Source organism: Methylocaldum sp. GT1BB (genome assembly GCF_051027545.1).
Classification (GTDB): domain Bacteria; phylum Pseudomonadota; class Gammaproteobacteria; order Methylococcales; family Methylococcaceae; genus Methylocaldum.
In genome coordinates this window covers 4707974-4823316 of sequence record NZ_CP194902.1, presented here as the reverse complement: position 1 = coordinate 4823316, position 115343 = coordinate 4707974, and the positions used below count along the sequence as shown (strand labels likewise).

The window sequence follows — 115343 nt, the reverse complement described above, 5'->3', positions numbered from 1 at the left end:
AGAAATGGAGCGCTCCCAGGTCAGATCGTGGTCGCCGAGATCATCGAGCAACCTACCCGCCAGCGTGACCCCATCGGTCGAATCAGGGAGGTTCTGGGGGATCACATGGCCCCCGGTATGGAGATCGAGGTGGCGATTCGCAGCTTCGATCTGCCGGCCGAGTGGCCGGAAGCCGTGTTGAACGACGTTGCGGGGCTAAGTACGGAAGTCGCGGAAGATGATAAAGCCGGTCGCGTTGATTTGCGGCGGCTGCCGCTCGTAACCATAGACGGGGAGGACGCCCGCGATTTCGACGATGCCGTGTACTGCGAAAGAACGCCGAAAGGATGGAAACTTTATGTCGCTATCGCCGATGTTTCCCATTATGTCCGGCCGGGAACGGCTCTCGACGACGAAGCAAAAATCCGTGGCAACTCGGTGTATTTTCCCGATCGAGTCATTCCCATGCTGCCGGAGGTGCTCTCAAACGGTTTGTGCTCGCTCAACCCCGAGCAAGACAGGCTGTGCATGGTCTGCGAAATTTACATAAACACCGATGGCGCCATCGTCCGTTCACGTTTCTACTCGGGGCTGATGTACTCCCATGCGAGGCTCACTTACACGGAAGTCGCCCGCATGATTGTCGACGGCGATAAGATACTGAGGAAGAAGTATCGCGCTCTCGTGCCTCACCTGGAGGAGTTGCATTCGCTCTACAAAGTGCTGCGGCGGGCAAGGGAGGCACGGGGGGCGATGGATTTCGACACCCAGGAATCCTACATCGTATTCGGAGAGGGCAAGAAAATCGCGCAAATCGTGCCGCGCGAGCGCAACGACGCCCATCGCCTGATCGAGGAATGCATGATTACCGCGAATATTGCCGCGGCGCGATATCTGACCCGTCAAAAACTCCCCCATGTGGTTCGAATTCATGAGGGTCCCACCGCCGAACGATTGGCCGATCTGCGTGCCTTTCTCGGAAAAGTCGGTCTGAACCTCGGTGGCGGCGATAATCCTGGACCTAAGGATTATTTCGAAGTGTTGGACAATATCACCGGCAGGGCCGACGAGCACCTGATCCAAACTGTACTGTTACGCTCGCTGGCTCAGGCCGTTTATAGCCCGGAGAAAAAAGGCCATTTCGGGTTGGGCCTGGATGCCTATACCCATTTTACGTCGCCCATCCGGCGCTATCCGGACCTGCTGGTACACCGGGCTATTCGCCACTCGCTCGAAAAGAAAAAGATAGAAGAATTCTACTATTCCCATAACGACATGGTACTGATGGGCGAGCATTGCTCGTACACCGAGCGGCGCGCCGACGAGGCGACTCGCGACGTCGTCGCCTGGCTTAAATGCGAGTACATGCTCGATAAGCTGGGAGAGGAGTTCGAAGGCGTCATTTCCGCCGTTACGCCATTCGGTTTTTTTGTGGAGCTAAAAGACATCTTCGTGGAAGGATTGGTCCACGTTTCGACTTTGGACAAAGACTACTTTCACTACGATCCGATCGGTTATCGGTTGGAAGGGCAGCGGAGCGGTGTGACTTATAGGCTTGGCGACAGCGTTCGTGTGATTGTGGCTCGCGTGGATCTGGATGAACGCAAGATCGACCTCGAATTGGTGAAACGCTCCGAGTCTTCGTCGCGCCGGACACGGAAGAAAAGACGCCGGTCATGAAGAATCGGCGTCGCATCGCGGGTCTTCATGCGGCGGAAGCTGCTCTCGAAAACGCCCCGGACAAAATCATCAGCGTTTGGATAGACCATCGGCGGGAAGATGGTCGCATTGCCGCCATCGAACGGAAATTGGCTTCCCTTGGAATTTCGGTTCAGCCGGCCGGACGAAATCAACTTGACTCGTTAGCCGAAAGCCGAAGCCATCAAGGCATCGTTCTCGAGCTGAAGCTGGCCGCCGAACTCGGAGAGTCGGAGCTTCAGGATGCGCTGGCGAATCTTTCGCGGCAGCCTTTTTTTCTCGTTCTGGATCATGTGCAGGATCCGCACAACCTCGGAGCCTGTTTGCGTACCGCGGACGCCGCTGGAGTACAGGGGGTCATTATCACGAAAGATCAGTCTGTGGGGTTGACGCCGACCGTGGCCAAGGTCGCCTCCGGCGCTGCTGAAACGGTGCCGATTTACCGCGTAACCAATTTGAATCGAGTCCTGGGCTGGTTAAAGGAGGCGGGGCTGTGGATCGTAGGGGCTGCGGGCGAGGCCGAGCGATCGCTATACGAGATCGACCTGGCCATTCCATTGGTCTTGGCGATCGGAGCCGAAGGAAAGGGTCTACGTCGCTTGACGCGCGAGTCCTGTGACTTTTTAGTCAAAATTCCAATGTTCGGCCAAATCGAAAGCCTCAACCTATCGGTTGCGACAGGCGTACTGCTTTTTGAAGCCGTACGGCAGCGAGCACAGGCAAAGAGGACTTAACGATTCGAGTCCTTCTGACCAACCTCGATCGTCAGGCTGGGCGTCGAGGGCTTGAATCCTTGTCCGGTCATTTCGACGTTGGCATAAATCAGCGGAGCCAACACCAATACCGCCAAGCCCAGAAGTTTTGCGCCTCTTTTCGCCGCATGCCGCGGTTCCAAGTGCATCCAACACCAGAGGTAGATTTCGAGTACCATAGTCGGACCTTTACGGGTGTTAGTCTTGACAAATTCAGGCTAATGTGACTATGACCATCTTGCAACCGAGAATAGCCGCTCGACGATGCGGCAAAAACGCGCACCTTAATTGCCTTAAAACGCGTTGCAAATGGTATGCCTCTTTAGGACTTATCACCAAGTCTCGGTGCGCACGCGCGAATTCTTTGTTTGTCGGCTGGACCATCTTAAAATGCATGGACGTTTAGCCGCACCGGCCCGGCCCGACAACACCCGCGAGTCGGGGGTTCTTTGACAATCGCCTGATTTCAATAATCCAAATGCCTTCATCTTCTGCACCCATAATGTCTAACGATACGGTCCGTGCCCTGCAGTGGAGCGAGCGCGGGCTCCGCGTGCTGGATCAGCGCAGGCTGCCGAGCGTGGTCGAATACGAGACATTCGACAGCGCTCAGGGCGTGGCTGAGGCTATCTTTTCGATGCGCGTGCGCGGAGCCCCCGCCATCGGTATCGCCGCCGCCTATGGTGTCGTGTTGGCGGCGCGTCAACGGTATCGCGAAAATCCGGATAACTGGAGAGAGGCGATCGAAGCGGATTTGGCCAAGTTGGCCAGTTCGCGTCCCACTGCCGTGAATCTGTTCTGGGCCCTTGACCGTATGCGATCGGAAATCGGGGCTGTCGAAGGTGACCCGGAGCCGCATCTGTTGCAAGCCGCGCGCACCATTCATGATCAGGACATCGCTGCCAATCGAACGATGGGCGACTTGGGAGCCTCCCTGCTTGTCGGAGCCAGCGGCGTTTTGACCCACTGCAATACGGGTTCACTTGCGACCGGTGGGTACGGTACGGCGCTCGGAGTGGTTCGAAGTGCCTACCGACAGGGCGTTACGAATATCTTCGCGACCGAAACCCGTCCGTGGCTACAGGGGGCTAGGCTGACTGTCTGGGAGCTGGAGCAGGACGGCATACCCGCGACTTTGATTGCCGATTCCGCTGCCGCCTATTTGATGAAATCGGATGCGATCCAGTGGATCGCAGTCGGAGCCGACCGCATCGCCGCAAACGGAGATACCGCCAACAAGATCGGCACCTATGCCTTGGCCGTTGCCGCTCGCCACCATGGCGTGAAATTCATGGTGGTTGCGCCGACGTCCACCATCGACTGGCGGACAGAGTCCGGCGAGAGCATTAGGATCGAGGAAAGGGCCCAGAGCGAACTGCTGAACGAATATTTCGCGCGGCCGAGCAGTGTTATAAAAGCGTGGAATCCAGTGTTCGACGTGACTCCGGCCGAATTGATCGATTGCATCGTCACCGAGCGGGGTATTGTGCGGAATCCGAATCGTCAGGCCATGAAAGTGCTGGCGGATGCCGGATGAGTTCGTATTTTCGGCTGTCCGTGCGCTGACAAGACGCGAAGCTAGCGGGTTCGATCGAAGCTACTTGTCCGTCTCTTCTCGTGAAATAGCTTATCTGAAGACTCAAGCAGTTTGATACCCGCCTTCGCTATGCACCACGGCGCCGATGAATCCGTTCGAATCTCCGGCGGGTTCGCCCGCGCCGTAGATAGTTTTTGATCCAGATTCACCCAAATCTCACCAAGGATAACCGATGTTAGATCCACGTCTTTTCCGCACTCAATTGGATGAGGTCGAAGCGCAATTGGCGCGGCGCTCGTTCAAGCTGGACACCGAAGTATTTCGCGAGTTGGAAAACCAGCGCAAGGAAATACAGGGCCGCACTCAGGCGTTGCAGAACGAACGCAATACGCGCTCCAAGCTGGTCGGCCAGGCCAAGGCAAGAGGAGAGGATATCCAGCCTATACTTGCGGAGATGCAGCATTTGGGGGATGACCTCAAACGGATGGAAGGGGAATTGGAAGGCATTCAAGCGAAGTTGGAAGACTTGCTGCTCGGCATACCGAACATTTTGGATGCCGACGTTCCCGATGGCCGGAGCGATGCGGACAACGTGGAGATCCATCGCTGGGGCGAGCCGTCGCAGTTCGGATTCGAACCTGGCGACCACGTCGATTTGGGAACGCGGCTTGGAGGTCTCGATTTCGAGGCGGCCGTCAAAATTACGGGTTCACGGTTCGTCACCCTGAAAGGTCCTCTGGCTCGTTTGCAGCGGGCCTTGACCCAATTCATGCTCGATATTCATACGCAAGAGCACGGTTACACCGAGACCTACGTGCCGTTCATGGTGAACGCGGAAAGCTTGCGCGGCACGGGGCAGCTTCCGAAATTCGAAGAAGATCTGTTCAAGCTCGTTCGCGAACCGGCGTTCTATCTGATTCCGACCGCCGAGGTGCCGGTTACCAATTTGGTCCGCGACGAAATCTTGGCCGCGGAAACGCTTCCTTTGAAATTCGTTGCCCATACGCCGTGTTTCCGCAGCGAAGCCGGCTCCTACGGCAAGGATGTACGCGGCATGATACGCCAGCATCAATTCGAAAAAGTCGAGCTGGTGCAGATTGTAAGGCCCGACGATTCGGCGCGTGCCCATGAGGAGCTAACCTCCCATGCGGAGGAGATTCTCAAGCGCTTGAAGCTGCCGTTTCGAAGAATGGTTTTGTGCGCCGGCGATACGGGCTTTTCATCGGCCAAAACCTATGATCTCGAGGTTTGGCTGCCGGGACAGAATGCCTACCGTGAAATCTCGTCGTGCAGCAATTTCCGGGATTTCCAGGCGCGACGCTTGAGAGCGCGCTGGAGGAATGCCGAAACGGGTAAACCCGAGCTGGTTCATACCCTGAACGGTTCGGGACTCGCTGTCGGCCGCACCCTTATTGCCGTGATGGAGAACTATCAGGATGAAAAAGGACGGATCAGAGTTCCGGAGGTCTTGCTTCCGTACATGGGTGGGGTTGAAGCAATCGGCTGAGCGAAAAACTGAGAAGCTCTCAAAACAGTCATATTTGAATTCGAATGCCCGCGCCGTTGAAACAGGAGCGCGGGCTATTCATTTTCAGGTTGGTTGCGCGACGGGATCTGCGCCAAGGCGTGAGCCGCATCGCAGAACAGCGCATGACGATATAACCATTTCGATAAAAACTTGGCCTTTTTAGAAGCATCGTTTATTATGAAACGGCATCGTTCCTAAAATAACCAATATGGAGGTGAAGGATGCAGAAGCTTCGACTGATTGCTAACTCCCTTCTGTCGATCTATCTGGCGTCTTCCTGTACTGTTGGTCATGCCAGAACGGCAAGTCCAAAAAGCCTTGCAAGCTCTCAAAAAGGCATTGCATCGTACTACAGCGATCGTTTCCACGGCCGGCGGACGGCCAGCGGCGAGCGTTACAACCGGAACGGCCTCACCGCAATGCATCGGTCGCTACCATTCGGTACCCGGCTCCGGGTGACCAATCTCGGCAATAACCGCAGCATAGAGGTGCGCGTGAACGACCGCGGCGATCCCGCGAACAAGCGTCTGCTCGATCTCTCGCGGCGCGCGGCCAAAGAGCTCGGATTCATAAGAGCGGGACTTGCTCAAGTGAAGCTTGAGGTGATCCAACCGGGAGACGGTTGATTTGCTCCTCATCCGTGATGAGGGCAATTTTTATTTTTCGCCGTAGGAAAACGGTTTTGAGCGTGCCGGTTATCGGCCGTAGCCCAAGGATTCTATATCCACCAGACGGCCGTTCTCGAATCGAAGCAGCTGCACGAACCGATTCGGACCGAAGTCGTAGGTCCATTCGTCGATCATGACCGGCACGTATTGCCCCAACTCCAAGCCCGAACCGTACAATTTCACATACCTGAGCTCGATGCGGGAGTCCGTGAATACGGGCTCGCCGCACTTGCGAAGCACCTCGAGCTTGTAATCTCCAGTGTCTACCAGTAGAGAGCCGCAGCGTAGGGCCCAGGCGGACGGTGCGGATAAGCTCAGATACAGACCGAGAAAAAGAATCCTTTTTTTCATAAATGACCATCAAGTTATGGATAGCGGTTATTCTTGACCGAAACTCTCGGAAAAAATCATATAATGGCGTTTGATCGATAAGCGTACCGAGGTTACGAGTTGTATGAGCGAAGAGCCTATTAAATTTACTGACAGCGCTGCGGCCAAGGTGAGCCAACTGATAGCCGATGAAGGAAACGATAACCTGAAGCTGCGGGTTTACATTACCGGCGGCGGCTGCTCAGGTTTTCAATATGGCTTTACTTTTGATGACGCGGTCAATGAAGACGACACGCAAATTGTGAAGAACGGTGTCATTGTCTTGATCGATTCCATGAGCATCCAATATCTGACCGGTGCCGAGATCGACTATACCGAGGACTTATCCGGATCTCAATTCGTTATTCGGAATCCCAATGCGGCCACAACGTGCGGTTGCGGTTCGTCCTTCTCGGTTTAAGCGTTCTCGTTCCAAAAACTTTCGCAAAGTGCCGGTAGGGGACCAATTCCACGCGTATTGGGTCGTCCGCTTCGTGGCTGCCAAGCACGCCGATGGATTGCAGACGAACGGGTGCTGGAAATCAGGGCTAACATATCGGCACCAGCATTACCGGAAACGTTACCCATACGATCGCCAGCAGTGCCAGCCCCCCGAAGGAGACGGTCATCCAGTCGATGAAAGCGGGTGTCGCGGACTGCGGGCGGTGCCGGTGAAGATTCCGCCAGGCGGGGACAAGTATGATCAAGATCCCCGCGATCGCCATCACCGTAGCAATGGTGACCATCCATGCAACGATGCCCACCCCGAGCCAGCTTAAATTCTGAACCCCCCGTGCACACACCAGGGCAGTGGCGATGTAGACAACCCCGAAATGGGCACCCCAGATCAAGACGCCCGAGAGCATCCGAAGCGTGTTTGTGACGAAGTGGAGTGCGGCAGCCATGGCGGTTCACCCCAGGAAGCGCGGAGACAGATGGACCACGGCTAATGCAATCAGGCCCTGAACGACCGTGTAATGCCAGAACAGCATGGTGTTGTCGAAAGTGGCCCGGCGTTCGCGGTTTATGAGTCCGCACACCGAGCGGGCGAAGGTATAGAGGCCCATGATGACCACCACGGTAACGAAAAATCCCTGAATCGAGATGACGGTATAAACGATCGCGGCATAGCCGGAATCGGTCGGCCGCAGGCCTATCTGCCATTGGCCCCACAGCTCGGCCACCAACGCACCGACGAGCAGGGGGACGGCTAAAAGCATGGCCAGGCGCACCGTCCAGAACCTGTTCGATTTCAATGCGCGGCTGGCGTAGGCAATGGCAGCACTGCTGAATGCCGAAAGGCCTCCCGCCGCGAGCGGATAAGCCACTTCCGGCAGCGATTCTCCGCCCTTGGGCCAGAACCCCGGCGCTACGGTCCACAGGAAATAATACGAGAAGATCAGGCAGGCGAAGAGGGAGGCCGAGACTATCATCAGCACGACCATGGCCCACCGGGAATGCGACATGGGGCCGGTCACGTAGACCGGCAGCTTGATGCCGCCGCCGATGTCCACGGGAGGGTGGCTGGGGCCGGGGTCGGTTTCCCATGCCCACCGGATGATCATGGCGATGGCGAACACGCCGAAGAACAGTGCAGGCACCACTACCTTCACCGTCAGGAGCAGAAAGAACGCCGCCGTTCCGAAGGCCGCCAACACCGGGAACCAGCTCCCTGCCGGCATCTGCAAAATGTACAGAGGCCGGGCATCGATGGGACTGGTGACGACGGTCTCGCGCGCGCCGGTAGGCGCGCCCGGCAGGTAATAGCGGCCGGCCTCGACGTCCTCCGCCAGATTCGGCTGATCCCAAAGCGGCTCGCGGCTTTCGACGATGGGAATGCTGCGCATGGCGTAATCGCCGCCGGGCAGCCATTCGAGGGTGCCTGCATCCCAGACGTTGCCCGCCTTTTCCGGACGGAAGGGTCGGAAGTTGCGAATGAGATCGACCAGGAACACCAGAACGCCGGCACCGATGAGGAAAGCGCCGAAAGTCGAGATCAGGTTGAGGGTGTCCCAGCCGACTTCCGCCGAATAGGTATAGACCCGCCGCGGCATACCCAGCAGCCCGGTGATGTGCATCGGGAAGAACGCCGTGTTGAACCCGATGAACATCAATCCGCACACCCAGCGGCCCAGTTTTTCCGAGAGAGGCTTCGTGCTCGCATAAGGCGCCCAGTAATAGAACACGCCGAATAGCGGGAACACCATGCCGCCGAACAGCACGTAGTGCAGATGCGCCACCACGAAATAGGTATCGTGCACCTGCCAGTCGTAGGGCACGATCGCCACCATCACCCCGGTCAGCCCGCCCAGCACGAAAATGAACAAAAAAGCCAGGGTGAACAGCGCCGGCACCGTGAGTTTCAGGCGTCCGGCCGCAATGGTGGCGATCCAGGCGAACACCTGTATGCCGCTCGGAACCGACACCGCCATGCTGGCCGCCGAGAAATAGCTCATGGAGATCTGCGGCAGTCCCACGGCGAACATATGGTGCACCCACAGGGCGAAGCTCAGGAAACCCGTGCCCACCAGGGCCAGCACCACCAATCGGTATCCTACCAAGTGCTTGCGCACCATGGTGGGTATGATCATCGAGACGATTCCCGCGGCCGGTAGGAAGATGATGTAGACCTCCGGGTGACCGAAAAACCAGAAGAGATGCTGCCAGAGCAAGGGGTCGCCGCCTTTCTCCGCTACGAAGAACGGCCACTCGAAGCTGCGCTCCAGCTCCAGAAGCGCGGTGCAGAGGATCACCGCCGGGAAGGCGACCATGATCATCCCGGCGAACACCAGCATGGCCCAGCAATAGATCGGCATCTTATCGAGGCTCATGCCGGGCGCGCGGTTGAGCAGCACCCCCACCACGATCTCGATGGCCGCAGCGATAGCCGTGATTTCGATGAAGCCGATGCCGAGCAGCCAGAAATCGGAGTTGTCGCCGGGCGAGAATTGATAACTGGTCAGCGGCGGATACATGAACCAGCCGCCCTTGGGCGCCAAGTCGAAAAACAGGCTGCAGAAGAACGCCAGCCCACCCGCGAAATAAGCCCAGAAGGCATAGGCCGACAGCCGCGGGAAGGGCAGGTCGCGCGCCGCCTGCATGTTGGGCAGGATGAGAACTCCCAGCGCTTCCACCGCCGGCACGGCGAACAGGAACATCATGATGGTGCCGTGCATCGTGAAGATCTGGTTATAGGTGTCCTGCCCCAGAAGATCGTTTTCCGGCACCGCGAGCTGGGTGCGCATCAGGAGCGCCAGCACGCCGGCCAGCAAGAAGAACAGAAAGGCCGTGCCGACGTAGAAGATGCCGATGTACTCGTTGTTGACGACGGTGATGAAGTTCCAGCCCGATGGTGGCCGCCAAATCTTTTTGAGCAGGGAAAGCTCTTCGTCCGGGCGGGGCACAGGGTTCGGAAATTCCTGATTCCGGTCCATCCATGTCTCCTCAGCGCAATCGATACAGCAGGAATATCCCGCCGAGATAAATCAAGAGCACGGCCAGCGAGTCGTAGCCCATGCGCAGGATCGTCCGATCCCGGCGCTCGACCAAACCGGCGATGTACAGCGTCGTCACGACAATCCCTAAAAGGGCCGCGAATGATGAAAACCGTCCCACCTGGTTCAGCACCGGGCCGTCCGGATAGACGGCATCGATCAAAAAAATCATGCCGACGTTGAACAGATTGGTGCCGAAGATATCGGAAACCGCCATCAGGTAACGCCCTAGGTGCATCGCCGCCAGTACGGTGCTGACTTCCGGCAAGGAGGTCGAAAAGCCGACAAAAACGGCGCCGAAAAAGCTCGAGCCCAGCCCGCTCTGCTCGGCGAGGGTTTCACCGGAACGCGATAGCGCATAGCCCGCCACCAGAATCGCCAAACCGGCAAGCACCGTCTTGCCGAGAATTTTTCCAAACGGACGTTCGGGTTCCTCCTCCGTTTCGTCGCGTTGGGCCGGATGTCCTCTGTGCTGTCCCTCAAGTCCCTGATGGGGACGCTTCGGAGCGCGTCGTTGATGCCAGCCCAGCCCGTCCGGCCGCCAGGGAAAGCGGCCCTGAGATTTGGCGAGCATCCAGATGGCCCCGAAATAAAAAAGGAGAATGCTCCATGCCCAACCGCCGATGCCGAGGAACGCCGTGTCGCCCACGATCACGGCCGCGGACACCAGAGCGAGCAGCAGTACGCCCAGTGCCCCTTGCAAGATCACGACCGGATCGGGAATGACCGAAGTCAGAGCGTCCCGCCCGATGACGGCGTCGGCCAGCGCCAGGATGACGACGTTGATCGCGAGACTGCCGAGGATGTTGTTCACTGCCAGCGGCGCATTGCCGGCGGCGGACGAGGCGACCGTGACCGCGACCTCGGGCAGCGAAGTGATGCCGCCCAAAAGGATCAATCCGGCTGCTGCATGGCCGATGCCGGTATGCTCGGCGATGGCATCGGCATAGTGCGAGACCTTGGTGCCGGCAATCCAGACGATGCCTGCCGAAACCGCGAACATCACGATGTTGAGCCAGAGCGAATAATTCTTGAAATCGAAAGGCATCAGCTCGGGTTCTCCAAATAAGCCGTCGGCCGATGCGCGTGGAAGCGCCGCGGCCGGCATCCGTGAAATCCACTCGAAGATTCAGCTCTTGCGCTGTCCTCCGTAAAGCGGTACCGGCGGTGCTGCCGTCGCATACACCGAGCGGCGCATCTAACCAACCTTGTGCCAGAGAGTAAGCTCCATCGGCTCGGCCAACAGCGTTTCGGCCAGCGTAATCCAATGTCTGATATGTGGCGCGTCGAGATGCCTTCTGAGGTCCTCCTCGCACACCCAGTTCTCATGGAAGAGAAAACGCGAATCGTCATCGGCAGCCTGGTGCATGTCATAATTCATGCAGCCTTTTTCCGAGCGGGTCGGGGCGAGGAGGTTCATGAGCTCCCGCTTGACCTGCGCCTCCATGCCGGGTTTGGCTACGATTCGAACGATAACCGTCACGGGTTTGCTTGCCATGTTTCGCTCCTTTATCGGAGTGCCGGTTGCGATCCATGATTTCAGGGACGCTGCGGACGGAGATGTTCGACAATCCCGGAACCGCGTTCATCTCCGGTTCTCCGAATAAGCCGCCGGCGGACGCGCGGGCTGACGCTGGGCGTTAAGCCAGGCATCGAAATCCTCCGGCGTTTCGACCACCGCCAGGAAGGCCATGTTGGCGTGCTGGGCGCCGCAATACTCGGCGCACTGCCCGCGCCACACGCCCGGCCGGTCGGGTCGGATACGCAGCGTGGTGATACGGCCGGGAATCATGTCGACTTTTCCGGCCAGGTTGGGCAGCCAGAAACTATGGATGACATCGGCGGTGCGCAGTCTGAATTCCACGAGCCGACCGGCCGGAAGGTGGATCTCGTTGGCGGTGGCGACATCGACATGGCCCGCCTCGGTCAGGTAATTCACCCGCCACCAAAACTTCTCGCCGACGACCTCGATCCGCAGGGCCGGAGGTTCCGACGGGGTGACGATATCCCCGGCGATTCTCAGCGTATAGACCAAGAGCGCGGACAACAGGACCACGGGAAACGCGAGGCCGCCGATAAGGACTGCTCGGCGATGGCCCAGCAAGCGGCCGGCGCGTTCCGATCCGGACATCGAATAAACGGTCAGCGCCATGACCAAAACGAAAATGACCGCGGCTCCCCAGTACAGCAGCCAGCCGATGGCATCAATTTCGGATGCGGTCGGCGAATGCGGATCGATGGCGGATTGAAGGCCGGCGCCGGCAGATGCCGGCAGCGTTGCCAGGAGCAAGGCCGAACCAAGACGGGCGGTCATGGTAAGCCGGAACGCGGGCCGTCCGGCCGAACGCATCGACAGCCGGCACTAACCGCAATGCGGAGAGTCGAAAATGCTATAGCGTCGGAAGACGTTCCATTCCCGATGGTCATCGGTCACTCCCCTGGCCGAATATCGAGCCGTGCGGCTGACGCCGTTCTCTCGAATTTTGGAGCGTACTCACAAGAGACCATGGCACCTTCCCGAAAGTTTCTGATCCATGCGCTCATCACTCTCGTCATCCTGGGTGGATTCGGAGTATTGGGCGCGGCCATCGTCGTTCTCACCGGCGTGTACAACGTCGCTGCCATTTATCAACACACTTGGCCGGTTTACGAGATGCTGGATTTCGCATTGGATCGGTCGGTCTCGGCCCGCCTCGGCGGCATCGCGGCGCCGCCCCTGGACGATCCCCTCCTGGCGGAACGCGGCTTCCGCATTTACCGGGACAAATGCGCGCAATGCCATGGCGCGCCGGGTGTGCCTCCCGACGATGCCGGCAAGGGGATGCTGCCGCTGCCCAACAATCTGGCACAAACGGCGCGCGAAAAATCGGCCGAATACATCTATTGGGTGGTCGCCAACGGAATCCGCATGACCGGCATGCCCGCCTGGCAGTATCGCCTCGACGAGGAGGAGCTGTGGGCGGTGGTGGCGTTCGTAGAACGGTTGCCGGAGTTTTCCCCGAAGGAGTACGCGGAATGGGATCGAAAGACCGGCGGGCGATAAGAAGAATCAAAGGAGCGGGCGGACTCTTCGCGGCACTGGCTCTTCTGAATGCCTGCGGCCGCGCCGATCAGCCCTTGTTCGTCACCGGCGGAGACCCGGCCCGAGGGCGGATCGCCTTGCAGCAATATGCCTGCGCGACCTGTCACATCATTCCCGGCATCGTCGGCGCCAAGGGTTTGGCCGGGCCGCCCCTGACCGCTTGGGCCAATCGCATCTACATCGCCGGCGTTCTGCCCAACACTCCGGACGACCTGGTTCTGTGGCTTCGGGACCCGCAGCGGATATCGCCCGGCACGGCCATGCCCGACTTGGGTGTGACCGAGCATGACGCATGGGACATGGCGGCGTATCTCTTCAGCCTGAAATGATCCCGCAGGCGGTCGGCGCTCATGCTCGATAATCGAGGATGCACGCGCAGGCGGAAGAGAGAAAATCCGCCCGAGAACTTTTACGGTATCGAACGACCTAAAAAGTGACGTCGCGACTCGAGAAGCACACTGCGGGAGGAACTCCATGGAACGGCTTGGCCGACTTTGCGCTCTTGGCGCCGTTCTGATCATGATGTCGGCGGGATGCGAGCCCGTGCCGGCACCGCGACTTGCGCAAGCGCCGGCAGCGGCCTACCAGGCGTCCAATCCCGGCGCCGCCATAGGACAAAGCGGCAGGCCGACTCTGGCGCCCATGCTGGAAGCCGTATTGCCCGCCGTGGTCAATATTTCGACGACCTCGACGGTGAACGTGCAGGAGAATCCGCTGTTCAACGATCCGTTTTTCAGACGGTTCTTCGACTTGCCGAACATGCCGCCGCGCCAACGGCAACAGCAGAGCCTCGGCTCCGGCGTGATCGTGAACGCCGAAAACGGGCTTATCCTCACCAACCACCACGTCATCGCCAATGCCGACCAAGTGACCGTGACCCTGCAGGACGGAAGGGATTTCGAGGCTACGGTGGTGGGCGCCGATTCCGAGACCGACGTGGCGGTCGTCAAAATCGACGAGAAAAACCTTACGGCTCTGCGGTTCGGCGACTCGCAATCCTTGCGGGTCGGAGATTTCGTGGTGGCTATCGGCAGTCCTTTCGGCTTGAGCCAAACCGTGACTTCCGGCATCGTCAGCGCGCTGGGTCGTTCCGGTTTGGGCATCGAAGGCTACGAAGACTTCATCCAGACCGACGCCTCGATCAATCCCGGCAATTCCGGCGGCGCCCTAGTCGACCTGAATGGGGAACTGGTCGGGATCAATACCGCCATCGTCGGCCCGGCCGGGGGCAATGTCGGCATCGGTTTCGCGATCCCGAGCCATCTCGCCCAAGCCGTCATGCAGCAGATCGTCCAGTACGGCGAAGTTCAGCGAGGTCAACTCGGGATCGGAGTCCAGGATTTGACTCCCGAGTCGGCGAAAGCCTTGGGCCTGGAGCGGAGCGGCGGCGCCGTGATTGCCCAGGTTCAGCCGGATTCGCCTGCCGCCCAAGCGGGGCTGCGTCCCGGCGACGTCGTGGTGGCGGTCGATGGTGCTCCCGTGGCCAATGCCAGCAGCTTGCGCAATATTATCGGCCTGCTTCGAGTCGGTTCCGAAATCAAGCTGGATTTCCTCCGAAATGGCCAAAAGCGGACGGCGACGGCCCGGATAGCCCAACCACCGGCCCGGCGGCGGTGAGGAAACCTCGGAGCGGCTGTCTCAATGGTTATGGACGAAACTCTATTTCACTCGCGGAGACATGGACATGGGCAGCATCTTGCGATTCTTGGGCAGCGCGATCGGCATCATCTTCCTGATCGGGTTATTGGTCGTGATCGGGATTCTTATGCTCATTTTCTGATCGGAGCGTCGCATGCGGAAATTTAGGCGCCTTCGGTTCGGGATTGTGGCCGGGGCGCTGTCCGCCGTGGCGGGCCTGAATGTGACGGCCAGGGAGTCCGTGCCTCCCTCCGCGCCCGATACCGACGCTCGCCCGCCGATTACGGAGGAGCCCAGCGCTTTGCCGACGGTCCTGATCGTGCCCGGATCGTTCAGCGCCGAGCGGGTCGCCGACGGTTGCTGGGTACAGTTCTACACGGGCGACCGTTTTACCGGAATTCAACTGAACATCGTCGGCCCGGTCGAGATGCGCACCATGAAAGGTCCGTTCGGCGCCCGCTGGACCGGCCTGGAAAGCGTCATAGTCGGACCGCGCGCCCAGGTAACCGCCTTCGACGACGAAGACTTCGAAGACCATAGCCTGTCGTTCGAACCAGGACAGCAAATCCCCGACTTGGGGGAAAGACGGGGACGCAGCGGGCTGGGGATTTTCGAAGATATCAAGTCGCTGCGGGTGACTTGTTTGCCGCGCCGCTGATGCGGCGAATGGCACGGCATTCGGCGCATGAAACGGAGAGCGCGTTCGGCAGGGGGGGGCGATGGCGGATCTTGGTAGGACTCGCCGTTCTGGCTGTCTTGGCGTTGGTCGCTTATTGGCTCTGGTCGCAGATTGTCGGTAAACGCGGACCGGCTGAACCGTTCGAGATCCCTCCCGTCACCGTGACGGCAGCCCGTGCCGAGCCGGAGATCTGGCGGACCGAGTTGGACGCCATCGGCAACCTCGTCGCCGTGCACGGGGTGCAAGTGACCACCGAGGTGGCGGGCATGGTGGAAACCATCGGGTTCGAATCGGGCGCCGAAGTGGAGCAGGGCGCGACCCTGGTGCAATTCAAGACCGATGTGGACCTGGCGCGGCTGGAGCGCCTCGAGGCCGAGGCCGAACAGGCGCGCCGCGATCTGGCTAGGTTCCGCGAACTGGCGCAGCGGCGCTTCGTATCTCAATCCGAACGGGAGCAGGCGGCGACCCGGGTGGAAACCTTTGAAGCCCAGGTTAGGGAACAGCGGGTCCTGATCGGCAAAAAGCGGATCGAGGCACCGTTCAGCGGGGTTCTCGGACTCCGTTACGTCAATCTGGGACAATATCTTGAACCCGGACAGGCCGTGGTCGATTTGCAGTCGATCGCCCCCATCTACACGGATTTCACCTTACCCGGACGTCATTACGGCGTTATCGGACCGGGACTGCCCGTCCGGGTGCGGGTCGACGCCTACCCCGATCAGGTTTTCGAAGGCGAAATCAGCGCGGTCAGCCCGCAGATCGACCGGGAAACCCATAATTTCAGCGTGCGCGCTACGCTCCCCAACCGCGAACGCCTGCTCCGGCCGGGCATGTTCACCGACGTGGTCGTGACGCTTCCCGATGAGCGCCGGGTGCTGGCAGTTCCCAACACGGCGATCAGCTACAGCCCGTACGGCGACGTCGTGTTCGTGATACGGGAAGGGGGCGGGGCGGCTCCGGCACTGCCGGCCGGCGGTGCCGACGATAGCGGAAATCCGGACGATTCGGCGGTTTCTTCCGCTCGGGCTCCGGACCAGCGTATCCATCGGGTCCAACGGGTTTTTGTCACCACCGGCGAGCGCCGGGGTTTGCGCGTCGAAATCCTGAAGGGCGTCGCGCCCGGCGACCGGGTGGTCACATCGGGTCAGCTCAAGCTCAGCGACGGGGCGCGGGTGCTCATCTCGGACCGGGACGTGCTGCCGGAAGTCGACCCCATACCGAAGGGACCGTGATGGGCGGCTTTACCGATCTCTTCATCAAGCGGCCGGTGCTGGCCTCGGTGGTCAGCCTGGTGATTCTGATGCTGGGATTGCGGTCGATTCTAACCCTCAATGTCCGCGAGTATCCCGAGACCTACTCCTCGGTCATCACCATTTCGACCCCTTATTTCGGCGCCGACGCGGAACTGGTCAGAGGATTCATCACCACGCCCCTGGAACAGGCCATCGCCACCGCCGAGGGCATCGACTATCTCGAATCCACCAGCGTCCAGGGTACCAGCACCATCCGGGCGAGGCTTTTGCTCAATTACGATCCCAACGCCGCGGTGGCCCAGATCATCACCAAGATCAACCAAGTGCGGAACCAGTTGCCGCCCGGCAGCGAGGACCCCATCGTCACCGTTACTCCGGGCGAGCCGACCGCCGCCATGTACATCGCCTTTTACAGCGAGGTGCTGGAACGCAACCAGGTGACCGATTATCTCAACCGCGCCGTTCGGCCGCGCCTGGAGACCCTGGTCGGCGTTCAGGAGGCGCCGGTCCTGGGCGGGCAGACGGTGGCCATGCGCATCTGGCTGGACCCGAAGCGCATGGCGGCATTCCGGGTCACGCCGACAGACGTCCGCGCGGCGCTCGAGGCCAACAACTTCATCGCGGCGGTGGGCGCGACCAAGGGAGCGACCCTCTCGATCTCGCTGGATGCCGCGACCAACCTGCATTCGGTGGAGGAGTTCGAGCGGCTGGTGGTGCGGGAGGACAACGGCGCGCTGATCCGGTTGCGGGACGTGGCGGAGGTGTCCCTGGGTGCCGAATCGTACGAAACCTCGGTGTATTTCGACGGGGTTCCGGGGGTGTTCATCGCCGTGGAAGCGGCGCCCACGGCCAATACCCTGGACACGGCGGCGCGCGTGCGCGAAGTCTTTCCCGATATCCAGCGGCAATTGCCCGCGGGCATCCGCGGCGTCATCGTCTACGACAGCACCGACTTCATCCGCGACTCGATGCGCGAGGTGCTGGTTTCGCTGGCCGAGGCGCTGAGCATCGTGACCGGGGTCATCTACCTGTTCCTGGGATCGGCCCGCGCTGCGCTGGTGCCCGCCGTGGCCATGCCGCTGTCGCTGGTGGGCTCGCTGTTCCTGATCCTGGTCATGGGGTTCACCATCAATCTCCTGACCCTCTTGGCGCTGATCCTTGCCATCGGCATGGTGGTGGACGACGGCATCGTCATCGTGGAGAACGTCCACCGCCACATGGAGGAGGGCAAGAGCAGGTTCGAGGCCGCCCTCGAAAGCGGGCGCGAACTAGCGGCGCCCATCGTCGCCATGAACATCGTGGTGGTGGCGGTGTATGCGCCCATAGGCTTCATGACCGGGCTCACCGGAAATCTCTTCACCGAGTTCGCCTTCACGGTGGTCGGGGCGACGCTGATCTCGGGCGTCGTCGGCCTGACCCTGTCGTTCATGCTGTGCTCCAAGCTGCTCAGGCGGGAAACCGGGAAACGCGGGCTCAGCCGCCGGGTGGACGCAGGCTTCGGATGGGTGGCCGAGCGTTACGGCCGCCTCCTCCATTACACTTTGGAGCAGCGCTGGTTGGTGCTGCTGTTCGGAGGCGTCGTACTGGTCGCCTGCTTTTTTCTCTATACCGCCGCCGAGGACGAACTGGCGCCGACCGAGGACCAAGGCTTTCTCATCGTGCAGGCCACCGCCGATCCCAACGTCTCCATCGACTACCTGGAACGCTGGACCGGCCGGGTCGGCGAGATCATTCAGGATTTCGACGCCACCGATCATTCGTTCGTCATCAACGGCGTGGCGCCGGGCGGAGGCGGCGTGGGCAGCGCCTATCAGGCTTTCGCCGGCATGTCGATGAAGGACTGGGAGGAGCGGGCGCAGAGCCAATTCGACATCATGCCCGAATTGCAGGATCGGGTGAACGGCGTCGCCGGCCTCCAGAGCGCGGTGTTTCCGCCGCCCGCGCTGCCGGGCGCCGGCGGCGGAACCCCGGTACAGTGGGTCATCGGTACCACCGAGGAAACCGAGGCGCTCTACGATGCGGTGCAGCGGGTGCTGGAGCGGGCGCGGCAAAGCGGCAAATTCGACTTCATCGAAACCGATCTGCATTACGACCGGCTCCAGGTGCGGGTGGAGATCGACCGTGCCAAGGCGGCCGATCTCGGCATCGACATGCAGCAATTGGGCGGCGATCTTTCCACGCTGCTGAGCGCCGGCTATGTCAATTATTTCAGCGTCCGTGACCGTAGCTATCGGGTCATTCCCCAGGTGGAACGCGTCTATCGGCTTCGCCCCGAACAGCTCGAGAATTATTATCTCCGCGCCCGGAACGGCAGCCTGATTCCCGCCTCGACCATTGTCCACCTCACCCAAACGATCCAGCCGAGGGAACTGGCCCGGTTCAACCAGCTCAACGCGGCCACCTTGTCCGGAGTCCCGGCGCCGGGAGTGACGCTCGGCGAAGCGGTGGAGTTCCTGAGGACGACCGTGGCCGAAATCTTGCCCGGCGGCGGATATGTCACCGACTGGAAGGGGCAGTCGCGGCAGTACGTCCAGGAGGGCGCGGAACTGGTCACCGCGTTTTTCCTGTCGGTGATCCTGATCTATCTGGTCCTTGGCGCGCAGTTCGAAAGCTTCCGCGATCCCGCCATCATGCTGGTGAGCGTGCCCATGTCGCTGGCCGGGGCGCTGCTGTTTATGGCGCTCGGGGTGGTCACCGTCAATATCTACACCCAGGTGGGCCTGTTGACGCTGATCGGCTCCATCATCCGCCACGGGATTCTCCTGGTGGAATTCGCCAACGAGGTCCAGCGGCGCGAGGGGCTGGACCGCCGCCGGGCGATGGAGACCGCGGCGGCGATCCGGCTCCGCCCGATCCTGATGACCACGATCGCGACCCTGGTCGGCATGATTCCGCTCTGGTTCGCGTCCGGACCCGGCGCCGAAAGCCGCTTCGCCATCGGCTTCGTGCTGGGCGCCGGCATGGCCATAGGCACGCTGTTCACGCTATTCGTGGTGCCGGCCTTTTATACCGTTATCGCCAGCGAGCGGGCCGGATCGGAAAAGGGTGAACAAGGTGAGGAGACCTGAAACCTGTTGTCGCTTAATCGTAGGACGCGGTGAGCTCTTCGAACCGCATCGATCGCTCTATCACCAATAATACGGACGACCATAATAGTCGTGGATCTCGATCTCGTAGCGGCGGTTGACCGGTTTTGTCGGATCGAACTCGGGCCCGTTGCGGATGCTTTCGGCATCGAGTTCGACATGCAGGCGCTGTGCGGTCCAATCGACTGAACCGAGCCAAGGCGTCGCCACCAGAACCTTGCGTCCCGGCAGCCAATGGCCCGTGTCGACCACCAGATAGCGCAGCGCCCAAGCCTGGTCGTCCACGATGAAATCGTCCACTTGGCCGATGTCCCGGTCGGTGGCGGCGATGTCGTAGCCGGTCACTTCCTCTACCGAACGCAAATGCTCTTCTTTCGGTTCCCGGATCTCGGTCCCGGGCACAGATGCCGGTGTCGGGTTGACGACTCCGCCGGGCCAGGGGTAAGCGCCGAAGCCGCCGGGACCCAAGCCATAGGGCGACAAGATGCCGGTGTAAGGGGGCTGCGAGTAGTGTCGCCAGTACTCGGCCTCGTACGCTCGGGATACCGGGGCGTGCTCGTCCAGCGGCGGAGAGTTTTCGATTTGCTGTTTGGTCAAACGCACGGGCAAACGCCTGTGGGTCCAATCCGGTTGGTCGAGAAACGCGGGCGAAACGACCACCTTGCGTCCGGGCAGCCATTTGGCGGTCTTGGCCACCATGAAGCGAACCACCCAATCGCGATCGTCGAACAGAAAATCGTCGCAGCGGCCGATGTCGCCGTCTTTCGCCCCCAGTACATATCCCACAATTTCCTTGACGCTTCTCAACATAAATCCTCCAAACTCGAGGTATCCGACATGCCGGATCGGCGCACTATTTGAAGCTGCCTCTTAGGTAACGAAACACGGCGGAAAGTTTCGGCACGAGCATTTAGCTCCCGTTCTCCGCTTCCTCGACGATCCGTTCTCTTTGCAGCCAGCGGGCCACCAGCCACCAGATCAATGCCCAGGCGGCTCCGATCATCCAGCCGGCGGCGACGTCGGACGGCCAGTGGACGCCCAAGTACACCCGGCTGAAGCCGACCAGCAAGCAGAGCACGACGGCCATCGTCAGCACGAAAAACTTGGTGCGCCGATCGGGCAGCACTCGGGCGAGCAGGGCGCCCAGAGTCAGATAAGTGGCGGTAGCCAGCATCGCATGGCCGCTGGGAAAGCTTGCGGTGTAGACGTATGCGCCATGGGGTACGAGATCGGGGCGGGGGCGGTCGAAGCCGAGCTTGAGCAAGGTGTTGATAAGCAGGCCGCCGCCGACGGCGATAGCCAAGAGGAGCACGGTCCGGTGTTTTCGCAACAGGGCGAGATAGCCCGCCGCGCCCAGCGTGATGAATAGGATCACGCTAACGCCGCCCAAGGCGGTGAAATCCCGGAACATTTCCTCGACCCATCGCGGGCCGATCGGGTCGGCCGGGTCGGCGGGATTCCGCAAGGCCAGCAGGATGGCGGTGTCGACGGCGCGCGTCTGACCTTCGGCGACCTCGTCGGCGAGTTCGATGAACCCCCAGATTCCCGCCCCGGTTAAGAGAATCAGCACAAGGGTTCGAAACTCGCGAGCAACGGCGGATCCCGCGGCGCCGAGCAGCGGCCTGAGCGCGACGATGAATCGTTGAGACATGGACATGGCGAACGCTTGTATCTCGATTGATGATCATGATTTGGACAATTCCATGGACTCTCCGGCACGGCGGGGCGGGGATAATTCCACTTTCCGCTTGGTCCTTATTAGTAAGTCCCCGTAAAAGCGCCTTTCATTCGACCGAACCGGCGGGGAGCTCGCAATATGCTGTCGGCAGCTCGATCGAGTTCTACGGCAAGGCCGGAATGCCGGCAAGGGGCGTAATAATGGATCATGAGACCAGCGAGACACGGACTCCCAGCGGACTGCTGACCAAGCGGACGCTCATCGTCGCAGTCGCGGGTACGGCCGTCATTGCGCTGCTTCTGGCGGTTTGGCAGGTGTCGCAGATTCTTTTGCTGGTTTTCGCGAGTCTCCTCCTGGCCCTGTTCCTCCGCACGCTTGCCGAGTTCATCACCCGGCATACGCCTTTGTCCATGAACTGGTCGCTGACGGTGGTGGTCTTGATACTGCTGGGCTTGCTCGTGCTGATCCTGGCGCTGTACGGACCCGCCATCGCCGACGGTTTTTACCAGTTGTTCCAGCAGTTGCCGGCGGCGCTGGACCGGCTACGGAACACGCTCGAGCAATATCCGTGGGGAACCGCGGTGATCGATAGGCTATCCAGGGCGGGTAGTACCCTCACAGATCCCGAGCAGCTATCGAAAATCGCCGGGATTTTTTCGACCGCATTCGGCGCCTTGGGCAGCCTCTTCATCGTGATCGTGCTGGGGCTTTATTTCGCCGCTGATCCCAAGACCTACATCGACGGCACGGTTCATCTGTTTCCCAAGGGGCGCCGAGGACAGGTTTGGGAGGCATTCAACCGGATGGGGAATGCACTCCGCTGGTGGCTGATCGGGCGAATCGCAGCCATGCTCGCCGTGGGGGTGTTGATCGGCGTCGGGCTGATGGCGCTGGGAGTGCCGTTCGCGTTTATTTTGGGTCTTGTCGCCGCCGCCCTGGATTTCGTGCCCAATATCGGGCCGCTGATTGCGGCCGTGCCGGCGATGATGGTCGGTCTCACCCAGGGCGGCCCGACGGTACTCTATGTAGCCATCCTCTATTTCGTGGTCCAGGCATTGGAAGGGTATCTGATCACGCCCTTCATCCAACAGAAGATTGTTTCCCTGCCGCCGGCTCTGCTGCTGACCGCCCAACTCATCATGGGCGCAAGCTTCGGCATCCTAGGACTTCTGCTCGCGCCGCCGCTGGTGGTGGTCATTATGGTGCTGGTGCAGATGCTGTATATGAGGGACGTATTGGGAGAATCCGTCGAGATGCCCTAAAGGCGGCTGGGTGGTTCGATTGTGATTTCTGTCGCAGGGGCCATTCCCACGCATGTGGGGAACAGATCCGAATGAGGCTAGCCGCGGATCGATCGTGCGCTGTCCGGAAAATGTTTCGGTTCAGCATCCGATCTCGTTGCTGTTTTCGGCAAGCAATGCACGTTCTTCTTCGCCGATCTCCGAATCGGCCGACGGCTTCGCCTTGGTCGCCGATACGTCCATCATGCCGGCGACCCGTTGCAGGCTGGAGAGAATGAGGGTTTGCTCCCAGTCGTTCAATTGCCGGAAGGCGGCCACGAAGTTGACGTGCAGCAGCGAGGGCGCATGCCGGAGTGCCTCCCGGCCGGCGTCGGTGAGGGTGATGGTCAGGCGCCGCTTGTCTTCCGCGCTGCGCTCGCGCCGGATTTGGCCCTTCAGTTCCAGGCGGTCCAGGATAGACGTGATGGTTCCCTGGCTGAGGCTGACGGCCCGGCTGAGCTGGTGGGCCGTCAGCGCTCCGCGCTTTTCCAGGGCACGCAGCACCAGCAGCTGCGAGCCGGTCAGCCCAGCTTTCTGCAACTGCTTGGATTGCAAATCGAGCGCCTGTACGATGCGCCGGAGTTCCACCAGGACCTGCTCGTGAATTTCCATGGGAGCGCCGGTGAGCGGTTGAGCCTGTTTCACGCCACTGTTCCTGCGAGTCGGTAAATGTGCGGGCTAGCTTCAGGCGGATGACATGCCGTCCGAAGCCGTCGACGATAGTTTTGAAGCCGGGCGCGTCCGGCTACCGTTTCGGGATTATATCTTCCATGATTCGCGCAGCCTTCGATAAAAGCTCAGATCGCGTTTGACCGCGCCCCTGACGCCGCAAATGAATCCGGCCAATTCCTGGGCCCGTTCCAGCGCGTCCTGCAAGGGCCAACGCCACATCAAGCCGACCAGCAGCGCGGCGCTGAACGCGTCTCCCGCGCCGACGGTGTCCACGACCTTTATCGACGCGTCGGGACGCACCCGAGCCGTATTTCCGTTGGCGCAGACGGCGAATGCTCCCGATTCGCCCAGGGTCACCGCCACGTATTCCGCGTCGCAGAGGGCTCGCAAGGCTTCGGCGCGCTCTTCGGGAAGCTTGCCGGACAAGCCGTAAATATCGGTTACGGTGTCCAATTCCTGCGCGTTCAATTTAATCCAGTTCGCCCGTTCCAGCAGGGTCCACAAATGCTCGACGCTCCACCAGGGCGAACGGAGATTGACGTCGAGGAATATCGGGGGACGATGGCGTTTGATGAGATAATCGAGCGCCTGGCGCGAGACCTGATTTCTCACGGCGAGGGTGCCATGGTACAGGATGGCGCCTCCCGTCGGAAATTGAGGGACGTCGTGCGCTTCGATGAAGTCGTAGGCCCGCTCGGGTTGAATGCGGAACACGGGTTCCCCCTTCTCGATGTGCACCCGCACGGCTCCCGTCATGCGCTCGGGGTCGATTTGCACGCCCCGTTCGTCCAGATCCCAGTCGTGAAGCGCCTCGCGAACAAGTTTTCCACCCTCGTCCTCGCCGATACGGCTTATCAGCAAGGGTTGTATGCCCAGTCCCCGGAGGTGGCAGGCTACATTCAGCGGAGCCCCCCCCAGCACAACCGAGCCATCGGGAAAATGATCGAGCAGCAGTTCGCCGAAGAGGACCGGTCTCAGTGATACAGTGAATTCGGTCATGTCTACTTTGATGTCAAAATAAAATAAAGCTGAACGCCCTGTTCCGGCCGTCTAGGCTACCGGGCAAGGCGCGCTAATCAGTAGTTTTACCTATGGGAGTACGATAAATCGGGTTGACAGGTTCGTGCAAACATTTTGAAATCAAAAAATAGGGCGGGTATGTTGCACGTCTCCCGCTGCGGGAAGCGCTCCACGGCTGATTGTGGATACGGCCGACGCCTGAGCGTTTCGAATCGTTACGAAGAACAATCTCTGCTACCCGCCGAGTTAGTAAAAAATCTATTCCCGGAATCATGCCGCGATTTGTGGATAGAGCGGGCTGTTTCGTCTTGCTGATGGTCCTCGCAGCGTCGGTATCGGCCGAACCGGTCCGGCTCACGGCATTGCGAGCTGCGGATAAGGCGGATCGGGCGCGTTTGGTTTTTGAATTCACCGGTAAACCCGAATACCGGGTGATCCGCTGGGCCGAACCGAGGCGGCTGCTGGTGGATATTACCGATGCCAAGCTCGGAGTCAGCGTAAAGCAGCCGCCAGCGTCGCATCCTTTTTTGGGAAAGATCCGCACGACATCTCACAAGGAAAGGCTTCGATTGTCGGTCGACCTGAAGCGCCCGGTTTTGCACAGGGCGTTTATCAGCCCCGCCGGAAAGGGAGTCCGGCTGATCGTCGAACTGATCGAATCCGAGCCCCCCAAAGCCGGTGCCGCGACCAAAACCGCGAAGAAGACAGCACATGCGCCGGTCCGCCGAAGTTCCAGGAAGCCCAAGATCCGCGTGATCGCGATTGATGCGGGTCATGGCGGCAAGGACACCGGCGCCGTCGGTCCGGGCGGCCGTCGGGAAAAGGACGTGGTGCTGTCCATGGCCCGCAAGCTGAAAGACATGATTTACGCCGAACCTGGCATGAAGCCGGTGATGATCCGGAAGGACGACCGTTTTCTCAGTCTGCGCGAACGTCTGGTGAAAGCCCGCGAGGCGCAGGCCGACCTGTTCATATCCTTGCATGCCGATGCCTACGTGCATGGCCTGGCTCGGGGCATGTCGGTGTTCACGCTGTCCCAGCGCGGGGCCAGCAGCGAGGCCGCGCGCTGGCTGGCGGAACGGGAAAATGCGGCCGACTTGATAGGCGGCGTGAGCTTGAGGGACAAGAACGGCACCTTGGCGAAAGTGCTGCTCGACCTGTCCCAGTCCGCCACCGCCGAGGCGAGCGCGCGAGCCGCATCCGCCGTGCTGTGGGAACTGAAGAAGAGCTTCCCCATGCACCATCCGGAAGTCCAGCGGGCGGGATTCGTCGTGCTGAAATCGCCGGATATCCCGTCGATTCTGGTCGAGACCGGATTCATCACCAACCCGGAAGGCGAGAGCAAGCTCGCAGACGCCGCCCATCAGACGAAGATTTGCCGCGCGATCTTTTACGGGATTCGGCAGTTCTTCTCGGCCAAGGCGCCGACCAAGGCCAGCGGGAACTAAAGCATTCTCCGGTTTGGTGTAGCGCGTCGTGGGTGCAGTGTCCGTCGGCAAAGGATTGACGACCTACAACGGTGTCTCAAGTAGGTCGGAAATCCCTTCCCGACGTAATTCCATTCGGCATTCGAGATAATATTCATCGTAGGATGGGTAGAGCGAAGCGAAACCCATCGATGGCGGGTTAGCCCCTAGTCTCCGCTCGGGACAGGCTCTGCGTAACCCATCGATTGAAGGTCGCTCGGTGGGTTACGACGCATGCGAGGCGCGGTGATCGGCCATCGGTCAGTGCTGATGTGCGCCTAACCCACCCTACGAAAATGAATTCCGGATTGAAAGCGATTTGAGAATTAGAGGCATACCCGCGTGTTCGGAAAAACTGCGGCAGCCGCCTCGGGAGGTTTCCATGACTCATACCGAAGCTGGATCCGAATCGGTTTCCAATCTTCCTATCATCGACGTTCACGCCCTGGTAGCGGGCACCGGCGATAAAGAGACGGTGGCGGAGCAGATCAGACATGCCTGCCTCGACATGGGCTTTTTCTACATCAAGGGCCACGGCGTCGACGAGGCGCTCCAGGATCGACTGGAGCAGCTCAGCCGGCAATTTTTTGCACAGGATCTCGAAACGAAGCAGGAGCTTCTCATGGAACGGGCCGGCCGAGCCTGGCGCGGCTATTTTCCGGTCGGAGGCGAGCTCACCTCCGGACGGCCCGACCTCAAGGAAGGTCTCTATTTCGGTGCCGAGCTCAGGGCGGACGATCCGAGAGTCCAGGCCGGCGTTCCTCTGCATGGCGCCAACCTCTTCCCCGCCAACATCCCGCGATTTCGTGAAACGGTGCTCGCGTATACGGCGGCGATGACGCAACTCGGGCAAACCTTGATGGAGGGCATTGCGCTCAGCTTGGGGCTGGAAGCGTCCTACTTCGCCGACCGCTACACCGCCGATCCTCTGATCCTGTTCCGCATCTTCAACTATCCGCCAGGGCCGGCGAACGTGGGTACTCCGCCCAGCTGGGGCGTGGGTGAACACACCGACTATGGTCTGCTGACCATTCTCAAACAGGATGACGCCGGCGGCTTGGAAGTGAAGTCGAAGTCGGGCTGGATCGCGGCCCCGCCTGTTCCCGGAACCTTCGTGTGCAACATCGGCGACATGCTCGATCGAATGACCGGCGGTCGCTACCGCTCCACGCCTCACCGGGTCCGTAATACCGCCGGTCGCTCCCGGCTGTCCTTTCCCTTCTTTTTCGATCCGAATTTCGATGCGGAAGTAAAACGGATCGAGAGTCCCGACTTGGAGCCCGTCATGGACGATCAAGAGTCCCGGTGGGACCGATCGAGCGTCCACGCCTTTACCGGCACCTACGGCGACTACCTGCTCAACAAGGTCGGCAAAGTCTTCCCGGCACTCGGGGGCAGCGTGATTTGAAAATGGCGTCCTAGACGTGAATGCGAGGAACATTTTTTCCTGTAAACCAACCGGCGCCGAATGCCTCACGGTCGAGTCAGCAAATGTACGGATGTTCTAGCAAAATATTGTCAACCCATAATGCCCACGACCCCGGGCGAATTCTTCTTTTTTAATGGGCTAGACAGGCACTGCCGAATATTCGGCGGGTTTTTCCTTTCAGTTCGCGTAGCAAGCCGCGCGCCCTTGCGACGTGACAGGCTAACTATTCACGTTGCCGGACGAAGTAACCAAAAGGCAAGCCAAGCTTCCTACGTCTTTGCCGCGGTGGATCTGCCGCTCTGTGTCAATGTCGCCGGCACGATTGAAGAGTTTTTCCGGAAGCCGATCATGGATGATCCGGTGCCATTGCACCCGGCTAGGAAACGCCGGATACCCGGCGGATACATGGAGGAGCTTCACATGCAAACCTGCTCTCTGTCGAAGCGCGTCACACTCGCCATTTCCTTGAACGCGGTGCTCTTGGCCTGGCCGACGGTCGGGGAAGCGTTCGAGGTCACGGAACCGGAAGCCTATCGCCCCCGTTGCGACAACTATGATCCGATGCGCCAACCCTTTTTCGGCGTGACCCATCTGCATACCGGCCTCTCTTTCGACGCGAGCATCCGTTTCGTCGACGAACAGGCCGGCAACAATCCGCGCGGAGCCTATGCGTTCGCCAGGGGCGAAAGCCCGATAACGCTCCCGAACATCATCGGAATCCAGGGTGTCGAGATTCCCGAGCTGGGTTTGCCGAACGATCTGCGCAGGCCCACCATAGACCGGCCGATCGATTGGGGCGGCGTTACCGATCATTCGGAGCACTTCGGCGAGATGGGCATCTGCAAGGACCTTCTCGGAACTCCCGACCCCGCCGACCCTGAGGGACGTTTCTCACTGGATTGCCGGATGATCAACGGATTCTATTGGCAGCCGCTCGGAGGAGAAGTTTCGACTCCGGCCACCGCGCCGTTCAATCAATTCCAGCGGGAACTCGCCTCCAATGCGTTCACGCAGCTCACCATGATGAACCTCGGTCCGGTGAGCCAGATGACGCGGATGCCGCTTTGCGTGAACAACCCGGATGAATGCGATTCGGCGGAACTCGCGGTATGGCAGGAGCACCAGGCGGCGGCGGAGGAGTTCTACGACCGGAGCAGCCGGTGTTCGTTCGCCACGTTCAACGCCTACGAGGTGACTTCCACGCCGCTGGGAACCAACTGGCATCGTAACGTCTTTTTCCGCAACGACAGGGTGGTCAGGCGGCCCATTACCGCGATCGACATGGCCGTGAGGCCCAACGAGAGTCCGACTTCCGGCGGCCCCGGCGGTGTCGGGGAACCCCCCAGCTACGTGGGCAGCATCGTTCCCGACGATCCGGAGGTGTTCCCGGTCCCGCCCGGTCAATTCGTCACGTTTCCGCTTCCGGAACGGCTCTGGAACGGCCTGGAGCGGGACTGCACCTTGGGGCAGAACGTTACGGACGGCCGTGGGACTCGCTGCGAGTTTCTGACCATTCCGCACAACTCCAACCTCGGCGGAGGCATGGGGCTCGTTCCTCCGATGTTTTTCACTCCGTTCAATAAAGAGGATGCGATTCGACGCGCCAAGTTCGAGCCGCTCGTGGAGATCTATCAGAACAAGGGAAGTAGTGAATGCCGTTGGGATCCCCGCTTCAAGGAAGGTGTCGACACGGCGGATGAATTCTGCAATTTCGAGCTGCTGGACACGACCTCCCTATCCGCGGCTTCGGGCGTCGGAACCAGCGGCGGATCGGCGGGAGGATTGCCGCCGTCGGCTTTCAACGAGCGCGCCTTCGTCCGCAATGTCTGGAAGGACGGACTGAAGCTGGCGGAGGAGCAATTCGAGGGGGTCAATCCCTTCAAGATGGGCGTGGTGGCGTCCTCGGATTCGCATAACGGCACCATGGGCTGGCATCCCGAGAACGAAAGGTTTCCGGGGCACCTCGGCATCGACGATGCGGTCCCCGTGCAGCGTCCCTCCACCATCCAAAACAGTTCGGGCGGCCACTCCGTGGCGTGGGCGGAGGAGAATTCGCGCGACTCCATTTTCGAGGCGCTGAAGCGCAAGGAGACTTACGGGACCAGCGGAACGCGGATCGTCCTGCGCTTCTTCGGAGGCTGGAACTTCGACAAATCCATGTGCGGCAAGGATTTCGTGCCGACCGGCTATGCCGACGGAGTCCCCATGGGCGGCGACCTCCCGCCGAGACCCTCCCGTGCCAAAGCCCCGCGGTTCATCGTGGCGGCTTGGTGGGACGATTTCATCCGGACGCCGCTGGAGCAGATCCAGATCATCAAGGGGTGGTATGACGCGGCAGGCGAGCTGCACGAGTCGGTCGTCACGGTAGCCGGCGAAAGAGGGCGTCCCAACCTCCCTCAGGCCGGCGTCACCCCCGATTGCAGTCTTAGGGGAGGAGGAGCCGAGTCGCTGTGCGCGGTGTGGGAAGACAAACAGTTCAAGCCCGACGAGCGTGCGTTTTACTACGCCCGTGTTATCGAAAAACCCGTGTGCCGCTACAGCACGCTCTGGTGTCAGAACGCTTTCGGTCTGAATCCGCTGCGCCCGCAACAGTGCAGGGATGATCTCCAAAAGCTGCAACAGGGCAACGAAATCGATCAGCTCAAGGCTCAATACGCAGCGTCGTGTTGCAGCAACCAGACGACGGCCCCCATCGTGCAACCGGCCATACAGGAGCGGGCATGGAGTTCACCCATCTGGTACACACCCTAGGTCACAGAGCTCTTCGCTCGCCGGCACTGCATTTTCTGATCATCGGAGCGGTACTGTTCGCGGCGTTCGCACCGCAAGGAAGAATGGACCCGCCCGACCGGGCTCGGCTGGTGATTCCCTCGTATCGCGTGGATCTCGCGCGCCGCGAGTTCGCGGAGGCGTACCGGCGAACGCCGACGCCGGAAGAGGACAAGCATCTCCTCGAAACGCTCGTGGACGAGGAGGTGCTTTACCAATATGCCCTGCGTTTGGGGCTCGACAAACAGCCGGTGGCGGAGCGGCGACTGGCTCAAATCGCCACTTTCGTGGAGCAGAACCCGGAGGAGGCCAAGTCGCCGGCGGAGTTGGCCGCGGAAGCCGAGGGGCTCGGTCTCCACCACGGCGACGCCGTGGTCCGGCGAATCCTGATCGACGGGGCGAAGCGCCTGATCCGCGCCGCCGTGCGGGTGCGCCGGCCGACCGAGGAGATGATGGAAGCGTATTTGCAGAAAAATCCGGAACCCTTCATGGTTCCCGCGATGACGCGCATCACCCAGGTTTCCGTGAACCGACTGGCGCACGGTTCGGACACCGAAGCCCGTGCTCGGGCGCTGCTCAAGAGAATGAAGCGGGGCGCCGACCCTTCGGCAGCGGCTTCCGCCTTGGGCGACAAGGCTTTCGGACCGCCGTCGCTGCCTTTGCTGACTAACAAGGATCTGGCGCGGCGTTTCGGGTACCGTTTCGTGGAAGCTCTCAGTACGGCGCCCGAAGGCGCGTGGAGCGGTCCGATACCCTCTCGCTACGGCTTTCATCTCGTTTACGTGCACGAGCGGACTCAACCGTATCTACCCCCTCTGGCGGAAGTCAAAACGCAGGTGCGACGGCGTCTTGTGGAAAAGCTTGCCGACGAATGGCTGGCTTTTCGTTTGCAGCAGCTTCGGGCCGAGTTCGACATCGTCGTGCCCGGTCGACAGTCATGATGGGAAGGCGCGACATGTTTTGGCCCAGGCTTCTGTTGCCGACGGCGATCCTGTTTTCGGTCCCGGCCGAGGCGCATTTGTTCGCCCCCGCTTTGCTCGAACTCCAGGAGACATCCGGGGATCACGTGGAGATACGCTGGAAACAGCCCATCATGCGGGTCATGGGCAGCGAACTCCGTCCCGTGCTCCCCGGTGAGTGCAACGGTATCGGAAGACCGGCGGTGAAGCAGGCGGGAACGGGCATCGAAGCGACCTGGGAGATTCAATGCCCAGAGGGGCTGGTGGGCAAATCCGTGGAGGTCGAGGGCATTCCGTCGAGCAGGGCGGACGTTCTCCTCCGGATACGGCTCGCCGATGGCCGCTCCATGCGCCATGTGCTGACCGGAGACGAACCCGGTTTTACGATTCCCGCCCGCGAAAGCAGGCTGTCGGTGTTGGGTTCGTATGCCAGGCTGGGTGTCGAGCATATTCTCACGGGTTTCGACCATTTGCTCTTCGTGCTGGGCCTGACGCTATTGGTCGGCGGCGGCAGAAAGCTGCTTTGGACCATCACGGCGTTTACGCTGGGACACAGCGTCACCCTCGGGCTCGCCGTTCTGGGCTTCGTCAAGCTTCCGCCCGCGCCGATAGAAGCGGGGATCGCCCTCAGCATCTACGTGCTCGCCGTGGAACTGGCAAGGCCCGGAGAAAAAAGCCTGCTGCGAGCCTATCCCTGGCCCATGGCCGGACTGTTCGGACTCCTCCACGGGCTCGGGTTCGCCGGGGCGCTGTCGGAAGCCGGCCTGCCCGAAGGTGAAATTCCCTTGGCCTTATTCGCCTTCAACGTGGGGATCGAACTCGGTCAGATCGCATTCGTCGTTCTTGTGCTCTTCATGTGGAGGTTCTTGCGGAAAATGCCGCTCGCCCGGTACTCGTTTGCGCGGCTGATGCCCGCCTACGCCATCGGTTCCCTCGCCGCGTTCTGGCTTCTCGAGCGAAGCTGGGCGGGCGTATAGAGTGTTTTTCATGTCGGCGTATGGATTCGCGTCGGGAAGGAAGAACGTAGGTCGGCAATCCCTTGCCGACAAAGCCCTTTGCCGAGCCGGTATGTCGGCATAGGATTGCTGACCTACATATCGGGATCCCTTACACCGAATCGGAAAATGCTCTAAGTACATTCATGAAACTTTTGCGGCATAGGAACCGATAATCGAGAGCACCAGCTGTGGAGAGCGGTTGTGACGGTCGAAGAACTCGCGGGCGGCTTGGAGCAAGGCGGCTACCGTCTCGAAGAGTTCGCAATGGGTCACTTCGCGGCGGAAATGGCGCCACAGCATCTCGATCGGGTTGAGCCAAGGGCTATAGGTCGGCAAGTACAGCAGGACCAGTCGCCCGGCGGCTCCGCGCACGACCGCTTCGATCTCGTCGTCTTGATGCGTGTCGGCATTGTCCCACGCGACGTAAATCGTCCCCGTGGGATGCTGGTCCACTATGGCTTGCAGCAGTTCGGCCACCTCCCGACGGCGCTTGTGTCGTTTGAATAAGACCACGGTTTCACCGGTATGGTAATTCACCGCTCCCAACCCATAGCGCTTCTTAGGCTGACCTGGGGTCGGAATCATAATTTGCTGGCCTACCGGGCTCCACAACGCCGTCAAGGTAGGCAGCCAACTGAGGTTAAACTCGTCGGCGTAGTAAAACACATCGCCCGGTTTCAAGTGATCACGGGTGTCTTCGACCGCTTTTTTTTCACCGCATAGTCTGGATCAGGGCTGCTGATCTTATGCTGCGGACGACTGAGCACAATCCCTTCGCGCTTCAAGGTTTGGCGCAGGGTTTCCAGAGCGATGCGAATCCCGGTTTGCTCGGCCAGGTAATCCACCAGCCGTTGCAGGGTCCATATGGAAAACGGCAGGTCCAAACTGCGCGGACGGCGCCGTACCGCCGCCACCAGGGCGGCCCGATACGCCGCCGTCACTTTGGCTTGCCGTCCCGCTCGCGGCGCATCTTTCAGCCCGTCCACGCCTTCGCTCTGATACCGTTTCAGCCACCGCACCACGGTGTCCTCGCTCTCCCGCACGATCCCCGCGATCTCCAGCGCTTTGAGACCCCGCTCGGCCGAGAGCAAGACCATCTGGGCACGAGTTCGGAGTCGTGGGTCCTTGGTCTTTCGATACAGGGTGTCTAACTCACTCTGTTGCGCTTTGCCCAACGGGGGGATCAGGATGGCTTTCATGCCACCAGTGTACGCCTTTCCGCAGAACTTTATGGGATGTACTTAGATCAGTTCTTGAGTCTCTTATCGTTTCTTCACGAAAATTTCTGATCACGATCGGGATAAGCCGGCCTTGTCTGTCGCGGATGATTCTTTGACAAAAATATCGTGTTCGACCCCAAAACTATGGTAGGAGCACAACCGACACCGTGCGTAACACGGTTATGGAATACCGCGGTCCGTTCTTCTACCATGTCTGCCTGCTCTCTTAACCCCGTGACGCAGGCTGACGAGGCGCAACATGAAAGTTTTTCAGCCAGAATTCCGACTCTATGCGCTATTGGTTTGCACGGCACTCGTGACCGCTTGCACCAGCCCAGGTTACAACGACAATCCGTCGCAGCAGATTACCAACGCCCGGATCGGCTGCCTGGCCGCCACAGACTTTTTCGCTGTCTATTTCAGCGTGCATCTCCAGCCGTCCGACGAAAACCAGGATGCAAGATTAACGAAAGAGTTATTCCGCTCGTACTGCCAAGATATACCAACACCCGGCAAGGTGTTTTTTACAGCGGATCTGGTGGGTAACGAACTGAGGAGCATGCCTATCGGCATCCGGATCGTCGAACAGGAGTTTACGGGCGGCGATGAAAGCGATGCTGAAAACTTCAAGGATCTGCGCACCATATCGGAGGTTCTCGCCAAAACCTATTCCAAAGGTGTCATCGAATCGCATTTTGACCTTGATGCGAATGGGTATTACGCGATCTACTTGATCAAGGGTGGAACAGATGCCGTTCCGGAACAAGACACATTGAGAATCCCGCTCAATGTCGGCGCCGACTCCGGCGTAAAACGCTTGACGACACGAATCGTAAGCCTGTTCGGTATCGCATCGGGCCTAGCGCTGATTGGCTTTGCGGCTTCTCGATTTCGGCGAAGGCGCAAGATTCTTTAGATAGCCGTCCGCGGCTTTTCTTGAACGATGGATCGAAAGACGCGTTATTGATTTTGCAACACGGGTAACGACAATACCTATTAACGTTAATGACGCGATCAACATCAGGTCTTCTCCCACGCATCTGGACGATTCTCCTAGAAACGGCTGTTGACCGCTTAGAAGGAGTAGAAAAGCCGTATAAATTCTGACCGTCCTACCTTCTACCGATCTCACCGTTTGGTGAAGCCGCTACGCACCCGATTGCACGGCTGACGGGCCACCCTGGCGGCGTTGCTCCTTCTTGTGGGGGCGGCCCCACGGCGTCGTCGCGCCTAGAGCATTTTCATACCGACTGTACGGGCATTCGCGAGTAGGTCGGGGAATCCATTCCCAACGGTTTCGTTGGGCCAACGGGTTCGTCGGCAAAGGATTGCCGACCTACGACCATGCACCCTGTAGGTCGGGAATCCCTTCCCGACGTAACGGGCTGATTCAGCCACCGATCAGCCGCAATCCCCCTTGCAACAAGGGCTCGCCCTTCATGTAAGCCTACGCTCACAAAAAGATCCGCCGAGGCTTACAAGCTCTTGGCTTCAACTTCGAAAATGTGTCACTAAACTGTGACAGGATCGACGTGCGCGTCGAACAAGGCCGAGAAAAAACAAAAGGGGAATACGGATGGGGATCGAGCGGCTGTCTCAGTTTAGGGCGGGATTCGTGCTGAGCTTGTGTCTGGCGTTCTGCGGACTGCTTCTCTGGGGAACGTTGACGGTCGCCACCGAAGGGAAGGGCGGATCATCATCTTCCGGCTTCACCATCGGTTCGTACAAGGAAGTCGGCAAAAAGATCCACCGCCGGAAGAATCTCTTCGAGCATACCTATCGGGCAAGCCTCACCTCGACCGCCGCGGTGGACGCGTACCGCGTCAGTGCGCGGCTCGTCAGCCGCGATTCCCGTATCGTGGTGATCGACGGCGATCTCGCGTTCGGCCATGTGCCGGCCGGTGCCACCGTCGTCAGCCGCGACACCTTCACCATTCAAAAGCCTGCCAATGTCAAATTCCGCCCCTCGCTGCTGGAGTGGCGCTTCGGTCATGACTTGCGCCCAGTGGCGGAGGCCGGCCCGGATCAAACCGCCCCGGTGGGCACGACCGTCTACCTGGACGGCAGCACCTCCAGCGACGGCGACGGCGATCCTCTCACTTTTCGATGGACCTTTACCGAAAAACCCAACGGCAGCACCGCGATCCTGTCGGATCGCACCGCGGTGAATCCGACGTTCACGATCGACAAGCCAGGCACCTACACGGTCCAACTCGTGGTTGATGACGGGCAACTGGCGAGCGTCCCGGATACCGTCACCGTCAGCACGGTCAACAGTGCCCCGGTGGCCAATGCCGGTCCCGACCAAACTGCCCCGGTAGGCACGACCGTCCGCCTGGATGGCAGCGCCTCCAGCGATGTGGACGGCGATCCGCTGAGCTATCAGTGGACCCTCACTCTGGCGCCCGACGGCAGCGCCGCGCATCTGTCCGATCCCAACTCGGCCACGCCCGCTTTCACGCTGGACCGGCCCGGCTACTATTCGGCGCAATTGGTCGTCGACGATGGACTGGCCAGCAGCGAACCCGATTTTGTCTCGATCGCCACTCTCAATTCAAAACCTGTCGCCGAGGCGGGCCCCGATCAAAGCGTCTACGTCGGCGACGCCGTCACCTTGAACGGCAGCGGTTCCACCGATCTGGACGGCGACCGCTTGACTTACCGCTGGGCCTTGATCAATCAACCGGAGGGCAGCGCCGCGGCCCTGTCCGACTCCGCGGCGATTCAACCCGTTTTCGCCGTGGACCGGCCCGGCGCGTACGTGGTCCAGCTCATCGTCAACGACGGATCCGCCGACAGCGACCCGGATACGGTCGTCATTACCACCCTCAACAGCCGACCCATTGCGGCCGCGGGTCCGGACCAGGGCGTGCCGGTCGGCACCTTGGTCCAACTCGACGGGGCGGGTTCGCTTGATGCGGACGGCGACGTTCTCAGCTATCACTGGTCCCTGACCTCCGTACCCGAAGGAAGCGCCGCCGCGCTTGCCGCCTCGGACTCCGCGACCCCCGCATTCACCGTCGATCGGCCAGGTTCCTATGTCGCCCAGCTCATCGTCCGTGACGGACAGCTCGACAGCTATCCCGACACGGTGACCGTCAGCACCGTCAACAGTCGGCCCGTCGCCGATGCCGGCCCCGACCAGTCCGCCCTCGCCGGCACCACGATCCACCTGAACGGCGCCGGGTCCAGCGATCCGGACGGCGGTCCCTTGAGCTATCAATGGGCCTTGGTGAGCACGCCGGACGGTAGCCAAGCGGTGTTGAGCGATCCGCTCACGTCCACGACGACCTTCCTGGCGGACCGCCCCGGCGATTACGTGGCCCAGTTGATCGTCCACGACGGGCAGCTTGCGAGCGACCCCGATACCGCGCTGATCCAGGTGGCGCTGCCGCCCAACGTGCTACCGGCCATCACGTCCGCCCCGTTGACCGCGGCGACCGTCGGCCAGAGCTATGTTTACGATGTCGACGCCACCGATGCCGACGGCGATGTCCTGGTTTTCAGTCTCGCCACGGCGCCGGCCGGCATGAGCCTCGATGTCGCGACCGGGGTGATCCAGTGGACGCCGACGGCGGAAGGAACGTTTGCCGTCACCGTCACGGTCAGCGACGGGCGGGGCGGTACGGCCAGCCAGAGCTTTAAGATCGTGGTCAGCGGCGGCAGCAGCGGAAACTTGCCGCCGGATCCCGCCCAAGTGGCCCCGCCCCTCGATCCGACCGTCGCCACCCCGGTGGCCGATGCAACAAAATTCCTGTACACCGGTCCCAACCCGATCCAGACCGGCGTCACCGAGGGCACGATCGAACCGAAGCGTGCCGCCGTGTTCCGCGGGACCGTGCGGGACAAGGCCAACGCCCCCTTGCCGGGCGTGACCGTCACCGTCAAGGACCACCCCGAGTTCGGCCAAACACTGAGCCGTGCCGATGGCCAATTCGACCTCGCAGTCAACGGCGGCGGCCTGTTGACCCTCGACTACGCCAAACCCGGTTTCCTCCCCGCCCAACGGCAACTCGACGTGCCGTGGCAGGACTTCGCCGTGTCCGAAGACGTCGTGTTGATCCCGCTCGACCCAGAGGTCAGCGCCATCGATCTGGCGGACACCACTCAACCTTTTCAGGTGGCGCAAGGGAGCGTTATGAGTGACGCCGACGGCAGCCGCCAGGCCACCGTGCTGTTTCCGCAGGGCACCCAAGCCGTGCTGACCCTGCCGGACGGCACCCAGCAGCCGCTCAGTACGCTGCATGTCCGAGCCACCGAATACACGGTGGGCGAGAACGGCCCCAAGACCATGCCCGGTCCCCTGCCGCCGACCTCGGGCTATACCTATGCGGTGGAACTCTCGGCAGATGAGGCGATCGCCGTGGGTGCAAAGACGGTCAGCTTCAATCAGCCGGTGCCGGTCTATATTGACAATTTCCTCAATTTCCCGGTGGGCGAGATCGTGCCGGCGGGCTGGTACGACCGCGACAAGGCCGCCTGGATGCCGTCGGATAACGGCAAGGTGATCAAGATCCTATCGATCGCCGATAGTCTCGCCAGTCTCGATACCAACGGCGACACCCTCGAAGATGATGCCGCGACACTCGCCGCCCTCGGGATCACCGACGCCGAACGCGCCCGGCTGGCCCAGCTTTACCCAGTCGGCAAGAGCCTCTGGCGGGTGGCGGTAACCCACTTCACGCCGTGGGATTTCAATTGGCCCTATGGCCCGCCCGCCGATGCCACCGCGCCGCCCGCGCCGGATGAGACGAAGAACAAGACGCCGCCCGACAAAGACAGCGACGACTGCACGGGCTGCAGCATCAACCCGCAGGCGCAGACGGTGGGCGAGGAGCTTCCGATCACCGGCACGCCTTACACGTTGCATTATCGGAGCCAGCGCGCCCTAGGGTATAAACCGAACAAGGTCATCGACATCTCCTTGGCCGGCGCTAGCGTCCCGGCCAGTCTCAAGAGCATCGAGCTTGCCGTTTACGTCGCCGGGCGCACCTTCACCCAAACGTTTCCGGCAGCCCCGAATCAGTCCTACCGCTTCGAATGGGATGGCCTCGATGCCTACGGCCGTGCCGTGACTGGCTCGCGTCAAGCGACGGTTACGCTGCTGTATCGCTACGACATTGTGTATTACGCCGCCCGCCCTGATTTTAAGCAAAGCTTCGCTTTCGCCAGCGCCTCGACCGGCACGGGCAGCGCTGCCCAGATCGTTGGACAGCGCGGCGCTACCACGATCACGGCGCAGCGCACTTGGTCCATGCAATTGACCGGGAATGGCCTGGGAGCACAATCGGTGGGTGAATGGAGTCTCGACATTCACCACGCTTATGATGCTACCTCCTGGATACTGTGGCTTGGGACGGGGCAGCGACAGGACACGCAAGAGATTGGTATCGATCACGTTATTTCGACCATAGCGGGAACCGGTGAAACCGGATACACCAGTGATGGTATACCGGCAGTGCGAACAATCCTCTACACGCCTTCCGGCGTCGCATCTGCACCCGATGGAAGCATATACATCGCCGACACTGACTATAATCGCATCCGCCGCATTGGACCGGATGGCATCATCACGACCATCGCGGGAACGGGCGCCCCTGGTTCCCCTGTGTTTGGCGGACAACTGGCAAAGAACGCGAAACTGAATCATCCCAATGATATAGCCATCGGCGCTGACGGCAGCGTTTACGTCGCCGCTACTGAGAACCACAGCGTTTATCACATCCTGCCAAATGGCATCATCTATAGGTTCGCAGGCTTGGGATACGCCAGCATTAGCGTTGAGAACCAACCTGCTTCGCTGTCGGGACTTCGTTCTCCTCGCGATGTTGCCATTGGGCATGACGGCAGCATTTATGTGGCCGATACCGGGAACAACCGCATTTGTCGCGTCGGACCGGACGGTCTCATGAGGACTTTTGCTCAATCTGTCACTTCCCCTTCTGGTATTGCCATTGGGCATGATGGCAGCGTTTTTGTGGCCGATACCGGGAACAACCGCATTCGCCGCATTGGACCTGACGGCATCAACACGACTGTTGCAGGAACCGGGGCTTTGGGCTACGGCGGGGATGGTGGACTTGCCACTCAGGCACGCCTTTCCGGCCCTCGAGATCTGGTCGTTACCAACGACGGGAGCATTTATGTAGCCGATACCGGGAACAACCGCATTCGCCGCATTGGACCTGACGGCATCATCACGACTGTTGCAGGAACCGGGGCTTTGGGCTACGGCGGGGATGGTGGACTTGCCACTCAGTCACACCTTTCCGGCCCGCGAGGCATAGCCATGGCCCCCAATGGCAAGCTCTATATCGCTGACACCGACAACGGTCGCATCCGACAGCTAGCGCCGCCATTCCCTGACGCCGGACTCGAAAACATGCTAATACCGTCGACCGACGGAAACGAACTGTATTACTTCGATTCGAAAGGGCGTCATCTGAAGACGGAGAACGCCTTGACTCGCGCGGTGCTGTACCGCTTCGGCTACGATAGCGCGGGGCGCCTGATTTCGGTCACGGACGTTGACGGTAATGTGACCACCATTGAGCGAGACGCAGCGGGCAACCCCACGGCCATTGTCGCCCCGGATGGCCAGCGCACCGCTTTGACCCAAGATGCTAACGGCTATCTCGCGACGGTTGTGAATCCCGCCGGCGAAACTCACGCGATGAGCTACACCGCGGATGGCCTTCTCACCGGCTTTACCGCCCCGAAGGGGAACACGAATACCTTTACCTATGATGATCGGGGACGGTTGATCCAGGATGTCAACGCCGGGGGCGGCGGCTGGATGCTGCTCCGGTCCGAAGGGAGTTCCGGATTCAGCACCGCCATGACCACGGCGGAGGGACGGACCACCACGTTTGGGGTGGAGTATCTCGCGACCGGCGATCGCCGGCAGCTCAACACCTATCCGGACGGCACGGTGCTCGATCGCCTGTTCCAAACCAACGGCGAGGAAATCGGCACCGCTCCGGACGACACCGTCACCACGGTCCTGGAGGGCCCCGATCCGCGCTTTGGTATGCAAGCGCCGGTGGCAACCTCGACTACCGTGAAAACCCCGAGCGGCCTTACGGCCACGGTGACCCGGAACCGCGCCGCCACCCTGGTCGATCCCGGCAATCTTCTGAGCCTCACCACGTTCAGCGAGACTCAAACGGTCAACGGCCGAACCTCCCGAACGGTCTTCGACGTCCTCAGCCGGATCTTCACGGCCACCTCTCCCGTGGGACGGACCCTCACCACGGTCGTGAACGATCGGGGCCGACCGGTGAGCCGCCAAATCCCGGGACTGGAGCCGGAGCAGTTCGCTTATGATGTGCGCGGACGCCTGCAGGAGGTGATCCTGGGCCAAGGCTCGGATGCGCGTACGGTACATTACGACTACTATGCCGACGGTCCGAGCCAAGGCTGGCTCCACACCGTCACCGATCCGCTCGGTCGGACGGTGAGCTACGAGTACGACCTCGCCGGCCGAGTGATCCTCAAAACCCTGCCCGACGGCCGGTCCGTGCAGTTCGGCTACGATGCCAACGGCAATCTCACCTCGCTCCTGCCGCCGGGCCAGCCCGCGCACCTCTTCGACTACACGCCCCTCGACCTGACCGAGCACTACACCCCGCCCACGGTCGAGGCGACGGACCCGGCCACCCGCTACCAGTACAATCTGGACAAGCAACTCACCCGGATCACCCGGCCGGGCGGCGAGACCGTGACCTTCGCCTACGATGCGGGAGGACGGCTCCAGACGGTGACGGCGCCCCAGGGCGAGACCACGTACGCCTACGCCTACGACGCGGCCGGGCGCCTCCAAAACCTGACCGCGCCGGGAAGCCTCGGGCTCAACTACGCCTACGACGGCGCGCTCCTCACCCAAACCGCCTGGACCGGGTCCATCGCCGGCACGGTCGGCTACGCCTACGACACCGACTTCCGCGTGAAGACGGTTTCGGTTAACGGCTCGCCGATCAGTTTTGGCTACGATGCCGATAGTCTACTGACCTCCGCCGGTGCCCTGACCCTGACTCGCCATGCCCAAAACGGTCTCTTGACCGGTACGGCGCTCGGGACGGTGACCGACAGCCTCACCTACAGCGGTTTCGGCGAGGTGCAAGGCTACACGGCCAATGTCGACAGCAGCCCCGTCTTTTCGACTGGCTACACCCGAGATGCCCTCGGCCGGATCACTCAAAAGACCGAGACCGTCAACGGCCAGATCGACACCACCGTCTACACTTACGACCTCGCGGGTCGCCTCACCGAAGTTAAGCATAACGGGACCGTCCAGGCCACCTACGGTTACGACGCCAACGGCAATCGGACTCACGTCAATGGCCTCGAAGTCGCCAGCTACGACACCCAGGACCGGCTCACGATCTACAACGGGACCGCCTTTGCCTACACCGCCAACGGCGACTTGAAAACGAAAACGGTCGGCGGGCAGGTCACCGGCTTCACCTATGACGTGTTCGGGAACTTACGGCAGGTGACCCTGCCGGACGGCACGGTGATCGACTACCTGATCGACGGGCGCAACCGGCGCATCGGCAAGCAGGTGAACGGCACTCGGGTCCAAGGCTTCCTTTACCTGGATAGCCTCCGCCCGATCGCGGAACTGGACGGTGAGAACCAGGTTGTCAGCCGCTTTGTCTACGCCGATAAGAGCCACGTGCCAGCGTATCTCATCCGAGGAGAAAGCACCTATCGGATCATCTCGGATCACCTCGGGAGTCCCCGGCTCGTCGTTAACACGGCCGACGGCACCGTGATGCAGCGGCTGGACTACGACGCCTGGGGGCAGGTCATCCTCGACACGAACCCCGGCTTCCAGCCCTTCGGCTACGCCGGCGGCCTTTACGACCGCGATACCGGCCTGGTCCGCTTCGGCGCCCGGGATTATGATCCGGAGGCGGGGCGGTGGACGGCGAAGGATCCGATACGGTTCCGCGGCGGCGATAGTAATCTCTATGCCTATGTTCTGAATGATCCGATCAATTGGGTTGATCCTTTAGGGCTTGTTAACACCGATCCTGCCAGCCCCTTTGGCCCATTCGGTCCGGGAGGTGGGGGTGGCGGTGGTGGCGGCAGTGGTTTTGGCGCCGGTTTGGGGGGGGCTAAATTTGCGCCCCCTGCAAGTGCGCCAAGCGGTAGAAATGGATTTCCGTTACAAAATGCTCCATATCAACAAACTCGTAATCCGGATGCAGTTGTCAATGGTCGCCGGTATTGCGGACATGCACTAGATCAGATGCAGAATCGTGGTTTAACACCATCAGTTATTGAAGACACAATTAAGAATGGCCAACGTTCGCCAGATCCTATTCCCGATCGAACGAGAATTTACAACTCAGACAATAACATCACCGTAATAGTTGAGGGTAATGACGTTGTTACCGTAATTCCAGGGAAGCGATAGCTGTGAATGAACACGATATCCGGCAATTAGCATTAATGCATAAGCAGATTGACTCCTATACCAAAGGGACAATTGGCTTGAGCGCTTTGATAGGTGATCTTATTTTTTTGAGAGATGCACTATCGAAAGTGGAGTCAGATTGGGAGCATCAATTTACAAGTTGTATCTCAGATTTGGAGTCGGCATGGTCATATGCGCTTGAAAAAAATAATGGTGTTCTGGACTCCATTAGCGAAAAGGTTGTAAATGAAGCTCTTTTCAAGTTGCGTCAACTACTGGAACAGCCCGCATAGGTTGCGCTGAGGCACGAAGCGCATCGGTCGCGGAACTCAACGGCCAGAACCAAGTTGTCAGCCGCTTCGTCTATGCCGATAAGCCGGCGTAGATACTGTTATACGGGTCAAGCGCCATGAAGCCCGCGTAGGATGCGGTGACGCAGGAACCGCATCGTTCGAGTTCACGATCGATGCGCCTCCTTCGTCGGCACATCCTACGCGGGCTATGCCTACACCGCCAACGGCGACTTGAAATCGAAAACGGTGGGCGGGCAGGTCACCGGCTTCAGCTATGATGTGTTCGGCAACTTACGGCAGGTGACCCTGCCGGGCGGTACGGTGATCGACTACCTGATCGACGGACGCAACCGACGGATCGGTAAAACGGTGAACGGCACCCTGGTCCAAGGTTTCCTCTACCAGGACGGGCTCCGCCCGATCGCGGAACTGCATGGCCAGAACCAGATCGTCAGCCGCTTTGTCTATGCCGATAAGGCCAACGTGCCGGCCTACCTGATCCGGGGCGGCAGCACCTACCGGATCATCTCGGATCACCTTGGGAGTCCCAGGCTCGTCGTCAACACGGTCGACGGCACCGTCGTCCAGCGGCTGGACTACGACGCCTGGGGCCAAGTCGTCCTCGACACGAATCCCGGCTTCCAGCCGTTCGGCTTTTCCGGCGGCCTCTACGACCGCGACACCGGCCTGGTCCGCTTCGGCGCAAGGGATTACGATCCGGAAACAGGACGCTGGACGGCCAAGGATCCGATTCGGTTTGCCGGTGGGGACACCAACCTATACGGATATGTATTGAATGATCCGATAAATTCTATTGATGCCGAAGGCACATTATCCCCAGCGGCAGCCATTGGTATTATTGCTACTGGCTATGCAATTTATAACGTCATAGATAATCTTATGACCGCACAAAATGCAGCAAAGAAAGCAAATGACGCAGGGAAACAAAGACATCAAGAGCTAGATAAGTTATTAAAAGGGGAGCCAAACAATGCTGAAAAAGCAGACGATAAATACCAAGATGCCACAAAGCAGCTAGCAAAAGATGCATCAGAATTCGGTGTTGCTAGCAAGAAGCTTGAATTCAATTTCGGTAACAAATTGCCAAAGATAGCCTCAAAGCGCTGCCCTTAATCTAAGCAATTAATTAATGAGCATGACAATTAACTCGAATTCTATCGCTAAGGTTTTGATCGTAATTGGGGTCGCGTTTCTAGTTAACTACTTTTCCAACCATATCTTAAGATATGGTTGGAAAATGTGGATAGGAAAAGAGATTTGTTGGCGTAACATAAAGCTATTTGTCGATGATGATTATTTTGTTTTCCCAAATACTGATTCATCTTTATTTTCAATTTCGAATGATCAGCCTATATTAATCGGTAAATTTGACACATCTAAAACAACCTTCCCTAATGAAAGCTATATTATGATTGGAGATGCAAAATTTGATATTGACCGATTATCAGAAGCATTAAGTAAGTTGTGTGCAAGAATAAACTGCGAGAACTATAAGAAATACTCCTATATTGAGAATGGCGTGCCTGTAACATGCATTCAGTTCGAAGGTACTTCAGAGACTTTGGATAATCGGCAGTTCCACGTATTTTGCAAAGTGCAAGCAAGCAAGATTTTAGTTGAGTATCACGGAAGTCAAGACAATTTTGATGAGTTCAAAACACAACAACAGCAGACTATAAAAGCTATTGCAACGAGCGTAATCAACCCGTAAAAGGGTTAGCCCGCGTAGGGCGAAATAGCGTACTCGCGTATCCCAATCGCAAACGGTTGTCCGGGGAGCGCCCGGATAACCCTTCCGCCGTATGAGAGCGGTCCATTCGGCGCATTACGCTGACGCTAATACGGTATCTACACGAGCTGAAGTCAGGCAGAACGGAGCCGTCCAGGCCACCTACGGCTATGACGCCAACGGCAACCGGACCACCGTCAACGGTGTCGAAGTCGCCACCTACGACGCCCAGGACCGGCTCACGAGCTACAACGGAGCCGCCTACGCCTACACCGCCCACGGCGACTTGACATCGAAAACGGTGGGCGGGCAAGTCACCGGCTTCCGCTATGACGGTTTCGGTAACTTAAGGCAGGTGACCCAGCCGGGCGGCACGGTGATCGACTACCGGATCGACGGCCAACACCGGCGCATCGGCAAGCAGGTGAACGGGACTCCGGTCCAAGGCTTCCTCTACCAGGACAGGCTCCGCCCGATCGCGGAACTGCATGGCCAGAACCAGATCGTCAGCCGCTTTGTCTATGCCGATAAGGCCAACGTGCCGGCCTACCTGATCCGGGGCGGTAACACCTACCGGATCCTCACGGATCACCTCGGTAGCCCCCGGCTCGTCGTTAACACGGCCGACGGCACCGTGATGCAGCGGCTGGACTACGACCCTTGGGGCCAGGTCATCCTCGACACGAACCCCGGCTTCCAGCCCTTCGGCTATGCCGGCGGCCTCTACGACCGCGACACCGGCCTGGTCCGTTTCGGCGCGCGGGATTATGATCCGGAGACGGGGCGCTGGACGACGAAGGATCCGATAAGGTTTGCCGGCGGGGACACTAACTTATACGGATATGTCTTGAATGACCCGGTGAATTGGATCGACTCGGATGGGCAACTTTTTCAGCAAATAGCGGCCGCTGTCGTTGTTATTGCTGCTGGAAAAGCAATTTATGATTTTATCGACGCGTACTCAGAAGGTATGCGAGACGCGGAACGCGTGAAGAAGGCTAAACGTGACGACGATGAAGTGATGAGCAACATTCTAGCGGGCAAACCAATCCCGAAGAATTATTGCCCAAATGCAACCTCTGATGCGATTAAGGACCTGACGAAATCAGCAGCAGACGCTGCGCTGAAAGGCGCACAGGTTCCTGGGACATATGCTGGAGGAGCTCTTGCTGACCCCGTCCCAACATTCAAAGACCCTTAAAGATCGCAACCAAATTTCTTGCTCTATGAAAATTCGGCGGAGTTTCGTTCTTCTTGTCGCAGTGTGCATAATTTCGTTGGCATCGTTTGACATCGACAGGAGTGCTTTATTTGTCCAGAAATATTTGAGGATATATGACACGATTTTCGTTGGAAGTGCTATTGTTAATCGTCCAAAAAACTGGGTAGTCTCATATTCAAAGGAAAAGAGCTCGAAACGCGGATTTATTTACGGTATTTTTCCTGCTATTAATGCTGACGAAGCGGTTGATGAAGTTATTTATGTTTTCGAGAAGGTCAGCGAACCTAATAAGAAAGTAATATTTTCTGAGCTTGGTCCTTCAATGGTCAGAAAAGCTAACGATGTAATGGTTATGCTTGAAAAGGAGCCAAGCCATAACCCTTATACTCGTGTTCAGGTGTTCGGATTTGATGCTATTCTTAAAAAAAATAATAGGAATTCTGAGAAGCAATATACAATTAACATTCCGGATCTTTCGGTATTTATCGTTACGGAATGTTTAGAAGATTTGCCGGAGTTTAAAATCACTGGTCAGAAGAATCTGCATTGAATGCGGTGAGCCACGAAGTGCCCTTCGATTAAACTCCGCATAGGCATCGATCGCGAACTTATACCTACACTGCCAACGGCGACTTGACATCGAAAACGGTGGGCGGGCTGGTCACTGGCTTTACCTATGACCTGTTCGGCAACTTAAGGCACGTCACCCTGCCAGCCGGCACGGTGATCGACTACCGGATCGACGGCCAACACCGGCGCATCGGCAAGCAGGTGAACGGGACTCCGGTCCAAGGCTTCCTCTACCAGGACAGGCTCCGCCCGATCGCCGAACTGGACGGTGAGAACCAGATCGTCAGCGCCTTCGTCTATGCCGATAAGGGCAACGTACCGGCGTACCTCATCCGGGGCGGCCACGCCTATCACATCATTTCCGACCACCTGGGGAGCTCCCCGCTCGAGCATTTTCATACCTACTGTACGGGTACTTGCGAGTAGGTCGGAAATCCTTTTCCGACGGTACAGTTGGGCCAACGGGTTCGTCGGCAAAGGATTGCCGACCTACGACTGTAGCACCCTGTAGGTCGGGAGTCCTTTCTCGACGCCACGCCCCGGCCGAGCGTCTGTCTATTTCAGCGTGCATCTCCGACCGTCCGACGAAAACCAGGATGCAAGATTAACGAAAGAGCTGTTCCGCTCGTACTGCCAAGATATACCAACACCCGGCAAGGTGTTTTTTACAGCGGATCTGGTGGGTAACGAACCGAGGAGCATGCCTATCGGCATCCGGATCGTCGAACAGGAGTTTACGGGTGGCGATGAAAGCCATGCTGAGAACTTCAAGGATCTTCGCACCATCTCGGAGGTTCTCGCCAAAACCTATTCCAGAGGTGTCATCGAATCGCATTTTGACCTTGATACGAATGGGCATTACGCGATCTACTTGATCAAGGGCGGCGCAGGTGCCGTTCCGCATCAAGACACATTGAGAATCCCGCTCAATGTCGGCGCCGACTCCGGCGTAGAGCGCTTGACGACACGAATCGCAAGCCTGTTCGGTATCGCATCGGGCCTAGCGCTGATTGGCTTTGCGGCTTCTCGCTTTCGGCGAAGGCGCAAGATTCTTTAGATGGCCGTCCGAGGCTTTTCTTGAACGATGGATCGAAAGACGCGTTACCGATTTTGCAACACGGGTAACGACAATACCTATTAAGGTTAATGACGCGATCAACATCAGGTCTTCTCCCATGCATTTGGACGATTATGCAAAGGCAAAGGTTTGCATAAGGTCGAACGCCGCGCATTGATCAATCTCATCGTAATCTGCCGGCACTCGGCCAATTCCTGCGGACCGGCAAATACCGGTGGCGGCGAGGCCACATTCAGGTCTGATCGGCCGTTCTTGCTCGTTGACCGCTTTGGGCGAAACTTGCGAGCCGCCGTTCGGTCAGGTGCGGGGATCTCCCGATGTTGCCCGAGCAGACCGTCGCGCCTTAGGCGAAGACTTGGCGGCTGTTTCAGGCGCCGCGCTGCTCTCAGGCCGGCTTTCCAGTTTGAAATAGCGGTTGGTTTCTGCCTTGATGACTTTCGACAGCAATAGGAGGCCGATCAGGTTGGGAATGGCCATCATGCCGTTCATCAGGTCGGAGAAGTTCCAGACGAATTCCAGGCTGGTGGTGGCGCCAACGATTACGGCGGCAACGAAGAAGATGCGGTAGATGCGGATGGAGCGCGGCCCGAACAGGTATTCCACCGCTTTTTCGCCGTAATAATTCCAGCCTATCAGGGTGGAGTAGGCGAAAAGCGCCGTGGCGAGCGCGACGATGAAGGTCCCGGTACTGCCCAGCGTTTCCGCCATGCTGGCGCTGGTCAGTTCTCCGGCACTGACGTCTTGCATCCATGGGTTCGCGGTGAGGATCACCAGGGCGGTCATGGTGCACACCACCAGGGTGTCGATGAAGGTTTGCGTCATGCTCACCAGCGCCTGCTTGACCGGACCGTCGGTGCGCGCGGCCGCTGCCGCGATGGGCGCCGAACCGAGTCCGGATTCGTTGGAGAACACGCCGCGTGCGATGCCGTAACGCATGGCGGTGGCGAGGGTAGCACCCGCGAAGCCACCACCGGCCGCGATCGGATTGAAGGCGTGGTAAAAGATCAGGTACAGCGCATGCGGAATTTCGGCGGCATTGAGGACCAGCACCACCAGCGCGGCGCCGATGTAGCCGACGATCATGAACGGAACCAGCAGCGAGGTGAACCGGCCGATGGAGCGGACGCCGCCCAGGATCACCAGTGCCGTCAGTACCATCAGCACCAGCCCCGTGGCGAGTGGAGTAATGTGAAAGGTGCTTTCGAGTATCCTGGCAGTGGAATTGGCCTGCGTCATGTTGCCGATACCGAAGGTGGCCAGCGCGGTAAAGACCGCGAACAGTCTGCCCAGCCAAGGCAGGCCGGCACCCTTTGCCAGATAGTACATCGGCCCGCCGCGCATGCCGTACTCTCCCTTTTCGCGGTACTTGACCGCCAGCACCGCCTCGGAATACTTGGTGGCCATGCCCACCAGACCCGTCAGCCACATCCAGAACACCGCGCCGGGACCGCCGAGGGTGATGGCCGTGGCAACACCGACGATGTTGCCTATGCCTACCGTGGCCGCAAGCGCCGTCATCAGCGCGGCGAAATGGCTGATATCGCCGGCGTGGCCGTGATCCTTCGCGAAGATAAGGCTAAAGGCTCGGGGCAGGGCGCGGAACTGCACGCCGCGCAGCAATATCGTCAGGTACAGCCCGGTTCCCACCAACAGGGCGAGCATGGGTGGTCCCCATACCCAGCCCGATAATGTGGCAATCAGCGTTTCGATTTCGCGCATGGATTTTCCTTGAAGGGTTTCGGACAGTATACGGAGGAATGCCGTTTCAAGGCTTATTCCATCCGACATTCAAGTGAACATTAGAGCGTTTTCCATCCCGGTGTACGGATTCGTTCCAGGAGGGGAGAACGTAGGTCGGCAATCCCTTCCCAATCGCAAACGGTCGCTTTAGTCGCGACCCTTCCAATCGCAAACGGCATCTCTGGGAGCGCCAGAGCTGCCCTTCCGACAAAGCCCTTCGCCGAGCCGATACGTCGGCAAGGGATTGCCGACCTACATATCCGAATCCCTTACACCGATTCGGAAAACGCTCTAATCGCAGGGTGAGTTAGCCCCTCGGCTTCGCTCGGGACAGGCCCTTCGACAGGCTCAGGACAGGCTCCGCGTAACCCACCGGTTCGAGGCCGCTCGGTGGGTTACGGCCTCGCGGCCTAAACCCACCCTAAAAAAATCCTTATTGAAAGCGATGCGAGCACGGCGGCGGTCTTCGTTCTGACCATCGCCGTTAGGGGCGATCAGCGTCCCGTCAAGGCCAGCGGCAGGCGGACGACGAACTCGCTGCCCAGGCCGGGGCCTTCGCTCCTCGCTTCGACCGAACCGCCGTGCAACTCGACCAGGTGGCGCACTAGGGACAGCCCGAGGCCGAGCCCGCCTTGCGACCGGTCGATGGAACGGTCCGCCTGGGTGAACAGATCGAAGACATGAGGCAGCATTTCGGCCGAGATGCCGATGCCTTCGTCGCGGACGCTCACCACGGCTTCCGGCCCTTGCCGCTCCGCCAGGAGCCAAACGTGTCCGCCCGCTGCCATGTACTTGGCGGCATTGTTAAGGAGATTCGACAACACCTGAGTGAGCCGCACCGGATCGGCGTCGAGGCACACGGGTTCCGGCGGGAGCGAAACTTCAAGCGTGTGGTTGCCGGCCTCGATGAGTGCCTGGCTGGTTTCGACGGCATGGCCGATGATGGTCGCCAGATCGACCCGCTCTTTTTTCAGGGCGATCTTGCCTTGAGTGATGCGCGATACCTCCAAGAGATCGTCCACCAGCCGGACCAGATGATTCACCTGCCGTTCCATCATCGTGAGCAGCGTCTGGGTGCGTTCCGTCGCAGGGCCCGTGCCGTCGGACTTCCGCAGCACGTGCAGACCGGTGCGGAGCGGCGCCAGCGGGTTTCTGAGCTCGTGAGCCAGCATCGCCAGAAACTCGTCCTTGCGGCGGTCGGCCTTGCGCAGGGTCTCCTCGATCAGTTTGCGCCGAGTGATGTCGTTGAAAAGAACCGCCACTTTTCTTTCGGATGGCGCGCCAATCCGAAACGCATACACGTCGTAATGGCGATGAAGTTGCGCGGCGAAATTTTCGAAGCGCATCGGTTGGCCCGTCAGCGCGATCTTTCCGAAGATCTCGAACCAGTGTTCCTCGAGCAACGGAGCGATTTCCCGTATTCGCCGGCCGACCGCGTCCCGAATTCCGCTCTGCCGCTCGAAAGCCGGATTGACGATGAGGAACCGGTAATCCACGGGTCTCTCGCTTTCGTCGAACAACACCTCGATGGTGCAGAAGCCCTCGTCCATGCACTCGAACAGAGTGCGGTATTTCTCTTCGCTCTCGCGTAACGCCTCCTCGGCCCGCTTGCGATCGATGAGGTCGGCGGCTTGCCGGGCGAGAATATCCAACAGGCGCAAATCCCGCTCGGACGGCTGGTGCGGGCGGCGCCAGTGCGTGGAAATCATGCCCACCAGCTTGCCGCTCCGCGAGAACAGGGGCGTCGTCTGGCAGGCATGAATTCCGGTTTGCAGATATGTCGCAAGATCCTCGGTGCCCTGCATGAAATCGCAGTTCTCCAGGTCCGGCGCGATGACGCGCCGGCCCGTGCGCAAGGCCGCGCCGCATGTCGAATCCGAGGAGTCAGCGCTTACCCATTCCCAGAACTTTGCCGCTTGCGGATTGAACCCGCGGAACGCCAGCAGCCGAAGCTCGCCGCCGCGGCCGCGCTCGGGGTAGAGCATCTGCATGCTCGCGTATTCCGAGTGCATGATGTGCGCCGCCGCATCGATGATTTTTTCGTAGAGGGCCTGGATGTCGTCCTCGTGAAGAAGCGCTGCGCTGATGCTCTGCAGGAGCTGAGTGTCCTGCAATTCCGCCTCGAGCTGGGCCCGGTTCTCGCGCAATGCTTCCTCGGCTTGTTTGCGCTCGGTGATATTGCTGGCGGCACCGAACCATTCGACGATATCGCCATCCGCACTCATCAGCGGAACCGCACGCGAAAACGTCCATCCCAAGCTGCCGTCCGCTCGTCGGACGCGATGCTCGAGCTCAAAAATGCTCTTGGTCCGGATGGCTTCTCCGATGGCGGCGATGATCTGCGGCTGGTCGTCCGAGGGAATGTATTTCTGAAGCCAATTTCGGCTCGGCTCTTCCGTGTCGGCTAGGAAATCCCGGCCGTAAAGCTGATACATCTCGGTCCAATCCGAGCTCATGCGATAGATCGTCTGGGAACTGGCCATCACCAGAGCGCGGAAACGCTCTTCGCTCTGGCAAAATGCTTCCTGAGCCCGCTTGAATTTCGTCGTCTCGCGCAGCGAAAAGACGAGGCCCGCAGTCGCTCCGTCGTTACCCTTGACGGGCGTCAGGCTCCAGTCCCAATAGGTGGTGCCGCGTTCGGGCTGATCGGGGAAAACGAAGGGCCTGTCCTTGTAAAACACTGCATCGCCGGAATCCCGGACTTTTCGGAAGATCGCCTCGTTTTCCGCGTTGGGATACAAGGCGAAATGGTTGTTGCCCACCATGTCCTCCGGTCTCATCCGGCAGGTTTCGGCATAGGCCGGATTGACCCAGACGAAGTTGAACTGCCGATCGAGAAAGACCAGCATCACATCGGTGGTCCGCAGGACACTATCCAGCAGGCTTTGCTCCCGTCGCAACGACTCCTCGACCTGCTTGCGTTCAGTGATGTCCTGGATGGTGCTGAGGAGAAGCGTCTGGCCGCCGATGCCGACCCAATCAACGTTGAGCGACAGAACGAGCCTGGCCCCGGACCTGGACTTGTGCGTGATTTCCACGTCGCGTACTGCCGCGCGCTGCCGGAGTTCGGAGGCTATCCGGCCCCGTAACCATACGTCCGGGATGCCCAGGTGCCCGCTGTTCTTGCCCAGCACCTCTTCCCGGTTGCACTCGAAGATCTTCAGAAACGCGTCGTTGACGGCTACGAGGGTCCGTTCGGGCATCTTCGTCAGCGCCATGCCGAAGGGGGCCTTGTCGAAGATGGCGGAATAACACTCCTCGCGCTCGCGGGCCGCGTCGGCCTCACGCCGGATGTGTGCCGCATCCGGGCGGGCCTCGGCCCCGGTTTCCCTCCCCCCTGCGTCGACGGGCGACGTCTCGGCTCGAGGCTCTTGTTCCGCCCGGACTGGCTCGGCTACATCTTCGACGTGGTGAATGATATAGAGAACATCGCCATTTTCATCGAGCACCGGCGTGTTCGAGGATTTCGAGAAACGGCCCTCGAACCCGCCGCCCTGTTCGGGCCTGCGGATATCGTGCTGCCGCATGGCCCGGGCGTCGGGGAGGCGGTGCCGCAGCACGCGTTCAAACGAGGCCCGGCTGTTCGCCTCCGGCCCGAACGGGCTGTCGGGATTGTCGGGGAAGACTTCGAAGACCGGCCGCCCCACGATCTCCTCGCGCCGCTTCCTGGTTGCCCGCAGATAGGCGTCGCTAGCCGCCAGGATGGTGAAATACGGGCTGTCGGGTGCCAGCACCAAAATACAGGCCGGGACGGACTGGAAAAGGACCTGGAAGTCGGGGCGCGATGCCGGTATATCGCGCTCAGCCGTGCTCATGCTTTTCCCTCCTGCCGTTTCAGCGGACAGGGTTGCGGCTGGCAACGCCGGGTGGACAGCTGCGCGACCGGCCGCACCGCGAGCATGTCCGCCCCGGCCGGACGCGGTCGCCGTGCGCCGAAACCTCGATGCATCACGTACGGCGTTCCGCCAGCGAGCGGGAAAGCCGGTGCAATGTCCGGCTGCATTGGGGCCAGGCCGGGGATAACGCGGCCCGGGACCCGGGGCGGTAGGGAAGCATTAAAGTTGAACATCACGGGAGCTACTTGGCACTAAGTTGCGGCGCACCCGCCGGATGGCTTTTCAAAAGTGCCCGAGGGCGAACAGGAAGAAGTGGAGGATCTGGAGCGGGGCCATCCAGTTCGGCTTTATTTCAGAGGTGTAATGGGTGCGCGCACATAGACCCGTTTCGGATGTCTTGCGGACGGCGACCGAACTATAGCCTATAGCCCACATCTTGAAACATCTTGGATTTTGAGGCGTTCCCTCGGCTCATTGGACGCGCCCATCGAAGTCGTAATCACCTTCATCAACCCTATAGAGGACCTCGAAAAACCGCCTTCCCGGCGGTTTTTCTCTTCGCCAAGCCCAAACGCGGTTTGGGCTTGGCTTACGTTTTCAACTGCTTACGCGGCTGAAAACGACGGGGCATCCCTGCCCCGTACGAGCACCTCGAAGTTTTTCGAGGTGCCCTATAGCGATATTCATCTGAACGGGCGCTCATTTTCGCATTAGGCAGGACGCAAAAAAAGAGCCGATGGCTTTACGGTAATTGAACGGACGAGCATGGGGCGGGGAGTTCGCGTCACGGTTACATCCGCCACACGTGGCAGATTTCGAGGCCTGCCGTCGCAGTTCAGGTTTTTTGTGGCGTTACTCTTGAGTCGGTAAGCCGCGTTCAGTTTCCAAAAACCGTTTGATATGCGGAAGAACGAGATCGCTGCGGACGAAGCTTTCGGTATGCTTGAGACCGGGCAACGGGACGAAGGCGGCGTGAGCGATGTGTTTGGCGCATTCCCGGACGGCCGGATATCTCGCATCTTCCTCCCCGACGAGGAGCAGGCACGGCATGGCCATGGTCGGGAGGACGTCTTCCAGTGCCGGCCGCTCTTGCGCAGCGGCCGCGAGCGCCCGCAGGTCGTTGGCCAGCACAAGTGGCCTCAGTTCCGGCGGGATGCGCTGTTCCAGGACGGACTCGAGAGCGGTGAGGAAAGCTCCGGGGTCCGCGCCGTCGATGTGCCGGAAGGCGTCCCAGCTTTGGTCGGCATAGGGATGCGCTCCGACGACGAGCAGGGCGTCGACGCGTTCGGGCGCGTATTTCGCCATGCCGAAGCCAATCCAGCCGCCCATCGAAAAGCCGAGGAAGTTCGCTTTCGGGATCTTTAAGGCATCGAGCACGGCGACGACGTCCGCCACCCGGTTCGGCAGCGCATAGGCAGCCGGGTCGTGCGGCTTGTCGCTGGCGCCGTGGCCGCGGGCGTCGAGCAGAATGCACCGGTTATCGCGGCACAGTGCCCGGACATACCCGAACTGGCGCCACGCCTCGGAACTGCTGGTAAATCCGTGGTGCAGCACCAGCGGCGGTCCTTCGCCTTCCGCCTGGTAATGGATGCGAACGCCTTGGCTGTCAACGTAAGGCATGGGCGTCGTCCCGAATCGAGCGATAAACGTCCGCTATGGCGGACGCGACCGACGGCCAGGCGTAGCGGGTCCGGGCTCTTTCGGCCGCGGCGGCGCGCATGCGGCGGCGTTCGTTCTCGGGTGCCAAGAGGGCGTCGAGAATGCGGGCGGCGAATGCGGGAGGGTCCGCGGGATCGGCCAGATAACCGTTCACGCCGGGTGTAACGATATCGGTGGGTCCGCCGTGTGGCGTGGCGATCACCGGGGTTCCGGAAGCGAAGGCCTCGACCAGCACCAGCCCGAAAGGCTCATAAGGGGAAGGGCAGAGGAACAGGTCGGCCGCCGCGTAATACTGAAACAGTTCCTGATCGGTCAGGCGGTGAAACCAATGGATGGCGTCCGCGATCCGAAGCTCGTTCGCCCGCCCGAGCAGGGCGTCGCGATAGGCCGATTCGTCGGGCGAGGGCTTTTCCGGGCCGATCGGAATCAGGAAAGTCACGGTTTTGCCGGTTTCCCGCAGGGTTTTGACGACCTGGGGAATGGCCTCGATCAGCTCGAGAAAGCCTTTGCGGGGATCGAGCCGGCCGACCGTAAACAGCAGGTAGTCGGAGCTGAAGCCGAGCTGGCGTTGAAGCTTCGTCTTTTCCAGGCACAGGTGGAATACTTCCGTGTCCACGCCTCCCGGAACGATGCGGACCTTCTCGGCGCTTGCTCCGTAGCGCCCCGTCAACGCGTCCCGCTCGGTCCGGCTGAGCGCGATGACGGCATCGGCCGCGTCCAGGATCTTTTTTTCCGCGCGGATTCGAACATCGTAGCGGAACTTCGAGCCGTCCGGGGTGGGATCGGGTACGCGGTCCCGTTTCAGGAGCCCCAGGGAGTGGCTGGTAAACAGCAAGGGCTTGCCGAGAGCGAGACTCGCCATGAGCGCGCTTGCGCCGCCGTCCCAATAGTGGCCGTGGATGGCATCGGCATGCCTCAGCCAGGTGGTCTGCCTGAATAGCGTATGCTCGACGAATTCCGCGAGATGGGGGCCCATGTCCTCCTTGCGGAGAAAGCCATCCGGCCCCATCGGATAGCGGAAGATCGTGGCGCCGTCGCAAATGTCCTGGCGCACCGCTTTCCCGCCCCAGCGGCGGGTGTAGACCCGAACCTCGTGTCCCTGGCGGGCGAGCTGTTCCGCCACGCGAGCCTCGTAAATGCATTGTCCGCCCGCATCCGGTTCGCCGGTTACGGCCAGGGGGTCGCTATGGGGGCAGAAGAAGGCAATCCGCATCGCTGCTACCGCTGGGTGTCTCGTTTGGCCTTCGAGCCGCTCGCAGCGAGCGGCCATAATCCGTAGTGGCGAAGTCCTTGGATGATGCCGTCGCCGTAGAACGCGTCGGCGATAAACAATCGGGCGCTATCGTTACGCTTTTGCTGCTCGGAAGCCTGAGCCCGGACGTCTGCCGGAGTATTGCCGACCAGAACGCCGCACACGCCCGAGAGCAGCGCGTCGAGATCGTTCCCGGAATCGCCCGCGAAGAAGATGCGGTCGCCGGCCAAGCCATAGCGCTCGGCGACGTGCCACAAGGCGTGGGATTTCCCGGCATTGGCGGGAATGATGTCGAGCAAAGCCCGTCCGGAGGATTCCTCGATGCTGGAAATCATCTGCAAATCGTTTCTCACCGCCCGGACCCGATACATGATTTCCGCCAGCAGCTCCCGGCTGACGGGCTCCGGGTAATAGAAGCTGAACTTGTGCGGTCCTTGCTTTTGCGGCTCCTGAGGCGCCAGGCGCGAGATCCTGTAAAGCGACCGGCGCAAGGCTTCGCGGTCTAGCGGCGGTCCGAGCCGGCTTTGCCATTCGCGATCCTGCGCGCCCGTCTGATCGTAAACCTCGGTGCCGACGTTGCAGATCCACCAGGTCGGCTGCGGCAGCCGGAACACGGCCTGCCCTTGCTTGGCCAGAGCCAGATAGCGTCCGCTGACGACGCAGATAGGGCAGTCGGCTTCGAGCAGAGTCCGAAGAAGCGCCTGGGTCCGCTCCAGGCAGCCGGAGTCCGGAAGTTTGCCGGTATTGGGCAGCAGCGTGCCGTCCAGGTCGGACGCGAATAAGAACGGAACGCCCGCGCTCATGGAATCAGACTCCGTACGCGCTGGCTGACCTCTTGTTCCAGTTGCACGAGCCGCGCGGTGTTGGACGCTTCCATGCTGATTTCCAATTGCGGGGCGTCCGCGCTCGGCAATACGTAAACCCAATCGCCGTCCAGATCGAGCCGCACGCCTTCGGGGGCGGCATTCATGCGAGCTTCCGGTCGTTGACTCAGTTCGCGCATCACGCGCCCGATGTGATCCCAGGGACAGTGTAGAATCAGGCGCCGGCAATGGCTGATCGGGATCTGGCGCTCGAAATCGTGCAGGGTCAGGTGTTCCCTGCCGAGGAATTCGAGCAGCCGAAGAGACGCCGCAACCGCGCCATAGCCGAGATAGAAGTGGACGAAATGCAGCCAAACGCCTTCGGATTGCATGGCTTTCTTGACGGCATTCAGTTGGGCCGCCGGCTCCTTGTGCGTAATGATCAGTCGCCGCACTCTGGCGTCCGCCAGCTCGGCCAGAAATTTCGGATGATCGGGCGGCAGGAAGACCGGCTCCTCGGGCGGAGCGCCGATGATGAAGGCTGCGGTCAGGAGCTCCTGCGTCCGTTCCGCCCGGTGTATCGTTCCCAATTCGTCGACCAAGGTTAGTTGTTCGCCGCTTCGCTCGATGATCAGGGCGATCTTCCGGTTGAGCCTGGCGATCTCCGCGATCGGTTCGTAGGGTATGGCGGAGACATCCGAATTTTCTCTACATTCGCTCTCGAGATGATGCAAGCCGTTGCTGCCGAGCAGGTCGCCGAGTATCCGCGCCAGATTGCCTTCCCGGCAGTAATGGAGTACGCGATCGACCCAGGGTTGGGTGGCGGATCGGCTGAGATGCTGGCGAAGGTGTTCGGCATATCGTTCGTCGACGCGGCCGGGATAAGTCAGGTTACCGACGTTCTCGATGGACACCTTGGGAAACTCGGCCCGGTAGAACATCGCTTCGATCTTGCGGCGCGCGCTGCGCAGCAAAGGCAAACCGTCGGTGTCGAAAAGCTCGATGACGGCCACGCTGGGGTGCTCGTCCGAAATGCGGATATGGACGCCGCCGCTCAAATGGCGGCCGAAGCAGGTGATGAAGCGCGTCTCCGGCAGGCTGGCCTCTTCCAGGTCGTCGATATTGACGCCCACCGCCAGAAGACCGGAGATGAACGCCCGCTTGATCAGCCGGGAGAATGGGTGCGCATCGCGGGCGACCGCCACTCGGGCGCCGCGCTGAATCCAGCTGCCGAAGGCCTTGCCCAGCGCCGCCGCATATTCCGGCGTGATGTGGAGATTGGCCAGGCCGCTGACGCCGCGCGATCCGAAAATCGAAGGACGCAGCAGCGATTCCCAGACCAGGTTTTCGCGTATCGTCGTGTTGCTGTTGATTTCCTTGTCGGGCCAGATCGAAACGCCGGGTATGACCACGACCTGGCGTCCGAGATGGCAGCGGGAGCCGATGATCGCGTCGTCGCCGATCTCGCAGCGGGCCTCGATGACGGTGCTGCCGCCGACGATGCAGTTGCGCAGGTCGCTCGACTCGCCGACGAACGAGTTTTTCATGACGATGCTGCGGTTGACGGTCGCCCTCGCGTCGATTTCGACGTCCGGCGCGATGACGGAATACGCGCCGATTTTGACGCCGGATCGGATCCGTACGTTGTCGCCTATCCAGCAGGGCGAGCCGAGCTCCGCGTCCTTGGCGATCCGCGCGCCGTCGCCAAGCCATATCCGTTCTCCGATGAGATTTCCGCCGAGCGGCAGACGGACCTTTCCGTCGAGCAGGTCCCAGTGCGACTGCTTGAGCTGATCCAGGGTGCCGATATCGCTCCAGTAACCTTCCGCGACATAGGCGAACAACGGAATCTCCTGTTCCAGGAGTTTCGGAAAAAGGTCGCTGGCGAAATCGTATGGAATGTCCTCGGGTATCGCCTCCAGGATTTCCGGTTCTATGAGGTAAATGCCGGTGTTGACGGTGTCGCTGCACAATTCGCTGAGGCCTGGTTTTTCCAGGAAACGGACCACGCGGTCGTCCTCGCCGGTTACGACGACGCCGAACTCGCCGGGGTCCGACACCCGTTTCAGGCACAGGCTGACTTTTGCGCCCTTGGCCTTGTGAAAGGCCCAAAAGGCTTCGAGATCGAAATCCGTCAGCGCATCGCCGGCGATGACGAGAAACGTCTCGTCGAGGAAATCCGCGCCGAGCTTGACCGAGCCGGCCGTTCCCAGCGGCTTGTGTTCCAGGGTGTAGTGCAGGTTCACGCCGAAATCGCCGCCGTCTCCGAAATGGTCGCGGATGGCGCGGGGCCGGTAATGCAGTGTTGCCAGCAAATCGGTGAAACCGTACGAGCAGAGATGCCGCGCGATGTGCTCCATGATCGGCTTGCCCAGCACGGTGACCATCGGTTTCGGTATGTTCTCGGTAATGGGTCTTAGCCGTACTCCCTGACCCCCGGCAAGAATGACTGCTTTCATGAATGATCTCCCGCACCGAGTTGGATCGATTTCTGATGATGGCTCATAATTTGATTTCAAAATGTTTGTTGGGATTTGTCAACCTCGTTGATTGCGGATGACAAGATAACCATATGTTAATGATATGGTGGGTGCGGACGAGGCTCCAGAATTGACAGGAAGTGCAAGCTGAATAATTATTTGACATCAAAATAAAAGAGACCGGATCAGTGGAAACGCTTATGACTGAAAAAACGCGGGGCGACGATTTGATCGTGCAATTGCGCGCGTTTCTGGACGCCAGCCCCACCGTGGGCCATCGGGTGCTCCATCAAATTCGAAAACTGGAGCGCGGTTTTTTGCAGCGTTCCGATCTCTGCGACGCTTTCGCCGACGTTTGCACCGCGGAAGATGCGCCCGAGGGGCTAAAGCAAACGCCCTTGGCAAAAACCATACGCTTTACTCAGGAGGCCGCGCTTAACGACGCCTGGGTCTATCTTGCCATCCGGCTTCGCATCGCCACCTGGCGCTATGTGCGCATCGCGCTCGAAGGGCTGACGGTCGAGGAGGTGACGGTGCAGGACTTTCTGCGTTTCAAGGAAGGCTTGGCGACGAGGCAGCACGATATAGACGAATGGCTGCTGGAAATCGATTTCGGGCCGTTCTCCCGCGAGTTTCCAAAGCTCCAGGAGGCGAGATCGATAGGCCGCGGCGTGGAGTTCTTGAACAAACATCTGTCCCGGCAACTGTTCGACGAATTGGGCGAGGGCGGCGAACGCATCTTGAATTTTCTGAGCATTCACTCGTTCCGTGGCCAGACCCTGATGCTCAACGAGCAGATCAGGAGCGTTCGCGACTTGCGCAGGGCCTTGCGCCAGGCCGACGACATGCTCGCCGGCCACGAGCCTTCGGCGACCTGGGAGGAAGTGGCGGCGGCCTTGCGCGCCCTAGGGTTCGAGACCGGCTGGGGGCGCGAGGTCTCTCGCATCCGCGACACCATGAGCCTGCTTCAGGATCTCCTCGAGGCGCCCGATCCGCGTGGATTGGAAACCTTTCTCGCGCGTTTGCCCATGGTCTTCTCGCTGGCGATCATTTCGCCGCACGGCTATTTCGGTCAGGCCAATGTGCTCGGCCGTCCCGACACCGGCGGGCAGGTGGTCTACATCCTCGATCAGGTGCGCGCCCTGGAGACCGAAATGCGTTCCCGCCTGTTCGAGCAGGGGCTCGACATCGAGCCGCAAATCGTGGTGGTGACGCGGTTGATACCGCAGGCGGAGGGGACCAGCTGCGACCAGCGGCTCGAGCCCATTTCCGGAACGTGCAACGCCCGGATACTCAGGGTACCTTTCCGCAACGTGTCCGGCGAGATCGTGACGCACTGGATTTCCCGGTTCGAGGTCTGGCCTTATCTGGAGCGTTATACCCTGGACGCGGAGCGCGAGCTGCTCGCGGAGCTCGGCGGGCGTCCCGACTTGATCGTCGGCAACTACTCGGACGGCAATCTGGTTGCGACCCTTCTGTCGCAACGCCTGGGCGTGACCCAGTGCAACATCGCCCATGCCTTGGAAAAGACCAAGTATTGCCATTCCGATCTGTTCTGGCAGGATAACGAATCCCAATACCATTTTTCCTGCCAGTTCACCGCCGACCTGATCGCGATGAACGCGGCCGACTTCATCATCGCCAGCAGCTATCAGGAAATAGCGGGTACCCGCGACAGCGTGGGGCAGTACGAGAGTCACGCGGCGTTTACCATGCCCAAGTTGTTTCGGGTCGTGAACGGGATAGACGTCTATGATCCGAAGTTCAACATCGTTTCGCCGGGCGCCGATGCGGCGGCTTATTTCCCCTACACCGCCGCCGACCGGCGCCTGCCCCATCTGCATGCAGAAATAGAGGAGCTGATCTACGGCGAGGCGGAGAAGGCCGACGCACGCGGGGTCCTGCATGAGCGGGACAAGCCGCTGCTGTTCACCATGGCGCGGCTGGACCACATCAAGAACATCGCCGGACTGGTGGAATGGTTCGGCGCTTCCGAGAAGCTGCGCGGGGAGGCCAATCTGCTGGTGATTTCCGGTTACGTGGATCCGGAACGTTCTTCCGACACCGAGGAAATCGGACAGATCCGGCGCGTGCACGCCTTGTTCGACCGGTACGGGCTGGACCGGCAGGTGCGCTGGCTGGGCCTCAGACTGCCCAAAAACTTGGCCGGCGAGCTTTATCGCTACGTGGCGGACAGCCGCGGGGCTTTCGTCCAGCCGGCCTTGTTCGAGGCCTTCGGACTTACGGTGATCGAGGCGATGGCTTCGGGCCTCCCCTGTTTCGCCACCTGCTTCGGCGGGCCTTCGGAGATCATCGAGGACGGACTATCCGGCTTTCACGTCGATCCGAATCATGGCGATGCGGCGGCGGAACGCATCGCGCGTTTCTTTGCCAGAGCGCGCAACGAGCCGGAATACTGGGCGCGAATCTCGGAGGGAGCGCTCGCGCGGGTTGCCCAACGCTATACCTGGCAGCACTATGCCGAGCGGATGATGACCTTGTCCCGAGTCTACGGCTTCTGGCGCCACGTGACCGACTTGGAGCGCCGGGAGACCCAGCGTTATCTTCAGGCTTTATACAGCCTGCAATTCCGCCGTCTGGCCCAAGCCATGGCCTGATTTCGAGCACGTTTTAGCCTATGGGAATTAAAGAACAATTTGTAGGTCGGCAATCCTTTGCCGACAAGTCCGTTGTGTCGGCAAGGGATTGCCGACCTACCTCGGGCGCTACGCCAAACTGGAAAATGTTCTAGCGTATGGAAATTAACGAACAAGTATTGATAGAGCTCCGGCGCATCGTCCGTGCGCTCGATCTGCAATCCAAGCAGTTGCAAAAGGTGGGACTGACCGGCTCTCAGTTGATGGTTTTGCGCGCCTTGACGAAACAAGGGCCTTTGACGGCCAATCAACTCAGCCAGGCGGTCAATCTGAGTCAAGGGACGATCACCACGGTGCTCGACCACCTCGAGCTCAAGGCCCTGATCCGGCGCGAGCGCAGCGCGGAAGACAAGCGGCGCCTGACCATCACCCTCACCGACTCCGGCCGGGAGGCACTCCGGCATGCGCCCTCGCTGCTGCATGTCGACTTCGTGGCCGCTTTCCGGCAATTGAACGACTGGGAGCAGACTCTCATCCTTTCCAGCCTGCAACGGGTCGCCGGCATGATGGATATGTCGCGCGTCAAGCCCAAGCCGGTTCACGATGCCGAATGCATCGAAGCGGGTTTGCGGTTCCTCACCGACGATGCCGAGGATGCGGGATGCTGACGAGCCGGCTGGTGGGGCGGCCTCTGGCCGCGGGTTAATCCGGGGCAGGGATGCCCCGGCGCGGCGACAAGCCGCGTGAGCCCAGGCCGGGCGTGTACCGGCCTGGGCGGCGGCCCGAAATACCAGGAGGGTATTTACGGGCCTGATTAATAAATTCCGCTCCCGAACATTATTGATCGGCCCCTGTTCAAGATCGTACGAGGTACTGCAACCCAAAACGCTTTGCAACATGTAGCGTCCGGCATCACGCCGTCACGTCAAACGCATTAATTCGAACCAATAAACGCTATCAAAATGGGGGGTACTTAATGGGTCCTTCAAAAAGAACCCTATATCGATCCGTAATCGATTTGTCGCTGGGGATGCTTGTTTTTTGGCTGGCCCAATCTGCGCTGGCTCAGGAGACGGCTCAGCCGGCGCCGGGCGAGGCCGAGGCGGCGAAACCGGCTCTTTCGGCAGAAGAAGCCTTGAATCCGGTCGATCGCATCAAGGCCGGCCGACAAGAGGTGGCGTCCGCCATGGAGTCGGTCCGAAAAGCCATGGATGCGGGATCCGCATCCGGATCGGACAGGGCGGCCGTACTGAACCAGCAGCTGGAAACCCTGAAACAGCTTGATTCCGTTTTCGAGCGGCAGCTCGCGGCGCAGCAGGAAATCGAGACGCTGGCGGTCGAGGAGCGGAAATACCTGGAAGCTGCGAAAACGCTCGAGACCAGCGATGATCCGGTGCCGGTGAGCGAACTGGATAACGCGTCGTCCGAGTTGAGCGCACAAACGGCGCGCCTGTCCGCGCTGAGAGCCGCCGTCGATCAGGCTAACGCTCAGGTCGAGCAGGCGCGGGCGGCTGTGGCCGGGAAGCAAAAGGAACTGGCCGCCGACGAGGGCGAGAAAGCCGCTTCGTCAGACAGGGAGCTCGATTCCCTGCGTTTGCAATCGGCCCGGTGGGAACTTAAGCAGGCCGAGGAGACGCTGCGGCTCGGGGAATTGAACCTGGAAAGGGAAAAACGAAAGCTGACCGTTGCCGATGCATCCGTGAAGCTGCTCGAACGGCGCCTGAGCCTGTTGGCCGGCCGCGTACAATTCACCGACAAGGAGCTTGAGGAGCGGCTGCAGCAAATCGAGAAGGAAGAACTCGAACTGAAGCGCGAATTGAGAAGAATGGACGGCCAGCAGATCGCCAACGAAAGTCGTCTGCACGATGCGAGGCAGCGTATGGCGAACGCGCCCTTGGACAAACTCGGGGAGCTGTCGGAAGAGGTCGAAGCGCGGCGCTTGGCCAAGGAATCCTTGGAAACGAAGATTTCCGGTTTAAACAAGCGTGTGGAGTTGATCGGAACGTGGAATATGGCCTGGCAGCGGCGCCACGCCGTCGTCAACGGTATCGGCAAGCCGGTGGAATGGGTGAAATGGAAGGAGGAAGCGGTCGACGCCCTGGCCGCGCTCGACCAGACCGAACGCGCCGTGATTCTTTTGCTCCAGGACTGGAAAAAGCAACTGATCTCGATCGAGAACAAGCTTTCCAATTCGGAGCGCGACGGCGGAAGTTCCGCGCGCTGGCTGGAACAGCAGCACCAATCGGTGGAATCGCTGATCGACCACTTGCGCGATCAGGACGCTTATCTCGAAAAGACCCGCGGCCTGCTCCAAAAAGTCGTCGAGTCGGTCAACGACCGTACCGAGCACCGAAGCTGGCGCGAGCTGGCGGAGTTGGTCCTGGATACGGAATTGAACGGCAACCGGGTGCGCGACTGGGGTTTGGCGCTGGTAGCGGTGTCCGGGCTGTTCAGCCTGCTGGTGTTCGTCCGGAATTTTCTCATCTCTGCTTTGCAGCGTTATCTCGAGCGTCGGCAAAACGTTCTGATCGGTGAGTTCTTTGCCGGCGTCCGGCAAACCCGCACGGTCTTTTTACTCATGGTCTCGGTGTTTGCGTCGACGCTGCTGCTGCACCTGGATCCGACGCTCAGCGGCATCATACGCAAACTGACCATCGTCACGCTGCTCTTCCAGGTTTCCACCTGGGTGAGCTACTTCCTCAGAGTTTGGGTCTTCGACTATTTGGGCAAAAAAACCAAGCGTGACCAAACCAGCCTGGGAGCGCTGTCGATTTTCAATTCGCTCAGTCAACTGGCGGTCTGGTCGCTGGCGCTGCTGCTCGCGCTGCAAAATTTCGGCGTGGATATCACGGCGCTGGCGGCCGGTCTCGGAATCGGCGGCGTCGCGGTCGCGCTGGCGCTGCAACGGATACTGGGCGATCTGTTGTCCTCGCTGTCCATCGCTTTCGACAAGCCCTTCGTGGCCGGCGATTTCATCATTTTCGATCAGCTCATGGGAACGGTCGAGCACATCGGTATCAAGACCACCCGCATCCGCAGTCTCGACGGCGAGCAGATCATCTGCGCGAACAGCGATCTGCTGAATACCCGGATTCGCAATTTCAAACGCATGCGGGAGCGGCGCGTGGCGTTTCAAATCAGGCTCGTTTACCACACGCCGTACGAAAAGCTGGTCAAGGTCCCAAGCCTATTGCGGAATGCCGTCGAGGCCCAGGCCAACGTCCGTTTCGACCGCGCCCATTTCAAGGCTTACGGCGAATTCTCCCTACTGTTCGAAGTCGTTTACTACGTTCTGAGCGCCGATTACAACGATTACATGAACGTGCAGCAGGGCATCAATCTGATGATTTTCGAATCGTTTCAGAACGAGGGATTGCAGTTCGCGTTTCCCACCCGTGCCTTGTACCTGCAAGGCGTACCCCAAACCGGCGAAGCGGCGCTGTCGGCCCTCAAGTCCGCCGAAGGGAAAACGACCGCACAGCTGCGCGCGGGTTAATCCGGGGCAGGGATGCCCCGGCGCGGCGACAAGCCGCGTGAGCCCAGGCCGGGCGTGTACCGGGCCTGGGCGGCGGCCCGAAATACCAGGAGGGTATTTACGGGCCTGATTAATAACGGCTGGGCGATTCGGCGCTGCCGGCCAGCAGTACCCGATGCCGAAGCCGCCGGATCGCCGTCCAAAGCCGAGGCTGCCAGCTTTTCGCGGCTATGGACTCGTTCGTATCTCTTAAGCCGGTGCTCGGTAGCAGGTATCTTCGTCGGCAAAGGATTGCCGACCTACGACCGTAGTACCCTGTAGGTCGGGAATCCCTCCCAATCGCAAACGGCGTCTTCGGGAGCGCCGAAGCCCCCCTTCCCGACGGTGCGGTCGGGCCAAGGGGTTCGTCGGCAAAGGATTGCCGACCTACGAATGCTTGAATCAATTTACCGTAGCCGAAGGCGCCAGCGACTTCCGCCACGCCTGTTTTGTCGTACGAGCGAAATGAAAACGCTCTATCGAGCGGGATGATAGAGCAGGCTCGGATCGTGCGGGGCGTTTCCGATAATCAGGGTGGTGTGCCAGGTCGGGCGGTATCGCCGCGTATCGGCCAGATACCGGAGCGATACGCGGGTATCCTCGTCTTCTCTGGAAAACACCGCGACTCTCCCGGTCCTGGCCTGCTCTTCGGTCAGCGTCCATGCATCGCCCAGGCAAGCTCCGACGGCCTTCTTGCCTTCTTCGAAACTCTGCCGGGCAGCGGCTTCGTCGGTTTTGTTCCACAGGCAGTAATAATGTTCGTTGCCGCTCCATTTCCACACCTCGCAGGCCGTATCGGGAAAAATGCTTTCCGCATCCCAGCGGTCGCCGAGGCGGTGTATGCTCTTCGCGCCCTTGATGTTTTCGAAGCGATTGTCGGCCGCGGCGATGACCGCTTTCAGGCGGGGACAGGCGTCTCCTTCGGTCGCGGTTTCCCGCCCGCCGGGCTGGCTCGCGCATGAGACGGCCATTACGGCAAGCATCGGCAGAATCGCGCGCAAGCCAAAAGCACTGATTCGTACGCCCATGTCGTTCTCCTTTCCTAGAGCAGTTTCCATTCGTACGTAAGGATGGCCTTAGTGCGGGAGCGGGCCGAAAACCAATCCGACAGCCGCTCCAAAATCAATCAATCCGACCGCGACCGGAGCGCCCCGGTGCCGTCCGTTCGACTTGAATTCCGATGCCGTCGCGGCTTCCGAGCATTCCGCTCAAGGCGGCTCGGTGCGCCAACTCGAAGGATTCGCACCCATGCGTTCCCCGAGGTCCGCCAGGGCGTTCATCGTTTCCTTTACGAACACGCCCGGTTTCGGCGGCGTCCAATCGGCGGGAACCGAGATGACCCGGATCTCGACATCGGCGCCTCTCTTCAATTTCGAAATCTCGGCCAATGCGTAAAGATGGCGTAGCGCGTTGACGGTAGCCGACTGGGTCGCCAGGTTGGTGCTGCGGCGCATGATGGCGGCCCAGGTCTGCCGGGTGATTTGCGGCAGAAAACGGAACTGGTTGTTGAGGATGACCCAGTAACGCTGCTTGGGGATCGGCAGGTCCGGGTAAGTCTTCTTCCAGACCGCCGAAAAGCTGTCTTCGTCGTGCGTTCTCGCGCCATACAGGATATTTCCGGTCACGCCTCCATCGACATACAGCCGGCCGTCGATCTCGCGCGGCGGGAAGACGCCGGGCACCGCGGCCGACGCGAGGAGGATGCGGTGCACCCGATCCACGTCACCGGTCCGGAGAGCACTTCTCGCTTCCTCGACCACGTCCCAGGCGCGCATGTCCCCATCATCGAGATTGGTGGTATTGACCAGCAGCATACGGTTGCGCCTGCCTTCCCGGACGATGCGGTTCAGAAACTCCGAATCGATCGCTTCCGCGATATCCCGCTCCAGCCCCGGAATGCGGGTGAACGACGCGTAGCGCGGCAGGAAGAACAGAAGCCCTCGAAGTTTCACGATGTCCGGACGCGGTTCGCGGTACATATTCAGGACCTGATCGATGGTCCGCTCGGTTCCGAGAAAAGCGAACGGCGCGATCAAGGCGCCGGTGCTGACGCCGGTCACGACGTCGAATTCGGGACGTGCCATGGGCCCCTTCGGAACCCGTCCCCAGCCCTTGAGAAAGCCGGCGCCGAAGGCTCCCCAGTCTCCGCCTCCGGAGATCACGAGAGCGTCGATTACAGGCGGTTCGGATCTGACACCCAGGACATAGTCGTCGTACTCCTGCTTGGCCCGCGTGACGAGCCGCGGCGTGAATCCCTTGATTTCCGCGTTGACCAGACGGTCGCTGGCCTCTCGGGCGCTGAGCAGTTCCTGCTGCGAAAGCGACGGACGCAAGGCGGGACCGCAGCCCGCAGCCAGGATCAGCAGGACGAACAGCAGGCACTTGAAAAGGTTTCGGACACTCATGATCGCGAGCACGACGCGACCGACGATCAGGCTAGCCATCCTGCCAATGCCGGCGTTTTGGCGGATAACTCGCCGGTCGGCGGCCGTTTCCGGTCAACGAGTGAGGATGATGTAAAGAGCGTGAATGACGCCTGGGACGAAGCCCAGCATCGTCAGCAGAATATTCAGCCAGAAGGCGCCTGCAAGCCCGACTTCCATGAAGACGCCCAGCGGCGGGAGAAGAATGGCGAAGATAACCTTGAAAACATCCGTGAAGGTGACCGTCATGATAAGACCTCGCGTTGAAGTTCTGGCGGATTGAATGCAATCCGGTCAAGGCAATGCGAAGGGACTCTTTCGTTTTGACCGAAGCGGCGCCGAAAAAATTGCGTTCCAGCGTGCCTGAATCGGAACCCGAGCCGGCTCCAAGGCTTTCCCGGATGTATCGGGTAGGCCTGACTACTAGCTTCCCGGCTGGCAAGGGCTCGAATTTTCGCTATCGCTGCATCGCTTTCCGACGAAGCGAGTGAAACTAGCCCCGTTATCCTGCGGCGCCGATAGCCGACGAAACGGCGCGAAGGATGACAAGGTCGAAACGCTGCACGATATCGGCATCGAAACGGATGTTGATCCGCCAGGGCATATACGGCCGAATCCGATCCTTGCCAAGAAGGCATTGTCTTGCGGACATGGGGGCTTTGCGCTTGCGGCCATTATTGGTTGTCGAATGAAGGAGCGGAAATACGGGCATTAACGTATCCGTCGGAGCACGACGGGTTTCGCGCCGGACTCGCTTTCCTTGATCTTGCCCGATTCGAAGGGTATGGCTAATGCCGATGGACGTTCCTCGTCAAAGGTCGACGATCATTCGTTCGATCCTGTCCACATCGATATTCGAGTCGTCGGCGGCGCGGTGTTTTCCATCCCTCCCGGCATGCGTCCCGAGTGGCCCGGCGGTTACGGATTGGTTTGCGGTTGTGGCTGGCGTCCCTGCTGATAACCCTGCTCGTAAGCCCGTTGTTCGGACTGTTTGTGCTTGTCGTAGAGATAACTGCCCACCAGTCCGGTGCCCGCGCCGATGGCGGCGCCCAGGCCGGCGTTGCCGGCGATGGCACCGATCGCCGCGCCGGCGCCGGAAAACAGCGCCGCCGACAGGAGGATGGCTTTGGGAAAAAAGGTTGAGATTTGCATGACATTAGGCTCCATGGGTTGAAAAGCAGAAACTTCGGAAATCCGTGGTTGGGCGCATCATGCCGCCGCCCCCATTCTCGCCAGCAGACCCAGCAGGATGAACACCCCGACCAGAGCCGGCGTCAAGGCGACCAGAAACCCCGGCATACAGCCCGGACGCTCGCCGACTCCGGCGATCACGCCGAACTCCAGGCTTCACTTACGGCTCGGTTTGGCCGGTTCTGCCTGTCGCCCGCACGATGCAGCGGAAGCCCACATGGCAGGTGGAGGTATCGACCGGTTCCGGGAAGCGGGCCGCCGGGCGGTAGCGGCGGCAGTAATTCTCCGCGCAGAGATGGGAACCGCCCTTGAGCACCTTGCGCGGAATCCGGATCACGGGCTCACAGGGATCGAAGCTAGCTTCCTCCCGCCCGCCGCGCGGATTCCTGGGAACGCAGCAGGCCGCTTGCCGCGCGGACGGGTGGCCGGGTTCGTACCAGTCGGCGGTCCATTCCCAGACGTTGCCGATCATGTCGTACAGGCCGTATCCGTTGGGCGGAAAGGCTCCCACCGGGGAGGTGCCCTCGTAGCCGTCGACGACGAGGTTTTCCCAGGGAAACCGCCCCTGCCAGTAATTGGCCAGCATCCTGCCCTCCGGCGCCAGTTCCTCGCCCCAGGCATAGGCCACGCCGTCCAACCCGCCGCGGGCGGCCCGTTCCCACTCGGCTTCAGTCGGGAGCGCCTTGCCTTCCCAGCGGGCAAAGGCCTCGGCGTCGGCAAAAGTGACGTGGACTACCGGATGCCGCTCCAGCCCTTGGAGGGAACTCTCGAGGCCTCGCGGATGCCGCCAGTCGGCGCCTTTCATGTAGGACCACCAATTTCCGATGTCGCGGAGATTCACCGGCCCCGGCGGCTTCACGAACACCAGCGAACCGGCGTAGATCATGTGCGGCAAGGCGCCGGGGTAATCGGCCGGATTCGGCGGGATTTCGGCGAAGGTGACATGCTCGGTGGCGGCCACGAAGCGGGCGAACCGCTCGTTGGTCACCGGAAAGCGGTCTATCCAGAAACCGTCCACCGCTACCCGGTGCGCCGGGGCTTCCTCGGGATAATGCCGGTCCGATCCCATCAGAAACGTGCCGCCGGGGATCCAGACCATATCGGGGAAGGGCGGCTCGGGGGCAGGGGAGGCGAAGCGGATCGCCGTCTTGGCTTCGGTGTGGATCATGGTTGAAATCCTTGTACCGTATGCCTTTCACTGCCGGGTAATGATCGCCCGCAATTCCGCCTCCTTGTCCTCGATCAGTTCGCCCGACACGTCCACCGTTACCCGGTTCAGCTTGCCGCTGAAGGCGAACGGCACTTCGTATCGGGAGGTCACCGGAGACGCCGCGTCGTGGCCGCAGGTCAGCCCTTCGCCCAGGCTGATGAGAAGCGGTACGGTGACGGGAAGTTCGGCCTGTCCGACGAGTTTGCCGTCGATGTAGAGCTGGCCGCGGCCCGGCGCGCCTTTGCCTTGGGCGAGGTCGGGCCGGCCGGTGGGGTCGAACTCGAAGCGCAGCTCCGCCTTTCCCTGCGGTACCTCCGCGTCGGATTCGACCGCGAACTCCTCGGTGCCGACGTAGTTGTGCACGTAGCACAGCTTTTTGTCCTTGACGAAGAACGAGTACCCGCCGGTACTGCCGCCGTGGGCCAGCAGCACACCCTCGGCGCCATCGTGGATTTCTACCTCTGCGCTAATGCTGTGCGGCCGGTTGAGGACCTTCACCGCCACGTTATCGGGTACGGGCGAGGTATCGGGATAATAGATGTACCGCTGCCTGCCCCGGGTAAGCTGGGGACGTTCCTCGGCGAATCGCTGGGTGCCGCGGCTGTCGAGGGGCAGGACCTTGTATTTGCCCGCTTCGACATACCACATGGCGATCATTTCGATCAGTTTGTCCCGGTGCTGATCGGCCAGATTGCGGGTTTCGGAGAAATCTTCCGCCACGTGATACAGCTCCCAGCCGTGGGCATCCAGTTCGCGCAGTTTTTCCTCGGTAATCTCCATCTGTCCGAAGGACATTCCGGACTCGGCAAAGGAGGGCCCCGGAACGGGGCATACGGCGCGCCAGCCGTCGTGGTAGATCGATCGGTGGCCGAACATCTCGAAATATTGGGTGACGTGGCGGTTTTCCGCCTTCCCCTCGTTAAAGGTATGAGCAAAGCTCACGCCCTCGATGGGCGATTGGGCGACGCCGCGGATTTCCGCCGGCGGCTCGATTTGCAAGGCATCCAGTACCGTCGGCAGCAAATCGATGGCGTGAGCGTATTGCGGGCGGATTTCCCCTTTTGCCTGGATACCCTTTGGCCAATGCACGATGAAAGGATCGCTGACGCCTCCGCGGTAGGTTTCCCGCTTCCAGCGCTTGAACGGGGTGTCGCCCGCCCAGGTCCAGCCCCAGGGGTAATGATTGAAATACTTCGGGCCGCCCAGATCGTCCAGCGCCTTGAGATTGGCTTCCAAGGACTCCGGCACATTGTTGAAGAACTTGTTTTCGTTGACCGAACCGGTGGGGCCGCCTTCGGCGCTGGCGCCGTTGTCCGAGATCACCATGATTAGAGTATCGTCCAGTTCGCCCAGGCTTTCGATGAAATCCAGCAGTCGGCCGATGTGATGGTCGGTATGCTCCAGGAACCCGGCGAAGACTTCCATCATGCGGGCGTAGAGCTTTTTCTCGTCCGGCGTAAGGCTGTCCCAGCGGGCCACGTCGGGGTCGTGGCGGGATAGTTCGGTGCCCGGCGGAATAAGGCCCATGTCGAGCTGTTTTTGATGGACCTTGTGCCGGTAAGCTTCCCAGCCGTCGTCGAACTGCCCCCGGTAGCGGTCGGCCCATTCTTTCGGCACGTGGTGCGGAGCGTGCATGGCGCCGCTGGCGAAATACAGGAAAAACGGCTTGTCGGGGGCCGCCTGCTTGGCATCGCCGATGAAACGGATGGCCTGATCCGCCAGGTCTTCGGTGAGGTGGTAGCCTTCTTCCGGCGTTTTGGGCGGTTCGACCGCGTGATTGTCGTGGACCAGGTCCGGGTAATACTGGTGGGTATCGCCGCCCAGGAAGCCGTAATACCGCTCGAAGCCCCGTCCCAGCGGCCAGCGGTCGTAAGGGCCGGCGGCGCTGATCTGCTCCGCCGGGGTGAGATGCCATTTGCCCACCGCGAAGGTGTTGTAGCCCTGGCGCTGGAGAATCTCCGACAGGAAGCCGTTTTCGAAGGGAATGATGCCGTTCGCGCCCGGATAGCCCATGGAGCCCTCGGTGATGCAGGCCATCCCGTTGGAATGGTGGTTGCGCCCGGTCAGAAGACAGGACCGGGTAGGCGAGCACAGCGCGGTGGTGTGCATATTGCTGTAGCGAAGGCCGTTCGCCGCCAGCCTGTCGAGGTTCGGCGTCCGGATGGGCGAACCGTAACATCCGAGCTGGCCGTAACCGGTGTCGTCCAGCACGATGAACAGCACGTTCGGCGCTCCCGGTTTGGCCCGCAGCGGCTCCGGCCATGCGGGCGAGGAGGTCTCGGGCGTGCGGCCGACGACGCCGGGAAAAGTGGTTCCGGGTTTGTATTCCTTCAAAGACATGTCGTACCTCCACTTGCAATGCCTTGCGGGCGGTTTGGTCGATTTTGGGGACAGCGTCAATCCATCACGCGGTAGCTTTCCGCCCCGAGGTGTGAAATGCGAACGGCCCTAAGAAGACGACGAAATTGATCGGCACCGGTCACTGTTATCCATGGTTTCGCTCCTTGAGCCGGAAGTGCTGCGATCAAACGTTTATTTTTGTTAACGTCGACTGTAAATGACATCTGTACGAGCACGTAGTCATCTTCGACGCGGATGGCACGGGCTCAGTGCGCCTGGATAGGAACCCGAGCCGGCGTCAGAGCTCGTCCGGATGTATCGGTTAGGCTGACTATCAGCGTCCCGGCTGGCAAGGGTTCGAATTTTTGGAAATACAGCCAACCTGCCACCCACCCGCCGGGATTCAGCACCCCTTCGGGCAGGGCTCGCCGCATCATTTCGAGACTGGGCAAGTCGGACCCTTGCCAGTAATTCGAGTGGCGCGGGTTATAGGATTCATCGTGAGGAAAAGGACCTTCATGAGCAGGAACGGTGGGATAGAGCGGTTTTAGGTAAGGTGCCACATGGAAATCCCGAAAACCGAATTCCGGATCCACGATCGGTGGGTAGGCCACGGGAGTCAGCATCGGCAGCGTGCCGGGAACAACCGGCCCCCTGTCTTTCGCTTCGACCGGAAAGACCGGCAAGGCGGAGAACTCGTTCCCGGTGGGCGCCGCACGCACCTTGAAGTCGCTGTAGCGGATCAGTAGCGCGCTTTCACCGCGGTTGTCGATTTTCAAGTGTACGGGTGTGGTCTTGAACTCGATGGCTTTGGCTCCCGGCCACGATTCCGGCCGGGCGACGATCCGGACCGGGGAGATGTCGGACGCCACTTCTTTCTCGACCGGGCCGAGTTGCGCATAGTCAGGGATGGGTTTGACCACTGCCGCGTCCCGGCACGACATCAGCGGGACCGAGATCATGAACGTCGCTATCGCGGTGACGAGCACCGGATGCCGGCTCGGAAGTTCCATGTCCAAGACCTCTTTATTTTTTCGGGACTTACGAAAATTAGTCTCGATCCCGGCGGGAAAGTTCGAGCACGGATCGGCCAAGGCGCATCGCTAGTCCGCCGTCTTTCGAGGCTTGCGCCGGCGCATCGTCGTTCTCGTCTCCGATTCGTGACCGCTTACGCCCAAAGGCTGCATGGCGGCTTGTTCGTCGCTGATCTGCATGGCCTCCACCAAAAGATCCAGGTTTCGGGTCAGAGAGATCAAAACCGGATCCGGCAATTCGGTCAGTGCCTGTAGCAACAGACCCTGCCGGGGTTCGGGAGTTTGCTCCACGAGGGCTTGCCCTGCTTCCGTCAAATAAAGGCGTACCACCCGTTGATCGGGATTGGTTCGTTCCCGCCGGATCAGCCCTTTCTTTTCCAGCTTGACCAGCAAATTGCTTACGGTGGATTGATGAACCGACATGGCTCGCGCCAGTTCCGACACTTTCATTCCGGCGTTATTCGACAACTCCGACATCGCCCAAAGCTGGGCGTAGCTGACTCCGCAGCACGATTCCACCCACTGCGAATGCTGTTGCACGGCACGGAAAATCAGGCGAAAGCGTTTGAGCGCTTCGTGGGGCCGTGCCGTCGGTTCGGCAATTTCCGGCGAATCTTCTTGCGGTCTGTATTCAATCGTTTTCATGTGTCCGTCATCAAAATCTATTTGGCGTGCTACGGCCTATTGCCGCTGCACGCTTCGCTTGGAAGCGCCGGTTCTCTTTGCGGGCTTGCGGGAAAGAATGGTCGGAGTACGGACGGCGGTCCGGGACTCCCCGAATTCGACGGGCATCCCGACGTATATTTGCACAAATCATTTTTGTGCAAATATACTTACCCCCCCGTGAGAAGCTCCGACCATGTGCCGACGTGATGTGACAGTTTATTGCCCTCTGACGCACAGGACGTCGGGACATCGGGTTTCTCACGTTCTTACCAAGAGAGTCGTCTTCGTTAAGCGGGGGATGGTCGGAATAAGGGGGGACACCTTATCGGGTAGCCCGAATGCCGCGTTACCCGGTCGAAATCTTCCGTTGGCGGCTTTGAAGCCTCAGTCCTCAGCGAGATGGAAACGCTCGAGTCCAGTGCACGTCTCAGTACCTGCTCCTTAACAACTATACCTAATTCTCGGCGGAAATATCTTATGAGTATCTCTCCCAAGAAAATCTTTACGGGATTCGATTCGACACGCTACACGGCGTACAACCTCGGCAATTTTCGCGAAATCCCGCAAATGGCACGGCTCAGTGAGGAGCAATTGTTCGAAATCGAAGTCGTGGGGCGAGTGCTGCCCTTCAAGACCAACAATTTCGTGGTCGACGAGCTGATCGACTGGGATAACATCCCCGACGATCCGATGTTCATATTGACCTTTCCGCAGCGCGACATGCTGTTGCCGCACCATTACGAGGAAATGGCGGAACTCGTGAAAGCCGGCGCGAGTCCGGCACTGATCCGCGAGGCGGCGGACCGTATCCGCTTGGAGCTCAATCCCCATCCGGCGGGCCAGTTGGATCTCAACGTCCCTCATTTGAACGGCGAACCTTTGCACGGCATGCAGCACAAATACCGGGAGACCGTGCTGTTTTTTCCGAGCCCGGGCCAGACCTGCCACGCCTACTGCACGTTCTGCTTTCGCTGGCCGCAGTTCGTGGGACTGTCCGGCTTGAAGTTCGCGAGCCGCGAAGCGGAACATCTGGTCGCCTATCTTAAGGCGCACCCGGAAGTGACCGATGTGCTCTTCACCGGCGGCGATCCGCTGCTCATGTCGGCGCGGCGGCTGGCCGATTACCTGGAGCCGCTGATCGCGGCGGATCTTCCCAATCTGCGCCATATCCGGATCGGCACCAAGGCGCTCTCCTATTGGCCTTACCGCTTTCTCACCGACGCCGATTCCGACCACATGGTCGCGCTGCTTCGGAAAGTGGCCGCCAGTGGCAAGCATCTGGCGATCATGGCGCATTTCAATCATCCACGGGAGCTGGAACCCCAGCCGGTCCGGCAGGCGATTCAGCGGCTACGCTCGACCGGCGCGGTGATCCGCACCCAATCGCCGGTGCTCCGCCACATCAACGACGACCCGGCGCTATGGGCGCGGATGTGGAATGCCCAGGTCGACCTGGGCTGCGTTCCGTATTACATGTTCTTGGCGCGCGATACCGGCGCTCAGCATTATTTCGCCGTGCCCCTGGTGCGTGCCTGGGAGATTTTCCGGGAAGCTTACCAGCGCGTGAGCGGCCTCGGCCGTACGGTGCGGGGTCCCAGCATGTCTGCCTGTCCCGGCAAAGTCCAGGTGCTCGGCGTCACCGAGGCGGCAGGCGAAAAGATCATCACGATGCGGTTTCTACAAGGCCGGAATCCCGATTGGATTCATCGTCCGTTCTTCGCCGAGTACGACGACAAGGCGACATGGCTGGACGAACTCAAACCCGCGTTCGGTCAACCGCAGTTTTTCTTCCAGGACGAACTGGAACGGATCTATCGTGAATGCCAGTTCGCTTCATCGTAGGTTTAGAGAACTGAAATCGACAGGGGCCCGGACTGCAGCAGGCCTGCTTCAGGGTCTCGTTCGCGGCAACGGTCCGGGCGGTCGGGAGCGGATTATTCGCCTTGGATATAGCTCGACTGCGCTGTCGACAAGGAAAATCGGACTGATGCAACATAATTCCATTCGACATTCGAGTGAAAATTAATCGTAGGATGGGTAGAGCGAAGCGAAACCCATTGATGGTGGGTTAGCCCTTCGACAGGCTCAGGACAGGCCCTTCGGCTCCGCGTAACCCACCGATTGAAGATCGCTCGGTGGGTTACGGCGGACGCGAAGCGCAGTGATTGGCGGTCGGTCAGTGCTGATGTGTGCCTAGCCAATCCAACGAAAATGAATGCCTGACCGAAAGCGATTGGGAATAAGGGAACTGATTTATTAACCCGGCCTATAAATATAGGCCGGGTTAATCCGGGGCAGGGATGCCCCGGCGCGGCGACAAGCCGCGTGAGCCCAGGCCGGGCGTGTACCGGGCCTGGGCGGCGGCCCGAAAGACCAGGAGGGTATTTACGGGCCTGATTAATAACCGTTGAGCCACGCAACAGAACTGGATAAGGAGATCCTGCATGACTGTCAACCCCGGCTTTTTTTCGTCTTACAAACCCTTGCCCCTTGTGGCGGCCTTGGCAGCGGTCCCAAGCTTCCACAGCGCGGCGGCGGAAAGCGACGCTAGCCAAAATCCCTGGGCCTTCAACCTCACGCTCTACGCATGGCTGCCCGGCGTGGACGGCAAGTTTTCCGCGGGGCCGTTCAACAAGTCGGTCGACTCCACCTTCATCGACATCGCCGAGGAGCTGAGGAACTTCCCGCTGGCCTTCATGGGACGGCTCGAAGCGCATTACGAGCGGCTGGGGTTCTATCTGGACGGCAATTACGTGGATCTGGATTTCGAGCCCCGGTTCGCTCGGGGCATCAGCAAAGGCTTGTCGAGCCAGTTGGGCGTCATGGAGTATGGTGCCATGTACCGCGTGTTCGGCCCGGCCGCCTCGGAACGCATCGCCCACTGGGACGAGAAACCGCGCTCCAACATGCTCGAGCTCTATGCCGGCGGACGCACCCTCTGGCTGGACAATCAGGTCGAGTTCAGGGGCATCGGCAGCGCCTCGACCGGCAAGAGCTTCACCAGTCCGGTCATAGGCGCGCGGTTCACGGTGCAACTCAGCCCGAAATGGTTCGTCCTGGTGGACGGCAACGGCGGCGGCTTCGGCGTGGACAGCATCGACTTCGCCGGGTCCGTGCTGGGGCTGGTCGGCTACCGCACCACCCTGTTCGGCATGCCCGCCTCGATCGAGGCAGGCTACAAGGCCTTGCGCCTGGACGTGAGCAAGCGCATCATCGAAACCGATGTGACCCTGAGCGGTCCGTTCCTCGGGCTGACGGGCTATTGGTAGACATCGAGACGGGTAGTTTGGGCATGCACCCATGTCCGACACGGATGGACTGAAGACTGATTGGAGAAGCCGCCCATGCTCATCGTTCCTTCCGGCTCATGTTTCGGCCGTTCGTTCTTTTCCTGGGTCTGATCCTGTTGACGAATGGAGCCGCCCTTGCCGTGCGGAAAGCCGCCGACCCGCTGCCGTCCTGGAACAACGGCCAAACGAAGCAAGCCATCCTGGCGTTCGTAAAGAAGGTGGCCGACAGGAAGAGCGCCGATTACGTTCCACCTACCGAGCGCATCGCCGTGTTCGACAACGACGGCACCCTGTGGGCCGAGCAGCCGCTGTATTTCCAGGGACTGTTCGCGCTGGACCGGGTGAAGGCGCTGGCCCCGCAGCATCCCGAATGGAAGGAGCGGCAGCCGTTCAAGGCCGCGCTGGAAAACGATCTGACGGCACTCGCGGCCCGCGGCGACAAGGGGCTGGTCGAACTGGTCATGGCCACCCATGCCGGCATGACCACGACCGAGTTCGCGGCCATCGTCGAGGACTGGCTGGCAGAGGCCCGGCACCCCAAGTTCGGGCGGTCTTACACCGAACTGGTCTACCAGCCCATGCGGGAACTGCTGGCCCACCTCCGCGCCAACGGTTTCAAGACCTACATCGTCTCGGGCGGCGGGATAGATTTCATGCGGCCTTGGGTCGAAAAAGCCTACGACATTCCGCCCGAACAGGTGGTGGGGAGCAGCATCGAGACGAAGTTCGAACTGCGCGACGGCAAGCCGGTGCTGGTAAGGCTGCCGGAGGTGGATTTCGTCGACGACCGGGCTGGCAAGCCGGTGGGCATCCACAAGTTCATCGGGCGACGGCCCATCGCCGCCTTCGGCAATTCGGACGGTGACCTTCAGATGCTTCAATGGACGGCGGGTGGCGAAGGGGCGCGGCTCATGGCGCTGATCCACCATACCGACGCCGAGCGCGAGTGGGCCTACGACCGCGAGTCGTCCGTCGGCCGGCTTGACCAAGCGCTAGACGAGGCGAAGACTCGCGGCTGGATGGTGGTGGACATGAAGCGGGACTGGAAGCGGGTGTTTCCATTTTCCGAGTGAGCCGAGTAATTCCATTCGGCATTCGAGTGAATATTCATCGTAGGATGGGTAGAGCGAAGCGAAACCCGTCGATGGCGGGTTAGCCCCTAGTCTCCGCTCAGGACAGGCTCCGCGTAACCCACCGATTAGAGGCCGCCCGGTGGGTTACGGCCTCGCGGCCTAACCCACCCTACAAAGTTGATTCCCCATTGAAAGATTGAAAGCAATTTTGAATAAGCGTTCGATGCGCACGCGTTCAAGGCCTGGACTGAGATCAATAACTCGTGTGCGGGTGTATCCAAGCGGGTGCGGTCTGCTATTACAGGACCGAGGTCCGTTAGAGGCTGATGTCGGGTTTGGCTATAACTTTCAAGCGGAATGCAAGACAAAGAATTAAGGAGTACAGGGATGGTCGAAGCTGGAATGAGACCGGCAACAAATCGTCCGAATTCAAGACTGGGTTTGAGTCTGTTGTGGCTTGTAGCGGCGCTGGTGGCCGCCTGCGCGACGACGCACCTCAAGGATTCCTGGAAGGACCCGCAGTTCAGCGATGTGCCGTTTCGCAAGGTCCTGGTCATCGGGGTCAGCCGCAGCGATGCGAACCGACGTCTGTTCGAGGACGGTTTCGTACAGGCGCTGCGCACATCCGGAACCGAAGCCTCGGCGAGTTATTCGCTGCTGCCGGAAGAAGGCCCCCTGCCGAAAGAGAGAATCAAGCAGGCGGTTGCAAAAACCGGCGCCGATTCGGTGTTGGTCACACGGGTCCTCCGGGTGCAACGCAAGGTGGACGTCAGCCCCGGTTACGTCGGACCCGGTCCAGGATTTTACGGCTGGTACGGGGCAACCTGGGCGGCCGCGCCCGAAATCCACGCGTATGACGTTATGACCATCGAGTCGACGCTGTGGGACATCAAGCGCGAGCAAGCGGTGTGGTCGGGAATCAGCGAGTCGATCGACCCGAAGGATGTCACCAAAGTGACCCGGGAGCTGGCTGAAGCGCTGATCGCCAAGATGAAGGAAGACAAGGTGTTGTGACCGACGCCGAAGCGGTTCCCTCTCGAATCGAGGACACCGCCCCCCCTTGGCCAGGAAGCGTATGGAAACCTGCGACGAGTTCCGTAACGAGAAGAACTCCAACCGGGAGGGCGCCTTCCGCATCCCGCTGCTGCTGCGCTGGCCCGGCAAAATCCCGGCGGGCATGGTCTCCAACGAAATCGTCCAGCACCACGACTGGCTGCCGACGTTTCTCGCGGCGGCTGGCGAGCCGGATGTCGTGGAAAAGTGCAAGAAAGGCCACCAGGCGGCGGGCAAGACCTTCAGGGTCCATATCGACGGCTACAACCTGCTCCCCTACCTGACCGGCCAGAAGGCGGCCAGCTTCACTATCGATCAGGCCCTGGCGAAAATGAGCGAAGTCGCCAGCGGCGCCGGGCGCTAAGCGTCCGCGGCTCGTGAAACGGCCCGCGGACACGGCCGAAGATCGCGAGAGAGACGCTCATGGGCGTGGCCGCGCTGCTGTTGCTCGCGGTTAAGGTCAGCATCCTTCTCATCGTCTTCGGCCTTGGCCTTTTCCGCAAATCCCAGAGGCGCTGGGTATCTGTTCCGTAGACCGGTGCGGCTGGTTCGGTGGCTGCTGCTATGAACCTGGTCATGCCGCTGTTCACCCGATGTTACTCGGACGGATCGGGCCTTCCGGCCGGTCCGAGATCACCCAGCACTTCTTCCACCAGTTCCCGCAGCTTGGGTTTGACCTCTTTCAAGGCGGTCCGGCCCTGGTCGGTGATCCGGTAGTACTTGCGTGCCTTGCCGCCCACCACGGTTCGCTCGACGCTGAGATAGCCCGCCTTCTCCAGGCCATGAAGAATGGGATAGAGCGTGCCGGGGCTCAGGCGATAGCCGTGGCGCTGAAGTTCCTCCAACATCGCTGCGCCGTAGAAGGGCTCCTCGGCGGCGTGGTGAAGCAGGTGGACTCGGACGAAGGCGAGGAATATGTCGTAATACAATTTGCTCATTCGTTTTCAATCATCGACCCGGCCCGCCGGCTGCCGGAAGGTGGAGCGTAGCGGCGTCTGGAGTGAGTCGGGTGCGGTGCCTAGCCGGATGATCGGCTTGATGCGCTGGAAGCGTCATGCCGCCGCTTCGCGACCGCGTGCCAGAGGAGACCGGCGGCAATAAGTCCTAAACCGGTCAGCCAAATCTGCCGCTCCACCCAGAACGCCAGGAACAGACACGCCAGTAATCCCAGTCCCGCGACCCAGGGCGGATAAAGCCGCTGCTCGGCAGGCAGCCGCAGCGCCGCGCCATTGGTCAGGGCATAGTAGATCAAGACGGTGAATGCGCTAAATGACCACGTCGTTTTGACATTGCCGATCAGCACGAGCCCGCCGATAACCACACCTACCGCCAGTACGGCCCAGTAAGGCGTCGTCTTGGCTTCATCGAGGCGTTCAAAAATGACCGGCATATCGCGGCGGCGGCCCATCGCCAGCAGCACGCGCGACAGTCCCAGAATCAGGTTGAGCAGCACGCCCAACATGGCCGTCACGGCACCGATCGCCAGAATGTGCGGGCTGAAAGGGATGGGAAACTGTCGCGCGGCCACGGCCAGCGGTGCGGCTTGCGTGCTCGTCGCACCCGTCGCCGCACCGCTCAGCCCCTCGGCTCCAGCGGCTCCGACGCCGACCGCCGCCACGGCGATATAGAGCACCATGGTCACGATCATGGTGAGGATGATCGCTGTGGGAATCGTGCGCTTCGGTTCGTGCACTTCCTCGCCCAAGGTAGCGATACGTCCATACCCCGTGTAAGCCACGAACATCAAGGCGGCCGCGTGAAACAATGCGCCGAGAGGGCCGGTCTCGTCCGCTCTGGGCGCGAAAAACGGCGTGAAGTTGGCGCCCGATGTGACCGACAAGCCGGCCATGACGAAGAAAAGCAGACTCAGCAGGGTCACCGAGACAATGACGACGTTGGTCACGTTTGAACGGTGGATGCCGCTCAGCGCAACCAGCGTGAGCGCTATCACCGCCGCCAGCGCCAGAAGGACCAGATAATCCTGCGAGAGGCCCAAGGCGCCCAGCGTGTAACCGGCGAAACCCAGGGCGGCGGTGGCAGCGGAGGCGGACTTGGCAATCAGGAACATCCAACCGGCGGTGAAGCCCAGCCAGGGATTGAGGTATCGATAGCCGTACTCGTAAGTGCCGCCGCTGACGGGATGGCTGGCGGCGAGTTGGGCGCTGCCGAGTCCATTGCAGATGGCAACCAGGGCCGCCAGCACGATAGCCAGAATGGCGGATGGCCCGGCGATGCCCGCCGCAATGCCGATGCTCACGAATACGCCCGTGCCGACCATGGCACCCAGGCCCATCATGATCGCACCGAACAATCCCAATCGCCGTTGGAGTCGAGGCGAGCCAGGGGCCTGTGTTGCTTGACGGATCCGTGGTTCGCTCATCGTTTCACCTCACGCCAGCGCCGGCGACCGTCAGGACCATTCCGTATCGAACGGATCGCGCGTCGAGTTCAGCACGGTGAGACGGGTCAAACGACTTCATGGGATGTTCTCCGATTGCATTCAGGTCCGAGGCGAAATCATACTATCGAAATCCGTTATCGGATATCGATAATATATCGTGCCGGGGTTGTGCGAGGCCCCGACAAGCGATATCTGTCTAAGGAGATAAATCGCTTTCTTGGCGGACACCACGAACGGAGGGATGGACGATGAAGGTACTCATCATTTTCAACAGGCCGCCCTATGACGGTACCGACGTGACATGGAATGGGCTGCGGCTGGCGGGGAAACTGCTTGAAGCCAGTCAGGATGTGCGTATTTTCCTGATAAATGATGCCGTCGACATGGCGCGGGACACTTGTAAAGTTCCGGAAGCTTACGACCAGGACCTCGTCATGATGCTCAAACAGTTGATCGCAAGAGGCGTTATCGTGAAAGTTTGCGGAACCTGCATGGCGCGATGCGGCATCCATAAAAACCAGCCTTACTACGAAGGCGCACGCCAGTCCACCATGGCCGAGCTTGCGGAATGGGTGGTCGATAGCGACAGGGTCATCACCTTATGAACAGCCGGCTCAACCATCGCGACGGCGGTCCCGTGAAAGGACGCCGCTCCGTTTCATCGTTGGCCCGCCGGACACGGGGCGTCCCCTGGGCAGCGGCTCTTCTCGCGGTTACGGTTCACGCCCAGGAGGCGGGGCAGCCTTTGATGGAAAAGGCCAGGCAGCTGTTCGAACCGCTCCCCAAGGATATGGCGACCGAGGAGTTTCCGACCGATCCCGCGCGTGTCGCACTGGGCCGGAAGCTGTTTTTCGATCCCCGGCTGTCCCTGGACGGCACCGTGAGTTGCCAGACCTGCCATCGTCCCGGCCTGTACGGAACCGACGCCTTGCCTAAATCGATCGGCGCCGAACATCGCCTGAACGCCCGCAACGCGCCCACCGTGCTCAATGCCGCGCTCCAGTTCAAGGCACTCTGGATCGGCAATCGCGCCGACGTGGAGGACCAGGCCATGAAATCGTTGACGGGACAGACCAGTTTCGGCAATCCCGAAACTGCGGCCGTGGTCCGAAAGCTCAAGGCGCTGGGCTACGAAGCCGAGTTCAAACAAGCCTTCCCGAACGATCCGGAGCCGGTGAAGCCGGAGAACTGGGGCAAGGCCATCGGCGCCTACGAGCGCACCCTGGTGACGCCGTCGCCCCTCGACGCCTATCTCAAAGGCGATGCCAAGGCCCTGACGCCTCAAGCGCGGAATGGCTTGAAGACCTTCATCGACCTCGGCTGCGTCTCCTGCCATAACGGGGTGGCTGTCGGCGGATCGGCATTCCGGAAATTCGGGATGTTCGGGGATTACTGGACGGAGACCGGCAGTCCGTCGATCGACGAAGGTCGTTTCAAGGAAACCCGGAATCCCGCCGACAAGTATCTCTTCAAGGTCCCTGGCCTCCGCAACGTGGCCATGACCCCGCCGTATTTCCATGACGGCTCGGTGGCCACCCTGCCGCAAGCGGTGCGCGTCATGGGCAAAGTGCAACTCGGCAAAGAGCTTACCGACCAGGATGTCAGCGACCTGGTGGCCTTCCTGAACAGCCTGACGGGCGAGTTGCCCCAGGAGTTCGCCACCGAGCCGGTATTGGCGCCACGGACCTTCTCGGCGACGCCGCCATGATTCGCAGGAAGACTCCTGCTGAACCGCTTAAAGCGTTTTCATCGCGCTCGTACGGCAAAACAGGCTTGGCGGACGTCGTTGGCGCCTTCGGCTAGGGTAGATCGATTCAAGCTTTCGTAGGTCGGCAATCCTTTGCCGACGAACCCGTTGGCCGAACGGCGGCGTCGGGAAGGGATTCCCGACCTACTCGCCAGTGCCCGTACAGTAGGTATGAAAACGCTCTAGCCAGCGACTTTATCGCTGAAAGGAAACTCACTTCATCCGACCACGCGCGGTCTTCGACACGGTAACTACTTGTTGTCCGTTGAAACGGATTGCAGTCCCGGTCCGTTTCAATTTCAGGCTTCCACACGTCGGCCACAGATTCGAGGTCGCTCGAAGGTCGGACGTCAGCTCAACGTCGTGGCGCCCATGGATTTCAACAGAGTCACGAATACCTCGGTGGATATTTTCGGACGCGCGCTTCCAACAGCCTGGAATTCCGCGGTTCCCTGATTGTCATACTGTTTCACGGCTGGTGAACCGTGTCCCAGTAGGGTTGCGATATCTCGCCAGGAACTCTGTTGTCTCTGTTCTAAGGAGCTGAACATGACTAGCAACTCTCTCGCCTTCCCACTTCGATTCTCCAGACTTGCATTTTCGGGCGCCTCCCTGGGTAGAACCCTGCTCAAGCGGTTGCGCGACACCGTGATCGGTGTTCCGGTCGCGGTCCTGCTTTTCACCCTGCAGCTAAACCACGCTGTCGCAGCACCGGCGGAGACCACTTCCTCCGGCTCGACAACAGTGCGGCTTGCGCCAGAGTTTGTGCAGGCGCTGAATGATCTCGGGGTCACGCCCGACGCCATATCACCGGCCCAGTTGCGGATGAACTCGGACGGGGTACGGGCCATCTTTCCGATTACAACGGGCGTGGTGGACCTCGAGCCTGTGCGCGCCGAGATAGACCACTCGGGCGGGCTCTCGCTCACGGCTGGCGACACCCGCGTGGAGCTTTCCAGCTTTATCATCGATCTGACCGGAGACCGGCCCGTCTTGACCGGTCTGGTGGTGGCGAACGACGATCTGGTTGCGCGCCTGCCCCTGTTCGACCTTTCCCTGGAGGCCGCGAAAGTCGATAGCGGCGACGATGTCCTAACGGTGGAGGAGGTCAAGGTCACCCTATCGGAGGAAGCGGCCAGTGCGCTGAACCAGCAGTTCGGCGTCCAGGCTTTCACGAAAGGCTTTCCGATCGGTCAAGCTAACGTGCGCGCCGTTCTCGAATCTGAGGACTAGACATACGGCACATCCGCTGACAGGCGGGTTCGCCGGGGGTTCAAACAGCCGGATCAGCGATGATCCGGCTGTTTTCTTTCTGTAAAAGCGGATAGGTTTTGCCACCGGGCATTCGGGGAAACTTGGAAGGTAGATTCAAGTTCCGATGCTGCCGCAAGGTGCTGAAGTGCCGAGGTCTGCAATCGACCGGTTTGAACCATCCAATCCACGCGACTTGACCGTGGCAGAGCAACGTCCACTTCCTCCGACCGCGAGTGGTTTTCCACGAGGCATGTCGTCCCGACAAGCGAATTGCTGCATTCCCGGCCCAACTTGATTTCAATCCTTCTACACGCCGGCTACAGCGGCTCGACGAGCGGCACGCCGTATTCCTTCAACAACTTGTTGACTTGGCCGCGCTTCCTTGCCAGCGCTTCATCGAGCGCGGCCCGCAACGGCTCGTCGCCTTTTCGCACGCCCATCGCGATCGAAAATTCGAACGGCTGCGCTTGCGCCTCGGCGGGCGTCGGCAGGGGTACGACCTCTAGCTTGACCGGCTGGCGTTTGGCGAAGTAGCCCGCCAGCGGTCCCCAGGCGATCGCGACATCGACCTCGCCTCGGGAGACCGCCTCGATCAGGCGTGCCGGCGGATTGGGTTTCCGATAGTCGCCGTAAATGCTGTAGCCGACCACGTTCCGGATGATGCCGCGCCGGGCCAGGGCTTCGGCCGGGGGCGGATTGCTGTAGTCGTCGCCGATGAAATGAAGACCGATCCTGAGCGTCCGAAGTCGCGGATCGTCGAGTGAACGCGGCGCGTAGCCGGCGTTCTTGCGGTATACCAGGGCATAGCTGGAGCGGTAGTACGGGCGGGTCGTCAGGGCCATTTCGAATCCGCTAGGCACGCCCATGACCAGGTCGCAGCGCCCTGCGTTCAGCGTGTTTCGAAAGAAGCCGCGGCGCTGTGCCCACCAGGTGTACTCCAGCTTGCGGCCGAGTTCGCGGGCCATGATCTTCGCCAGGCGATTCTCGAAGCCTTCGCCGCGCTGGTTGGAGAAGGGCAGGTTGTTGGGATCGGCGCAAATCCGCAGGATTTTCGTCCCTTCAGCGGCATAGGCGCTCGCGGCGACGCTCAGCGACAAACACAATGCCATCCGGCGCAAGCCTCCGATCATGGCTGCTCCTCCGGCAGCGCGAAGACGTATAAGGTGCCGCCTTCGCCCGTGACTTTGGGCAAGTCTTGCATCGCCCCGACGAAACCCAGTGCGCCGTACGGAACCTTGGGGTCCAACTCGCCCGACACCACCGCGCCGGACCAGCCGCCGACGCCCGCCAGCACCGCGACATATTGTTTGCCATCGGGGCCCCGGTAGGTGATGGGCTGGCCGATCACGCCGGAGCCGGTCCGAAACTTCCACAACTCCCGGCCGGTCTTTGCGTCCACCGCCTTGAACCAGCGGTCCATGGTCCCGTAGAACACCACATCGCCCGCCGTCGCCAGGGCGCCGCTCCAGGCCGGAAACGGCTCCTCGATGGTCCACACTTTCTTGTTCTGGACCGGGTCCCAGGCGGTAAAGAAGCCGCGGTTGCCGCCCGGTCCCGCCTTCATCGCGACTTCGGCGCCCACATAGGGCGTTCCCGCGATATAGCCCACTTCCATGGTTCTCATGTCGAAACAGAGGTTGTTGTGGGGCACGTAAAGAAAGCCCGTGCGCGGCGAATAAGCCATGGGCTGCCAGTCCTTGCCGCCCGGCGGGGCGGGGCAGATATCTTTCACGAACTTGCCGAGTTGCGGTTCTTTGCCGGTCGCCAGATCCGGGATGCCGGTCTTCAGGTCGACGCGCTTGACCGTGTTGGTATAGACGAACGGCTCGGCGGAAATGATTTCGCCGGTCAGCCGGTCCATCACGTACATGTAGCCGTTGCGGTCGGCATGCACCAAGACCTTGCGATCCTGGCCGCCGATATTCAGGTCGAGTAGCACGTTCTCGTTGATGCCGTCGTAGTCGTAGAGATCGTGCGGATTCCACTGGTAGGCCCAGCGCGCCATGCCGGTGTCGGGATCGCGGGCGAACACCGAAGAGGTCCATTTGTTGTCGCCGGGGCGTTGCACGGCATTCCAGGGGCCGGCGTTGGAGGTGCCGTAATAGATCAGATCGGCTTCCGGGTCGTAGGAAATCCAGCCCCAGACCGTCCCGCCGCCGATTTGCCAGGCCGTCTCGGACGGCCAGGTGGTCGCGCCCAGGTTCTCGCCGGTTACGTAAGGCGGCTTGAAATCCGGTCCGATCAATACGTCCTTGTCCGGCCCCGTGCTGTACGCCTGCCAGAGGATCCGGCCGTTACGGGTATCGAGCGCGGTGATCCAGCCGCGCACGCCCATCTCGCCGCCGCTGTTGCCGACCAGAACCTTGTTCTTCACCACGATGGGGGCCATGGTCATGGTTTCGCCCATGGCGATTTCGCCCAGCTTGGTTTTCCACGCTTCCTTGCCCGTGGCCGCATCGACCGCCACGGTATGATTGTCCAGCGTGTTGAAGAAGATTTTTCCCTCGGCGTAGGCCGCCCCGCGGTTCACCACGTCGCAACAGGCCACGCCCTGCGCGGCTCGGCTGGGGTTCGGCTTGTACACCCACTTGATCGCGCCGGCCTGATTCAAGTCCAAGGCGTAGAGAAGATTGGGCCAGGGGGTGACGAGGTACATCGTATCCTTCACGACCAGCGGCGCCGCCTCGTGGCCGTTGAGCACTCCGGTCGAAAACACCCAGGCGACGCGGAGCTGTTTGACGTTGCCGGCGTTGATCTGATCCAGGCCGCTGAAGCGGGTATTGGCGTAATTCTTGGCGGCCATCACCCATTGGCCGTCGTCCTGAGAAAGGCGGACGACCTCGTCCGAAGCCGGGGCATTCGCCAGCCATCCCGAACAGGCGGCAGAAATCAGCAAACACAGCATCGATCGGATCATCCGGTCTCTCCTCCAGCTGTAGATCAACAATCCTTTGCCGGAAAGCCGGCTTGTCGACCCGCTGTGTCGGGAAAGGATTCCCGACCTACTTCGGGCGCGACGTTAATCGTAGGTCGGCAATCCTTTGCCGACAAATGCGCCGTGAAAGGATTCCCGACCTACATCGGACGCGGTCCCAGCCATTCAGCGCAGAGTCTGGAGATAAGCGAGCACCGCCTGCAATTCCGGGCCGGAGAGATCCATGGTCGGCATGAAGCAGCCCGGCTTTTGCGCCTGCGCATCCGCGATCCAACCTCCGAGATTGCCTACCGTATTCGGGAGCGTCCCCGCGCCGATGTAACGCCGGCTCATCAGATGGGTCAGGTCGGGACCCAAAATGCCGTAGGCATTGGTTCCGCGGACGGCATGACAGACGCCGCAGCGCTCGATGAACACCTGGTAACCCTCACGTTCGAGCTGCGCCACGGAAGGCGCTGCGCCGGCATCGCCGGCCAGGCAGATCGTGAACGCGACGAGGTGCTTGAGTACCGTTGCCTTCATCGTTGGGAGCCGCGTCCACGACCCGAATCGGGATGGGCCGGCTTTTCCGTCGAGCCGGCGTCCGGTGCGGGCGCTCCGCCGAGCGTTCGGATATAGGTCACCAGTTGCCAAATGGACTGCGGCGGCAAGGCCCGGCTCCAGGCCGGCATACCGTTGGGACGGCCTTGCGCGATGCTGAGATAGATCGCGGCGGGTTCTCCGCCGTAGATCCAGTCGCGGTCGCTCAAGGGCGGACCCATGCCGCCTCCGCCCAAGGGGGCATGACAACCGCTGCAATTCAGGCTGTCGAACAGCTTTCGGCCCTGCACGATGGCGCCGGCATCGTTCGCGTACGGATTCTCGATCGGCAGTCCGCGCCGCGGGACGATCGGATTGCCGGAGATGGGCACTTCCAGCAATTGGGCGGCGCTGGGGCGATGCAGCGGTCTCGCCCCCCATTCCTGGCCAAATACGGGAAATAACGCCGATGATGCCGCTGCCGCGGCCGAGCTCAACAATACAAGGCGCTTAATGCTTCCCATCTAAAGCGGCCGATAAACGATTGAGGCGGGCGATACCTCAAATTAGACGAAAACGACGCGTCTGTCGTTAGCGGATATTACGTATGATCGAACGCGCCGGCAGGCTGAATCCGCGACTCTTTCTCGATCCGAAGCGGCGGAACTCCCACGATCTCGAAGGTTGCCGAAGCGAGTTCGATGCCGGCCTGTTCGAAGCCCTGGAGGATGTCGCGGCTCAGCGCGTCCTTGGCTTCGCGAATGCCGCGGTCGCGCACGATGAAGCGCACGGTCAGCTCCAGCCAATTATCGGTCAGGCGGTAATAGACCCGCGGCCCGATCTCGGTCGGTTTCAGGAAATAGCGCCGCTGCATCTCTTCCAAGGCCTCCTGCCCGAGCTTATTGGTCGTGATCGTGTGGCGCAGGGCAGCTTCCGTGACGATGCGCTCGGCGCGTTCGCGGTCGGCCCGGTACGGAATCGGGAGGCTCAGTTCTTCCCAAATATAGGGGAAGTCGCGGGTGTAGTTGTAAACCGGCTCGTCGAAAATCCTGGCGTTGCTGACCGTGACCAGACGGCCGGTGTATTCCCGGCTTCGCACCCACATGGCCGGATCGGCAGCCTGCACCGACGGCGGCTGGCCCATTTCCATGATCGTCGTCTGCATGAAGCCCAAGGCCACCACATCGCCGCGCACGCCGCCCATGACGATGCGGTCGCCCACATGGAAGGTCTTGCCTCTCAAGATCACGAAATAACCCGCTGCCGCGGTGACCACCCGCTGCAGGGCGAAAGCGAGACCTGCCGTCACGAGGCCCAAGGCGGTGGCGAGCCGGGTCGGGTCGTTGAACCAGATGGAGGCGAGTCCCAACAACAACAGAAAGGCGGTAATGAGCTGGATCGTTTGGCGCGCCCAGAATTCGGTCTGCTCGTCGGGGCGGCGGCGGAAGATGAATTTCGAGCCCTGACGGATCGCCCATCGCAACAGAAAAATCATGGCGATCAGGAGAAGACTCATCAGGAGCTTCTTGCCGTTCTCGGCATTGATGCCGACCAGCCGAATCCCGAAAATTTCCACGGCCCGGCTAGGGCCCACCAAGCGAATGATTTCATCCATGTCGGCAGTTTCCTGTTCGCCTTTACGGTACCGACCGGCGACGGACGGTTTTTATCCGCATTGGCTCGAATCCGGAAAGACAGAGCCCGATCGCGCAGCCTTTATTCCCCGAACGGCAGTTCCAAGCCCAGCGCCCGCAGCACCACGTCAGCCGCAAGAAACATCCCGAATCCGACCAGCAGAATTCGCAGCACTCGGGGCAGCCAACGGCGAAACAGCGTTTCCGGCCTGGCCCTCCACGGCACTTGCCGGCCGGGCAGCAGCTTATGGATCAGCAGCAGAATCAAGAGAGGCTAGGCCGCGGTCGAGGTCTCGTGTTCGCTGCCGCGCACCCCCGCCAGGCTCGAAGCGCCGCCGGTGTCGATGTTTTGCAGGACGCTGAAGCTGCCGTCGGTTTCCAGAACCACCGCGCCCACTTGGTCGGGCGACGCGATCCCCTGGGTGCGGAGAGCCTGCAGGATTTCTCCCTCGGTAACCCGTTCCGCCTTGAGCGCCGCGTGCAGGAATTGGCCTCGATGGAACAGCAGGCGCGGTTCGTCTTTGACCATACGGCTTACCGTGCTGGACCGGGCCGACAGCCAGGCCAAAGCCCACTGAAGAAAGATGAGCAGGGCGAAGGCCAGCACGCCATCGGCCAAGGTCACGTTCTTCGTCAGCAACACCGTCGCCAAGGTGGAACCCAATGCCACGGTCACCACGAGGTCGAAGGCGTTGAGCTTGGACAGGGTGCGTTTGCCCGAGACCCGCAAAAGCAGCACCAGCAGGACATAGGCGCACACACCCACCACGCCGGTTCTCACGAGACTCATCCAATTGTCGAAAAACATAGTGCCTCCTTGCGGTAAGAAATCCTTAGAAATATTAATCAGGCCCGTAAATACCCTCCTGGTATTTCGGGCCGCCGCCCAGGCCCGGTACACGCCCGGCCTGGGCTCACGCGGCTTGTCGCCGCGCCGGGGCATCCCTGCCCCGGATTAACCCGGCCTATAAATATAGGCCGGGTTAATAACACTGCCGTTCGCCGCGTCGTCGAATGTCCAGGGTGGCGCAATGGAACGAACCGCCGAGCGGCGCATAGCTCGCAAACGAGCAGGGAATCGGCTCGAAGCCGTGCCGTTCCAAGAGCCGTATCATCGACGGCTGGTCTTTTTCGACGATCATTCGCTTTTCGTCGATCGAGAGCACGTTGACGCTCAGCCAACGGCTGGACATGGATACGAGCTGTAGAAACGTGCTCGGCGTCGGATCGGGCTCGGGTGCGACCAGGATATCCCAAGACTTGAGCATCTCCGGAAGCCGGCCGACGTCGACGTATTCCGGATTGACCAGCAACCGGCTTTCCGCCAAAGGCAGAATGGTGGTGTCGATGTGCATGGGTTGCCGGCAGCGGCTTTCGATTTCGTGAACGCGGATAAATGCAACGTCTCTACCGTGATTCATGGGGTTTGCGCACAAGCCTCCGATGCCCTTTCTCGCCGGCCGATTGACATTTCACATTGCCGGAACGGAGGCCGTTCCACTATGCCTTATCGAAGTGACTCGGGCGGCATTGGATTGTTCCCTATGGCGGCATAGGTATCTGCACAATTTGTCACCCGGCACGGAAGGGTGGCTTTGGATGCTTGTGTAGATGCCTTGGTTAGGGCTGGCGGGACTATGTCTTAGCCGCGCGAAGGTTTAGAATCGATTCGGCGCTAACGGCAAGGATCGCCGGCGGGTGTTTCTTTCTCGGAAGTAATTGCACGTCTATCTGACATGGAGGTCCGATGGTGCATTCAATTCTAAACGCTACAGCGGCGGAGGCTCTGGCCATCGCCATTCGCAAACGTGTTCGCGGCGAGGTCCGGTTCGATTTCCGCAGCCGCGCGCTCTACGCGGCGGACGCAGCCGACTACCAGCAGATGCCGATCGGCGTGGTCATCCCGCGCGACGTCAACGACGTGGTCGAGACCGTTGCCGCCTGCCGCAAACACGATACGCCCATCACGACGCACGGGGGAGGAACCCGCTTGGCCGTGCCGTGGCGCAACTCCGTCGTGATCATCGACATGTCCAAGTATCTTCGGGGCGTTCTCGCCATCGACCCCTCACGGCAGCGGGCAGTCGTGGAGCCGGGATGCGCACTCGATTCTCTGCGGAGTAAAGCGGAGGAGCACCATCTGACCTTCGGTCCCGACCCATCGAACCACGCTCACTGCACTCTGGGCGGCATGATAGGCAGCAACGCGTGCGGACTGCACTCGGTCATGGCCGGGCATACCGCCGATAATGTCCACAGGTTGGACATCCTCACTTACGACGGGCTGCGCATGACCGTCGGTCCGACCTCGGAGGAGGATTTGGAGGCCATCATTCGCGGCGGCGGCCGGCGCGGGGAGATCTATGCCGGCCTAAAGGCGTTGCGCGACAAATACGCCGATACGATCCGGGCACGCTTTCCCAAGATTCCGCGCCGCCTCTCCGGCTATGCGATAGATCAATTGCTGCCCGAGAACGGCTTCAATCTCGCTCGCGCACTGGTCGGTACCGAGGAAACCTGCGTTATTGTCCTGCATGCGGAATTGCGCCTGGTGCCGAGCCCGCCCGTGCGCACGCTGCTGGTGCTGGGTTATCCGGACATTTTCCGGGCCGCCGACCACATTGCCGAACTCATGGCGTTCAAACCCATCGGCCTCGAAGGCATCGACGACTCGCTCGTCAGGTCCATGAAGGCCAAACAAATGCGCTTGGAGGAATTGCAACTGCTGCCTGCGGGGCGCGGCTGGCTGATCCTGGAGTTCGGAGGCGAAACTCAGGAAGAATCCGCCGGCAGAGCGCGGCAACTCATGGACGAACTGCGCTGCAAACCAGGGGCTCCGTCCATGAAGCTGCTGGACGATCCTCGTGATGAAGCCCGGATACGGAAGTTCCGGGAGGCCGGACTTACGGCGACTACCCATGGGGCGGGATTGCGGATGGTCCGGCCGATTTGGGAGGATGCGGCCGTGCATCCTCAGGATGTCGGTCCGTATTTGAGGGAATACCGGGCGTTGCTCGATAAATACGGTTATCGCTGTTCTTTGTACGGCCATTTCGGCGAGGGCTGTATCCACTATCGGATCGACTTCATCGCGCACGAACGCATCCGACATTGGAGGGCTTTCGTCGACGAAAAGACGGACCTTGTCGTGCGTTACAACGGTTCACTGTCCACCGAACAGGCCGACGAACCGGCACGAGCGGACCTTTTGCCCAAACTGTACGGCGACGCGTTGGTTCAAGCATTCCGCGAATTCAAGGCGATTTGGGACCCGCAGAACCGGATGAGCCCGGGCAGGGTGATGGATTCGTTCTCGTATGCGAGACCATTGCATCTGAGACGGGCGATGTGACTTCTAATGCAGGCTCCGGTTTTGCTGATGCTCGCCGTTGGCCGATCTCTTCTGCCATGGCTATGGCGACTGCAAGAGCATTTTTCGGTTTGGTTGTAGAAAGGTTCGTCGGCAATCCTTTGCCGACGAACCGCGTCAGGACTCGGCCAAGGCCCCCGTTCGGCTTTCGTCGACGAAGCGCTCGGTAGCCTCGTCCAGCGCGCGCGGCTTGCGTTCGCGGATCTCGTGGACGTAAAGGGTTTGCGGCTTGAATTTCTGCTCGCTGCGTTCGGGCGGCAGGGACATCTCGTATTTGACCGGGCGCCGGTGGTCCGCCAGTTGCAGTTCCGGGTTGAAGACGCTGTTGAATTTCCACAGGCTTTTCAGGAAGTTGGTCTGGCCCCGCAGCAGACGGCGGAAGACGATGCCGGCCGCGCCTTTGAGGGATTCCCAGCCCATGTGTTTCAGATTGAGCACCTGCTGGGTTTTCACCAGTTCCGCGTAGAACTCGGGCAGCGGCAGCCGGGTGGGCAGGACGGCATGCTGGATGTCGAACAAACGGTAGTCGCGGGTGGTCAGCTTTCGTGATTCGGTGTGCCAGGTTTCGGTGCCGGGGTAGGGCGTGTTGACGCTGATGTTGACGATCTCCGGAATCTCCAGACACCACTGGCGGATGGTTTCGAAGCGGTCCCGGTCCCAATCGGGGTCGGCGATGATGTTGATGGCGACGGTGATCCCCAGGGAGCGGGCGAATTCGAGCGCCTCGAAGTTCTTGGACAGGCTCACCCGCTTCCGATAAAGAGCGAGACCGGCCTCGTCGATGGCCTCGACCCCGAGAAACATGTATTCCATGCCCAGCGTTTTCCAGAACCGGAACACGTCCTTGTTGCGGAGCAGCACGTCGCCCCGTGTCTCGAGGTAATACTCCTTCTTGATTCCGCGTCGGGCGATGGCTTCGCCGATTTCGAAGCCGTGCTTGTCCTGGATGAAAGCCACGTCGTCGACGATGAAGACGCCGGGTTCCCGGACGCGGCTCAGGTCCTCGACGATCTTCTCCGGGCTCATCACGCGGTAGCTGCGGCCGTAAAAGGTCCAGGCGCTGCAAAAGGAGCAGTCCCAGGGACAGCCGCGGGTGAATTCGACCGAGGCACAGGGATCGAGAGTGCCGAGGAAATATTTGCGGCGATGCCGCACCAAATCCCGCGCCGGGCTGACATCGTCGAGGTCGGCCACGAAGCCGGGCGGCGGACCTTCGCCGTCGGCCGTGACGGCTCCCGGTACCTTATGCACCGAATCGCGGTCGTGCTCGATCGCCTCCAAGAGCTTCGGAAATCCGGCTTCGCCCTCGCCGCGCAGCACGCAATCGATCTTGCCCTCGCCGTGTTCCAGCAGGTCCTTGGCCGTGAACGAGGCGCTGTGCCCGCCGATGCAGACGAAGCTGTCGGGTAGCCGGTCCTTGGCGTCCTTGGCGAGATCGATCACTTCCGGAACATTGGCCAGGTAATTGAGGGCGAAGGCCACGACGTCTGGCCGCCAGGTTTCCAGCATCCGGTAGAAATCCCGGTGGGTCTCGACCTGAAGATCGATCAGGCGGACCGAGTGCCCCAGGCGGCGTGCCGATTCCGCCACCATTTCCAAACCTAAAGGCTCGAGACGGAGAAAGACCTTGGTGTACATCAGGGGACTGGGGTGGACGGCGAGAATTTTCATGGAGTGATCTCTTCTAGTTATTGGTTTGTCGATTCGTTCAGGAAAATCCTTGTTCCGCACCATCGGTCGGTGTCGGGTCAAAAGCAGACTATGAAATTTGGAGTCCATGTCAATGACGGAAATTCCTTTGAGGCGGCGCTCGCCATAAGAAAATTGTCATTCCGCCGGATTTCACGGGCTAGAGCGTTTTCCGAATCGGTGTAAGGGACTCGGATATGTAGGTCGGCAATCCCTTGCCGACGTATCGGCTCGGCGAAGGGCTTTGTCGGAAGGGTCGCGACTAAAGCGACCGTTTGCGATTGGAAGGGCAGCTCTGGCGCTCCCAGAGATGCCGTTTGCGATTGGAAGGGTCGCGACTAAAGCGACCGTTTGCGATTGGGAAGGGATTGCTGACCTACGTTCTCCCCTCCTGGAACGAATCCGTACACCGGGATAGAAAACGCTCTATGAGGGCACGGGGCGCGCGCCGGTCGAGCAGGTATTCGGTCACGGGCGCCGGCTGCGGCGAGAGATATCGCGGCACCGGCTCGGCCTATCTCTCGTCTGAACGGTCGCCCAGCAGCGGCTTCAATGTGGTCAGAATGTCCCGCCGGTTCTGCGTGTACCAGAGATTGCCGAGATGGCCGCCGCGGGGGTAAATGGTTGCGCGGTCGCCGAAGATCCGTTCGGCGAATGTCAGGTCTTCGCCGGACACGAGGAAATCATCCGCATTGTGCATGAGATAAACCTTCGGATTGTCGCGCAAGGCCGGCGCGATGCCTTTCAGTGATGACTCTCTGACCAATTCCTCGAAGCCGAGCTTCCGTTTGCTGGTCCGCTCCAAATGCGGCACCAGGACCCGTTCGAGATAGCTCATGAGGTCGTACGATCGGGCTTCTTCCAGGCGGGCGCTTCGATATCCCCAGGTAATCGGTGCCCGGAGAAATCCCATCGCCGGATGAACCAAGGCGCTGACGTAAAGCGAGCTTCCCACGGGCTGACGCAAGGTCCATCCGATCAGATAGCGTATTTTTTCATCGTCCAGCCTGAGACGCCGGTCCCAGTGGGCGAAATAATCGGGATCCTCGATGTCCCGGCTGAGGGCGGCACTGCCAGTGCCGATGGCGTAGGACTGGATGTTCGATCTCTGCTTTTCCGTGTAGCGAGCTTCCAAGTCCGCCAGCTGCTCAATTGTGCGGATCGCTCCGAGCAGATCGATGGGAGGGTTGATCAGGAGAGTGGCGTCGAAGCCGATTTTCTTTCTTTCCGAGTCGAGTTTGCTCAAATGGGCCGCGGTCAACGCGCCGTGGCTCATCCCAATCAGGCCGATTCGGGTGATTTCCGGATGAAATCGCTCGCGTACGGCGTTCAGAGCCGATTGCATGGCTCGGTACATGTCCTCGCTGTCCCTTTCGGTGAGGCCGGGCAAGGCCGAGCGGCTGGCGCCCAAGGTGAAGTTCCAATGAAACGGGGAGGGCAGCGACAGCACTTGAAAACCATGGTCGGTAAGCAGCTGCGCGAGATAACGGGCGGCGCCCGAATAGGCGGAACCGCCGAATCCCGGCAGGAGAAACACCAGCGGCGCAGGTCCCGGATGCGGCGAATAGCGGATACGCAGTTTTCCTTTGCCTTCCAGCAGGTAAACATCGTTCCGGCCCGGAATCAGCTCCAGGTCCAAATGCTGGGTTTCCTCCCAGACATAGCGTTGTTCGCGGTCTTTCAGGATGGCGACGGTGGCGGTGGCGAGATAAGGATTCTTGTAGGGGTAGTGGTACGACGACTCGTCCACTCGTTTGGCGGACGCGATCTGGCAGATGCACAGCAACAATACGGCCAAGATTCCGCGCCATCGAAACATCGGATTTTTCCGGCGATATGGCATATCAGTCCTCGCTGAAGAAATCTGGCGTCTTCACGCCGGCCTGGTCCGCATGCAGCTTTACGCTTTGACTTAGGAGCCTGGAAACGGCAGTGGGCCGTTGTGGAGGATTGCGAAGAATCCCCCTGTCGCCTCTAGTGCACAGTGTTTGGTCCCGACTCTGGACCGAAGAGAACGTTCTACGCCTGGCCGGCTTATCCGGTATTGCCATGAGCAATCACAGGCGGCGCTTGCCGCCGGCACGTTCCATAACGTCCCACCGTTGACCGACAGGCGGCGATGCCATTTGTGGAATTAGACCAGAGCGGGCATAACCGGTGCAACGGCGACGTGTGCGGCCCGCTGGGGTTAAGACCTGGTGGCGTTCGCTGCACCGAATTGGAAAACACTTGAGTCATCCACTCTGCCATGTCGGTTTGAACGACTGTCACCCATTCAAAAGCCACCCCAACCACCGGCGCATTCAAGCCGTCCGCCGGTGTGAACTTCGCCAGGCCGGGATTTCAATGAGGATGACGACATTCTCCCGCCAAAGCGTTCAGAACACGACCTCCTCCCCGAAGAAGCGCTGAAAAAGCCCTTTCGGGTTGGGAGGAGGTCGGGTAAGGGCTTTTCGATTAGCCAGTTACGCGCAGCGGTGGCTTCGGTGGACGAGTAATCGGCGCTTCCTTGGGCCGGAGGGCGGCTTGCCGGTCCGACCAACCCGGCGCGAGCGTCGTGCAGCAGCGTCACTCCCGCGAACAAGATGACTAGGGTCGTCACTTTCGCCCGACAAAACTGTCAGTACTCATCGCTCATGCGTTCGGGGTCATTCAGGTTTCATGCTTTCTTCCAGTTTTGCCTTTCCTGATTCATAGCGATTATGTCGTCCGAGCCCAAAGTGGAAAAGCTTGCTTCCACTCAGTGGCACGGGATATGCCAGGACACTGGACGATCGCGCGCAAACCCGCGGCGATAGTAACCGAGTTAGCAAAGCGGCGACGCCAGAGACAGCGGGGAAAGGCGCCCCATGCTGGGATTACGGGCTGTGCCGCAGCGCAAGATGCCGTGACGCATCGTCGCGGGAACTCCGGAAAGAATACGCAAATTCCGTACTGAATTCCGTGGCGACGAACCGCATCCGGTTGGCCGGTCGAATCTCAACGTTCCTTAGTTTGAACGGAACGCTCCTGTCTCGCTGTTTCGAATTACTAACAGGATTCGAAAACGCCATATCTGTATTTTAGGGGGGTTAATGAAAGTATTATTAAAAGTTTTACTAAACCATTTTTTTATTACTCTTGGTAATTCACTTCCAAGATACCTCTATTTCAATAAGATTCGACCAAGTTTTTACAGGATGGCAGGCTTAAATATCGAAAAGCGGGTAGTAATCACCGGGCCCCTTTCTTTGCGCGCAGATACTACGAATAAGATATTTATATCGGAAGGCACATATTTCAACAGCGAAACGAGATTTGGTTGTCAAGAGAGTGAAATACGAATCGGAAGGCACTGCCTGATCGGACCGCGGGTATCGATTGAGTCTGCAAGCCACGATGTTATTCACGAGGAGGGCAAAGGCAGAAGAGTCTTCACCAAACCTATAGTAGTGAAAGATAAAGTCTGGATAGGTGCAGGAGCGATTATTTTGCAGGGAGTTACGATCGGTGAAGGGGCGGTGATTGCGGCCGGAGCCGTTGTTCATAAAGACGTTCCGGACTACACGGTAGTCGGCGGGGTTCCTGCGAAGATACTGAAAAAAATTCAGGCATAAAGCTTTTGATTTGCCCAGGGCGTCAGGCTTTCATGACGAGTCCCGCCAGTTGCGTGATTTCGGACAGAACGGCCGCGACTAAGCCGGGTATCGCCATCGCCACCGGCGCGCTCAAACCGTCGCCCGGTCCGAATTCGGCATCGGCCGGGATTTCGACGAGCAGTATGATGACCTTGTCCGGCAGATCGTTCAGAGCCCTGCCCAGGGCCAGGGTCGAGGAAAGCCCGAAGCCGTGGCTGGAGCAGGGCTCAGAGCTGTCTTCGATCTGTTGCGCATCCAGGCGCCGGACCGAACCCGGCGCCGATCCGGATTGCGCGGCGTCGATCAGGATCGCGAGATTCGCGCCCCGCATGGCGTCGAGGAGATGGTTGCCGACCGGGGCGCAGACCTCCGCCGATACGAGTCCCTCGGGCAGCGCGCGGAAGCCGTCCGACAGCATCAGGTTTTCCACCGCGATCCAGCCGAGTCGGTCGTCGCCGAAAGGCGAACCCAGCCCCAGAACGCGGACCGGCGTCATTCGCGAATCACCTTCAGCTTCAGGAAATGCGTGGCGCAGGAAATGCACGGATCGTAGTTGCGGATGACCTTTTCTCCGTGCAGCCGCAATTCGCCGTCGCTGCGGTCGAGTCCGAAGGCTTCGATCGAGCGGTGCAGGTCCTCGGCGATGCGGGCCTGGTTCTGGCTAGTCGGAGGGACGATGCGCGCCTTGAGGATTTTGCCGTCCTCGCCGACATCGTAGCGGTGCCAGAGCAGTCCGCGCGGCGCCTCGGTGCAGCCGAACCCGCTGCCGACGCAGGTATGGCCGGAGACGAACGGGACGTCCGGCTCATAATTCTCGAGCAGGCGTATGGCTTCCACGATGGCTAGGTGAATCTCCACGGCGCGCGCCAGCATGCTGTGGAACACGTTGCGGGAAGGGAAGGGGATGCCAGTTTTCGCCAGTGTCGAACTTACCGGTTCCGGCAGCCGGTCCCAGTTCAGGTTGAGCCGAGCCAGGGGACCGACCAGATAGGAGCGACCTTCCAGCAAGGAATATAGCGCGGTGGAATGGGGTTCCTGGTGCTCCTTGAAGTGATCTTCGTAGCGGTCGACGGGAATATCGAGTCCGGTGTCCGAAACGATGCGGCCGGAATAGAGCGGGTATTCGCTCGGGTGCCGCAGCGCCACGCTGACGAAGTCCTGTTGGTCTTGAGGCACATCGACACTCGCGGTCCAGGCGACCAGGTTTTCCGCATCCGGCAGAGCGGCTCGCAGCCGGTCCAAGAGCTTTGTCACCCGGTCCTTGGGCGGCGCGGAATGGAACCCGCCGAGCCGCGCGCCCACCGGATGCACCGAGCGCGCGCCGAACAGCCGGATCAGTTCGTTGCCGAGACTTTGAAGGCGCAGCCCGCGGCGGACCTCGTCCGGATAATCCCGCGCCATTTCCGGAGCGCTGGAGTATCCGAAGAAATCGGGCGCCGCCAGCAGGTGGATGTGCAGGCTATGGCTCTGAATCCATTCGCCGCAGTACATGGCCCGGCGCATGGCTTCTATCCAGGGCGTGGAGCGCCAGCCGAACAGGCTTTCCAGGGCCTGCACCGCGCTCATCTGGTAAGCCACCGGGCAGATGCCGCAGATGCGTGCCACCATATCGGGCACCTCGAAGGCCTCGCGGCCCTCCAGGAACTTCTCGAACAGGCGCGGCGGCTCGCCGATGCTGAACTTCAGGTGTTCGATGCGGCCGTCGCGGATATGGAGATCGAGGGCGCCTTCGCCCTCGACCCGCGCCAGGACGGGCACGTTGATCTTGATTTCCCGGCGCTCGTTCATGATTTCTCCTTCCAATGCTTGCCGGCTTCGCGGAAGGCTTCGGCCTCGCTGTTGATGTAGCGGAAGCGGCGGGCGATGCGCTCCGCGGGCATGCCTTTCTGCTCGAACCAGCGGCCCCAGGAGTCGCCGTTGATGTTCTCCGCCGGCCCGTAGCAGCCGTAGCAGTCGCGGCCTATGCCGGGGCACAGCACGCCGCAGCCGGTGCGGGTGACCGGTCCCATGCAGTGCTGCCCCTGGGCCACCATGACGCAGACGATGTTTTTCCGCTTGCATTCCATGCAGATCTTTTCGTTATCGTCCCGCGGCGGGGCGCCGAGTAGCAGCGAACTCACCGTCGCCATGACCTGCCGGGTGTTGACCGGACAGCCCCACAGCTCCAGGTCCACGGGCACGTTGGCGGCGATGGGCGTCGCGGTGTCCAGGTGGTCGATCTTCGAAGGGTCGGAATAGACGTCGGCGAACCAGCGCGCGGCGTCCGCCTGGTTGCGCAGCGCCTGCAGGCAGCCCGAGGTGGCGCAGGCGCCGATGGGTACGAGGAAGCGGGTGTTTTCGCGGATGCGGCGGATGCGCTCCTGCTCTTCGTGGGTGGAGATGCTGCCTTCGATGAAGGCGAGCTCGGCCGGCGCATCGGGGTCGACGATGCCGGCTTCGGCAAAGTGCACCACGTCCGCCAGCTCGAACAGTTCCACCAGTTTTTCGCCGGCATTGAGAAAGGCCAGCTGACAACCATCGCAGGACGAAAATTTATGGACGGCGACGCGAAGCTTCTTGTCCATGTCAGAACCCCTTCTTGCCCAGGAGGGCCTTCAATTCGGGATAGGGAAACACCGGGCCGTTGCGGCACACGAAGGGCGCGCCGATCATGCAGTGTCCGCAATGGCCGATGCCGCAGTGCATGTTGCGCTCCATGCTGAGCCAGATGTCCCCGTCGGCCACGCCGCGCTGGCCGAGCTCGTAGATGGAAGCACGCATCATCGGCTCGGGGCCGCACAGGAATACGATGGTCTGGCCGGGATCGATATGGGTCCGGTCGAACAGCGCCGTCACCAGGCCCTGATGCCAGGTCCAGCCGGGCTCGGCCACTTCCGCCGCCAAAAGCACCTGCGTATCCGGCAATTCCCTCCATCGCTGGTACTGCTCGTGCCAGATGAGGTCGTCGGAGCGTTTGACGCCTTGCATGATCAAGAGCCGCCGGAAGCGCTCGCGCCGCGCCACGATGTAGCGGATGACCGAAACCAGCGGCGCGCAGCCGAGCCCTCCGGTGATGAGCGCGACATCCTTTCCCTGAGCTTCGAGCAGAGGCCATCCGCGCCCGTAGGGACCGCGCACGCCGATCCGGTCGCCCGGCTGGAGCCGGCTCAGCGCGCGGGTGACGCGGCCGACGGCCCTGATCGTGTGGTCCAGCGTTTCCGTCTCGTCGGGATCGGAGACGATGGAAATCGCCACCTCGCCGATGCCGTAGAGGTAAATCATGTTGAACTGGCCGGGTACGTATCCGTAGGCGCCTTGGGCGGCCGGATCGGTGAACCTCAGCTTCAGGGTGAAGATGGTCGGCGCCTCCTGGACGCGTTCGACGATTTCGGCTTCGCGCGGCAGATAAGGATTTTGCATGGGCCTCCTCAGCGGCAGATGGCCGCCAGTTCTTCCGTAATGTCGATCCCCACCGGACACCAGGTGATGCAGCGCCCGCAGCCCACGCAGCCGGAGCGCCCGAACTGGTCGTGCCAGCTGCCCACCTTGTGAGTCAGCCATTGCCGATAACGGGTGCGGGTATCGGGACGGATGGTGATGCCGTGGATGTAGCTGTGCCTCTGGGTAAAGCAGGAATCCCATTCCCGATAGTGTTCGCTGCGGCTCCCGTCGAGGCTCGGCACATCGTTCTCGCTATGGCAGAAGCAGGTGGGGCAGACTAGGGTGCAATTAGTGCAGGAAAGGCAACGCTGCGCCACCTCGTTCCAGCGGGGATGATCGAGACGGGCAAACAGCACGTCCTTGAGATTGCGTGACGGAACGCCCTTGACCTGCCGACGGCCGGCGTCCTCGATCTCCCGGTCGGTGGTTTCGATTTGTTCGGCGCTCGCTTTCTTGACCGGCAGTCCGGCGAGAATCCGCTCGCCCTTTTCGCTTCGCGCCTCGATCAAAAAGCCCTCGTCCAGCTCCGACAGAGCGAGATCGTAGCCGTAGCTTGCCCGAGGTCCGTCGCCGGTCGAGGCGCAAAAGCAGTTGAGGGAGGGGTGGGTGCAATGGACCGCGATCAGGAACAGCTTTTGCCGCCGCGCCGTGTACCAGGGGTCGGGATGCTCGCCCTGCATGAAATGCCGGTCGTAGATGTAGAGCGCGGCCAGATCGCAGGCTCTGGCGCCGATGACGGCTACGGGTTCGGCTTGCGGCGATTCGCCGGCGAATTCGACGGACCCGTCGGCCTTGCGCTCCGCGGTCCAGAGCTTGTCGCGGCCGGCGAAGGTCAGCGGGCGCAGAGCTTGCGGTCCGTTGGCCCAGGCAAAGAAGCGCGGCTCGGCGGTTTGTTCCAGCCCGTATTGGCCCGGCGCTTGCCGGTCGTGGATACCCTGCGGCAGATCCTCGACGCCGGTAATCGGCTCGTAAACGATGGCGCCGTCCCTGACGCGCGGACCGACGCATCGATAACCGGCGGAAACCAGTTCGGACAAGAGTCTCGGAAATTCGTTCCGGGGCAGAAAGTTGCGTCGCTCGGCCATGGTTTGGACTTCCTGTTGCATTACCGCTTACCCATGGCAAGCGTGGCGTTCGGAGGATTGTAAATCGTTTCGGACATCCGTGAAACGATGAAACGGCGCAGACCGGTCTCTTACGAAAATAGACCAATGGGTCCCGAACGGACCGTTCACCCCGAGCGTACGGAAGGGTTTCAAGCGCCTAATGGGATTGGATCCTAGCGCGGTCTCGCCATGCTGTATTTCTCGAGAATGGATTCAGCCTCGTCGGAACGCAGGAACGCCAGCCAATCCTTCGCGGCACCCGGATTTCGGGCGTTCTTGGCGATGGCGGCGGCCTGTATGCCCTCGCGGTTGTGTTTCGGCGGGATCGGAACGAAGTCGATAGGATGGCCGATCATCATCTGGTATCGCGGCTCGCTGATCCAGGTCACCCCGGCGTCGACCTTGCCCTGCATGATCCAGAGCGGCGTCTGCCGATGATGAATTTCGGTCAGGAATGCCTCGCCCTTTTTCACCTTGGTATCGTAGATTTCCCGGACCAGATCCTCACCGCCCGCCTGCCGGAGAGCGGCTTTGATCTGCTCGGAAATGCCCTCGGTTTCCGGATCGGGATTGGCGAGCCGCACACCCGGCTTGCCGAGATCTTCCAGCGAATGGATGTCCTTGAGATTGCCTTTTTTCACCATGATGGCGAGGCGATTCTTAATGAAACGCACCGGCGGACCTTGCAAGACGCCCTGTTCGATCAGGTCGGCGATCCGTTTTTCTCCGGCCTGGACCACGTCGGGCTGGATCGACAGGGTAAGATTGCCCACGGTAATCGTGTTGTGGTCTTGAAGTTGTTTCACGATGACGCCCGGCGGAAGCGTTTCGTAGAAGATTCGTCCCCGGAGTTCGGGCTTTTGCCGCTCGAATGCGTCGACCAGTTCTTCCAGGGCGAAAAAGTAGTTGCCGCCGGCAAATACGACGAACTCGGCCGCAGCCGGATTGCCGTGGAAATCCGGCATGTTGTCGACTTCCGGCACCGTGAACACGACACCGGGATGGGCAGCGGGAGGCGTTTCTCCTTGCCAAGGCGGGAAGACGGCGGGCAATGCGGCGGTGGCCGAAGTATCCGCGCTCATGATCGACTCCGCGAACAGAAAGGCCGAAACGGCCAGCCAGAGGTGTTTCCACACGTCGGCTACTCCATCGGTTAAGAGGACGGCATGCTTCTTTAATCCGGAATCAGGGCGTACCCGTCCATCTGATACAGCGGGAGTACGGACAGAGCCGAAAGCGCCACCGTGATGTCCGGATTGACGTCGGCCGGCTCGAATTCCTTTTCCGCCAGAGCTTGCCCGCAGACGTAAAGCGTAACGCCGGCTTTCTTCAGCGCCTGGATCAGTTCCGTGTTGGGGTTTCCGTTGCCGAACCGGTTGCGGTAGCGTTCGTCCTTCAGAATCGCCGGGGTCGCCGAGCCGTGCACCACCAGAACCAGCTTCAGGCGTTCGATTGGCACGCCGGCCAGGGCGAAGGTGTTGATCAGCCGGGCCACGTGATCCAGCCCTTCGTTCGGCTTTTCGGGCGTCTCGGCGCCTTGGGTGATGTCGAACAGCACCTTGTAAGTCCGATCCGGCGAAGGCCGCGCCGCCGCATCCGGATACGGCCGAACCTTGCCGTAGCCCCGGATGGCGGGGTATTCCCATCCGGACTTGGATTCCGCCGAAGCCTGGTCCATCGAGCTGCCGATTAGCAGACCCGCCAAAACGAAGGTCGTCCTTTTGGACATGCCGGTCTCCTTTTCGGGAACGGTAAAGAAGCGGAGCTCAGATCTCGACCGCCCGAGACACGGTGTCGGCATCGCGGGCGGCCTGACCTCCCGCAATCGACTCGAAGTCGCCTCGGAGTGCCTTCAGTGCGTATTTTTCCCGGTCGATCTCGCGCCGTGTGCGGATGCCGAGCCGACGGAACACGGAAACCGGCGGACACCAGCCTTGCAGCGCGTGTTGAAGGAGGAAGCCGGCGACGCCGGTCGAAAGCCATAGCCAACGGCGGCTGTGTATTTGGGACAAGGCCAAGCCGGCGAGAGAAAAACTGGCGGCATTGGCTTCCAATACCCTCTCGATGTCCCACTCCCGGTCCAGCGCATCGATTCGGCGCGTCAGGGTTTCCCGGCTCGTACCGGCGTACTGGCTGATAGTCGCGCGAATTTCGTCGTCGATGCGCGCGTTGATGTCCGGGGGCGTATGCCGTCGGACCCGATCGGTTTCATAAGGCTGAATTGCAGTCATTTTCGATCCCCTCGGATGTTTTTCGCTCCGGGATCGCTTAGCACCCATCACCACAGTCTGTGTGGTCCTCCCGTGCGGGTGGCGGGATCTCGGATCAGTCTGGCTTCAGAATTTGGTCGAGGTTACGCCCTCGAAGTAAAGGGTATCTTCGTACGCGGTGACGCACGCTTGGCATCCGCATTGCCCCAAGCAGGGGTCCGGGCATTCCGGAACGCATGTGCAGACTTCCCAAAAGCTCTGATCGTTGGTAAAGGGCCCCTTGTAAATGCCATCCGGCCGATAGCGTTTCCTTCCTTCTTGGGTGGGTATCTTCATGAGTTTCTCCCATATCAATCGTAGCCGCCGAGGTGGATTCAAACGATAGAATTTGCACAAACGGGTTTTCTGCCCGTTCCCTCGGGGAATGGTTAGGGCGAGGGTGAAAGCGCGCACGCTATTTTGCTGCTCTGAGGTGATCGATGGCCTCTTGGGCCGCTTGCCGCGCCATCTCGGCTTGATCCGCGTCGCTATGCTCGATGGCGCTATCCAGGCTTTTCAATGCCGCCGTCAAATGCTCGTCGAACGTGGACTGGGTCAATGCGGCCTCCACGTACGTCTTGGCGAGTTTTGCGTGCTCGCCCACGCCTTTGGCGTCGCCCTTCTCACCGGCGAGTACCGCGGCTTCGGAGTGTTTCCAGGCTTCCTTGATGTGCCGCTCCTTCGTGAACACGCGCCCCTTTTCGTCTTTTCCGGCAATCCCGGCTTGAGCGTGCTGTATGGCTTCTTCGGCTATCGCGGCGTTGAGGTTGAGTCCGAATAATGACACTAGGAGACCGATAAGCATCTTGCTGCGCATGTGGCTCCTCCTTTGAGCCCTATCGGCTCGAAAAAAAAGCTCAAATTTAACAATTAGTAAGTCGGAAGACTCTTACAGTTGCTAAGGAGTTTTACGAACAGATGCTTCGCGGATCGGATATGCGACAATCATCCCGGCGCGGGTTGGGAGAATTTTGATGATCGATGAGGCGCGGAGATTGACGAGCCAGGGAAGGGAAAGGTTCTGCTATTCTGCCCTACGAGCTGTGCTCTGGTCGAAGCGAAAACAAATCAGACCGAGTTAAAGCGCTAGCCGGCCAAACCATCCGGAGCTATTCGCGTTGTCGGCATAATTCGGCGTGATCGCGTGCAATGCGGGCGCCCGCTGGCCATGGGCCGATAAGAGGTCCAGAATCGCCGTACGGGATCACGGCTTCGGATCTTAGCTCTGCAAATTGAATATCCTGCCACAGGAGACATTATGAATCGTAAAGTTGGGGGTGATAGGCCGGCACGGCCGAACGGTCGTATTCTGGCCATTGTGTGCTGCCTTCCTCTCGCGGCGTGCTCCCTCATCACAGTGCACACGCCCGGGGGCAATACACGCACGATGAACCAGCGCGAGTTCGCGGAATACGTCGAGCACGTTTTTCGCTATCACAACCAAGTCGTCAACGAACTCATCGAACTTTCGGGCACAAGCGACGATATCGATGATGAGGACGCCGCCGAGCTCGCGAAAGAAGAGGCTCATATGCTTCAAGTCTGTGCATCTCTCAACGACGTCGTTTCCGAATCCATGACCGGGCAGGACACCGATTTTCAGGCCAAAATGCGGCTTGTCGACGCGGTTCCCGAATGCGAGGCGGCAACCCGCAAAGTGGAAGACCTGTTGCCTTAAGAGAGGGAAAGGTCAGGTCTCTCCCGATGCGAGCCAACGGGCGCAGTCGGCGCCCAATTCCGCGACGGCGCGGGACTCATACTCGTTCACATCGTCCGCCGTGAGAGTATCCGTCCAGCGGCCGTTCGTTCCCTTGTTGATGAAAACCCGAGCGCCTCCGTCCCAGAAGACGCCTCCCAGCGGAGCGCTTTTCGGCGCATTCTGCTTCATCCAGTCGAAGGAGCAATGCTCGACGATGGCTCCCCAGTTCGATTCGTCTACGGAGATGTCGAGGAAGGCGGCGATGCGGCGTATCTGGCCCGGCAGATCCCGTTTCAAATCGGCGAAATGGACCAGCATGACGTTGGGCATATTCCTGATGCTCCACCAGCTGCGGACGTTTTCCCAGAACGGCCAGAAAGGATAGCCGTCCCGATCCATCCAGTCGCGCCAATATTGCCGGACATCGCTGGTCGGCGGCTCGATCGGAGGACCCACGCGTCCGGGCGTGTCGTTCAAGGCTTCGTACCAGGCCCGATTGGCATTCGCGTGGTGGTTGTACAGACTCCAGACCACGTCCCGCCCGTCGCGTCCGATGTAGATGTACTTGGCGCGAGGCGAGAATACGAGGGCGTCTACCGGCAAGTGTGTCTTGAGGAAACGCCTATGGGTCTGCGCCTCCACGACCGGCAGCTTTTCCGCTTTAGGCGGTACGCGCAGATCGAGCCACGGCGACATGGTCGCGACCTCGATACCCGGATCGCCGCCGAAGAGCAGTTGGCCAACGATCTGCTGCATCCAGGTCGTACCGGATTTCCCGTAAGTCGCGACGACGATGTCGTCATCCCGAAATGCAAAGTCATTCCAGATCGTGGAATCGAAATGATGATTGTGGATCTCGCGAGCTTTTTTCGGCCATTCAACCGTCTGCGCCATGCGTTCATGTCTCCGGGGTGATTTTGGTTCTTCGAGAAGCGACTTTCCGATCTATTATTCAGGCCCGTAAATACCCTCCTGGTATTTCGGGCCGCCGCCCAGGCCCGGTACACGCCCGGCCTGGGCTCACGCGGCTTGTCGCCGCGCCGGGGCATCCCTGCCCCGGATTAACCCGGCCTATATTTATAGGCCGGGTTAATAGGCGAAGTCGGGTTCAGCGCCAACGACGTATTTTCCTAAGGTAAGCCTAATGACGATCGCTGAGCAACTCGTGCGTGTCGATTCTCACCGAATCAAGGCGGCGACGCACGATGCAAAACCTTTCGCCTCTTCGGGCAGTTCGGCGCGTTCGGCCGGGAGAGTGGGATCGGAAAGCGTAAACGACCCAGCCATCTTCGGGCTGGCGCCGGTTGTGTCTACGCTTCCCGCGATGTTGAAGGAATAGGACTTCCCGGCCGGCAGAAAGCCGATACATCCTTCGATAGTGTTTCCGGTACCCGCACTGTGGACTATGGCGAATGAGCTCAGGAGAGCGAGACTTCCAACGATTCCGATCGTGATCAAGATAAGATTTTTCATATTTCTTCTTCTTTTTTGATGACTCGCGAGGCGGTCACCGAGCCGCGTCAGCGGCCCGGTGGACGACCAAGTTAGGGGTGGTATCCATCCGACAGTGTCTTCAGAAAAGCGACGATCGCATCCTCCTGATCGTCGGTCAGATGAAGATTGCCCAATTCGTCGGTGTTTACATTCACGGGAACTTCCGGTGCCGGCCAGCAGTCTTGAGCCAGCGCATCCGCTTCCGTCGTGAACGGATTGAGACAAGTCGGTTTGGCATCCCGAGTGTTGTAGAAATGAACGATCCCTTTCAAGCTCTTGAAATACCCGTTATGTGCAAAAGCCTTGACGAAACCCTCATACGGCCGCTTGTCGACGTTGCGCAGCGTGGGCACCTTTTGTTTGCCCAGGTTGGCCGGTGCAAATTGCTGATAATCCGAGCGGTTCGCCAGGAATTCGCCGAGACCGAGGTCGATCCAGCCAAAACCCGCGGCGTTGAACTCGGACTGGGTATAGAAGGGGTTGTCGGGATTGCGGGGCACGCCGATGTTGTCATAAGTGAAGTCGGTGAACAGCGGCGGCTGGCCGTTGGGACCCGGATCCACGACATGGCAGTTCACGCATTTTCCTTTGCCTTTAAATAGGTTAAGCCCTTTCTTCTCTTGCTTGGTCAGTTTGACCACGCCTTTTAGATAATAGTCGTATTTCGAGGTAAAGGCGTTCGACTCGGGCGAGGCCTCGAAGTCGGCGACGGAGCGCGCGATGCGGTCGAAAGCGGCGTCCACCTTGTCCGGATCGCAGGCATCCGATCCCCAGACTTGCTTGAAAAGGCTCGCGTAGGAGCTGCCGCAAACTCTCGAAACGACATCGGCCGGCGCGGCCAGGGCTTGCTCCAAGGGATTGAGGAAAGGGCCTTGTGCCTGGTCCGCGGCCGGGTTGCCCAGTTTTTCGCCAGTGGCGCGGCCGTCCCAGAAGTTGCCGCCGATGAATAATGCGTCCTTCTTTTCGATTACATAATGCAAGACCGGGCTGGGGGACGCATAGGCCGAACTGGGCGGTTTGCGGTTGCCGAATCGGCCGCTTATGGAACCCTCATACACCGTCCCGGCTGCGTTGAGCGCGGAGTCGGGGCCGGTCCAGCCCGCCTCGGGCGCGTGGCAGGCAGCGCAGGCCTGGTTGCCGTTGACCGATAGATTTTCGTCGAAGAATATGGACTTTCCCAACTCCTCGGATGGCGTCAATGCCTGCGTCACAACGGGCTCTGCCATCAGGCACAGGCTTAGCGCGTAAATGGTGACCGTCTTCTTGCTCATGTAATCTCTCCTCCTGTTTGAGATCATCCGACTACGTTGTACGTCAGCCGAATCCAAAATGTGACAGACGCTCAAGCGTCGGCCGATTTGTCCCTCTCCAATACCGCTTACCTCTATCGAGCATCGCACCGATTTGGCCCTTCACCGGTCTGCCGGCCACACTCGACAGCCGGTCTCGGGCCGATACGTCAAACCGCCGGGACTTGTCGGGTCACTTGGGCGTAGGTCAACTCGACGGAGCTAGAAAAAACGAGCTGAACGGCTGGTCCGGAATTGCAGCTCGAACAAGCTGGGAACGCCGCAATGAAAGCGAAATTTTCCGGTGCGATACCGCGCTAGGAAACGCCCAAAGAGCATGACGGTCAAGTCGGTGAAATACGGAAAACCTTGTAGGACTAGGCTTACACGCCAAACCCCCTCAAGTGAAGCCGGCTGGACGGGGAAATCTTTCCTGACATGACCCGGCGGGAGACATGGCGGTGGATCGGCAAGGGATTGCCGACCCACCGCTTATTTTCGCCTACATATTGAAGCGCGGCGATTGCCCAATCCACTCCGCCAAGCCTTAGGTAAGCTCTGAACAAGTGGATTCCGTTCATGCCCTTCGACAGGCTCAGGAGAGCGTTCGACAAGCCTGTCCTGAGCCTGTCGAAGGACTTAATCAGAGCTTCCTTAGTGAAAAATGCCCACTAAAGACACGATTGCGATGGGAAAGGCAGACGTGCCGCAGGCGATCACTCGTCGCCAAAAATTGGTCGTTTTGGTGACGAGGGCGCCCCAAAGGTTTTGGTAAAAAGGGCGGCGCGACCGCGTGGAAGCCTAAGTACATTCAGGGAAGTCTTGCGGCATACGCACCACTGCAGGAGAAATCCGCCAATCGAACTAATTTGTCGAGATTCCGCAAAAGTGTATGGAATGTACTTAGAGCGTTTTTCATCCCGGTGTACGGCTTCGTGTCGGGAGGGAAGAACGTAGGTCGGCAATCCCTTGCCGACTTATCGGCTCGGCAAAGGGTTTTGTCGGCAAGGGATTGCCGACCTACCTGTCGGGCGCTCTGACACCCAATCGGAAAATGCTCTAATGGTTCGGCGGCGTCTGGGCTAATGCCGCGATTTCCCGTTTCGCCCGCTCGACGCCGTCGGGGTCTGCGTTCAGCGCGACGATCCGCTGCCAGTAGTCCGTCGCGGCTTGCGGGTTGTTCCGCAGGGCTTCGATGCGGGCCGCCGTCTCGAAAAAGGCGGATCGGGCCGACGGCGGGTAGGCATCCGGTCTCGTCTCGATCTGTTTTTCCAGGCGTGCCCGGGTATCGAGGGCACGTTGCATGGAACCGTACATGTCGACCTCGGCGTCCGTATTCATCTGCACGAGCAGCACCGTGAAGTCGTCAGGCGCCTTTTGGGCGGCTTCGTCGAGGTCCTTCAGACAATCCCACACCAAATAGAGTTTTTCCATGCCGAGCAGCCAAGGTCCGGTTCGGCCGGCGATCTTGCACTCGTTAGCCGCGAACCAGGCTTTCGCCGTCATATCGTCCGGATTTTCCTTGACGAGTTCCCGGAGCAGCGCGTCGGCCTCGTCGATCCGATTGTGCATGAAGTCCAGGCGCGCCAGTTCCAGTCGACTGTCGTAGTCGATCTGATGCTCGATCGCCCGGCGCAGCTCGATATCCGCCGAGGACCACGGCGTCTCCGGAAATTCCTTTCCGCAGCCGCCGATGAAGGCGGCCGCCGCCACGGCAAGCACTGTCTTTTTTTTCATCGTGAACACCTTCAGGTAGTTATCGAAATCAAAGGTAAAGGGCGAACCCGGAATACACGACGAAACCGAAGGGGATATCTTGGGTTTCCGATCCGGATGCGCCGCCGTAGTATTGGCCGCCCATGAGAATGGCCGCCCGGTCGAGTATCGGGTAACGCAATAATCCGCCGAGCAACACGCCCTGATCCTCGATTCCGTAACGGAGGAAGGCGCGGGCGTCCAGGTCGCCGATCAAATGGCTGTCGGAGATGCGGGCGAACAGATAGTGGCGCTGCATGCGGCCGAGCAGCGTGTTCGCCGTGCCCAGGAATCCGCCGGCCGCAGGTCCCAGGGGGGAGTCGAGCAGCGGCGTGCTCGATCCGGCGGCGTCTTCCAACCGGTCGAACTCCCCTTCGCTATAGCCTTCGCCGTTGTACAGATATTCCACGATAACGTTGACCAGGCTTTCGGTCGTGTACTGTCCGCCCAGTAGGAATTGCGGCCGCCATTCGCGTCGGTCGTCGCGGTCGAATACATAAAAACTCTCGGTTCCGCCGGGCAGGTCGATGCGTCGCGGCAGCGCCGTCCGGCGGCGGTCGCGCACGCTGACTTCGCCGTGCAGTTCGAGCTTGTCGCCGATCGCGGCCGAATAGAATCCACCCACGAAATTCATGTCTCCGATACGGGCATAGGTGAGCGCCGCGTCGCTGCTGGTGAACTGCTTGCGCAGGCGCAGGGCGTAGGCCCACTCGTAGCGGTTATCCGGTCCGTAGACTTTTTCCCGAGACTTATGGTTGAGCGTGTAGGCGCTGGCGCCCCAGCCGTCCTCCCCGGTCCAGTCGAGGCTGGCGTAGACCTCGCCGTTCCGCTTGTACGAGAAAACCCGGTCTTCGAAATTCAGCTCCTGGTCCTGGAACGGATTGCTGGGGTTCCAGATGTAGCCGGGACCCCACTTGAAAATGTCGACGCCCCCGCTGAGCACCACGTTGTCGGAAACGTTCCAGTCGAGCGCCGCCGCCTGCGTGTAGAAGTCCGCATCCCCATCCGTGCTGCGTATCCGTTCCTGTCCCCAGAAATCGCCCCGTAGCGTGAAGGGGCCAGAGCCGTAAATGGGCGACAGGCGCAGCCCCAGGATGCCCGTGTGCGCCGGGAAATCCAGAATCCGCCCGTCCGGATTGAAGGGCGTGTCGTCGCGGGGCGGCGCATACTGCCACGCGGCCTCGGCCTGTCCGCGAACACCCACACCGCCCAGGTCGAAGGCCGGGGCCGAGGGGCTGAAGGAGGCTGCCGTCAGCATGAGAGCGATTGCGCCGTGGCGGGTCGATTTCATCTCAGCCTGCTGAGCGCCGACACGGTGAACCGGGAAACCGGGAGTTCGGTGACCTTGAACTGCGAATATTCCATGATGGTCTTCTTGCCCGCGCTCAAGGGGTTCTGGATCTCGATGGTGACCAATTGCTCCTTGCCGCCCAAGTCGGGAAGCTTCTCATAGCGCGTATAGCGCGCCGTTTTGAGCAGCTTTCCGGTAGCCGCGAAAAACTCCGCCTGGTAGGGCATGAAGTTCTTCTCCTGTATCCAGAGGTGCAGTTTGTCGTAGGTCGCGAGACTGTCGGGCTTGGCCTTCAGTTCGAGGACGTGGCAGTGGATGCCGTCCACGGTTTCGCGCCTCAGGTAGGTCGGATCGTAGTCGCCGGAAAAATCGGTACTGGCGACGTCGCCGTTGGAGGCTTCGCCCAGCAGCCGCTGCTGTGGCGTGATACGGATGGGCTTGCTGCTCAAGGGCGAGTGGAACCAGAGGTTGCTCTGATCCATCAGGAGCGCCTTGCCCCGCTCGCTGACGGGATCGGCGTAGATGATCAGCGAGGTGTGGGCATTCAGGATCTCGGCCTTGAGCAGAAAGATCTTTTCGGCCTCGTCGGGCTCGATGCTGCGCAGCTTGAGTTCGAAAGCAAACGATTTGCCTTTGAAATTGCGGTATTCGTCGGCTTTCCGAAGCAATTCGACCGCCGACGGAGTTTCGCCCGTCGGCATGTCTTCGGCCGCCACGGAAGCGGACAAGGCCAGCAGCAGAGCGCCGGTTACGAAGGATAAAACGGATTTCATGGGTGTTTCCTCACGAATGGGTAGTGATCAAACGTATCTCAGAGCATCGACGATGGATTTCCGAGCCGCCTGCATGGCCGGCACCAGGGTGGCGAACAGGGCGATCAGGGCGACCGCGCCGACCGAACCGGCCCAGATCCAGGGAACGTACGCGATGCGGAGCGGATAGCCCTTGGATGATCCGGGAGGCGGCGGCATCATGATCTCGAGGGCATTCAGCGAATAGGTCAGGGCGATACCTGCGAGGACGCCGAGTACGGCGCCGAGGACGGCCAGCATCAGGCCTTCGGTCAGGAACTGCCGGACGATGCCGCCGCGATGGGTGCCCATGGCGCGCAGCGTGCCGATCTCGGCGGTGCGCTCCATGACCGTGACGATCATCGTGTTGGCCACGCCGAACACCACGACCACATAAATCACCAGATTGATGAACAGGAAAAAGCCGTCGTATAGATCGACCACCTTCTGGTAGAAGGTGGCCAGCTTATGCCATTCGATCCATTCGATGCCGAGGTCTTGCGCCCGGCTGCGGTCGGCCACGTCCGCCACCACCGCGTCCAAGGCCATGGTCTCGTCCAATAGCGCCACGACGGTGTCGACCGACTGGGTATTGAGAAGTTGCTGCGCGTGCGGGAGCGTCATCATCATGGCGGCATCGTCGTATTCCTTGGCGAAGCTTTGGAAGATGCCCTGGACCGTCACGTCGACCGCATTCATCACTCCGTTGACGGTGGACGCGAGCAGCGAGAGCTGGTCGCCGACCTTGACGTTGAGCGCCTGAGCCAGACCTTCCCCGAGCAATACGCCCTCGGGTTCCTCCTCATCCAGATCGGTGCCGTCGATGATCGTCAGCGCCGAGTTGATCAGCGTTTCCGTCTCCGGGTCGACGCCGCGCACGATGGACGCCTGGCTATTCTTTTCGTTACCCAGGAGCGCGGTAAACTCGAGCCTGCGCGAAGTCATTTGTACGTGGGGGTTGCTCTCCAGGAGCGCCTTGACCCGTTCGGCCTGCTCCAGCGGCATGCGGTAGCGGTCGGGGTCTTGCCTATGGTTCGCTTCGTAGCCCGCGCGGTGGATTTGGAGATGCCCGTACTGGCTGCGAATCACGGATTCCCGAAGGCCAATATAATTGGCCTCGACGAAACCGCCGAACAGGATGATGCCGGTGACGCCCGAGAGAATCGTCAGTAGGGCGAACAGCGAACGACGCTTGTGGCGGAGAATGTTGCGCCAGGCAACCTTGATCAGAAACATGCCGCCGTCCTCCCCTGAGTTCCCGCCGTCGCGTCGTTCTCGATCTTGCCGTCCCGCAGCAGGATGCAGCGTTCGGCATTTTCCAGAAGTTCCCG

General features: G+C 60.3%; 97 protein-coding genes and 3 pseudogenes (2 of these 100 running past the window's edge). 41 read left to right on the top strand and 59 right to left on the bottom strand.

The annotated features are described in order from the left end of the window. Together rnr and rlmB are read left to right on the top strand one after the other, a co-directional pair. Positions 1–1659 carry the 3' portion of a ribonuclease R gene (gene rnr / locus ACR2TX_RS22705; RefSeq protein ID WP_077730584.1) on the top strand. The gene continues 582 nt to the left of window position 1, outside the view, so the window shows 1659 of its 2241 coding nt (coding positions 583–2241); its start codon lies beyond the left edge, outside the window; the stop codon is at positions 1657–1659. Further along, positions 1656–2411 (top strand): 23S rRNA (guanosine(2251)-2'-O)-methyltransferase RlmB, encoded by a 756-nt coding sequence (gene rlmB / locus ACR2TX_RS22700; protein WP_077730585.1) that lies wholly within the window; start codon positions 1656–1658, stop codon positions 2409–2411. Before rnr ends, rlmB begins: the two co-directional genes overlap by 4 nt. Here the strand turns inward: rlmB and ACR2TX_RS22695 are convergent. After that, positions 2408–2608, bottom strand: coding sequence for a hypothetical protein (locus ACR2TX_RS22695; protein ID WP_156879782.1), 201 nt, complete (start codon positions 2606–2608; stop codon positions 2408–2410). The genes rlmB and ACR2TX_RS22695 overlap by 4 nt on opposite strands. 323 nt (positions 2609–2931) lie before the next feature. Between ACR2TX_RS22695 and mtnA the strand changes: the two genes are divergently transcribed. The 3 genes from mtnA (at position 2932) to ACR2TX_RS22680 (ending at position 6120) form a co-directional block, all read left to right on the top strand. Continuing rightward, a complete protein-coding gene (mtnA, locus tag ACR2TX_RS22690; RefSeq protein WP_434130753.1) occupies positions 2932–3966 on the top strand; it encodes an S-methyl-5-thioribose-1-phosphate isomerase in 1035 nt (344 codons plus the stop codon). 232 nt (positions 3967–4198) lie between these two features. Then, complete coding sequence (gene serS, locus ACR2TX_RS22685; RefSeq protein ID WP_086134127.1) at positions 4199–5473, top strand: serine--tRNA ligase; 1275 nt, start codon at positions 4199–4201, stop codon at positions 5471–5473. A gap of 242 nt (positions 5474–5715) precedes the next feature. After that, a complete protein-coding gene (locus ACR2TX_RS22680; protein WP_077730588.1) occupies positions 5716–6120 on the top strand; it encodes a septal ring lytic transglycosylase RlpA family protein in 405 nt (134 codons plus the stop codon). 69 nt (positions 6121–6189) lie between these two features. Here ACR2TX_RS22680 and ACR2TX_RS22675 read toward each other — a convergent pair whose 3' ends face one another. Then, positions 6190–6513, bottom strand: a complete 324-nt coding sequence (locus tag ACR2TX_RS22675) for a DUF2845 domain-containing protein (protein WP_077730589.1) — start codon at positions 6511–6513, stop codon at positions 6190–6192. Positions 6514–6616: 103 nt separating this feature from the next. Here ACR2TX_RS22675 and erpA point away from each other — a divergent pair, with 103 nt between their 5' ends. Next, a complete protein-coding gene (erpA, locus tag ACR2TX_RS22670; RefSeq protein ID WP_077730590.1) occupies positions 6617–6952 on the top strand; it encodes an iron-sulfur cluster insertion protein ErpA in 336 nt (111 codons plus the stop codon). Between the two features lie 127 nt (positions 6953–7079). On the opposite strand, the gene ACR2TX_RS22665 is transcribed toward erpA, so the two are convergent. From ACR2TX_RS22665 to coxB, 5 genes are all read right to left on the bottom strand, one after another. Then, on the bottom strand, positions 7080–7436 hold the full coding sequence (locus ACR2TX_RS22665) for a hypothetical protein (RefSeq protein ID WP_077730591.1): 357 nt from the start codon (positions 7434–7436) through the stop codon (positions 7080–7082). 6 nt (positions 7437–7442) lie between these two features. Then, positions 7443–9965 carry a cbb3-type cytochrome c oxidase subunit I gene (locus tag ACR2TX_RS22660; RefSeq protein ID WP_077730592.1) on the bottom strand — a complete coding sequence of 841 codons (2523 nt, stop codon included), beginning with the start codon at positions 9963–9965 and terminating at the stop codon, positions 7443–7445. A 10-nt stretch (positions 9966–9975) separates the two neighbouring features. Continuing rightward, complete coding sequence (locus tag ACR2TX_RS22655; protein WP_347257518.1) at positions 9976–11073, bottom strand: sodium:calcium antiporter; 1098 nt, start codon at positions 11071–11073, stop codon at positions 9976–9978. Between the two features lie 150 nt (positions 11074–11223). Next, entirely contained in the window at positions 11224–11523 is a 300-nt protein-coding gene (locus ACR2TX_RS22650) for a putative quinol monooxygenase (protein WP_347257519.1), read from the bottom strand. An 87-nt stretch (positions 11524–11610) separates the two neighbouring features. Further along, positions 11611–12339 carry a cytochrome c oxidase subunit II gene (coxB, locus tag ACR2TX_RS22645; RefSeq protein ID WP_168175426.1) on the bottom strand — a complete coding sequence of 243 codons (729 nt, stop codon included), beginning with the start codon at positions 12337–12339 and terminating at the stop codon, positions 11611–11613. 192 nt (positions 12340–12531) lie between these two features. On the opposite strand from coxB, the gene ACR2TX_RS22640 reads away from it, so the two are divergent. The 6 genes and pseudogenes from ACR2TX_RS22640 to ACR2TX_RS22615 all read left to right on the top strand — a co-directional run bounded on the left by ACR2TX_RS22640 (position 12532) and on the right by ACR2TX_RS22615 (position 19745). Further along, a complete protein-coding gene (locus ACR2TX_RS22640; RefSeq protein WP_205780781.1) occupies positions 12532–13068 on the top strand; it encodes a c-type cytochrome in 537 nt (178 codons plus the stop codon). After that, a complete protein-coding gene (locus ACR2TX_RS22635) occupies positions 13041–13436 on the top strand; it encodes a c-type cytochrome (RefSeq protein WP_133718174.1) in 396 nt (131 codons plus the stop codon). The genes ACR2TX_RS22640 and ACR2TX_RS22635 overlap by 28 nt, the downstream gene beginning before the upstream one ends. Positions 13437–13626: 190 nt before the next feature. Continuing rightward, positions 13627–14706 (top strand): annotated as a pseudogene (locus ACR2TX_RS22630) (Do family serine endopeptidase); the annotation flags it as partial. A gap of 193 nt (positions 14707–14899) precedes the next feature. Further along, a complete protein-coding gene (locus ACR2TX_RS22625; RefSeq protein ID WP_077730595.1) occupies positions 14900–15403 on the top strand; it encodes a beta/gamma crystallin domain-containing protein in 504 nt (167 codons plus the stop codon). Positions 15404–15411: 8 nt separating this feature from the next. Continuing rightward, on the top strand, positions 15412–16656 hold the full coding sequence (locus ACR2TX_RS22620; protein WP_434130752.1) for an efflux RND transporter periplasmic adaptor subunit: 1245 nt from the start codon (positions 15412–15414) through the stop codon (positions 16654–16656). Further along, positions 16656–19745: an efflux RND transporter permease subunit gene (locus tag ACR2TX_RS22615; protein WP_434114216.1), complete on the top strand. Its 3090-nt coding sequence runs from the start codon at positions 16656–16658 to the stop codon at positions 19743–19745. Before ACR2TX_RS22620 ends, ACR2TX_RS22615 begins: the two co-directional genes overlap by 1 nt. A 60-nt stretch (positions 19746–19805) precedes the next feature. On the opposite strand, the gene ACR2TX_RS22610 is transcribed toward ACR2TX_RS22615, so the two are convergent. Both ACR2TX_RS22610 and ACR2TX_RS22605 read right to left on the bottom strand, forming a co-directional pair. Continuing rightward, the gene (locus ACR2TX_RS22610; RefSeq protein ID WP_434113465.1) at positions 19806–20573 is read right to left on the bottom strand and encodes a PRC-barrel domain-containing protein; all 768 of its coding nucleotides are present in this window, start codon (positions 20571–20573) and stop codon (positions 19806–19808) included. Between the two features lie 100 nt (positions 20574–20673). Next, complete coding sequence (locus ACR2TX_RS22605) at positions 20674–21420, bottom strand: phosphatase PAP2 family protein (RefSeq protein WP_434113463.1); 747 nt, start codon at positions 21418–21420, stop codon at positions 20674–20676. A 221-nt stretch (positions 21421–21641) separates the two neighbouring features. On the opposite strand from ACR2TX_RS22605, the gene ACR2TX_RS22600 reads away from it, so the two are divergent. Continuing rightward, positions 21642–22703: an AI-2E family transporter gene (locus ACR2TX_RS22600; RefSeq protein ID WP_434113461.1), complete on the top strand. Its 1062-nt coding sequence runs from the start codon at positions 21642–21644 to the stop codon at positions 22701–22703. A gap of 120 nt (positions 22704–22823) precedes the next feature. Here ACR2TX_RS22600 and ACR2TX_RS22595 read toward each other — a convergent pair whose 3' ends face one another. Together ACR2TX_RS22595 and ACR2TX_RS22590 are read right to left on the bottom strand one after the other, a co-directional pair. Beyond that, positions 22824–23366 carry a MarR family winged helix-turn-helix transcriptional regulator gene (locus tag ACR2TX_RS22595; protein WP_434130751.1) on the bottom strand — a complete coding sequence of 181 codons (543 nt, stop codon included), beginning with the start codon at positions 23364–23366 and terminating at the stop codon, positions 22824–22826. A gap of 114 nt (positions 23367–23480) precedes the next feature. Next, the gene (locus ACR2TX_RS22590; RefSeq protein ID WP_077730600.1) at positions 23481–24392 is read right to left on the bottom strand and encodes a carbohydrate kinase family protein; all 912 of its coding nucleotides are present in this window, start codon (positions 24390–24392) and stop codon (positions 23481–23483) included. Between the two features lie 293 nt (positions 24393–24685). Here ACR2TX_RS22590 and ACR2TX_RS22585 point away from each other — a divergent pair, with 293 nt between their 5' ends. The 5 genes from ACR2TX_RS22585 (at position 24686) to ACR2TX_RS22565 (ending at position 32013) form a co-directional block, all read left to right on the top strand. Then, the gene (locus ACR2TX_RS22585) at positions 24686–25861 is read left to right on the top strand and encodes an N-acetylmuramoyl-L-alanine amidase (protein ID WP_077730601.1); all 1176 of its coding nucleotides are present in this window, start codon (positions 24686–24688) and stop codon (positions 25859–25861) included. A 400-nt stretch (positions 25862–26261) separates the two neighbouring features. After that, the gene (locus ACR2TX_RS22580) at positions 26262–27287 is read left to right on the top strand and encodes an isopenicillin N synthase family dioxygenase (RefSeq protein WP_434113457.1); all 1026 of its coding nucleotides are present in this window, start codon (positions 26262–26264) and stop codon (positions 27285–27287) included. Positions 27288–27728: 441 nt separating this feature from the next. Continuing rightward, positions 27729–30059, top strand: coding sequence for a DUF3604 domain-containing protein (locus ACR2TX_RS22575; protein ID WP_434113455.1), 2331 nt, complete (start codon positions 27729–27731; stop codon positions 30057–30059). After that, positions 30029–31018: a peptidylprolyl isomerase gene (locus tag ACR2TX_RS22570; protein ID WP_434113453.1), complete on the top strand. Its 990-nt coding sequence runs from the start codon at positions 30029–30031 to the stop codon at positions 31016–31018. Before ACR2TX_RS22575 ends, ACR2TX_RS22570 begins: the two co-directional genes overlap by 31 nt. 14 nt (positions 31019–31032) lie before the next feature. Further along, positions 31033–32013, top strand: coding sequence for a HupE/UreJ family protein (locus ACR2TX_RS22565; RefSeq protein WP_434113451.1), 981 nt, complete (start codon positions 31033–31035; stop codon positions 32011–32013). 162 nt (positions 32014–32175) lie between these two features. Here ACR2TX_RS22565 and ACR2TX_RS22560 read toward each other — a convergent pair whose 3' ends face one another. Both ACR2TX_RS22560 and ACR2TX_RS22555 read right to left on the bottom strand, forming a co-directional pair. Continuing rightward, positions 32176–32715, bottom strand: coding sequence for an IS630 family transposase (locus ACR2TX_RS22560; protein WP_434111136.1), 540 nt, complete (start codon positions 32713–32715; stop codon positions 32176–32178). Continuing rightward, positions 32712–33233, bottom strand: a complete 522-nt coding sequence (locus ACR2TX_RS22555; RefSeq protein ID WP_156882070.1) for a helix-turn-helix domain-containing protein — start codon at positions 33231–33233, stop codon at positions 32712–32714. The genes ACR2TX_RS22560 and ACR2TX_RS22555 overlap by 4 nt, the downstream gene beginning before the upstream one ends. Positions 33234–33513: 280 nt before the next feature. Between ACR2TX_RS22555 and ACR2TX_RS22550 the strand changes: the two genes are divergently transcribed. From ACR2TX_RS22550 to ACR2TX_RS22510, 9 genes are all read left to right on the top strand, one after another. Continuing rightward, on the top strand, positions 33514–34170 hold the full coding sequence (locus ACR2TX_RS22550; RefSeq protein ID WP_434113449.1) for a hypothetical protein: 657 nt from the start codon (positions 33514–33516) through the stop codon (positions 34168–34170). A 660-nt stretch (positions 34171–34830) separates the two neighbouring features. Beyond that, positions 34831–42678, top strand: a complete 7848-nt coding sequence (locus tag ACR2TX_RS22545) for a PKD domain-containing protein (protein ID WP_434130750.1) — start codon at positions 34831–34833, stop codon at positions 42676–42678. Between the two features lie 2 nt (positions 42679–42680). Continuing rightward, the gene (locus ACR2TX_RS22540; RefSeq protein ID WP_077730711.1) at positions 42681–42971 is read left to right on the top strand and encodes a hypothetical protein; all 291 of its coding nucleotides are present in this window, start codon (positions 42681–42683) and stop codon (positions 42969–42971) included. 231 nt (positions 42972–43202) lie between these two features. Then, positions 43203–44105, top strand: coding sequence for an RHS repeat-associated core domain-containing protein (locus ACR2TX_RS22535; RefSeq protein WP_434130749.1), 903 nt, complete (start codon positions 43203–43205; stop codon positions 44103–44105). 16 nt (positions 44106–44121) lie between these two features. After that, positions 44122–44703 (top strand): hypothetical protein, encoded by a 582-nt coding sequence (locus tag ACR2TX_RS22530; protein WP_077730709.1) that lies wholly within the window; start codon positions 44122–44124, stop codon positions 44701–44703. A 91-nt stretch (positions 44704–44794) separates the two neighbouring features. Continuing rightward, positions 44795–45922 (top strand): RHS repeat-associated core domain-containing protein, encoded by a 1128-nt coding sequence (locus tag ACR2TX_RS22525; RefSeq protein WP_077730708.1) that lies wholly within the window; start codon positions 44795–44797, stop codon positions 45920–45922. Positions 45923–45998: 76 nt separating this feature from the next. Next, positions 45999–46493 carry a hypothetical protein gene (locus ACR2TX_RS22520; protein ID WP_139841062.1) on the top strand — a complete coding sequence of 165 codons (495 nt, stop codon included), beginning with the start codon at positions 45999–46001 and terminating at the stop codon, positions 46491–46493. Between the two features lie 83 nt (positions 46494–46576). Beyond that, positions 46577–46939: an RHS repeat protein gene (locus ACR2TX_RS22515; protein WP_077730706.1), complete on the top strand. Its 363-nt coding sequence runs from the start codon at positions 46577–46579 to the stop codon at positions 46937–46939. 274 nt (positions 46940–47213) lie between these two features. Continuing rightward, a complete protein-coding gene (locus ACR2TX_RS22510) occupies positions 47214–47570 on the top strand; it encodes a hypothetical protein (RefSeq protein WP_434130748.1) in 357 nt (118 codons plus the stop codon). A gap of 318 nt (positions 47571–47888) precedes the next feature. Here the strand turns inward: ACR2TX_RS22510 and ACR2TX_RS22505 are convergent, their stop codons facing one another. The 6 genes from ACR2TX_RS22505 to ACR2TX_RS22480 form a co-directional block, all read right to left on the bottom strand. Continuing rightward, positions 47889–49310 (bottom strand): alanine/glycine:cation symporter family protein, encoded by a 1422-nt coding sequence (locus ACR2TX_RS22505; protein ID WP_434130747.1) that lies wholly within the window; start codon positions 49308–49310, stop codon positions 47889–47891. 515 nt (positions 49311–49825) lie between these two features. Beyond that, positions 49826–53146 carry a PAS domain S-box protein gene (locus ACR2TX_RS22500; protein WP_434130746.1) on the bottom strand — a complete coding sequence of 1107 codons (3321 nt, stop codon included), beginning with the start codon at positions 53144–53146 and terminating at the stop codon, positions 49826–49828. Between the two features lie 873 nt (positions 53147–54019). Further along, positions 54020–54787, bottom strand: coding sequence for an alpha/beta fold hydrolase (locus tag ACR2TX_RS22495; RefSeq protein ID WP_077730701.1), 768 nt, complete (start codon positions 54785–54787; stop codon positions 54020–54022). Next, entirely contained in the window at positions 54774–56039 is a 1266-nt protein-coding gene (locus tag ACR2TX_RS22490; RefSeq protein ID WP_168175435.1) for a glycosyltransferase, read from the bottom strand. The genes ACR2TX_RS22495 and ACR2TX_RS22490 overlap by 14 nt, the downstream gene beginning before the upstream one ends. Before the next feature lie 5 nt (positions 56040–56044). Continuing rightward, the gene (locus ACR2TX_RS22485) at positions 56045–56881 is read right to left on the bottom strand and encodes an HAD-IIB family hydrolase (protein ID WP_434130745.1); all 837 of its coding nucleotides are present in this window, start codon (positions 56879–56881) and stop codon (positions 56045–56047) included. Further along, a complete protein-coding gene (locus ACR2TX_RS22480; RefSeq protein ID WP_077730698.1) occupies positions 56878–59340 on the bottom strand; it encodes a sugar phosphate nucleotidyltransferase in 2463 nt (820 codons plus the stop codon). Before ACR2TX_RS22480 ends, ACR2TX_RS22485 begins: the two co-directional genes overlap by 4 nt. A gap of 221 nt (positions 59341–59561) precedes the next feature. Here ACR2TX_RS22480 and ACR2TX_RS22475 point away from each other — a divergent pair, with 221 nt between their 5' ends. The 3 genes from ACR2TX_RS22475 to ACR2TX_RS22465 all read left to right on the top strand — a co-directional run bounded on the left by ACR2TX_RS22475 (position 59562) and on the right by ACR2TX_RS22465 (position 65454). Further along, on the top strand, positions 59562–61979 hold the full coding sequence (locus ACR2TX_RS22475) for a sucrose synthase (protein WP_086134149.1): 2418 nt from the start codon (positions 59562–59564) through the stop codon (positions 61977–61979). 137 nt (positions 61980–62116) lie between these two features. Beyond that, the gene (locus tag ACR2TX_RS22470) at positions 62117–62626 is read left to right on the top strand and encodes a MarR family winged helix-turn-helix transcriptional regulator (RefSeq protein WP_086134150.1); all 510 of its coding nucleotides are present in this window, start codon (positions 62117–62119) and stop codon (positions 62624–62626) included. 362 nt (positions 62627–62988) lie between these two features. Then, positions 62989–65454 (top strand): mechanosensitive ion channel domain-containing protein, encoded by a 2466-nt coding sequence (locus ACR2TX_RS22465; RefSeq protein WP_434130744.1) that lies wholly within the window; start codon positions 62989–62991, stop codon positions 65452–65454. Between the two features lie 494 nt (positions 65455–65948). Here the strand turns inward: ACR2TX_RS22465 and ACR2TX_RS22460 are convergent, their stop codons facing one another. From ACR2TX_RS22460 to ACR2TX_RS22415, 10 genes are all read right to left on the bottom strand, one after another. Further along, positions 65949–66500: a hypothetical protein gene (locus ACR2TX_RS22460; RefSeq protein WP_434130743.1), complete on the bottom strand. Its 552-nt coding sequence runs from the start codon at positions 66498–66500 to the stop codon at positions 65949–65951. A 180-nt stretch (positions 66501–66680) separates the two neighbouring features. Beyond that, positions 66681–67916 carry a patatin-like phospholipase family protein gene (locus ACR2TX_RS22455; protein ID WP_077730692.1) on the bottom strand — a complete coding sequence of 412 codons (1236 nt, stop codon included), beginning with the start codon at positions 67914–67916 and terminating at the stop codon, positions 66681–66683. A 54-nt stretch (positions 67917–67970) separates the two neighbouring features. Beyond that, entirely contained in the window at positions 67971–68144 is a 174-nt protein-coding gene (locus ACR2TX_RS22450; RefSeq protein WP_086134154.1) for a YqaE/Pmp3 family membrane protein, read from the bottom strand. Between the two features lie 253 nt (positions 68145–68397). Continuing rightward, a complete protein-coding gene (locus tag ACR2TX_RS22445) occupies positions 68398–68547 on the bottom strand; it encodes a hypothetical protein (protein WP_168175433.1) in 150 nt (49 codons plus the stop codon). Between the two features lie 266 nt (positions 68548–68813). Then, entirely contained in the window at positions 68814–69047 is a 234-nt protein-coding gene (locus tag ACR2TX_RS22440) for a glycine zipper domain-containing protein (RefSeq protein WP_077730689.1), read from the bottom strand. 57 nt (positions 69048–69104) lie between these two features. After that, on the bottom strand, positions 69105–69227 hold the full coding sequence (locus ACR2TX_RS22435) for a hypothetical protein (protein ID WP_276205397.1): 123 nt from the start codon (positions 69225–69227) through the stop codon (positions 69105–69107). Between the two features lie 19 nt (positions 69228–69246). After that, on the bottom strand, positions 69247–70254 hold the full coding sequence (locus ACR2TX_RS22430; protein ID WP_434130742.1) for a formylglycine-generating enzyme family protein: 1008 nt from the start codon (positions 70252–70254) through the stop codon (positions 69247–69249). 27 nt (positions 70255–70281) lie between these two features. Beyond that, positions 70282–72636: an arylsulfatase gene (locus tag ACR2TX_RS22425; RefSeq protein WP_434130741.1), complete on the bottom strand. Its 2355-nt coding sequence runs from the start codon at positions 72634–72636 to the stop codon at positions 70282–70284. 266 nt (positions 72637–72902) lie between these two features. Beyond that, positions 72903–73649 carry a hypothetical protein gene (locus tag ACR2TX_RS22420; protein ID WP_077730687.1) on the bottom strand — a complete coding sequence of 249 codons (747 nt, stop codon included), beginning with the start codon at positions 73647–73649 and terminating at the stop codon, positions 72903–72905. Between the two features lie 90 nt (positions 73650–73739). Next, a complete protein-coding gene (locus tag ACR2TX_RS22415; protein ID WP_077730686.1) occupies positions 73740–74315 on the bottom strand; it encodes a MarR family winged helix-turn-helix transcriptional regulator in 576 nt (191 codons plus the stop codon). A 498-nt stretch (positions 74316–74813) separates the two neighbouring features. Here ACR2TX_RS22415 and ACR2TX_RS22410 point away from each other — a divergent pair, with 498 nt between their 5' ends. From ACR2TX_RS22410 to ACR2TX_RS22390, 5 genes and pseudogenes are all read left to right on the top strand, one after another. Further along, a complete protein-coding gene (locus tag ACR2TX_RS22410) occupies positions 74814–76178 on the top strand; it encodes a KamA family radical SAM protein (protein WP_086134158.1) in 1365 nt (454 codons plus the stop codon). A gap of 602 nt (positions 76179–76780) precedes the next feature. Continuing rightward, positions 76781–77605 (top strand): hypothetical protein, encoded by an 825-nt coding sequence (locus ACR2TX_RS22405; protein ID WP_077730684.1) that lies wholly within the window; start codon positions 76781–76783, stop codon positions 77603–77605. A gap of 98 nt (positions 77606–77703) precedes the next feature. Further along, positions 77704–78699 carry an HAD family hydrolase gene (locus tag ACR2TX_RS22400; RefSeq protein WP_156879811.1) on the top strand — a complete coding sequence of 332 codons (996 nt, stop codon included), beginning with the start codon at positions 77704–77706 and terminating at the stop codon, positions 78697–78699. 402 nt (positions 78700–79101) lie between these two features. Continuing rightward, entirely contained in the window at positions 79102–79713 is a 612-nt protein-coding gene (locus tag ACR2TX_RS22395; RefSeq protein WP_139841064.1) for a DUF4136 domain-containing protein, read from the top strand. Positions 79714–79792: 79 nt separating this feature from the next. Then, positions 79793–80056, top strand: a pseudogene (locus tag ACR2TX_RS22390) (sulfatase/phosphatase domain-containing protein); the annotation flags it as partial. Between the two features lie 292 nt (positions 80057–80348). Here ACR2TX_RS22390 and ACR2TX_RS22385 read toward each other — a convergent pair. Then, positions 80349–80690, bottom strand: coding sequence for a PadR family transcriptional regulator (locus tag ACR2TX_RS22385; RefSeq protein WP_077730680.1), 342 nt, complete (start codon positions 80688–80690; stop codon positions 80349–80351). Positions 80691–80770: 80 nt separating this feature from the next. After that, on the bottom strand, positions 80771–82132 hold the full coding sequence (locus ACR2TX_RS22380; protein ID WP_434130740.1) for an APC family permease: 1362 nt from the start codon (positions 82130–82132) through the stop codon (positions 80771–80773). Positions 82133–82401: 269 nt separating this feature from the next. Here ACR2TX_RS22380 and ACR2TX_RS22375 point away from each other — a divergent pair, with 269 nt between their 5' ends. From ACR2TX_RS22375 to ACR2TX_RS22365, 3 genes are all read left to right on the top strand, one after another. Beyond that, the gene (locus ACR2TX_RS22375; protein ID WP_077730678.1) at positions 82402–82758 is read left to right on the top strand and encodes a DsrE/DsrF/TusD sulfur relay family protein; all 357 of its coding nucleotides are present in this window, start codon (positions 82402–82404) and stop codon (positions 82756–82758) included. Then, the gene (locus ACR2TX_RS22370) at positions 82755–83861 is read left to right on the top strand and encodes a cytochrome-c peroxidase (RefSeq protein WP_434130739.1); all 1107 of its coding nucleotides are present in this window, start codon (positions 82755–82757) and stop codon (positions 83859–83861) included. The genes ACR2TX_RS22375 and ACR2TX_RS22370 overlap by 4 nt, the downstream gene beginning before the upstream one ends. Positions 83862–84449: 588 nt before the next feature. Beyond that, positions 84450–85133: a hypothetical protein gene (locus ACR2TX_RS22365; RefSeq protein WP_077730675.1), complete on the top strand. Its 684-nt coding sequence runs from the start codon at positions 84450–84452 to the stop codon at positions 85131–85133. Between the two features lie 338 nt (positions 85134–85471). Here ACR2TX_RS22365 and ACR2TX_RS22360 read toward each other — a convergent pair whose 3' ends face one another. From ACR2TX_RS22360 to ACR2TX_RS22325, 8 genes and pseudogenes are all read right to left on the bottom strand, one after another. Continuing rightward, positions 85472–86284: a substrate-binding domain-containing protein gene (locus tag ACR2TX_RS22360; RefSeq protein ID WP_077730674.1), complete on the bottom strand. Its 813-nt coding sequence runs from the start codon at positions 86282–86284 to the stop codon at positions 85472–85474. Further along, positions 86281–88071 (bottom strand): methanol/ethanol family PQQ-dependent dehydrogenase, encoded by a 1791-nt coding sequence (locus tag ACR2TX_RS22355; protein ID WP_434130738.1) that lies wholly within the window; start codon positions 88069–88071, stop codon positions 86281–86283. Before ACR2TX_RS22355 ends, ACR2TX_RS22360 begins: the two co-directional genes overlap by 4 nt. Positions 88072–88254: 183 nt before the next feature. Next, a complete protein-coding gene (locus tag ACR2TX_RS22350; protein ID WP_434130737.1) occupies positions 88255–88611 on the bottom strand; it encodes a c-type cytochrome in 357 nt (118 codons plus the stop codon). Next, entirely contained in the window at positions 88608–89132 is a 525-nt protein-coding gene (locus ACR2TX_RS22345) for a c-type cytochrome (protein ID WP_156879819.1), read from the bottom strand. The genes ACR2TX_RS22350 and ACR2TX_RS22345 overlap by 4 nt, the downstream gene beginning before the upstream one ends. 77 nt (positions 89133–89209) lie before the next feature. Beyond that, positions 89210–90223, bottom strand: a complete 1014-nt coding sequence (locus tag ACR2TX_RS22340; RefSeq protein ID WP_077730670.1) for a mechanosensitive ion channel family protein — start codon at positions 90221–90223, stop codon at positions 89210–89212. Between the two features lie 101 nt (positions 90224–90324). Continuing rightward, complete coding sequence (locus tag ACR2TX_RS22335) at positions 90325–90510, bottom strand: hypothetical protein (protein WP_077730669.1); 186 nt, start codon at positions 90508–90510, stop codon at positions 90325–90327. A 6-nt stretch (positions 90511–90516) separates the two neighbouring features. Continuing rightward, entirely contained in the window at positions 90517–91050 is a 534-nt protein-coding gene (locus ACR2TX_RS22330) for a DUF421 domain-containing protein (protein ID WP_077730668.1), read from the bottom strand. A gap of 175 nt (positions 91051–91225) precedes the next feature. Next, a pseudogene (locus tag ACR2TX_RS22325) lies at positions 91226–91633 on the bottom strand (hypothetical protein); the annotation flags it as partial. A 356-nt stretch (positions 91634–91989) separates the two neighbouring features. Between ACR2TX_RS22325 and ACR2TX_RS22320 the strand changes: the two are divergent. Further along, complete coding sequence (locus ACR2TX_RS22320) at positions 91990–93594, top strand: FAD-binding oxidoreductase (RefSeq protein ID WP_434130736.1); 1605 nt, start codon at positions 91990–91992, stop codon at positions 93592–93594. 135 nt (positions 93595–93729) lie between these two features. Here the strand turns inward: ACR2TX_RS22320 and hpnR are convergent, their stop codons facing one another. Together hpnR and ACR2TX_RS22310 are read right to left on the bottom strand one after the other, a co-directional pair. After that, the gene (gene hpnR, locus ACR2TX_RS22315) at positions 93730–95283 is read right to left on the bottom strand and encodes a hopanoid C-3 methylase HpnR (protein WP_434130735.1); all 1554 of its coding nucleotides are present in this window, start codon (positions 95281–95283) and stop codon (positions 93730–93732) included. Positions 95284–95815: 532 nt separating this feature from the next. Next, positions 95816–97120 carry an alpha/beta hydrolase gene (locus tag ACR2TX_RS22310; protein WP_434130734.1) on the bottom strand — a complete coding sequence of 435 codons (1305 nt, stop codon included), beginning with the start codon at positions 97118–97120 and terminating at the stop codon, positions 95816–95818. A 1255-nt stretch (positions 97121–98375) separates the two neighbouring features. On the opposite strand from ACR2TX_RS22310, the gene ACR2TX_RS22305 reads away from it, so the two are divergent. Continuing rightward, positions 98376–98897, top strand: a complete 522-nt coding sequence (locus ACR2TX_RS22305) for an acyltransferase (RefSeq protein ID WP_139841022.1) — start codon at positions 98376–98378, stop codon at positions 98895–98897. A gap of 22 nt (positions 98898–98919) precedes the next feature. On the opposite strand, the gene ACR2TX_RS22300 is transcribed toward ACR2TX_RS22305, so the two are convergent. The 10 genes from ACR2TX_RS22300 to smbP form a co-directional block, all read right to left on the bottom strand. Continuing rightward, positions 98920–99414 carry a hydrogenase maturation protease gene (locus ACR2TX_RS22300; protein WP_077730663.1) on the bottom strand — a complete coding sequence of 165 codons (495 nt, stop codon included), beginning with the start codon at positions 99412–99414 and terminating at the stop codon, positions 98920–98922. Next, positions 99411–100706: a Ni/Fe hydrogenase subunit alpha gene (locus ACR2TX_RS22295; RefSeq protein ID WP_434130733.1), complete on the bottom strand. Its 1296-nt coding sequence runs from the start codon at positions 100704–100706 to the stop codon at positions 99411–99413. The genes ACR2TX_RS22300 and ACR2TX_RS22295 overlap by 4 nt, the downstream gene beginning before the upstream one ends. Continuing rightward, positions 100703–101482, bottom strand: coding sequence for a sulfhydrogenase subunit delta (locus tag ACR2TX_RS22290; RefSeq protein WP_133717180.1), 780 nt, complete (start codon positions 101480–101482; stop codon positions 100703–100705). The genes ACR2TX_RS22295 and ACR2TX_RS22290 overlap by 4 nt, the downstream gene beginning before the upstream one ends. A 1-nt stretch (position 101483) precedes the next feature. Next, complete coding sequence (locus tag ACR2TX_RS22285; RefSeq protein WP_077730660.1) at positions 101484–102317, bottom strand: FAD/NAD(P)-binding protein; 834 nt, start codon at positions 102315–102317, stop codon at positions 101484–101486. Positions 102318–102325: 8 nt separating this feature from the next. Then, on the bottom strand, positions 102326–103423 hold the full coding sequence (locus ACR2TX_RS22280) for a 4Fe-4S dicluster domain-containing protein (protein WP_434130732.1): 1098 nt from the start codon (positions 103421–103423) through the stop codon (positions 102326–102328). A 194-nt stretch (positions 103424–103617) separates the two neighbouring features. Further along, on the bottom strand, positions 103618–104580 hold the full coding sequence (locus tag ACR2TX_RS22275) for an extracellular solute-binding protein (RefSeq protein ID WP_156879825.1): 963 nt from the start codon (positions 104578–104580) through the stop codon (positions 103618–103620). A gap of 38 nt (positions 104581–104618) precedes the next feature. Further along, positions 104619–105173 carry a DsrE family protein gene (locus ACR2TX_RS22270; protein ID WP_166642542.1) on the bottom strand — a complete coding sequence of 185 codons (555 nt, stop codon included), beginning with the start codon at positions 105171–105173 and terminating at the stop codon, positions 104619–104621. A 37-nt stretch (positions 105174–105210) separates the two neighbouring features. Then, a complete protein-coding gene (locus ACR2TX_RS22265; protein WP_077730658.1) occupies positions 105211–105675 on the bottom strand; it encodes a YgaP family membrane protein in 465 nt (154 codons plus the stop codon). Between the two features lie 105 nt (positions 105676–105780). Beyond that, positions 105781–105990, bottom strand: a complete 210-nt coding sequence (locus tag ACR2TX_RS22260) for a hypothetical protein (RefSeq protein WP_434130731.1) — start codon at positions 105988–105990, stop codon at positions 105781–105783. Between the two features lie 118 nt (positions 105991–106108). Beyond that, a complete protein-coding gene (smbP, locus tag ACR2TX_RS22255) occupies positions 106109–106510 on the bottom strand; it encodes a small metal-binding protein SmbP (RefSeq protein WP_077730656.1) in 402 nt (133 codons plus the stop codon). A gap of 441 nt (positions 106511–106951) precedes the next feature. On the opposite strand from smbP, the gene ACR2TX_RS22250 reads away from it, so the two are divergent. Beyond that, positions 106952–107371 (top strand): hypothetical protein, encoded by a 420-nt coding sequence (locus ACR2TX_RS22250; protein ID WP_133717184.1) that lies wholly within the window; start codon positions 106952–106954, stop codon positions 107369–107371. Between the two features lie 12 nt (positions 107372–107383). Here the strand turns inward: ACR2TX_RS22250 and ACR2TX_RS22245 are convergent, their stop codons facing one another. From ACR2TX_RS22245 to ACR2TX_RS22210, 8 genes are all read right to left on the bottom strand, one after another. Continuing rightward, positions 107384–108286: a sulfotransferase domain-containing protein gene (locus tag ACR2TX_RS22245; RefSeq protein WP_086133509.1), complete on the bottom strand. Its 903-nt coding sequence runs from the start codon at positions 108284–108286 to the stop codon at positions 107384–107386. A gap of 285 nt (positions 108287–108571) precedes the next feature. Continuing rightward, positions 108572–108865 (bottom strand): hypothetical protein, encoded by a 294-nt coding sequence (locus tag ACR2TX_RS22240; RefSeq protein WP_077730653.1) that lies wholly within the window; start codon positions 108863–108865, stop codon positions 108572–108574. 71 nt (positions 108866–108936) lie between these two features. After that, positions 108937–110157, bottom strand: a complete 1221-nt coding sequence (locus ACR2TX_RS22235) for a cytochrome-c peroxidase (protein ID WP_086133510.1) — start codon at positions 110155–110157, stop codon at positions 108937–108939. A 1077-nt stretch (positions 110158–111234) separates the two neighbouring features. Next, a complete protein-coding gene (locus ACR2TX_RS22230; protein ID WP_347258399.1) occupies positions 111235–111912 on the bottom strand; it encodes a hypothetical protein in 678 nt (225 codons plus the stop codon). A 28-nt stretch (positions 111913–111940) separates the two neighbouring features. After that, the gene (locus ACR2TX_RS22225) at positions 111941–113221 is read right to left on the bottom strand and encodes a hypothetical protein (RefSeq protein WP_434130730.1); all 1281 of its coding nucleotides are present in this window, start codon (positions 113219–113221) and stop codon (positions 111941–111943) included. Further along, positions 113218–113994 (bottom strand): outer membrane lipoprotein-sorting protein, encoded by a 777-nt coding sequence (locus ACR2TX_RS22220; protein ID WP_434113387.1) that lies wholly within the window; start codon positions 113992–113994, stop codon positions 113218–113220. The genes ACR2TX_RS22225 and ACR2TX_RS22220 overlap by 4 nt, the downstream gene beginning before the upstream one ends. Positions 113995–114021: 27 nt before the next feature. Beyond that, a complete protein-coding gene (locus tag ACR2TX_RS22215) occupies positions 114022–115248 on the bottom strand; it encodes an FtsX-like permease family protein (RefSeq protein WP_156879829.1) in 1227 nt (408 codons plus the stop codon). Continuing rightward, positions 115239–115343, bottom strand: partial view of an ABC transporter ATP-binding protein gene (locus ACR2TX_RS22210; protein ID WP_086133513.1) — the 3' end only. The gene runs 612 nt beyond the window's last position; the window shows 105 of its 717 coding nt (coding positions 613–717); the start codon falls outside the window, past its right edge; it ends in the stop codon at positions 115239–115241. Before ACR2TX_RS22210 ends, ACR2TX_RS22215 begins: the two co-directional genes overlap by 10 nt.

What these genes read in the sequence shown, in the direction of transcription:
- rlmB (WP_077730585.1), top strand. Translation starts at nt 1,656, where the DNA reads ATGAAGAATCGGCGTCGCATCGCGGGTCTTCATGCGGCGGAAGCTGCT.
- ACR2TX_RS22695 (WP_156879782.1), bottom strand. Translation starts at nt 2,608, where the DNA reads ATGGTACTCGAAATCTACCTCTGGTGTTGGATGCACTTGGAACCGCGG.
- mtnA (WP_434130753.1), top strand. Translation starts at nt 2,932, where the DNA reads ATGTCTAACGATACGGTCCGTGCCCTGCAGTGGAGCGAGCGCGGGCTC.
- serS (WP_086134127.1), top strand. Translation starts at nt 4,199, where the DNA reads ATGTTAGATCCACGTCTTTTCCGCACTCAATTGGATGAGGTCGAAGCG.
- ACR2TX_RS22680 (WP_077730588.1), top strand. Translation starts at nt 5,716, where the DNA reads ATGCAGAAGCTTCGACTGATTGCTAACTCCCTTCTGTCGATCTATCTG.
- ACR2TX_RS22675 (WP_077730589.1), bottom strand. Translation starts at nt 6,513, where the DNA reads ATGAAAAAAAGGATTCTTTTTCTCGGTCTGTATCTGAGCTTATCCGCA.
- erpA (WP_077730590.1), top strand. Translation starts at nt 6,617, where the DNA reads ATGAGCGAAGAGCCTATTAAATTTACTGACAGCGCTGCGGCCAAGGTG.
- ACR2TX_RS22665 (WP_077730591.1), bottom strand. Translation starts at nt 7,436, where the DNA reads ATGGCTGCCGCACTCCACTTCGTCACAAACACGCTTCGGATGCTCTCG.
- ACR2TX_RS22660 (WP_077730592.1), bottom strand. Translation starts at nt 9,965, where the DNA reads ATGGACCGGAATCAGGAATTTCCGAACCCTGTGCCCCGCCCGGACGAA.
- ACR2TX_RS22655 (WP_347257518.1), bottom strand. Translation starts at nt 11,073, where the DNA reads ATGCCTTTCGATTTCAAGAATTATTCGCTCTGGCTCAACATCGTGATG.
- ACR2TX_RS22650 (WP_347257519.1), bottom strand. Translation starts at nt 11,523, where the DNA reads ATGGCAAGCAAACCCGTGACGGTTATCGTTCGAATCGTAGCCAAACCC.
- coxB (WP_168175426.1), bottom strand. Translation starts at nt 12,339, where the DNA reads ATGACCGCCCGTCTTGGTTCGGCCTTGCTCCTGGCAACGCTGCCGGCA.
- ACR2TX_RS22640 (WP_205780781.1), top strand. Translation starts at nt 12,532, where the DNA reads ATGGCACCTTCCCGAAAGTTTCTGATCCATGCGCTCATCACTCTCGTC.
- ACR2TX_RS22635 (WP_133718174.1), top strand. Translation starts at nt 13,041, where the DNA reads ATGGGATCGAAAGACCGGCGGGCGATAAGAAGAATCAAAGGAGCGGGC.
- ACR2TX_RS22625 (WP_077730595.1), top strand. Translation starts at nt 14,900, where the DNA reads ATGCGGAAATTTAGGCGCCTTCGGTTCGGGATTGTGGCCGGGGCGCTG.
- ACR2TX_RS22620 (WP_434130752.1), top strand. Translation starts at nt 15,412, where the DNA reads ATGGCACGGCATTCGGCGCATGAAACGGAGAGCGCGTTCGGCAGGGGG.
- ACR2TX_RS22615 (WP_434114216.1), top strand. Translation starts at nt 16,656, where the DNA reads ATGGGCGGCTTTACCGATCTCTTCATCAAGCGGCCGGTGCTGGCCTCG.
- ACR2TX_RS22610 (WP_434113465.1), bottom strand. Translation starts at nt 20,573, where the DNA reads ATGTTGAGAAGCGTCAAGGAAATTGTGGGATATGTACTGGGGGCGAAA.
- ACR2TX_RS22605 (WP_434113463.1), bottom strand. Translation starts at nt 21,420, where the DNA reads ATGTCCATGTCTCAACGATTCATCGTCGCGCTCAGGCCGCTGCTCGGC.
- ACR2TX_RS22600 (WP_434113461.1), top strand. Translation starts at nt 21,642, where the DNA reads ATGGATCATGAGACCAGCGAGACACGGACTCCCAGCGGACTGCTGACC.
- ACR2TX_RS22590 (WP_077730600.1), bottom strand. Translation starts at nt 24,392, where the DNA reads ATGACCGAATTCACTGTATCACTGAGACCGGTCCTCTTCGGCGAACTG.
- ACR2TX_RS22585 (WP_077730601.1), top strand. Translation starts at nt 24,686, where the DNA reads ATGCCGCGATTTGTGGATAGAGCGGGCTGTTTCGTCTTGCTGATGGTC.
- ACR2TX_RS22580 (WP_434113457.1), top strand. Translation starts at nt 26,262, where the DNA reads ATGACTCATACCGAAGCTGGATCCGAATCGGTTTCCAATCTTCCTATC.
- ACR2TX_RS22575 (WP_434113455.1), top strand. Translation starts at nt 27,729, where the DNA reads ATGCAAACCTGCTCTCTGTCGAAGCGCGTCACACTCGCCATTTCCTTG.
- ACR2TX_RS22570 (WP_434113453.1), top strand. Translation starts at nt 30,029, where the DNA reads ATGGAGTTCACCCATCTGGTACACACCCTAGGTCACAGAGCTCTTCGC.
- ACR2TX_RS22565 (WP_434113451.1), top strand. Translation starts at nt 31,033, where the DNA reads ATGTTTTGGCCCAGGCTTCTGTTGCCGACGGCGATCCTGTTTTCGGTC.
- ACR2TX_RS22555 (WP_156882070.1), bottom strand. Translation starts at nt 33,233, where the DNA reads ATGAAAGCCATCCTGATCCCCCCGTTGGGCAAAGCGCAACAGAGTGAG.
- ACR2TX_RS22550 (WP_434113449.1), top strand. Translation starts at nt 33,514, where the DNA reads ATGAAAGTTTTTCAGCCAGAATTCCGACTCTATGCGCTATTGGTTTGC.
- ACR2TX_RS22545 (WP_434130750.1), top strand. Translation starts at nt 34,831, where the DNA reads ATGGGGATCGAGCGGCTGTCTCAGTTTAGGGCGGGATTCGTGCTGAGC.
- ACR2TX_RS22530 (WP_077730709.1), top strand. Translation starts at nt 44,122, where the DNA reads ATGAGCATGACAATTAACTCGAATTCTATCGCTAAGGTTTTGATCGTA.
- ACR2TX_RS22525 (WP_077730708.1), top strand. Translation starts at nt 44,795, where the DNA reads ATGAGAGCGGTCCATTCGGCGCATTACGCTGACGCTAATACGGTATCT.
- ACR2TX_RS22510 (WP_434130748.1), top strand. Translation starts at nt 47,214, where the DNA reads ATGCCTATCGGCATCCGGATCGTCGAACAGGAGTTTACGGGTGGCGAT.
- ACR2TX_RS22505 (WP_434130747.1), bottom strand. Translation starts at nt 49,310, where the DNA reads ATGCGCGAAATCGAAACGCTGATTGCCACATTATCGGGCTGGGTATGG.
- ACR2TX_RS22500 (WP_434130746.1), bottom strand. Translation starts at nt 53,146, where the DNA reads ATGAGCACGGCTGAGCGCGATATACCGGCATCGCGCCCCGACTTCCAG.
- ACR2TX_RS22495 (WP_077730701.1), bottom strand. Translation starts at nt 54,787, where the DNA reads ATGCCTTACGTTGACAGCCAAGGCGTTCGCATCCATTACCAGGCGGAA.
- ACR2TX_RS22490 (WP_168175435.1), bottom strand. Translation starts at nt 56,039, where the DNA reads ATGCGGATTGCCTTCTTCTGCCCCCATAGCGACCCCCTGGCCGTAACC.
- ACR2TX_RS22485 (WP_434130745.1), bottom strand. Translation starts at nt 56,881, where the DNA reads ATGAGCGCGGGCGTTCCGTTCTTATTCGCGTCCGACCTGGACGGCACG.
- ACR2TX_RS22480 (WP_077730698.1), bottom strand. Translation starts at nt 59,340, where the DNA reads ATGAAAGCAGTCATTCTTGCCGGGGGTCAGGGAGTACGGCTAAGACCC.
- ACR2TX_RS22475 (WP_086134149.1), top strand. Translation starts at nt 59,562, where the DNA reads ATGACTGAAAAAACGCGGGGCGACGATTTGATCGTGCAATTGCGCGCG.
- ACR2TX_RS22470 (WP_086134150.1), top strand. Translation starts at nt 62,117, where the DNA reads ATGGAAATTAACGAACAAGTATTGATAGAGCTCCGGCGCATCGTCCGT.
- ACR2TX_RS22465 (WP_434130744.1), top strand. Translation starts at nt 62,989, where the DNA reads ATGCTTGTTTTTTGGCTGGCCCAATCTGCGCTGGCTCAGGAGACGGCT.
- ACR2TX_RS22460 (WP_434130743.1), bottom strand. Translation starts at nt 66,500, where the DNA reads ATGGGCGTACGAATCAGTGCTTTTGGCTTGCGCGCGATTCTGCCGATG.
- ACR2TX_RS22455 (WP_077730692.1), bottom strand. Translation starts at nt 67,916, where the DNA reads ATGGCTAGCCTGATCGTCGGTCGCGTCGTGCTCGCGATCATGAGTGTC.
- ACR2TX_RS22450 (WP_086134154.1), bottom strand. Translation starts at nt 68,144, where the DNA reads ATGACGGTCACCTTCACGGATGTTTTCAAGGTTATCTTCGCCATTCTT.
- ACR2TX_RS22445 (WP_168175433.1), bottom strand. Translation starts at nt 68,547, where the DNA reads ATGTCCGCAAGACAATGCCTTCTTGGCAAGGATCGGATTCGGCCGTAT.
- ACR2TX_RS22440 (WP_077730689.1), bottom strand. Translation starts at nt 69,047, where the DNA reads ATGCAAATCTCAACCTTTTTTCCCAAAGCCATCCTCCTGTCGGCGGCG.
- ACR2TX_RS22430 (WP_434130742.1), bottom strand. Translation starts at nt 70,254, where the DNA reads ATGATCCACACCGAAGCCAAGACGGCGATCCGCTTCGCCTCCCCTGCC.
- ACR2TX_RS22425 (WP_434130741.1), bottom strand. Translation starts at nt 72,636, where the DNA reads ATGTCTTTGAAGGAATACAAACCCGGAACCACTTTTCCCGGCGTCGTC.
- ACR2TX_RS22420 (WP_077730687.1), bottom strand. Translation starts at nt 73,649, where the DNA reads ATGGAACTTCCGAGCCGGCATCCGGTGCTCGTCACCGCGATAGCGACG.
- ACR2TX_RS22415 (WP_077730686.1), bottom strand. Translation starts at nt 74,315, where the DNA reads ATGAAAACGATTGAATACAGACCGCAAGAAGATTCGCCGGAAATTGCC.
- ACR2TX_RS22410 (WP_086134158.1), top strand. Translation starts at nt 74,814, where the DNA reads ATGAGTATCTCTCCCAAGAAAATCTTTACGGGATTCGATTCGACACGC.
- ACR2TX_RS22405 (WP_077730684.1), top strand. Translation starts at nt 76,781, where the DNA reads ATGACTGTCAACCCCGGCTTTTTTTCGTCTTACAAACCCTTGCCCCTT.
- ACR2TX_RS22400 (WP_156879811.1), top strand. Translation starts at nt 77,704, where the DNA reads ATGTTTCGGCCGTTCGTTCTTTTCCTGGGTCTGATCCTGTTGACGAAT.
- ACR2TX_RS22395 (WP_139841064.1), top strand. Translation starts at nt 79,102, where the DNA reads ATGAGACCGGCAACAAATCGTCCGAATTCAAGACTGGGTTTGAGTCTG.
- ACR2TX_RS22385 (WP_077730680.1), bottom strand. Translation starts at nt 80,690, where the DNA reads ATGAGCAAATTGTATTACGACATATTCCTCGCCTTCGTCCGAGTCCAC.
- ACR2TX_RS22380 (WP_434130740.1), bottom strand. Translation starts at nt 82,132, where the DNA reads ATGAGCGAACCACGGATCCGTCAAGCAACACAGGCCCCTGGCTCGCCT.
- ACR2TX_RS22375 (WP_077730678.1), top strand. Translation starts at nt 82,402, where the DNA reads ATGAAGGTACTCATCATTTTCAACAGGCCGCCCTATGACGGTACCGAC.
- ACR2TX_RS22370 (WP_434130739.1), top strand. Translation starts at nt 82,755, where the DNA reads ATGAACAGCCGGCTCAACCATCGCGACGGCGGTCCCGTGAAAGGACGC.
- ACR2TX_RS22365 (WP_077730675.1), top strand. Translation starts at nt 84,450, where the DNA reads ATGACTAGCAACTCTCTCGCCTTCCCACTTCGATTCTCCAGACTTGCA.
- ACR2TX_RS22360 (WP_077730674.1), bottom strand. Translation starts at nt 86,284, where the DNA reads ATGATCGGAGGCTTGCGCCGGATGGCATTGTGTTTGTCGCTGAGCGTC.
- ACR2TX_RS22355 (WP_434130738.1), bottom strand. Translation starts at nt 88,071, where the DNA reads ATGATCCGATCGATGCTGTGTTTGCTGATTTCTGCCGCCTGTTCGGGA.
- ACR2TX_RS22350 (WP_434130737.1), bottom strand. Translation starts at nt 88,611, where the DNA reads ATGAAGGCAACGGTACTCAAGCACCTCGTCGCGTTCACGATCTGCCTG.
- ACR2TX_RS22345 (WP_156879819.1), bottom strand. Translation starts at nt 89,132, where the DNA reads ATGGGAAGCATTAAGCGCCTTGTATTGTTGAGCTCGGCCGCGGCAGCG.
- ACR2TX_RS22340 (WP_077730670.1), bottom strand. Translation starts at nt 90,223, where the DNA reads ATGGATGAAATCATTCGCTTGGTGGGCCCTAGCCGGGCCGTGGAAATT.
- ACR2TX_RS22330 (WP_077730668.1), bottom strand. Translation starts at nt 91,050, where the DNA reads ATGTTTTTCGACAATTGGATGAGTCTCGTGAGAACCGGCGTGGTGGGT.
- ACR2TX_RS22320 (WP_434130736.1), top strand. Translation starts at nt 91,990, where the DNA reads ATGGTGCATTCAATTCTAAACGCTACAGCGGCGGAGGCTCTGGCCATC.
- hpnR (WP_434130735.1), bottom strand. Translation starts at nt 95,283, where the DNA reads ATGAAAATTCTCGCCGTCCACCCCAGTCCCCTGATGTACACCAAGGTC.
- ACR2TX_RS22310 (WP_434130734.1), bottom strand. Translation starts at nt 97,120, where the DNA reads ATGTTTCGATGGCGCGGAATCTTGGCCGTATTGTTGCTGTGCATCTGC.
- ACR2TX_RS22305 (WP_139841022.1), top strand. Translation starts at nt 98,376, where the DNA reads ATGAAAGTATTATTAAAAGTTTTACTAAACCATTTTTTTATTACTCTT.
- ACR2TX_RS22300 (WP_077730663.1), bottom strand. Translation starts at nt 99,414, where the DNA reads ATGACGCCGGTCCGCGTTCTGGGGCTGGGTTCGCCTTTCGGCGACGAC.
- ACR2TX_RS22295 (WP_434130733.1), bottom strand. Translation starts at nt 100,706, where the DNA reads ATGAACGAGCGCCGGGAAATCAAGATCAACGTGCCCGTCCTGGCGCGG.
- ACR2TX_RS22290 (WP_133717180.1), bottom strand. Translation starts at nt 101,482, where the DNA reads ATGGACAAGAAGCTTCGCGTCGCCGTCCATAAATTTTCGTCCTGCGAT.
- ACR2TX_RS22285 (WP_077730660.1), bottom strand. Translation starts at nt 102,317, where the DNA reads ATGCAAAATCCTTATCTGCCGCGCGAAGCCGAAATCGTCGAACGCGTC.
- ACR2TX_RS22280 (WP_434130732.1), bottom strand. Translation starts at nt 103,423, where the DNA reads ATGGCCGAGCGACGCAACTTTCTGCCCCGGAACGAATTTCCGAGACTC.
- ACR2TX_RS22270 (WP_166642542.1), bottom strand. Translation starts at nt 105,173, where the DNA reads ATGTCCAAAAGGACGACCTTCGTTTTGGCGGGTCTGCTAATCGGCAGC.
- ACR2TX_RS22265 (WP_077730658.1), bottom strand. Translation starts at nt 105,675, where the DNA reads ATGACTGCAATTCAGCCTTATGAAACCGATCGGGTCCGACGGCATACG.
- ACR2TX_RS22260 (WP_434130731.1), bottom strand. Translation starts at nt 105,990, where the DNA reads ATGAAGATACCCACCCAAGAAGGAAGGAAACGCTATCGGCCGGATGGC.
- smbP (WP_077730656.1), bottom strand. Translation starts at nt 106,510, where the DNA reads ATGCGCAGCAAGATGCTTATCGGTCTCCTAGTGTCATTATTCGGACTC.
- ACR2TX_RS22250 (WP_133717184.1), top strand. Translation starts at nt 106,952, where the DNA reads ATGAATCGTAAAGTTGGGGGTGATAGGCCGGCACGGCCGAACGGTCGT.
- ACR2TX_RS22245 (WP_086133509.1), bottom strand. Translation starts at nt 108,286, where the DNA reads ATGGCGCAGACGGTTGAATGGCCGAAAAAAGCTCGCGAGATCCACAAT.
- ACR2TX_RS22240 (WP_077730653.1), bottom strand. Translation starts at nt 108,865, where the DNA reads ATGAAAAATCTTATCTTGATCACGATCGGAATCGTTGGAAGTCTCGCT.
- ACR2TX_RS22235 (WP_086133510.1), bottom strand. Translation starts at nt 110,157, where the DNA reads ATGAGCAAGAAGACGGTCACCATTTACGCGCTAAGCCTGTGCCTGATG.
- ACR2TX_RS22230 (WP_347258399.1), bottom strand. Translation starts at nt 111,912, where the DNA reads ATGAAAAAAAAGACAGTGCTTGCCGTGGCGGCGGCCGCCTTCATCGGC.
- ACR2TX_RS22225 (WP_434130730.1), bottom strand. Translation starts at nt 113,221, where the DNA reads ATGAAATCGACCCGCCACGGCGCAATCGCTCTCATGCTGACGGCAGCC.
- ACR2TX_RS22220 (WP_434113387.1), bottom strand. Translation starts at nt 113,994, where the DNA reads ATGAAATCCGTTTTATCCTTCGTAACCGGCGCTCTGCTGCTGGCCTTG.
- ACR2TX_RS22215 (WP_156879829.1), bottom strand. Translation starts at nt 115,248, where the DNA reads ATGTTTCTGATCAAGGTTGCCTGGCGCAACATTCTCCGCCACAAGCGT.